This is a genomic window from Pseudomonas sp. PA15(2017) (assembly GCF_001945395.1).
Classification (GTDB): Bacteria; Pseudomonadota; Gammaproteobacteria; order Pseudomonadales; family Pseudomonadaceae; genus Aquipseudomonas.
In genome coordinates this window covers 76,313-188,778 of the sequence record NZ_MSXV01000044.1, presented here as the reverse complement: position 1 = coordinate 188,778, position 112,466 = coordinate 76,313, and the positions used below count along the sequence as shown (strand labels likewise).

Annotated in this window: 105 protein-coding genes, 2 tRNA genes and 3 pseudogenes (1 of these 110 cut by a window edge); 62 read left to right on the top strand and 48 right to left on the bottom strand. The window is 61.4% G+C overall.

The window, feature by feature from the left end; all coding sequences use genetic code 11:
* Nucleotides 1–1,498: the 3' portion of a catalase HPII gene (gene katE / locus BVH03_RS14650; protein WP_075961846.1), read on the top strand. Its footprint begins 641 nt before the window's first position; only the last 1,498 of its 2,139 coding nucleotides appear in the window; its start codon lies off the left edge, out of view; its stop codon occupies nt 1,496–1,498.
* 391 nt (nt 1,499–1,889) lie between these two features.
* Here katE and BVH03_RS14645 read toward each other — a convergent pair whose 3' ends face one another.
* Genes BVH03_RS14645 through BVH03_RS14635 form a run of 3 tightly spaced genes read right to left on the bottom strand, consistent with a single transcriptional unit; the run spans nt 1,890 to nt 2,940 of the window.
* Nucleotides 1,890–2,138 carry a hypothetical protein gene (locus BVH03_RS14645; protein WP_075961845.1) on the bottom strand — a complete coding sequence of 83 codons (249 nt, stop codon included), beginning with the start codon at nt 2,136–2,138 and terminating at the stop codon, nt 1,890–1,892.
* Nucleotides 2,135–2,713: an NAD(P)H-binding protein gene (locus BVH03_RS14640; RefSeq protein ID WP_075961844.1), complete on the bottom strand. Its 579-nt coding sequence runs from the start codon at nt 2,711–2,713 to the stop codon at nt 2,135–2,137. The genes BVH03_RS14645 and BVH03_RS14640 overlap by 4 nt, the downstream gene beginning before the upstream one ends.
* Before the next feature lie 8 nt (nt 2,714–2,721).
* Nucleotides 2,722–2,940, bottom strand: a complete 219-nt coding sequence (locus BVH03_RS14635) for a hypothetical protein (protein ID WP_075961843.1) — start codon at nt 2,938–2,940, stop codon at nt 2,722–2,724.
* Nucleotides 2,941–3,150: 210 nt separating this feature from the next.
* Between BVH03_RS14635 and BVH03_RS14630 the strand changes: the two genes are divergently transcribed.
* The 7 genes from BVH03_RS14630 (at nt 3,151) to glgB (ending at nt 13,901) form a co-directional block, all read left to right on the top strand.
* Nucleotides 3,151–3,642 carry an MgtC/SapB family protein gene (locus BVH03_RS14630; protein ID WP_075961842.1) on the top strand — a complete coding sequence of 164 codons (492 nt, stop codon included), beginning with the start codon at nt 3,151–3,153 and terminating at the stop codon, nt 3,640–3,642.
* Between the two features lie 61 nt (nt 3,643–3,703).
* A complete protein-coding gene (locus BVH03_RS14625; protein ID WP_075961841.1) occupies nt 3,704–3,946 on the top strand; it encodes a hypothetical protein in 243 nt (80 codons plus the stop codon).
* A 120-nt stretch (nt 3,947–4,066) separates the two neighbouring features.
* Nucleotides 4,067–4,891, top strand: coding sequence for a Ku protein (locus tag BVH03_RS14620; RefSeq protein ID WP_075961840.1), 825 nt, complete (start codon nt 4,067–4,069; stop codon nt 4,889–4,891).
* 11 nt (nt 4,892–4,902) lie between these two features.
* The gene (ligD, locus tag BVH03_RS14615) at nt 4,903–7,461 is read left to right on the top strand and encodes a DNA ligase D (RefSeq protein ID WP_075961839.1); all 2,559 of its coding nucleotides are present in this window, start codon (nt 4,903–4,905) and stop codon (nt 7,459–7,461) included.
* Nucleotides 7,462–7,907: 446 nt separating this feature from the next.
* On the top strand, nt 7,908–9,932 hold the full coding sequence (locus BVH03_RS14610; protein ID WP_075961838.1) for an alpha-1,4-glucan--maltose-1-phosphate maltosyltransferase: 2,025 nt from the start codon (nt 7,908–7,910) through the stop codon (nt 9,930–9,932).
* A 133-nt stretch (nt 9,933–10,065) separates the two neighbouring features.
* A complete protein-coding gene (locus BVH03_RS14605; RefSeq protein ID WP_075961837.1) occupies nt 10,066–11,700 on the top strand; it encodes a putative maltokinase in 1,635 nt (544 codons plus the stop codon).
* Nucleotides 11,697–13,901 (top strand): 1,4-alpha-glucan branching protein GlgB, encoded by a 2,205-nt coding sequence (glgB, locus tag BVH03_RS14600; RefSeq protein WP_075961836.1) that lies wholly within the window; start codon nt 11,697–11,699, stop codon nt 13,899–13,901. Before BVH03_RS14605 ends, glgB begins: the two co-directional genes overlap by 4 nt.
* 286 nt (nt 13,902–14,187) lie before the next feature.
* Here the strand turns inward: glgB and BVH03_RS14595 are convergent, their stop codons facing one another.
* Nucleotides 14,188–14,472, bottom strand: a complete 285-nt coding sequence (locus BVH03_RS14595; RefSeq protein ID WP_075961835.1) for a hypothetical protein — start codon at nt 14,470–14,472, stop codon at nt 14,188–14,190.
* 216 nt (nt 14,473–14,688) lie between these two features.
* Here BVH03_RS14595 and BVH03_RS14590 point away from each other — a divergent pair, with 216 nt between their 5' ends.
* The 3 genes from BVH03_RS14590 to BVH03_RS14580 all read left to right on the top strand — a co-directional run bounded on the left by BVH03_RS14590 (nt 14,689) and on the right by BVH03_RS14580 (nt 17,356).
* Complete coding sequence (locus tag BVH03_RS14590; protein WP_143485971.1) at nt 14,689–15,777, top strand: DUF1615 domain-containing protein; 1,089 nt, start codon at nt 14,689–14,691, stop codon at nt 15,775–15,777.
* A gap of 80 nt (nt 15,778–15,857) precedes the next feature.
* Nucleotides 15,858–16,697, top strand: coding sequence for an AraC family transcriptional regulator (locus BVH03_RS14585; RefSeq protein WP_075961833.1), 840 nt, complete (start codon nt 15,858–15,860; stop codon nt 16,695–16,697).
* Between the two features lie 47 nt (nt 16,698–16,744).
* Complete coding sequence (locus BVH03_RS14580) at nt 16,745–17,356, top strand: LysE family translocator (RefSeq protein WP_075961832.1); 612 nt, start codon at nt 16,745–16,747, stop codon at nt 17,354–17,356.
* A gap of 89 nt (nt 17,357–17,445) precedes the next feature.
* Here BVH03_RS14580 and BVH03_RS14575 read toward each other — a convergent pair whose 3' ends face one another.
* Genes BVH03_RS14575 through BVH03_RS14565 form a run of 3 tightly spaced genes read right to left on the bottom strand, consistent with a single transcriptional unit; the run spans nt 17,446 to nt 19,236 of the window.
* A complete protein-coding gene (locus BVH03_RS14575) occupies nt 17,446–18,129 on the bottom strand; it encodes a GNAT family N-acetyltransferase (RefSeq protein ID WP_075961831.1) in 684 nt (227 codons plus the stop codon).
* 13 nt (nt 18,130–18,142) lie between these two features.
* Nucleotides 18,143–18,580: a GNAT family N-acetyltransferase gene (locus BVH03_RS14570; protein ID WP_075961830.1), complete on the bottom strand. Its 438-nt coding sequence runs from the start codon at nt 18,578–18,580 to the stop codon at nt 18,143–18,145.
* 29 nt (nt 18,581–18,609) lie between these two features.
* On the bottom strand, nt 18,610–19,236 hold the full coding sequence (locus BVH03_RS14565; RefSeq protein ID WP_075961829.1) for an FMN-binding negative transcriptional regulator: 627 nt from the start codon (nt 19,234–19,236) through the stop codon (nt 18,610–18,612).
* A 90-nt stretch (nt 19,237–19,326) separates the two neighbouring features.
* Here BVH03_RS14565 and BVH03_RS14560 point away from each other — a divergent pair, with 90 nt between their 5' ends.
* Nucleotides 19,327–20,799: a PLP-dependent aminotransferase family protein gene (locus BVH03_RS14560; protein WP_075961828.1), complete on the top strand. Its 1,473-nt coding sequence runs from the start codon at nt 19,327–19,329 to the stop codon at nt 20,797–20,799.
* Here BVH03_RS14560 and BVH03_RS14555 read toward each other — a convergent pair.
* From BVH03_RS14555 to glgA, 17 genes are all read right to left on the bottom strand, one after another.
* A complete protein-coding gene (locus BVH03_RS14555; protein WP_075961913.1) occupies nt 20,796–21,389 on the bottom strand; it encodes a GNAT family N-acetyltransferase in 594 nt (197 codons plus the stop codon). The two genes, BVH03_RS14560 and BVH03_RS14555, sit on opposite strands and share 4 nt — an antisense overlap.
* A 71-nt stretch (nt 21,390–21,460) precedes the next feature.
* Complete coding sequence (locus tag BVH03_RS14550) at nt 21,461–21,673, bottom strand: DUF3079 domain-containing protein (RefSeq protein WP_075961827.1); 213 nt, start codon at nt 21,671–21,673, stop codon at nt 21,461–21,463.
* Between the two features lie 93 nt (nt 21,674–21,766).
* The gene (locus BVH03_RS14545; RefSeq protein ID WP_075961826.1) at nt 21,767–22,756 is read right to left on the bottom strand and encodes a lysylphosphatidylglycerol synthase domain-containing protein; all 990 of its coding nucleotides are present in this window, start codon (nt 22,754–22,756) and stop codon (nt 21,767–21,769) included.
* Nucleotides 22,753–23,985 carry a cardiolipin synthase ClsB gene (gene clsB / locus BVH03_RS14540; RefSeq protein ID WP_075961825.1) on the bottom strand — a complete coding sequence of 411 codons (1,233 nt, stop codon included), beginning with the start codon at nt 23,983–23,985 and terminating at the stop codon, nt 22,753–22,755. Before clsB ends, BVH03_RS14545 begins: the two co-directional genes overlap by 4 nt.
* On the bottom strand, nt 23,982–24,761 hold the full coding sequence (locus BVH03_RS14535) for an endonuclease/exonuclease/phosphatase family protein (RefSeq protein ID WP_075961824.1): 780 nt from the start codon (nt 24,759–24,761) through the stop codon (nt 23,982–23,984). The genes clsB and BVH03_RS14535 overlap by 4 nt, the downstream gene beginning before the upstream one ends.
* Nucleotides 24,758–25,669 (bottom strand): DUF72 domain-containing protein, encoded by a 912-nt coding sequence (locus BVH03_RS14530; RefSeq protein WP_075961823.1) that lies wholly within the window; start codon nt 25,667–25,669, stop codon nt 24,758–24,760. The genes BVH03_RS14535 and BVH03_RS14530 overlap by 4 nt, the downstream gene beginning before the upstream one ends.
* 128 nt (nt 25,670–25,797) lie before the next feature.
* Complete coding sequence (locus BVH03_RS14525) at nt 25,798–26,211, bottom strand: CBS domain-containing protein (protein WP_075961912.1); 414 nt, start codon at nt 26,209–26,211, stop codon at nt 25,798–25,800.
* A 129-nt stretch (nt 26,212–26,340) separates the two neighbouring features.
* Nucleotides 26,341–26,985 (bottom strand): glycosyltransferase family 2 protein, encoded by a 645-nt coding sequence (locus BVH03_RS14520; RefSeq protein ID WP_075961822.1) that lies wholly within the window; start codon nt 26,983–26,985, stop codon nt 26,341–26,343.
* Nucleotides 26,982–27,608 carry a class I SAM-dependent methyltransferase gene (locus BVH03_RS14515; protein WP_075961821.1) on the bottom strand — a complete coding sequence of 209 codons (627 nt, stop codon included), beginning with the start codon at nt 27,606–27,608 and terminating at the stop codon, nt 26,982–26,984. The genes BVH03_RS14520 and BVH03_RS14515 overlap by 4 nt, the downstream gene beginning before the upstream one ends.
* The gene (locus tag BVH03_RS14510; RefSeq protein WP_075961820.1) at nt 27,605–28,363 is read right to left on the bottom strand and encodes a PIG-L deacetylase family protein; all 759 of its coding nucleotides are present in this window, start codon (nt 28,361–28,363) and stop codon (nt 27,605–27,607) included. Before BVH03_RS14510 ends, BVH03_RS14515 begins: the two co-directional genes overlap by 4 nt.
* Nucleotides 28,360–29,394, bottom strand: a complete 1,035-nt coding sequence (locus BVH03_RS14505; RefSeq protein WP_256574707.1) for an acyl-CoA dehydrogenase family protein — start codon at nt 29,392–29,394, stop codon at nt 28,360–28,362. The genes BVH03_RS14510 and BVH03_RS14505 overlap by 4 nt, the downstream gene beginning before the upstream one ends.
* Nucleotides 29,391–31,523, bottom strand: coding sequence for a glycogen debranching protein GlgX (gene glgX, locus BVH03_RS14500; protein WP_075961819.1), 2,133 nt, complete (start codon nt 31,521–31,523; stop codon nt 29,391–29,393). Before glgX ends, BVH03_RS14505 begins: the two co-directional genes overlap by 4 nt.
* Before the next feature lie 18 nt (nt 31,524–31,541).
* Nucleotides 31,542–31,874: a DUF2934 domain-containing protein gene (locus BVH03_RS14495; RefSeq protein WP_075961818.1), complete on the bottom strand. Its 333-nt coding sequence runs from the start codon at nt 31,872–31,874 to the stop codon at nt 31,542–31,544.
* On the bottom strand, nt 31,871–34,675 hold the full coding sequence (locus tag BVH03_RS14490; protein ID WP_075961817.1) for a malto-oligosyltrehalose synthase: 2,805 nt from the start codon (nt 34,673–34,675) through the stop codon (nt 31,871–31,873). Before BVH03_RS14490 ends, BVH03_RS14495 begins: the two co-directional genes overlap by 4 nt.
* A complete protein-coding gene (gene malQ, locus BVH03_RS14485) occupies nt 34,668–36,746 on the bottom strand; it encodes a 4-alpha-glucanotransferase (RefSeq protein WP_075961816.1) in 2,079 nt (692 codons plus the stop codon). The genes BVH03_RS14490 and malQ overlap by 8 nt, the downstream gene beginning before the upstream one ends.
* Nucleotides 36,743–38,479, bottom strand: coding sequence for a malto-oligosyltrehalose trehalohydrolase (gene treZ / locus BVH03_RS14480; protein ID WP_075961815.1), 1,737 nt, complete (start codon nt 38,477–38,479; stop codon nt 36,743–36,745). Before treZ ends, malQ begins: the two co-directional genes overlap by 4 nt.
* Complete coding sequence (glgA, locus tag BVH03_RS14475; protein WP_075961814.1) at nt 38,479–40,017, bottom strand: glycogen synthase GlgA; 1,539 nt, start codon at nt 40,015–40,017, stop codon at nt 38,479–38,481. The genes treZ and glgA overlap by 1 nt, the downstream gene beginning before the upstream one ends.
* Nucleotides 40,018–40,729: 712 nt before the next feature.
* On the opposite strand from glgA, the gene pcaQ reads away from it, so the two are divergent.
* The 8 genes from pcaQ (at nt 40,730) to BVH03_RS14435 (ending at nt 49,024) form a co-directional block, all read left to right on the top strand.
* Nucleotides 40,730–41,668: a pca operon transcription factor PcaQ gene (gene pcaQ, locus BVH03_RS14470; protein WP_075961813.1), complete on the top strand. Its 939-nt coding sequence runs from the start codon at nt 40,730–40,732 to the stop codon at nt 41,666–41,668.
* Between the two features lie 73 nt (nt 41,669–41,741).
* Nucleotides 41,742–42,518 carry an alpha/beta fold hydrolase gene (locus BVH03_RS14465; RefSeq protein WP_075961812.1) on the top strand — a complete coding sequence of 259 codons (777 nt, stop codon included), beginning with the start codon at nt 41,742–41,744 and terminating at the stop codon, nt 42,516–42,518.
* Nucleotides 42,518–43,315 carry an SDR family NAD(P)-dependent oxidoreductase gene (locus BVH03_RS14460; RefSeq protein ID WP_075961811.1) on the top strand — a complete coding sequence of 266 codons (798 nt, stop codon included), beginning with the start codon at nt 42,518–42,520 and terminating at the stop codon, nt 43,313–43,315. Before BVH03_RS14465 ends, BVH03_RS14460 begins: the two co-directional genes overlap by 1 nt.
* Before the next feature lie 340 nt (nt 43,316–43,655).
* Nucleotides 43,656–45,149 (top strand): sensor domain-containing diguanylate cyclase, encoded by a 1,494-nt coding sequence (locus BVH03_RS14455; RefSeq protein ID WP_143485970.1) that lies wholly within the window; start codon nt 43,656–43,658, stop codon nt 45,147–45,149.
* Nucleotides 45,150–45,625: 476 nt separating this feature from the next.
* Nucleotides 45,626–46,339, top strand: coding sequence for a protocatechuate 3,4-dioxygenase subunit beta (gene pcaH, locus BVH03_RS14450; protein ID WP_075961809.1), 714 nt, complete (start codon nt 45,626–45,628; stop codon nt 46,337–46,339).
* A gap of 10 nt (nt 46,340–46,349) precedes the next feature.
* The gene (gene pcaG / locus BVH03_RS14445) at nt 46,350–46,958 is read left to right on the top strand and encodes a protocatechuate 3,4-dioxygenase subunit alpha (protein WP_075961808.1); all 609 of its coding nucleotides are present in this window, start codon (nt 46,350–46,352) and stop codon (nt 46,956–46,958) included.
* Nucleotides 46,948–48,078 carry a cell division protein ZapE gene (zapE, locus tag BVH03_RS14440; RefSeq protein WP_371915359.1) on the top strand — a complete coding sequence of 377 codons (1,131 nt, stop codon included), beginning with the start codon at nt 46,948–46,950 and terminating at the stop codon, nt 48,076–48,078. The genes pcaG and zapE overlap by 11 nt, the downstream gene beginning before the upstream one ends.
* A gap of 4 nt (nt 48,079–48,082) precedes the next feature.
* Nucleotides 48,083–49,024, top strand: a complete 942-nt coding sequence (locus BVH03_RS14435) for an AEC family transporter (protein WP_075961807.1) — start codon at nt 48,083–48,085, stop codon at nt 49,022–49,024.
* A gap of 712 nt (nt 49,025–49,736) precedes the next feature.
* Here BVH03_RS14435 and BVH03_RS14430 read toward each other — a convergent pair.
* Genes BVH03_RS14430 through BVH03_RS14420 form a run of 3 tightly spaced genes read right to left on the bottom strand, consistent with a single transcriptional unit; the run spans nt 49,737 to nt 52,815 of the window.
* On the bottom strand, nt 49,737–50,357 hold the full coding sequence (locus BVH03_RS14430) for an NAD(P)H-dependent oxidoreductase (RefSeq protein ID WP_075961806.1): 621 nt from the start codon (nt 50,355–50,357) through the stop codon (nt 49,737–49,739).
* Nucleotides 50,350–51,744 carry a class II fumarate hydratase gene (locus tag BVH03_RS14425; protein WP_075961805.1) on the bottom strand — a complete coding sequence of 465 codons (1,395 nt, stop codon included), beginning with the start codon at nt 51,742–51,744 and terminating at the stop codon, nt 50,350–50,352. The genes BVH03_RS14430 and BVH03_RS14425 overlap by 8 nt, the downstream gene beginning before the upstream one ends.
* Nucleotides 51,745–51,804: 60 nt before the next feature.
* On the bottom strand, nt 51,805–52,815 hold the full coding sequence (locus tag BVH03_RS14420; RefSeq protein WP_075961804.1) for a DUF2804 domain-containing protein: 1,011 nt from the start codon (nt 52,813–52,815) through the stop codon (nt 51,805–51,807).
* A 238-nt stretch (nt 52,816–53,053) separates the two neighbouring features.
* Between BVH03_RS14420 and BVH03_RS14415 the strand changes: the two genes are divergently transcribed.
* The gene (locus tag BVH03_RS14415; RefSeq protein WP_075961803.1) at nt 53,054–53,554 is read left to right on the top strand and encodes a DUF2059 domain-containing protein; all 501 of its coding nucleotides are present in this window, start codon (nt 53,054–53,056) and stop codon (nt 53,552–53,554) included.
* A gap of 50 nt (nt 53,555–53,604) precedes the next feature.
* Nucleotides 53,605–53,910 (top strand): BolA family transcriptional regulator, encoded by a 306-nt coding sequence (locus tag BVH03_RS14410; protein WP_075961802.1) that lies wholly within the window; start codon nt 53,605–53,607, stop codon nt 53,908–53,910.
* A 487-nt stretch (nt 53,911–54,397) separates the two neighbouring features.
* On the opposite strand, the gene BVH03_RS14405 is transcribed toward BVH03_RS14410, so the two are convergent.
* Nucleotides 54,398–55,411, bottom strand: a complete 1,014-nt coding sequence (locus BVH03_RS14405) for an NAD(P)-dependent alcohol dehydrogenase (protein ID WP_075961801.1) — start codon at nt 55,409–55,411, stop codon at nt 54,398–54,400.
* Between the two features lie 268 nt (nt 55,412–55,679).
* Between BVH03_RS14405 and BVH03_RS14400 the strand changes: the two genes are divergently transcribed.
* Genes BVH03_RS14400 through BVH03_RS14390 form a run of 3 tightly spaced genes read left to right on the top strand, consistent with a single transcriptional unit; the run spans nt 55,680 to nt 59,028 of the window.
* Nucleotides 55,680–56,621 (top strand): rhodanese-related sulfurtransferase, encoded by a 942-nt coding sequence (locus tag BVH03_RS14400; RefSeq protein ID WP_075961800.1) that lies wholly within the window; start codon nt 55,680–55,682, stop codon nt 56,619–56,621.
* 3 nt (nt 56,622–56,624) lie between these two features.
* The gene (locus BVH03_RS14395) at nt 56,625–57,257 is read left to right on the top strand and encodes a DsbA family protein (RefSeq protein ID WP_075961799.1); all 633 of its coding nucleotides are present in this window, start codon (nt 56,625–56,627) and stop codon (nt 57,255–57,257) included.
* A complete protein-coding gene (locus BVH03_RS14390; RefSeq protein WP_075961798.1) occupies nt 57,250–59,028 on the top strand; it encodes an ABC transporter ATP-binding protein in 1,779 nt (592 codons plus the stop codon). Before BVH03_RS14395 ends, BVH03_RS14390 begins: the two co-directional genes overlap by 8 nt.
* Before the next feature lie 115 nt (nt 59,029–59,143).
* Here the strand turns inward: BVH03_RS14390 and BVH03_RS14385 are convergent, their stop codons facing one another.
* Complete coding sequence (locus BVH03_RS14385) at nt 59,144–59,749, bottom strand: hypothetical protein (protein ID WP_075961797.1); 606 nt, start codon at nt 59,747–59,749, stop codon at nt 59,144–59,146.
* A gap of 295 nt (nt 59,750–60,044) precedes the next feature.
* Here BVH03_RS14385 and hppD point away from each other — a divergent pair, with 295 nt between their 5' ends.
* The 7 genes and pseudogenes from hppD (at nt 60,045) to BVH03_RS27240 (ending at nt 67,708) form a co-directional block, all read left to right on the top strand.
* Nucleotides 60,045–61,154, top strand: a complete 1,110-nt coding sequence (gene hppD / locus BVH03_RS14380) for a 4-hydroxyphenylpyruvate dioxygenase (protein ID WP_075961796.1) — start codon at nt 60,045–60,047, stop codon at nt 61,152–61,154.
* 4 nt (nt 61,155–61,158) lie between these two features.
* Entirely contained in the window at nt 61,159–62,298 is a 1,140-nt protein-coding gene (locus BVH03_RS14375; protein WP_075961795.1) for a homogentisate 1,2-dioxygenase, read from the top strand.
* Nucleotides 62,298–63,284, top strand: coding sequence for a fumarylacetoacetate hydrolase family protein (locus BVH03_RS14370; protein WP_075961794.1), 987 nt, complete (start codon nt 62,298–62,300; stop codon nt 63,282–63,284). The genes BVH03_RS14375 and BVH03_RS14370 overlap by 1 nt, the downstream gene beginning before the upstream one ends.
* Before the next feature lie 83 nt (nt 63,285–63,367).
* A complete protein-coding gene (maiA, locus tag BVH03_RS14365; RefSeq protein ID WP_075961793.1) occupies nt 63,368–64,018 on the top strand; it encodes a maleylacetoacetate isomerase in 651 nt (216 codons plus the stop codon).
* Between the two features lie 81 nt (nt 64,019–64,099).
* Complete coding sequence (locus tag BVH03_RS14360) at nt 64,100–65,488, top strand: amino acid permease (RefSeq protein ID WP_075961792.1); 1,389 nt, start codon at nt 64,100–64,102, stop codon at nt 65,486–65,488.
* 264 nt (nt 65,489–65,752) lie between these two features.
* Nucleotides 65,753–66,853, top strand: a pseudogene (locus BVH03_RS27245) (HAMP domain-containing protein); the annotation flags it as partial.
* On the top strand, nt 66,836–67,708 hold the full coding sequence (locus tag BVH03_RS27240; protein ID WP_371915361.1) for a methyl-accepting chemotaxis protein: 873 nt from the start codon (nt 66,836–66,838) through the stop codon (nt 67,706–67,708). The pseudogene BVH03_RS27245 and the gene BVH03_RS27240, both read left to right, overlap by 18 nt.
* 147 nt (nt 67,709–67,855) lie before the next feature.
* Here the strand turns inward: BVH03_RS27240 and BVH03_RS14350 are convergent, their stop codons facing one another.
* A complete protein-coding gene (locus tag BVH03_RS14350; protein ID WP_075961790.1) occupies nt 67,856–68,983 on the bottom strand; it encodes a metal-dependent hydrolase in 1,128 nt (375 codons plus the stop codon).
* A gap of 146 nt (nt 68,984–69,129) precedes the next feature.
* Between BVH03_RS14350 and arfB the strand changes: the two genes are divergently transcribed.
* Entirely contained in the window at nt 69,130–69,543 is a 414-nt protein-coding gene (gene arfB / locus BVH03_RS14345) for an alternative ribosome rescue aminoacyl-tRNA hydrolase ArfB (protein ID WP_075961789.1), read from the top strand.
* 212 nt (nt 69,544–69,755) lie between these two features.
* Here arfB and dkgB read toward each other — a convergent pair whose 3' ends face one another.
* Complete coding sequence (gene dkgB, locus BVH03_RS14340) at nt 69,756–70,559, bottom strand: 2,5-didehydrogluconate reductase DkgB (protein ID WP_075961788.1); 804 nt, start codon at nt 70,557–70,559, stop codon at nt 69,756–69,758.
* A gap of 154 nt (nt 70,560–70,713) precedes the next feature.
* Between dkgB and BVH03_RS14335 the strand changes: the two genes are divergently transcribed.
* The 15 genes from BVH03_RS14335 (at nt 70,714) to BVH03_RS14265 (ending at nt 82,782) form a co-directional block, all read left to right on the top strand.
* Entirely contained in the window at nt 70,714–71,607 is an 894-nt protein-coding gene (locus BVH03_RS14335; protein ID WP_075961787.1) for a LysR substrate-binding domain-containing protein, read from the top strand.
* A gap of 163 nt (nt 71,608–71,770) precedes the next feature.
* Nucleotides 71,771–72,172: a PA2779 family protein gene (locus BVH03_RS14330; protein ID WP_075961786.1), complete on the top strand. Its 402-nt coding sequence runs from the start codon at nt 71,771–71,773 to the stop codon at nt 72,170–72,172.
* Nucleotides 72,157–73,116, top strand: coding sequence for a PA2778 family cysteine peptidase (locus BVH03_RS14325; RefSeq protein WP_075961785.1), 960 nt, complete (start codon nt 72,157–72,159; stop codon nt 73,114–73,116). The genes BVH03_RS14330 and BVH03_RS14325 overlap by 16 nt, the downstream gene beginning before the upstream one ends.
* Before the next feature lie 440 nt (nt 73,117–73,556).
* Nucleotides 73,557–73,633: transfer RNA gene (locus tag BVH03_RS14320), tRNA-Val, on the top strand.
* A 291-nt stretch (nt 73,634–73,924) separates the two neighbouring features.
* Entirely contained in the window at nt 73,925–75,847 is a 1,923-nt protein-coding gene (gene thrS / locus BVH03_RS14315; protein WP_075961784.1) for a threonine--tRNA ligase, read from the top strand.
* A complete protein-coding gene (gene infC, locus BVH03_RS14310; RefSeq protein ID WP_170833973.1) occupies nt 75,847–76,398 on the top strand; it encodes a translation initiation factor IF-3 in 552 nt (183 codons plus the stop codon). Before thrS ends, infC begins: the two co-directional genes overlap by 1 nt.
* Before the next feature lie 59 nt (nt 76,399–76,457).
* On the top strand, nt 76,458–76,652 hold the full coding sequence (rpmI, locus tag BVH03_RS14305) for a 50S ribosomal protein L35 (RefSeq protein WP_013791845.1): 195 nt from the start codon (nt 76,458–76,460) through the stop codon (nt 76,650–76,652).
* 27 nt (nt 76,653–76,679) lie between these two features.
* Complete coding sequence (gene rplT, locus BVH03_RS14300; protein WP_013791844.1) at nt 76,680–77,036, top strand: 50S ribosomal protein L20; 357 nt, start codon at nt 76,680–76,682, stop codon at nt 77,034–77,036.
* Nucleotides 77,037–77,165: 129 nt separating this feature from the next.
* Nucleotides 77,166–78,182, top strand: coding sequence for a phenylalanine--tRNA ligase subunit alpha (pheS, locus tag BVH03_RS14295; RefSeq protein WP_013791843.1), 1,017 nt, complete (start codon nt 77,166–77,168; stop codon nt 78,180–78,182).
* 45 nt (nt 78,183–78,227) lie between these two features.
* A complete protein-coding gene (gene pheT, locus BVH03_RS14290) occupies nt 78,228–80,603 on the top strand; it encodes a phenylalanine--tRNA ligase subunit beta (RefSeq protein ID WP_075961783.1) in 2,376 nt (791 codons plus the stop codon).
* A gap of 3 nt (nt 80,604–80,606) precedes the next feature.
* Nucleotides 80,607–80,909: an integration host factor subunit alpha gene (ihfA, locus tag BVH03_RS14285; RefSeq protein WP_013791841.1), complete on the top strand. Its 303-nt coding sequence runs from the start codon at nt 80,607–80,609 to the stop codon at nt 80,907–80,909.
* On the top strand, nt 80,890–81,246 hold the full coding sequence (locus BVH03_RS14280) for a MerR family transcriptional regulator (RefSeq protein WP_013791840.1): 357 nt from the start codon (nt 80,890–80,892) through the stop codon (nt 81,244–81,246). The genes ihfA and BVH03_RS14280 overlap by 20 nt, the downstream gene beginning before the upstream one ends.
* 88 nt (nt 81,247–81,334) lie before the next feature.
* Nucleotides 81,335–81,411, top strand: a tRNA-Pro gene (locus tag BVH03_RS14275).
* Nucleotides 81,412–82,219: 808 nt separating this feature from the next.
* Complete coding sequence (locus BVH03_RS14270) at nt 82,220–82,456, top strand: type II toxin-antitoxin system ParD family antitoxin (RefSeq protein WP_075961909.1); 237 nt, start codon at nt 82,220–82,222, stop codon at nt 82,454–82,456.
* Nucleotides 82,453–82,782: a type II toxin-antitoxin system RelE/ParE family toxin gene (locus BVH03_RS14265; protein WP_075961782.1), complete on the top strand. Its 330-nt coding sequence runs from the start codon at nt 82,453–82,455 to the stop codon at nt 82,780–82,782. Before BVH03_RS14270 ends, BVH03_RS14265 begins: the two co-directional genes overlap by 4 nt.
* A gap of 158 nt (nt 82,783–82,940) precedes the next feature.
* Here the strand turns inward: BVH03_RS14265 and BVH03_RS14260 are convergent, their stop codons facing one another.
* Nucleotides 82,941–83,591, bottom strand: coding sequence for a hypothetical protein (locus BVH03_RS14260; RefSeq protein ID WP_168175620.1), 651 nt, complete (start codon nt 83,589–83,591; stop codon nt 82,941–82,943).
* A 162-nt stretch (nt 83,592–83,753) separates the two neighbouring features.
* On the opposite strand from BVH03_RS14260, the gene BVH03_RS14255 reads away from it, so the two are divergent.
* The 4 genes and pseudogenes from BVH03_RS14255 to BVH03_RS14240 form a co-directional block, all read left to right on the top strand.
* Entirely contained in the window at nt 83,754–85,127 is a 1,374-nt protein-coding gene (locus BVH03_RS14255) for a hypothetical protein (protein ID WP_143485969.1), read from the top strand.
* 53 nt (nt 85,128–85,180) lie between these two features.
* Entirely contained in the window at nt 85,181–85,408 is a 228-nt protein-coding gene (locus tag BVH03_RS14250) for an AlpA family transcriptional regulator (RefSeq protein WP_075961779.1), read from the top strand.
* Nucleotides 85,409–85,734: 326 nt separating this feature from the next.
* Nucleotides 85,735–86,682: an inovirus-type Gp2 protein gene (locus BVH03_RS14245; RefSeq protein WP_075961778.1), complete on the top strand. Its 948-nt coding sequence runs from the start codon at nt 85,735–85,737 to the stop codon at nt 86,680–86,682.
* Between the two features lie 123 nt (nt 86,683–86,805).
* Nucleotides 86,806–86,958: pseudogene (locus tag BVH03_RS14240) on the top strand (antitoxin); the annotation flags it as partial.
* Here the strand turns inward: BVH03_RS14240 and BVH03_RS14235 are convergent.
* The 3 genes and pseudogenes from BVH03_RS14235 to BVH03_RS14225 all read right to left on the bottom strand — a co-directional run.
* A pseudogene (locus tag BVH03_RS14235) lies at nt 86,946–87,134 on the bottom strand (transposase); the annotation flags it as partial. The pseudogenes BVH03_RS14240 and BVH03_RS14235 sit on opposite strands and share 13 nt — an antisense overlap.
* 240 nt (nt 87,135–87,374) lie before the next feature.
* Nucleotides 87,375–88,193 carry a hypothetical protein gene (locus BVH03_RS14230; RefSeq protein ID WP_256574704.1) on the bottom strand — a complete coding sequence of 273 codons (819 nt, stop codon included), beginning with the start codon at nt 88,191–88,193 and terminating at the stop codon, nt 87,375–87,377.
* Nucleotides 88,194–88,216: 23 nt separating this feature from the next.
* Nucleotides 88,217–88,570 (bottom strand): hypothetical protein, encoded by a 354-nt coding sequence (locus BVH03_RS14225; protein ID WP_075961777.1) that lies wholly within the window; start codon nt 88,568–88,570, stop codon nt 88,217–88,219.
* A gap of 127 nt (nt 88,571–88,697) precedes the next feature.
* Between BVH03_RS14225 and BVH03_RS14220 the strand changes: the two genes are divergently transcribed.
* Complete coding sequence (locus BVH03_RS14220) at nt 88,698–89,045, top strand: helix-turn-helix domain-containing protein (protein WP_075961776.1); 348 nt, start codon at nt 88,698–88,700, stop codon at nt 89,043–89,045.
* Nucleotides 89,046–89,064: 19 nt separating this feature from the next.
* On the opposite strand, the gene BVH03_RS14215 is transcribed toward BVH03_RS14220, so the two are convergent.
* The 7 genes from BVH03_RS14215 to BVH03_RS14190 all read right to left on the bottom strand — a co-directional run bounded on the left by BVH03_RS14215 (nt 89,065) and on the right by BVH03_RS14190 (nt 93,607).
* Entirely contained in the window at nt 89,065–89,370 is a 306-nt protein-coding gene (locus BVH03_RS14215; RefSeq protein ID WP_177344910.1) for a hypothetical protein, read from the bottom strand.
* Nucleotides 89,371–89,462: 92 nt separating this feature from the next.
* The gene (locus BVH03_RS26360) at nt 89,463–89,639 is read right to left on the bottom strand and encodes a hypothetical protein (protein WP_168175619.1); all 177 of its coding nucleotides are present in this window, start codon (nt 89,637–89,639) and stop codon (nt 89,463–89,465) included.
* Between the two features lie 11 nt (nt 89,640–89,650).
* Nucleotides 89,651–90,148 (bottom strand): JAB domain-containing protein, encoded by a 498-nt coding sequence (locus tag BVH03_RS14210; RefSeq protein ID WP_075961774.1) that lies wholly within the window; start codon nt 90,146–90,148, stop codon nt 89,651–89,653.
* Between the two features lie 18 nt (nt 90,149–90,166).
* On the bottom strand, nt 90,167–91,111 hold the full coding sequence (locus BVH03_RS14205; protein WP_075961773.1) for a hydrolase or metal-binding protein: 945 nt from the start codon (nt 91,109–91,111) through the stop codon (nt 90,167–90,169).
* A gap of 80 nt (nt 91,112–91,191) precedes the next feature.
* On the bottom strand, nt 91,192–92,193 hold the full coding sequence (locus BVH03_RS14200) for a YqaJ viral recombinase family protein (RefSeq protein WP_075961772.1): 1,002 nt from the start codon (nt 92,191–92,193) through the stop codon (nt 91,192–91,194).
* Nucleotides 92,194–92,271: 78 nt separating this feature from the next.
* Nucleotides 92,272–93,240, bottom strand: coding sequence for a DUF932 domain-containing protein (locus BVH03_RS14195; protein WP_075961771.1), 969 nt, complete (start codon nt 93,238–93,240; stop codon nt 92,272–92,274).
* 94 nt (nt 93,241–93,334) lie between these two features.
* Nucleotides 93,335–93,607: a hypothetical protein gene (locus tag BVH03_RS14190; protein ID WP_256574702.1), complete on the bottom strand. Its 273-nt coding sequence runs from the start codon at nt 93,605–93,607 to the stop codon at nt 93,335–93,337.
* 586 nt (nt 93,608–94,193) lie between these two features.
* Between BVH03_RS14190 and BVH03_RS14185 the strand changes: the two genes are divergently transcribed.
* Genes BVH03_RS14185 through BVH03_RS25955 form a run of 3 tightly spaced genes read left to right on the top strand, consistent with a single transcriptional unit; the run spans nt 94,194 to nt 95,843 of the window.
* Entirely contained in the window at nt 94,194–94,823 is a 630-nt protein-coding gene (locus BVH03_RS14185) for a tetratricopeptide repeat protein (protein WP_218189543.1), read from the top strand.
* Nucleotides 94,824–94,826: 3 nt separating this feature from the next.
* Nucleotides 94,827–95,168 (top strand): Fic family protein, encoded by a 342-nt coding sequence (locus BVH03_RS14180; RefSeq protein ID WP_143485968.1) that lies wholly within the window; start codon nt 94,827–94,829, stop codon nt 95,166–95,168.
* A 57-nt stretch (nt 95,169–95,225) separates the two neighbouring features.
* Nucleotides 95,226–95,843, top strand: a complete 618-nt coding sequence (locus BVH03_RS25955) for a hypothetical protein (protein WP_143485967.1) — start codon at nt 95,226–95,228, stop codon at nt 95,841–95,843.
* Between the two features lie 99 nt (nt 95,844–95,942).
* On the opposite strand, the gene BVH03_RS14175 is transcribed toward BVH03_RS25955, so the two are convergent.
* Both BVH03_RS14175 and BVH03_RS25950 read right to left on the bottom strand, forming a co-directional pair.
* On the bottom strand, nt 95,943–96,554 hold the full coding sequence (locus BVH03_RS14175; RefSeq protein ID WP_075961767.1) for a bifunctional 2-polyprenyl-6-hydroxyphenol methylase/3-demethylubiquinol 3-O-methyltransferase UbiG: 612 nt from the start codon (nt 96,552–96,554) through the stop codon (nt 95,943–95,945).
* A complete protein-coding gene (locus BVH03_RS25950; RefSeq protein ID WP_143485966.1) occupies nt 96,547–97,053 on the bottom strand; it encodes a hypothetical protein in 507 nt (168 codons plus the stop codon). The genes BVH03_RS14175 and BVH03_RS25950 overlap by 8 nt, the downstream gene beginning before the upstream one ends.
* A gap of 237 nt (nt 97,054–97,290) precedes the next feature.
* On the opposite strand from BVH03_RS25950, the gene BVH03_RS14170 reads away from it, so the two are divergent.
* Genes BVH03_RS14170 through BVH03_RS25945 form a run of 6 tightly spaced genes read left to right on the top strand, consistent with a single transcriptional unit; the run spans nt 97,291 to nt 107,032 of the window.
* The gene (locus BVH03_RS14170; RefSeq protein WP_075961766.1) at nt 97,291–97,497 is read left to right on the top strand and encodes a hypothetical protein; all 207 of its coding nucleotides are present in this window, start codon (nt 97,291–97,293) and stop codon (nt 97,495–97,497) included.
* The gene (locus BVH03_RS14165; RefSeq protein ID WP_075961765.1) at nt 97,494–98,405 is read left to right on the top strand and encodes a DUF4007 family protein; all 912 of its coding nucleotides are present in this window, start codon (nt 97,494–97,496) and stop codon (nt 98,403–98,405) included. Before BVH03_RS14170 ends, BVH03_RS14165 begins: the two co-directional genes overlap by 4 nt.
* Nucleotides 98,398–101,865, top strand: coding sequence for a hypothetical protein (locus BVH03_RS14160; RefSeq protein WP_075961764.1), 3,468 nt, complete (start codon nt 98,398–98,400; stop codon nt 101,863–101,865). The genes BVH03_RS14165 and BVH03_RS14160 overlap by 8 nt, the downstream gene beginning before the upstream one ends.
* Nucleotides 101,843–102,670 (top strand): phosphoadenosine phosphosulfate reductase family protein, encoded by an 828-nt coding sequence (locus BVH03_RS14155; protein ID WP_075961763.1) that lies wholly within the window; start codon nt 101,843–101,845, stop codon nt 102,668–102,670. The genes BVH03_RS14160 and BVH03_RS14155 overlap by 23 nt, the downstream gene beginning before the upstream one ends.
* Before the next feature lie 20 nt (nt 102,671–102,690).
* Complete coding sequence (locus tag BVH03_RS14150) at nt 102,691–105,099, top strand: ATP-binding protein (protein WP_168175618.1); 2,409 nt, start codon at nt 102,691–102,693, stop codon at nt 105,097–105,099.
* On the top strand, nt 105,065–107,032 hold the full coding sequence (locus tag BVH03_RS25945) for a hypothetical protein (protein ID WP_168175617.1): 1,968 nt from the start codon (nt 105,065–105,067) through the stop codon (nt 107,030–107,032). The genes BVH03_RS14150 and BVH03_RS25945 overlap by 35 nt, the downstream gene beginning before the upstream one ends.
* Nucleotides 107,033–107,336: 304 nt before the next feature.
* On the opposite strand, the gene BVH03_RS14145 is transcribed toward BVH03_RS25945, so the two are convergent.
* The 4 genes from BVH03_RS14145 to BVH03_RS14130 form a co-directional block, all read right to left on the bottom strand.
* On the bottom strand, nt 107,337–108,755 hold the full coding sequence (locus tag BVH03_RS14145; RefSeq protein ID WP_075961761.1) for a site-specific integrase: 1,419 nt from the start codon (nt 108,753–108,755) through the stop codon (nt 107,337–107,339).
* A 411-nt stretch (nt 108,756–109,166) separates the two neighbouring features.
* Nucleotides 109,167–110,318 (bottom strand): AAA family ATPase, encoded by a 1,152-nt coding sequence (locus BVH03_RS14140; protein WP_075961760.1) that lies wholly within the window; start codon nt 110,316–110,318, stop codon nt 109,167–109,169.
* Nucleotides 110,319–110,332: 14 nt separating this feature from the next.
* Complete coding sequence (locus tag BVH03_RS14135; RefSeq protein WP_075961759.1) at nt 110,333–111,193, bottom strand: RNA ligase family protein; 861 nt, start codon at nt 111,191–111,193, stop codon at nt 110,333–110,335.
* 294 nt (nt 111,194–111,487) lie between these two features.
* A partial coding sequence (locus BVH03_RS14130; RefSeq protein WP_075961907.1) for a type I restriction-modification system subunit M occupies nt 111,488–112,466 on the bottom strand: 979 nt, incomplete at its 5' end.

The window sequence follows — 112,466 nt, the reverse complement described above, 5'->3', positions numbered from 1 at the left end:
GGTGCTCTGGACCATGTCCGACCGCGCCATTCCGGTCGGCTTTCGCGGTATGCAGGGCTTTGGCGTGCACACCTACCGACTGGTCAACGCCGAAGGCCGCGCGCATTTCGTGAAATTCCACTGGCGCCCAGTCGCCGGCGTGTTCTCGCTGGTCTGGGACGAAGCGCAGAAGCTTGCCGGCAAGGACCCGGACTTCCACCGTCGCACCCTGTGGGACGACATCGAGAACGGTGACCCGCTGGAGTGGGAGTTGGGCCTGCAGGTGATTCCCGAGGAAGACGAGCACACGTTCGACTTCGATCTGCTCGATGCCACCAAGCTGGTGCCCGAAGAGCAGGTGCCGGTGCGTGTGGTCGGCAAGCTGGTACTCGACCGCAACCCGGACAACTTCTTCGCCGAAACCGAGCAGGTGGCCTTCCAGATGGCCAACATCGTGCCCGGGATCGACTTCACCAACGACCCGCTGCTGCAGGGCCGGCTGTTCTCCTACACCGATACTCAGCTGCTGCGCCTGGGCGGCCCGAACTTCAACGAGATTCCGATCAACCGTCCGGTCTGCCCGTTCCACAACAACAACCGCGACTCCTTCCATCGCCAGACCATCAACAAGGGTCGCGCCTCTTACGAGCCGAATTCCATCGACGGCGGCTGGCCGAAGGAAACCCCCGAGGCACCGAAGGGTGGCGGCTACGTCAGCTATCCCGAGGAGGTGTCCGGGCCGAAGATCCGCAAGCGCGCCGAGTCGTTCGGCGATCACTTCTCCCAGGCGCGGCTGTTCTTCAACAGCATGAGCGATGCCGAGAAGGCGCACATCGTGGCGGCCTACAGCTTCGAACTCGGCAAGGTCGAGCGCCTGTACATCCGTGAACGCCAGGTACACGAGATTCTCGCCAACATCGACCTGGATCTGGCCAAGCAGGTAGCAGCCAACGTCGGTGTCGATGCACCGAGCGCGCCGACCGTGCAGGTACCGGAAATCTCCCTCAAGGAATCGCCGGCCCTGAGCCAGATGAACCTGCTGCCGGGCAACATCAAGTCGCGCAAGATCGCGATCTTGATCGGCGACGGCGTCAAGCAGGCGGATATCGATGCCCTCACCGCCGAACTGGACAAGGAGGGCGCGCAGTTCAAGCTGCTGGCGCCGAGCGCCGCACCGGTGAAGAGCGATGCCGGCAAGCAGCTGGTGCCCAACGACTCCATGCAGGGCCTTCCATCGGTCGCCTTCGATGCGGTGTGGGTGCCGGGTGGCGCGAGCTTCGCCAAGGCCCTGGAGGGCGATGGCGTTGCGCTGCATTACCTGCTCGAAGCCTACAAGCACCTCAAGGCCATCGGCCTGTGCGGCGAGTCGGCGGACCTGCTCAAGCTGCTGCGCCTCAAGGAAGACGAAGGGCTGCTCACCGGTAAGGCGGGCAGCGGGTTGGTTCAGCCGTTCACCGCGGCCATTGCCAAGCACCGCGTGTGGGCCCGCGAGCCACTGACCAAGGCGATTCCGGCCTGACGCGAAAAAGCCCCTGTACCGCGAGGTGCAGGGGCTTTCAGCTGGGTATCAGAACCTTTTCACAATCGTCCGGCCCGGTTTCAGCGCTTTGCCTGCAAAGTGGCGGGAGCGGTCAGTGAATGTGTGGCTTTTGTAGGAGGGGCTTTAGCCCCGAGCTTTTTATCAAGGCAAACAAAGAGCTCGGGGCTAAAGCCTCTCCTACGAGTCACGCCAATGGCCGCTTCCGCCCCTTGTAGCAGCCTCTTTAAGATGACTTCCACGCTCCAGCGTGGGAGCTCAGGGAAAGGCGCTCCGCGCCTGCTTCGGCCGCGCGCTGGATACGACGGCCGACGCAGAGCGCCCTCGGCGGGACGGTTCGACGACTCGACGTGAGGAACGATCAAACAGGTTACTAGCTCATCAGCACATGCGCATGCTGCTGGCAGGTACGCTGGGCACGGGCGCGCAATTTGGCGCGACGCGGTGCATGCTGGCGACGCCATATCGGATCGCTGGGCGAGGCGGGCAGGGGTGGGAATTCTTCGGCCAGTTGGGCTTCGAGCTGATAACGGTTCAGCAGGCGTAGCATGCCCCAGAGCATGGCCGCCGATACCAGTAACCAACCGGAAATCATCAACAGAATATAGCTTTCAGGACTCATGGGGCCTCCTCGGCCTGCGGGCGAGAGTCGACGTGCAAACGCTGTTTGACACTCGTCCCCTGCAGGCATTGGTCTATCACGCTGCAGGCGTATTGTTGCAGCGTCATGAATACGGTTGGCTCTTTGCCGGGCGCATCAACGAGCGTCCACGCCAGCGGCGATTTATGCAGGCTGTGTTGCAGGTGCTCGAGTTTCTCGGCGGGTAGCCCATCATCACTGTTCAGCCAGCTGTGCTCGCCGATCAGCATCAGGCGTTCGACCCGCGCTGTCGGCAGCCCCTCAAGCAAGGCGATGATGGCTTCGTAGGTGTGCTCGAAACCTCCCGGATGCAGCGAGCGACTGTTCAGCACCACCATCACCGCGTCCGTACCGGCCACGCTTCGCGCCACGCTCTCGGCGTTGAAAGGCGAGCCGCTCTTGGCTGCCAGGCCCGGACGCGCGGCGATATCGGTCGGATCATCGACGATCACCACGACCTGCAGGCCACGCTCCAGCAATACGTCCTGCAAGGCGTCAGTGACGCGATCCGGTGCGCCGTAGAGGGCGATTTTCTCGATGGGGCGTAGGTCGCTCATGATCGTGCTCAGGTCTGTCGCTGCTGGCCGGGTTCCTGATCGGTCGCGCCGCCCATCGGCTTCACCTCGATATCGGTGATCTCACCCGGTAGCTGGCTGCCGTGCAGCGACTCGATGTGGTAGCGGGCCTGTTCGGGCGTGAGCACCGGGGCTGCGGCCTGCACCTCCGTGGATTTCTTCTGCCTGCCAAGCCTGTAGCTGACGAGAAAGTAGTGATTTCTGGACATCCGAACCTCTTTCGTCGTGCGCCTTGGGCGCGGGTCGGCGTGCTCGCCTGTCAGAGAAGTAGAGAGAGCGGCGTTGCACGGCGTTCAGGTTTTTCGCCCAGCGGTATGCCGGCAAAAAAGGCAAACCTCTGGTCGCGGTACGGGTCGATTGCACAGGCGCGGGCGAGCGCTGCACTGGATTTCCTGAACGAGCAGGCTGGAGCGAACGACTTGAGTTTCTGGGACGCAGTACTGGCCACGCTGGCAAACGAGTTTTCCGATCTGAGCACCCCCGAGCAGCTCACCCAGGTGACCCTGCGCCTGTTGCTGGCGGCACTGCTGGGCGGTTTGCTGGGGCTCGAACGCGAGACCAGTGGCAAGGCTGCCGGCGTACGCACCCATATGCTGGTGGCGATCGGTTCGGCGATGTTCGTGCTGGTGCCGGCGCAAATGGGCGCCGAGCATGACGCCATGAGCCGGGTCATCCAGGGCCTGGTCGCCGGCATCGGTTTCCTGTGTGCGGGCACCATCCTCAAGGGCGATTCGATAAACGAGGTCAGGGGCCTGACCACCGCAGCCGGTATCTGGCTGACCGCCGCCATCGGCATAACCGTGGGCGTGGGGCGCGAGGCCACGGCGGTACTGGCCACGCTGATGGCGCTGTTCATCTTCAACATCGTGCCGCACCTGATCGCCTGGCTGGAGAAACGCGCGCGTAGATGACGGGAACGTCTGCGAGCTTGTCGAGCTCCTATGGAGTAATTCGTGAAACTGGGAGCCTGGTATGTTCCGTAATTTCAAGGAATGCATCGCCTGGACGGACGCCATGAAGGATGGCCAGCACTATGTTGGCCTGATCGAGTACCAACCCAAGTGCGCCGGCGCTGCGGTGCAGTTGCTCTGGGTGCCAGCCCTGGGCTCGGTATGCGAGAGCGAGGCGGAAACCGCTGCCGACAACATGTTGCGGCAGATTCGCGACATCACCATCGACGGTGACGTGATCTATCGCGACGGCATTGCGTTGTAGGCTGCCACTTCCCTCACGGCGCGGTCCCGCGCTTGTGTCGCCGGGCTCTCCGGCGGATCACTGAAACTTTTGTTTTTACCGGCCAGTCACCCGTAAAGGTTAATTCACGGGAGATTCGCCATGGCGCGTGCAATCTGGAAGGGGGCGATCAGTTTCGGGCTGGTTCACATTCCCGTGTCGCTGGTTTCGGCCACCGAATCCAAGGGCATCGATTTCGACTGGCTGGATGCGCGCAGCATGGAGCCGGTCGGCTACAAGCGCGTCAACAAGGCCACCGGCAAGGAGGTCGACAAGGAGCACATCGCCAAGGGCGTGCAGGTGGAGAAGGGCCGCTACGTGATCATCAGCGAAGACGAGATCCACGCTGCCCACCCGGAATCCACCCAGACCATCGACATCTTCGGTTTTCTAGATGCCGAGAGCATTCCCCTGCAGAACATCGAGCGACCCTATTACCTGGCGCCGGACAAGCGCGGCGAAAAGGTCTACGCGCTCTTGCAGCAGACCCTCAAGGGCTCCGGCAAGGTGGCGCTCGCCAACGTCGTGCTGCACGTCAAGCAGCATCTGGCGGCGGTGATGGTCGATGGCGATGCGCTGCTGCTGGTGATGCTGCGCTGGCCGGATGAAGTCCGTGGCCTGGATACCCTGGAGCTGAGCGCGGCGGTGACCGGCGCCAAGCTCAGCAAGGGCGAGCGCGACATGGCCAAGCGCCTGGTGCGCGACATGACCGTCGAGTGGTCGCCCGACGAGTATCAGGACACCTTCCGCGACAAGATCATGAAGCTGGTCGAGAAGAAGGCCAAGGCCGGCAAGATCGAGGACGTGGAAGGCGGCGAGCGCAAGCCGCCAAGCAAAAGTGCCGACGTCATCGACCTTACCGATCTGCTCAAGCGCAGCCTGGAAGGCAATGCCAGCAAACCAACGCGCAAACGCTCGTCCAAGTGAGGTGAGCGGCCATGGCCAAGGCAACCAGTGCATACAACCGCAAGCGCAATTTCGACTCCACCAGCGAGCCCCGCGAGCCGAGCCGGCGCAGCCGGGCCAAGGTGGGTGCGTTGGCGTTCGTGGTGCAGAAACATGATGCCCGCAACCTGCATTACGACTTTCGCCTGGAGCTGCAAGGCACCCTGAAAAGCTGGGCCGTGCCCAAGGGGCCGAGCCTCGACCCGAGCCAGAAGCGTCTGGCCGTGCATGTCGAGGATCACCCGCTGGCCTACGCCAGTTTCGAGGGCAGCATCGCCGAGGGCAATTACGGCGCCGGTGACGTGATCGTCTGGGATCACGGTATCTGGCAGCCCGAGGGCGATCCCGTCGCGGCATATGAGGCCGGCAAGCTCAAGTTCACCTTGATCGGCGAGAAGCTCACCGGCGCCTGGACACTGGTGCGCACGCGGCTGAAGGGCAGCGCCGACAAGCAGCAATGGCTACTGATCAAGGAGCAGGATGACGTGGCTCGGCCCGCAGCCGAGTACGACATCGTCAGCGAACTGCCGGCCAGCGTGATCAGCGGCGAGCTGGTTGGCGGCACGGGCAAACCGGCGGCCAACCAGGCACACAAGGCCAAATCGCGCAACAAGGCACCGGCCACGTCGAGCGGCAGGAAAGTCGCCCGGTCGGCCATGTCGGACGGCTTGTCGCCGCAGCTGGCGACCCTGGTCGAGTCACCACCGGCCGGTGACTGGATCTACGAGATCAAGTACGACGGCTACCGGATCATGGCGCGTGTCAAGGCTGGCGAGGTGACGCTGTTCAGCCGTAACGGCCACGACTGGACGGCGCGCATGGCGCCCCAGGCCGAGGCGCTGGAAAAGCTCAAGCTCGGCGACAGCTGGCTGGACGGCGAGGCTGTGGTGCTCGACAAGCAGGGCATGCCCGATTTCCAGGCGCTGCAGAACGCTTTCGATGACGCCCGCAGCGGCGACATCCTGTATTTCCTGTTCGACGCGCCCTGGCTCGATGGCGTCGACCAGCGCGAGTTGCCGGTCGAGCAGCGCCGCAAGGCGCTGCAGGAGAAGCTGCCCAAACGCAAAGGTTTACTGCGGTTTTCCGAGGCCTTCGAGGTCGATCACCAGAGCGTGCTGGGCAGTGCCTGCGCCCTGGGCCTGGAAGGGGTGATCGGCAAGCGCGCCGGCAGTCCCTATCGATCCTCGCGCAGCGCCGATTGGATCAAGCTCAAGTGCCGGCAGCGCCAGGAGTTTGTGGTGGTCGGTTTCACCAAGCCACAGGGCAGCCGCTCCGGCTTCGGTGCGCTGCTGCTGGCGGTCAACGAGGCGAAGGGCCTGCGCTACGCCGGGCGGGTCGGCAGCGGCTTCAACGAGGCGCTGCTCGCCAGCCTGCACCAGCGCATGAAAGCGCTGGCGCGTGATGACTCGCCGCTGCACAAGCAGCCAGGCGCGGCCCAGCGCCGTGACGTGCAATGGATCGAGCCGCAACTGGTGGTCGAGGTGGCCTTTGCCGGCTGGACCGGCGAGGGCCTGGTGCGCCAGGGTGCCTTCGTTGGCGAGCGTAGCGACAAGCCGGTCGAGCAGATCGTCGAAGAGCAGCCGGCGTCAGTCAAGGCTGTGGAAGAGGGTGCGTCAGTAAAGAAAGCACCCGGCAAGGTTTCGCCGCGTAAGGGGCGTGAGCAGATCGGCGAGGTGTCGGTCAGCCATCCAGAGCGGATCATCGACGCGCAGAGCGGCACCACCAAGGCGCAGCTTGCACGCTTCTACGCCGAGATTGCCGACTGGCTGCTGCCCGACGTACGCAACCGGCCGGTCTCGCTGTTGCGCGCGCCAGGCGGCGTCGGCGGCGAGCAGTTCTTCCAGAAGCATGCCGAGCGCCTGGCGATTCCCAATATCCATCATCTGGATGCCGACCTCGATCCCGGACACGACCGGCTGATGGCCATCGACAGCGTGCCGGCCCTGGTCGGCGCGGTGCAGATGGGCACCATCGAGCTGCACACCTGGAATGCCGCCTACGCCAGCATCGAACGGCCGGACCGGCTGATCCTCGACCTCGACCCGGACCCGGCGCTGCCCTGGCGCGCGGTGCTGGAGGCCACCCGCCTGAGCCTGTCGGTGCTCGACGAACTGGGCCTGGAAACCTTCGTGAAAACCAGCGGCGGTGCCGGCATGCACCTGGTGGTGCCGCTGGCCCGGCATGTCGACTGGGATACGCTGAAGGCCTTTGGCAAGGCGATCTCGCAGTTCATGGCCAGCGAGTTGCCGGACCGCTTCAGCGCCCGCATGGGCCCGAAGAATCGCATCGGCAAGGTCTACCTGGATTACCTGCGCAACGGTCGCGGCGCCAGCACCGTGGCTGCCTATTCGGTGCGCGCGCGTTCCGGCCTGCCGGTATCGGTGCCAATCAGCCGCGAGGAACTGGGGCAACTGCGCGACTCCAGGCAGTGGCATATCGGCAACCTGCAACAGCGGTTGGCCAAGCTGAAGGGTGATCCCTGGGATGGTTACGCCAACCGGCAGCGCATCACCCAGGCGATGTGGAGCAAGCTCGGCGCCGAGCGTGTCTGAAAGCCTGTTCACGATCTTGCGGCTCGATGTCGGCGGATTGACTGCAGGGTGGCGTTAGCAGCCGTTCCCCTATCTTGTGGGAACGGGCCATGCCCATGATTTTTCGCGGGCATGGCCCGCTCCCACAGGTACCGCATCGATGGCCGCTTCTGCCTTGTAGCAGCCAATTTGATCTCATCGTGTGCAGTTTCAGAGGCGCATCTGCCTCGCCTCGGAAACTATGAACTTTGGCAAACACGCCAGGTTCGGAGATAGACAGGTCGCGGCACCCCGCAGCGCCTTGTCGACGAGCAAGGTGACGGCGCTTCCCAGGCCGAGCCTGCACGCGATGAGGCGGTTAGGGGGGCTCGGCAAATTCGCATTCAGGTACGCACTGTCGCGTACAGCCCGTGGCATGCCACGGTGCAACAGCTTATACGCCTGCCAGGCGTGAGGAGCCCGTTTCGATGCCGTCCGCTGATCCGCAAGCCGCTTTTCTGCAAGAACCCGCACGTGTCAGCCATGGCCAGCTGTCGCTAGAGCAGGCGCTGGAGTTGCCGCGCCTGGCTATCGAAGAGGTCGAGCCGCAGGTCGAACAGGGGCGCTTCGCTGCCAAGGCCATCGCCGGGGATCGGGTCACGGTCAGCGCGTTGATCTTCGCTGACGGCCACGACAAGCTGGCCGGTGAAGTGCTATGGCGCGACGTGGGCGCGTCGGACTGGCACCGCCAGCCATTGGTGGAAATTGGCCTCGAGCGCTACCAGGCCGAGATCACCCCGCAGCGTGTCGGCGAGGTGGAGTTCCTCATCGAGGCCTGGTGGGACATCTACGCCAGTTATTGCTACGAGCTGTCGAAGAAATTCGCTGCCGGCGTGACCATCAACCTCGAACTGCAGGAAGGCCAGGCCTTGTTGCGCGAAGCCGCCGATCGGGCCGAGGGTGATCTGGCCACTGGTCTGCAGGCGCTGTGCGACGAGTTGCAGGATTTGCAGAGCCTGGACGAGCGTGTAGCGCTGCTGCTGGCGCCCGAAACCATAGCCCTGGTGCGCCGCGCCGAGGGCCACCCGCATCGCACCCGCAGCGCTACCTATCTGCTCGACGTGGAACGTCCGCTGGCGCGCTTCGCCAGCTGGTACGAGCTGTTTCCCCGTTCGGAAACCGACGACCCCGAGCGCCATGGCACCTTGCGTGACGTGATCGAGCGCTTGCCGGCGATTCAGGCCATGGGTTTCGACGTGCTGTACTTCCCGCCGATTCATCCCATCGGCACCACTCATCGCAAGGGCCGCAACAACTCGCTGAGCGCTGGCCCGGATGATCCCGGCAGCCCCTACGCCATCGGCAGCCCGGACGGCGGCCACGAGGCCATTCATCCGCAGCTCGGCAACCGCGAGGATTTCGTTGCACTGGTCGAGGCGGCGCGCGAGCACGACCTGGAGATCGCTCTGGATTTCGCCATCCAGTGTTCGCCCGATCACCCATGGCTCGAGCAGCACCCTGGCTGGTTCAGCTGGCGCCCGGACGGCACCATCCGCCATGCGGAAAACCCGCCGAAGAAATACGAAGACATCGTCAACGTCGACTTCTATGCCAGGGACGCAGTGCCCGACCTGTGGCTGGCGCTGCGCGACGTGGTGCGCGGCTGGGTAGAGCTGGGCGTGTACCAGTTCCGGGTCGACAACCCGCACACCAAGCCGCTGCCATTCTGGGAATGGCTGATCGCCGATATCCGCAAGACCCATCCGCAAGTGATGTTCCTCGCCGAAGCCTTCACCCGCCCGGCGATGATGGCGCGTTTGGGCAAGCTGGGCTTCACCCAGAGCTACACCTACTTCACCTGGCGCAACACCAAGGCCGAGCTGGAAAGCTACCTGACCCAGCTCAACGAGGTGCCCTGGCGTGATTGCTATCGCCCCAATTTCTTCGTCAACACGCCGGACATCAACCCGTACTTCTTGCACCACAGCGGCCGTGCGGGCTTTCTGATCCGCGCCGCGCTGGCGACCATGGGCTCGGGGCTGTGGGGTATGTATTCGGGCTTCGAAATCTGCGAATCCCTGCCGGTGCCGGGCAAGGAGGAGTATCTGGATTCGGAGAAATACGAGATTCGTGTGCGCGACTACCAGGCGCCGGGCAACATCGTCGCCGAGATCGCCCAGCTCAATCGCATCCGTCGGCAGAACCCGGCGCTGCAGACCCACCTGGGCTTCCAGGCCTACACCTGCTGGAACGACAACATTCTGTATTTCGGCAAGCGCACCGCCGACCGCGAGAACTTCATCCTGGTGGCGGTCAGCCTCGACCCGCACAACGCCCAGGAGGCGCACTTCGAGTTGCCGCTCTGGGAACTGGGCCTGGACGACCACGCCACCACCCACGGCGAAGACCTGATGACCGGCCACACTTGGCACTGGCACGGCAAGACCCAGTGGATGCGCATCGAGCCCTGGCATCAGCCGTTCGGTATCTGGCGCATTCGCGTGGCGAGCTGAGGAATCGGTTGATGGCACGCCGAGCCTGGCACTTCACCCTTCCCGATGACCGCTGCGGACAGGGCCACTCGATGGCCTGTCCACTCGTTCGTCTTCTGGCATTTACTGGTTCCTGCTCGCCGAGGAGGCGCACATGACCCGCTCGCACTCAACATCGGTCGACCCCAGGCTGGAGCTGACCACCCTGGTGATCAACGACCAACTCGGCGAGCTGCTGCAACTGCCGGCTCGCGCGACCCTGGAGCAGGAGTCGCTGCCGGCCTACCTGCCCAGGCGACGCTGGTTCTCCGGCGGGGCCGAGGACATCAAACAGGTGAAACTGCTGTATGCCGTCCCGTTCGGCGGCGCGGATCAGCCTTACGTACTCAGTGAGGTGGCAGTTGTGCGCCAGTCCGGCAGTATCGAGCACTATCAGGTGCCGCTCGGCTATGTAGGCGAGCAGGACGCCGCCAGCGGCCTGCCACAGCAACTGGCCCTCGCCCGGCTGCGGCGCGGTGGCCAGGAGGGGCTGCTCACCGACGGCTATACGCTGCCGGGTTTCGTGCGCCATGTGATGGAGCAACTGAGCGGGCGCGAGGTGCTGGGCTGGCAGGGCAGCGAGATCCAGTTCCTGCCCACCACGCGTCTGCGGGAGCTGGGCGATCTGAGTAGGGCCGGGGTCAAGCTGATCTCGGCAGAGCAATCCAACAGCTCGGCGATCATCGATGAGCAGGCCGTACTCAAGCTGGTACGTCGCGTGCTGCCCGGCATCCACCCGGAGGCGGAGATCGGTGGCTATCTGACGGCAGCCGGCTTCGAGCACATCGCGCCGCTGCTTGGCGAAGTGCGCCGCGTGGACGAGCAGGGCGTGCCCCACACGTTGATGATCCTGCAGGGCTACCTGAACAATCAGGGCGATGCCTGGCAGTGGACGCTGAACAATCTGGAGCGCGCGGTTCGCGAAGAACTGGCCGGCGGCCATGGCGAGCAGGAGAACCGGCAAGGCGCCCTCGCCGAGCTGGAAACCTTCGCCGGTTTGTTGGGCAAGCGCCTGGGTGAGATGCACGTGGCCCTCGGCCAGGCCAGCGACAACCCGGACTTCGGCTACCACGAGACCGGCGACGCCGACGTGGCCGAGTGGTCGCAGAACATCACCGCTCAGGTGCGCGAGGCCCTGGAAGTGATCGCCAAGGGGCGCGGGCACTTGCCGGGTGAAGCCGCCAACCAGGCAGATTGGCTGGCCGCGCGCCATGCGCAGATTCTCGAACGGGTCGACGACCTGGCGCGGCGCTCGGCGGGCGGCATTCGCATGCGCGTGCATGGCGACCTGCACCTAGGCCAGGTGCTGGTGGTGCAGGGCGACGCCTACCTGATCGATTTCGAAGGTGAACCGACCCGCACGCTGGAAGAGCGCCGCGCTTTCTACAGCCCGCTCAAGGACGTCGCCGGCATGTTGCGCTCCTTCGACTACGCGGCCGCCATGGCCATGCGCAGCGCACAGGGCGCCGACCTCACGGCCGAAGCCGAGCAGGCCCGCCAGCATATCGCCGGGCTGTATCGTGGCCAGGCCAGAAGCGCATTCAACGAAGCCTACCGGCTGGCGGCTGCCGAGCTGCCCCACGCCTGGCATGACCGCGAAGGTGAAGTGGCAGCCCTGGCGCTGTTCTGCATCGAGAAGGCGGCTTACGAAATTCTGTATGAAGCGCGCTATCGTCCCGATTGGCTGGAAGTTCCGGTGCAAGGGTTGATAGAGCTGAGCAACTATCTCTTGGGGAGCGGTAAACGATGAGCAACGGAGAAACCGAGCGCCAGGTGGCGGGTATCGAGCGCGCCGCCGTCGAGGCCCTGATACGGGGCGAGCATGGCGATCCGTTTTCGCTTCTGGGCCCCCATGCGTTCGCCCACGGGCTGACCATTCGCGCCTACCTGCCCGGCGCCCTTGGCGTCGAGCTGATCCACGCAGTGAGTGGTGAGGTGCTCGGCAGCCTGGAACAGTCCAGCGTGCCGGGGCTGTTCAGCATTCGCATCGAACAGCAGTTACCGTATCGCTATCGCATCCAGTGGGGCACCGGCGTACAGGAAACCGAGGACCCTTACGCCTTCGGCCAACTGCTCGGCGAAATGGACCTGTATCTGTTCGCCGAGGGCAATCACCGTGAACTGGGCAAGAGCCTCGGCGCCCAGTTCACCACCCACGAAGGCGTGCAGGGCGTGCGTTTTTCAGTATGGGCGCCCAACGCCCGACGGGTCTCGGTGGTCGGCCACTTCAACGGCTGGGATGGCCGCCGCCATCCGATGCGCCTGCGCCAGCCCAGCGGCGTGTGGGAGCTGTTCATTCCGCGCCTGGCGCCCGGCGAAGTCTACAAATACGAGATTCTCGGCCGCGATGGCCTGCTGCCGTTGAAAGCCGACCCCATGGCGCTGGCCAGCGAGTTGCCGCCGGCCACTGGCTCGGTGGTTTCCGCGCCGCTGCAGTTCGAGTGGCACGACGAGCACTGGCTCCAGCAACGTGGCGCGCAGCAGGGCTACCAGGCGCCGATGTCGATCTATGAATTGCACGCCGGCTCCTGGCGTCGCGAGGGCGGCGAGGATGGCCGCCTGCTGAGCTGGCGTGAGCTGAGTGAACAGCTGATTCCCTACGTGCAGCAGTTGGGCTTCACCCATATCGAGCTGATGCCGATCATGGAGCATCCATTCGGCGGCTCCTGGGGCTACCAGTTGTTGTCGCAGTTCGCGCCGACCGCCCGCTATGGCAGCCCGGCGGATTTCGCCGCGTTCGTCGACGCCTGCCACCAGGCCGGCATTGGTGTGATCCTCGACTGGGTACCTGCGCATTTCCCCACTGACGCCCACGGCCTGGGCCAGTTCGATGGCACCGCGTTGTACGAGTACGCCCATCCCTTCGAGGGCTTCCACCAGGATTGGGACACCTATATCTACAATCTGGGTCGAACCGAGGTGCACGGTTTCATGCTGGCCTCGGCGCTGCACTGGCTGCGTACCTACCACATCGACGGCCTGCGCGTGGATGCCGTGGCCTCGATGCTCTACCGCGACTATTCGCGCAAGGAAGGCGAGTGGATCCCCAACCGTTTCGGCGGGCGCGAGAACCTGGAAAGCATCGATTTTCTGCGCCACCTCAATGACGTGGTCGCCCAGGAAGTGCCCGGCGCGCTGGTGATCGCCGAGGAATCGACCGCCTGGCCGGGCGTCAGCCGACCGACCCAGGAAGGCGGCCTGGGCTTCTCCTACAAATGGAACATGGGCTGGATGCACGACAGCCTCAAATACGCCGCCGAGGACCCGCTGCATCGTCGCCACCACCACCATCATTTGACCTTCGGCCTGCTGTACGCCTTCTCCGAGCATTTCGTGCTGCCCATCTCCCATGACGAAGTGGTGCACGGCAAGCGCTCCTTGCTCGACAAGATGCCTGGCGATCGCTGGCAGAAGTTCGCCAACCTGCGTTTGTACCTGAGCTTCATGTGGAGCCATCCGGGCAAGAAGCTGCTGTTCATGGGCTGCGAGTTCGGCCAGTGGCGCGAGTGGAACCACGACCACGAACTGGACTGGTATCTGTTGCGCTACGGTGAACACAAGGGCGTGCAGCAACTGGTCAGTGACCTCAATGGCCTGTACCGCCACGAGCCGGCGCTGCATCAGCTCGACGGCAGCGCCGAGGGTTTCGCCTGGCTGATCGGCGACGACGCCAGTAACAGCGTGTTCGCCTGGTTGCGTCATGATCAGAGCGGCGCGCCGCTGCTGGTGGTGCACAACTTCACGCCCGAGCCGCGCATCGGCTACCGTATCGGCGTGCCGAGAGAGGGTGCCTGGCATGTGCTGCTCAACAGCGATGCCGAGCGTTATGCTGGCTCCAACGCCGGCAGCCAGGGCGGGCTGTTCAGCGAGGCAGTGGCCAGCCATGGCCAGCCACAGTCGCTGAACCTGGATCTGCCACCGCTGGGCACACTGGTCATCAAGCCGCAGTGAGGCGAAAAGGGGTGGGCCGCTTGCATGGCCCACCCCTTTATCGATCAGTTGCGGGCCTCGTTGAGGCCACCGCGATCCTTAGAGCCTGTTCAAAGTCTTATGCGCATGAAGCGGCAATTACAAGGCAGAAGCGAACATCAGCGCAGTATCTGTGGGAGCGGGCGGCGACGCCCAGTCCATGCCCGCGATTTTTCGCGCGCATGGCGCGCTCCCACAGTGGATCGGGGAACGGCCGCTAACGCCGCCAAAGTCGCCGAACCTGGGCTTAAAGATTATGAACGGGCTCTTATACGTAAGGTTGCGTAGCGAACCCTCTGGGCAGGCGGTTGCGACCTGGCAGGTCGGCCAGGCGTTGCTGCCAGGACGTGCGCCAATCGGTACGCGGCTGTGCGACCTTGGATTTGCGGGCCGCGCGGCGGGTAGCGTTACGGGTGTCGCGACGCGCCTGCTTGTACGCTTCGGTGTTACGGCAGTTGCGACATTTCACCTGATTCAGTTCTTTGCTGGCGGCGAGCTTTTCGCCGTGGGTGCCACAGGCGAGATGACCGTCGATCGTGTAATGGGTAACCATGGTGGATCTCCTTGCTCATATCGATCCTGGAGCGCAACTCGCTCCTCGTCCGCAGGCCAGATAATGCGGGCCTTCGTGGATGGATAGACCGCATCGCTTGCCGGTCGATTCGCAGCGCTCACGCTGGGCTGCGAGCGGTTGGCGCTGAAATAATCGCGGACGGCGTGGCGTTGGCGTTGTCAGAGGCTCAAGCCCGATCATTCCAAGGAGCCCCTGGTGAGGTATTTGTTCCTGCGTTCATCCGCTGCGTTATCGGTTCTGCTGCTGGCCGGATGCGCCTCCCAGTCACGGGCACCGGCGCCGAAACCGGCCGAGGTGCGCGCGCAGATCGTACGGCTGATGCCGATCAACACGCCGGATCGCGAAGGTTGGGCCGCCGATATCTACGCCGCCTTCGCCGCTCAGGACATCGCGCCGACCACCGAGAACATCTGCGCCGTGTTGGCGGTGACCGAACAGGAATCGACCTTCAACGCCGACCCGCCAGTGCCGGGGTTGGCCAAGATCGCCCGGGCGGAAATCGATCGTCGCGCCGCCAGCCTGCACATCCCGCGGCTGTTGGTGAACGCCGCGCTGCGTCTCGAGTCGCCGACCGGCAAGAGCTACCAGCAGCGCCTCGACAGCGTGCGCACCGAAAAGCAGCTGAGCGAAATCTTCGATGACTTCACCGGCATGGTGCCCCTCGGTCGCCAGCTGTTCGGCACCCTCAACCCGGTGCGCACCGGCGGGCCGATGCAGGTCAGCATCGCCTTTGCCCAGGCCAATGCCGAGGGCTATCCCTATCCGCCGGACGGCTCGATCCGCCGCGAGGTGTTCAGCCGCCGTGGCGGCATGTACTTCGGCATCGCCCACCTGCTGGGCTATCCGGCCAATTACCCGAAACCGCTGTACCGCTTCGCCGACTTCAACGCCGGCTGGTACGCCAGCCGCAACGCCGCCTTCCAGAATGCCGTCACCAGCGCGTCGGGGATTGGGTTGGCGCTGGACGGCGACCTGATCATCCACGGCAGCAGCAAGGCCAGCGCCACCGAGCTGGCCGTACGCTCCCTGGGCGAGCGCCTGGATATGAGCGACCGCGCGGTTCGCCGCGATCTGGAGGAGGGCGACAGCCTGGATTTCGAGGACAGCCGCCTCTACGCGCGGGTGTTCGCCCTGGCCGACGAAGCGCAGGGCAAGCCGGTACCGCGCGAACTGCTGCCGGGCATCGTGCTGAAGAGCCCGAAGATCACCCGCCGGCTGACCACCGCCTGGTTTGCCGATCGCGTCGACACGCGCCACCAGCGCTGCATGGCACGGGCCAGATGAACGGTTGCTCAAAACTTCCAGAAAGGGCACTCCGGGTCGGTTAGCATCACCAGTCCACACACCGTGGCGCTGGAGCAGGCATGAGCGCGCAGAGTTGGGTCGACCTGGCCCAGGACGCAGACACCGGTATCGAGACCATCCGCGCGCATTTTCGCGGGCACGCCTACGACCCCCACTGGCACGACGCCTATCTGGTCGGTTTCACCGAACAGGGCGTGCAGCAGTTCAATTGCCGCAAGCGGTTGAACAGCAGCCTCGCGGGCCAGGTGTTCCTGCTCGAGCCCGGCGAACTGCACGACGGCCACGCGCCGGAGCCGGAAGGCTTCACCTACTCGATGCTGTACCTGGATACCCAGTGGCTGGAACGTGAGTTGCGCAGCCTGTTCGAGCAGGCGCCAGCCGACTGTCTGCCGGGTTTCAGCGCTACCCTGGCCAGCGACCCGCGCCTGCTGGCTTCGGTGGTCGAAGCGTTCGGCGCCCTGCATCGCCAGGAGTTGCGCATGGTCAGGCAGTCCGCGCTCGATGGCCTGCTGGCAGGTCTTACCGAACGCCTGCATTGGCGTCGCCGCCTGGATGTCGACCCGCGCCTGCCGCTGGTGGCGCAGCGTGCGCGGGACTTCCTGCATGACCAGCACACCCGCGATATTGGCCTGGATGACCTGGCCGCGGCCTGCGGCGTGGATCGCTTTCGGCTGAGCCGCGCCTTCAAGGCCGCCTTTGGCCTGGCGCCCCACGCCTACCTGGTGCAACTGCGCCTGGCCCGTGCGCGACACCTGCTGGCCCGCGGCGAGCCGCCGGTGCAGGTGGCGGCGATTCTCGGCTTTGCCGACCAAAGCCACCTGGGCCGCTGGTTTCGCCGCGCCTACGGCATCACCCCGGCAAACTATCAGCGCCGCTGCTCAAAGCTTCCAGACCGCTGAGACGCTTGCGCCGATGATCAGGGCTCGGATCGTTCTGGAGCCCGTTCATGACTCAGTTGTTGCCCTTCATGCTGTTCGCCTTCGTCGCCTCCATCACCCCGGGGCCCACCAACGTGCTGGTGCTGGGCAGCAGCGCCCGATACGGCGTGGCCGCGACCCTGCCGCTGGTGCTCGGTGCCTGTTTCGGCGCTGCGGCCATCGTGGTGGCGGTGGGGCTCGGCCTGGGCGAGCTGCTGCAGCAGCACCCGCGTCTGCAATGGGCGATGGCCTGGTTCGGTGTGCTGTGGCTGAGCTATCTGGCCTGGCGCATCTTCAGCAGCCCCGCGGCAGCGCTGGATGGCGCGGCCGGGGCGGATGAAAAACGCCTCGGGCTATTCGCCGGCGCGGCGCTGCAACTGGTCAACCCCAAGACCTGGATGATGGCCCTGGCGGTGGTCAGCGTGTTCGCCACACCGGGGCCCGGCCAAGCCCTGCGCGTGGCCTTGCTGGCGGCGATTTTCCTGGCCATTTCCCTGCCGTGCCTGGGTTGCTGGGCGCTACTGGGGCGCGGCGCCGCACGGCTATTCACCTCGGCACGTGCCATGGGCCGCTTCAATCAGGTGATGGCCGTATTGTTGTTGGCCTCAGCCTGGTTCGGCGCACCGCTTTGGGGGGGCTGATTGTCAGGGCGTCGCCACGACGAACCCCTGTGGGGGCGCGCCATGGGCGCAAAAAGATCGCGGGCATGGCGCGCTCCCGCAGGTAGGCATCAATGTTGGCGGAAGTCCTTCAGCCGCTGAAGCTGCTGCCCCTGCTCATCGAAATTGTTCGGCGACAGCCAGCGTTGCAGGGCCTCGCGGCACTGCGGCCACTCGCCGTCGATGATCGAGAACCAGGCAGTGTCGCGGTTGTGGCCCTTGATCACCGCATGCTGGCGGAACAGCCCCTCCCGGGTGAAGCCCAGCCGCTCGGCAGCTCGCACCGACCGTGCGTTGCGTGCATTGCATTTCCATTCCAGGCGGCGATTGCCGAGTTCGTCCATGGCCAGCCTCATCAGCAGCCAGATCGCTTCGGTGGAGGCGGGGGAACGCTGCATGGCGCGGCCAAAGGCGATATGGCCGATCTCGATGCAGCCATCGGCGGGGGCGATGCGCAGGAAGCTGAGCAGCCCTACGGCACGTTTCGACGCGGCGTCGATCACCGTGAAGAACAGCGGATCGTCGCTCGCCTGCTTGCCCGCGAGCCAGGCGTCGAAGGCACTGCGTTCGGCGAACGGGCCGTAGGGCAGGTAATCCCACAAATCGGGGTCGCTGTCCGGGCCTTGCAGGGCAAGCCATAGATTCTCGCCATGGCGCTGGGCGTCGAGCGGCTCGAGGCGCACGAAGCGACCGTCGAGTGGCGCGCGGGGTGGTGGTGGGACAGGTTGCCAGTCGAGCAGGGTATCGTCGATCATGGTCGGCTCCGGGTCACAATTTCTTGCGGTACTGCACGAGGCCGGGCCGCTCGGCGATGCGGTCGTACAGTTGCATGGCGCTGGTATTGCTCTCATGGGTGAGCCAGTGCACCCGCGAGGCCTCGGCCAGACGAGCCTGGGCGTAGACGTGCTCGATCAGCCCGCGGCCAATGCCGCCGCCGCGTAGCTGCTCGTCGACGAACAGATCCTGCAGGTAGCAGTAATCGCCCTCCGTCCAGCAGGAGCGGTGGAAGATCCAGTGCACCATGCCGATTGCCTGGCCATCGCGCCAGGCCAGGGCCGCATGCATCGGCTCGCTGGCGTCGAGAAAGCGCTGCCAGGTCAGTTGGCTGGTGGCCTCGGCAATTTCGGTGGTGTAGAAGCGCTGGTAGCCCTGCCAGAGGGGCAGCCAAGCGGCGTGATCGGCAGCGGTAACGGCGCGTATTTGCATGTTCGGGTCTCCTGTTTTCAGCGGGTAATTCAGTCCGCCATGCGTTGCGCCAGGGCGCAGTCGCGAGGATCGAGGCTGGCGGCGAGGCCATCGCGTACGCCGTGCTGATCGGCTTCGCTGCGGTTCTGGCCGAGTTTCCATTTGCCTTCCAGGCGCTCGATGGGCAGGGCGAAGCCGACGATGGCGCGCAGCATGCCGGCGATGTAGTCCTGCGGCGCATCGGCGACCGCCCAGGGTTGCGGGCGCGGTCTCTCGTGGCGGTCGGTCAACTCGCCGAGCAGGTTCAGCAGGCGCTCGGCATCGTCGAACACTTCGGCGCGCCCATGGGCGTGCACGGCGATGTAGTTCCAGGTCGGCACCACCTTGCCGTGCTCGGCCTTGGCCGGGTACCAGGAAGGGCTGACGTAGGCCTCGGCGCCGCTGAACACCACCAGCGCCGCGCCGCCTTCGGCCAGCAGTCGTGCATGGGGGTTGGCCCGCGCCAGGTGACCGTACAGCGTGCCGTGGGCGCCTTGCTCCGGGCGCAGCAGCAAGGGCAGATGGCTGGCCTGCAGGCCGCGCTCGCCGTGGCTGATCAGGGTGGCCAGGCGACAGGCCTGGATTTCCCGGTGCAGGGTAGCGAGGTCGTGCTGGCGAAAGGCGGAGGGTGTGTACATGGGCCGTTTCCTGAAGGGGATGGTGTCATCGTAGATTTGCTATTGGTCTGTTGTAAGATCCATTTCCAGTGACTTTCATGGAGCCAATCGATGGCCGCTCCAGCTCCGCTTCCCGTCGACCTTTCCGGCCTGTGCCTGCAGCCCGGCGCAGGTTTGTCACGTCAGCTGTACCAGGCGCTGCGCGAGCGCATGCTCGACGGGCGCCTGCCGGGCGGCACCCGCCTGCCGGCCAGCCGCCAGTTGGCCGGGCTACTGGGCGTCTCACGCAACACCATCAACCGCGCCCTGGATCAGCTGTATGCCGAGGGCTACGTGCAGGCGCGGGTCGGCGACGGCACCTATGTGGCCGATCTCGCCGCCGCTGCGCCGTTGCCCGCCGCAGTCCCGCCGAACGAGGTCAGCAGCAGCGCCGTGCAGCGGCTGCAGAGCTTTCACCTGCCGCCGCATTTGCCGGGGCCGCCACGGGCATTTCGCGTCGGGGTGCCGGCCTTCGACCTGTTTCCCCACGAAACCTGGGCACGCCTGGCTGCGCGTTTCTGGCGGCGACCTGCGCCGGCGCTGCTGGGTTATGGCGACCCGGCGGGCGATGCGCAGCTGCGCGAGTTGATTGCCGCCTACCTGCGCAGCAGTCGCGGCCTGCAGTGCGACCCTGGGCAGGTGGTCATCACCTGCGGCGCGCAGCAGGCCATCAGCCTGTGCTCCCAGTTGCTGCTGGAGCCCGGTGACCGGGTTGCCCTGGAAGATCCCGGCTATCGCGCCGCGGCCCACGCATTCAGCGTCGCCGGGGCACGGCTCGAAGGCATCGGTATCGACAGCGAAGGCCTGGATGTCGCCGCTCTGGAACAGGCTGGGCCGTGTAGGCTGGCCTATGTCACGCCGTCGCACCAGTATCCGACCGGGGTGACGCTGTCGCTGCCCAGGCGCCTGGCCCTGCTCGACTGGGCGGAGCGCAACGATGCCTGGATCATCGAGGACGACTACGACGGCGAGTACCGTTACAGCGGCACGCCGCTGGCCCCGCTGGCGGCACTGGATCGCGGCCAGCGCGTGCTGTACGTCGGCACCTTCAGCAAGATCGTCTTTCCGGCGCTGCGCCTGGGCTATCTGGTGCTGCCGCCGCGCCTGGCCGAGGCCTTCGCACGGCGCCGCGGGGTGGACATGCGCCACTCCGATATCGGTACCCAGGCGGTGATGGCCGAGTTCATCGCCGCCGGGCATTTCCAGCGGCATATCCGCCGCATGCGCAATGCCGCCCGATCGCGGCGTGACGCCCTGCTTGCCGGCTGGCCGACGCTGGTGCCCGGCTGTGCGCCGCTGCCGGAGGTGCACGCCGGCCTGCACCTGAGCGTGCGCTGCGAGAGCCTGGCCCGAGAGCACCAGCTGATCGCCGCCGCAGCGGGCGTTGGCGTGGAAATCAACCCGCTCAGCGTGCAGTGGTTGCCCGAGGGGAGCACGCCGACGGACCAGCGCGCCGGGCTGGTGATGGGGTTTGCGGCAGTGCCGGAGCGGGCCATTGGCGAAGCGCTGCAGGCGCTACGCAAGGCCTGGCAGTTGCCGGCTTAGCGGCGTGTCAGCCTGGCCAGCAGATGCGCCTTCACGGCAGGCCACTCGCTGTCGATGATGCTGAAACGCACCGAGTTGCGCTTGCGCCCATCCGGCATGATCCGCTCGTGCCGCACGATGCCTTCCTGTACTGCGCCAAGGGCCAGGATCGCGGCGCGGGAGCGTGCGTTCAGCTCATCGGTGGTGAACTGCACCCGCACGCAATTCATCGTTTCGAAGGCGTGTTCGAGCATGGCGCACTTCATGGCGGTGTTGATCCCGGTGCCCTGAGCCGAGGCCGCCAGCCAGGTATGGCCGATCTCCAGCTTGCGATTGTCGCGGTCGATCTTCCAGAAGCGCGTGCTGCCCAGTACCTGGCCAGTGCGCTGGTCGATCACCACGAACGGCATGACGTGGCCGGCGTCACGGCCGGCCAGGGCCTTGTCGAGATAGGCCGCGACGTTGTGCGCGCCCGGTACCACGGTAAACGGCAGCGTCCACAACTCGCCGTCGGCTGCCGCGCGGACCAGGGCGGGCCCATGTTCGGATTGCAGGGGCACGAGTCGTGCATTGGCGGCTTGCAGGGTAACGAGCAGATCGGTGGCAGTCATGAGTGGCGCGCGCATTGGAAGAGTCGCGCCATGGTAGCTGACCGGCCAAGCGCCGTAACCAAGGCAGCGGGTCAGATGTGCCGCTGCTTGGGTTTCTGCTCGTCGCCCGGCGGTTCGAGGCCCCAGTCGCCATCCAGGTACCAGTCTTCGCCGAACAGCTCGATAGGGTGCTGGGTACGGCTGGCGCCGTTGCCGCATTGCAGATCGGTGGCGCTGCAGTAGTGATCGCAGCCCCAGCACACGCGCTCGGGGTTGCTCGGTTGCAGGGGGAATTTCTTGGCCATCTCGCGTACTCCGCCGGGCTTCCAGCCCAGGCTAACGCGGTGTGGCGCAGGCGCCTTGACCGGGATCAAGCCAATCCCGGTCATTGCAACCTGTCAGGCAGGGCGCGGCTCTTCGCTGTTGTCATGGTCGGCATTCTGGCGCAACTTCTTGGCGCGTTTTTCCAACACCAGGTAAACCACGCAGGCCACCGCCAGGGGCAGCAGGAAGTAGATCGCCCGGTAGCCGATCAGTGCGGCGACGATGCTGCCCTTGGACATCTCGTGCTGCAGCATGGCGATGAACACTGCCTCGATCACCCCCAGGCCGGCGGGAATGTGGGTGATCACCCCGGCGATGCTGCTGATCATCAGGATACCGAGAATGGTCGGGTAGAAGGCTTCCTCGGGCAGCAGCAGGTAGATGATCAGCGCCATCAGCGACCAGTTCAACGCACCGAGGCCGGCCTGCAGCAGGGCCATGGGCAGCGACGGCAGGTTCAATTCGTGGCCGCGGATCGTCCAGCTGCGGCGCTTGGAGAACTGGCAGGCCAGCAGATAGCCGATGCCCACCGCAAGCAATGCCAGGCCGATGATGCGCAGGCCCGTGGCGCCGATGGCCCAGCCCTCGGGCAGCTTGAGCAGGCCAAAGGTGAACAGCACACCGGCCAGCAGGATATAGCCCAGCCAGTTGGTGATCAGGCTCATGCTCAGCACACGGGTGATGGTCGAGACCTTGAGACCCAAACGCGAGTACAGGCGATAGCGCAGCGCCACACCGCCGACCCAGGAACTCAGGTTGAGGGTGAAGGCGTAGCACACGAAGGTCAGCGGCAGCACCTGCCGGGTGGGCAGGCCGTGCTGCGTGTAGGCACGGCCGATCAGGTCAAAGCTCGAGTACACCCCGTAGCTCAGCGCCGCCACGCCGATGGCGGCGAGCAGGGTGCCAGTGCTGTAGCTGCGTAGCGCCTGGCTGACTTCCTGCCAGTCGAGATTCTTGACCAGCATGAACAGCAGCACCGGCACCAGGATGAAGAAGCACAGGGTCAGCAGACGCTTGGCCCAACGCCACGCCGGTTTGCCTTGCTTGTCGTCGGGTTTGCTCACGAGACTTTCTCCTGGTCGACCTGCAAGGTGCCGCACTGCGGCGCTTCGATATCGGGTTTGAGCAGCTTGAGCCGCGGTGAATGGGCCGGGAACCAGCCAGCGATGGCTGGAAAATGGCGCAGGAAGTGGAAGCACAGAAAGATCAGCGGCGCGCGCCACCAGTAGCCGCGCATCACACGCTTGAGCGGCACCGATTTGCAGCTCGATTCGGCGAGCTCGGAGAGGTGCTCGTGCAGGCGACGGTTGAGCGCCGGATCACGGATGACCACGTTGGCTTCCAGGTTGAGCGACAGGCTCAGGGGGTCGAGGTTGCTCGAACCCACGGTGCACCATTCGTGGTCGGCCAGGGCGACCTTGCCGTGCAGCGGCCGTTGGCAATATTCGTAGATGGTCACGCCGTCGCGCAGCAGGTAGTTGTAGGTCAGCCGCGAGCACAGGCGCACCAGTGGCATGTCCGGCATGCCCTGGAGGATCAGCGTTACCTTGACGCCACGGCGGGCGGCGTTGCGCAGCTCGCGCAGCAGGCGATAACCGGGAAAGAAATAGGCGTTGGCGACGATCAGCCGGTGCTGGGCCTTGCGTATGGCGTCCAGGTAATGCTGTTCGATGGTATTGCTGTCATCGGCGTTGTCGCGGATGGTCATCAACAGCCGACTGTTGCCGGCATGCCGGTGCTGGCCGGGCTGGTTGACCCGGCGCTTGGCTACTTCACGGTCGTCGCGTGCTTCGAGCAGACGCTCGGCGGCGGTGTGCACGTCGGCAACGATCGGGCCGCGCACGCGCACGGCGTAATCCTGCTTGGCCATGGGGCCGTAGTCGCCCAGATGGTCGGCACCGAAGTTGATGCCGCCGATGTAGGCGATCTCGCTGTCGATCACCACGATCTTGCGATGCAGGCGGCGGAACAGGTTGGTACGCATGCCCAGCAGGCGCTTGCCGGGATCGAACATATGCACGCGTACGCCGGCGGCGGTCAGTGCGGCAACGTACTCGGTGGACAGGTCCGCGGTGCCGTAGCCGTCCACGGTGATCTCCACGCTGGCGCCGTTGCGGGCCGCGCTGATCAGCGCCTGCTGCAACTCCATGCCGACCTTGTCTTCGAAGATGATGAAGGTCTCCAGCAGCACCTCCCGCCGGGCGTTGCGGATGGATTCGAACACGGCGGGATAGAACTCCTCGCCGTTGATCAGCAAATCGACCTGGTTGCCATCACGCCAGTCGTACTTCATAGCCGTATCTCCACAGCCAACGGTGCATGATCCGACAGGTGCGACCAGGGACGGGTCGAGAGCACCTGCGGGTTGTGAGTGGTCGCGTTGCGTACATAGATGCGATCGAGGCACAGCAGCGGCCAGCGCGCGGGGAAGCTCCTGGCCGGCTTGCCGTACTCGTTGACGAATGCCTCCTTCAGGCCGCTGGCGGCCAGCAGACCATCGGCGCGCTGGCGCCAGTCGTTGAAATCACCGGCGACGATCACCGGGGCATCGGACGGCAGGCGGTCGAGCACCTTGCAGAGCAGACCCAGCTGCTGCTTGCGATGGATTTCGCGCAGGCCCAGATGCACGCAAATGGCGTGCACTTCGGCGTGGCCCGGAACGTCCAGCACCGAGTGCAGCAAACCGCGCTGCTCTTGGGTGCCGATGGAAATGTCGAGGTTCTCGTGGCGCAGGATCGGGAATTTGGAAAGCAGGGCATTGCCATGGTCGCCGTGGGGGTACACGGCGTTGCGGCCATAGGCGAACTGCGGCCACATGCTGTCGGCAAGAAATTCGTATTGCGGCGTCGGCGGCCAATTCTCGTAGCGCTTGGCGTGATGTTCGTGGGTGCCGTGCACTTCCTGCAGAAACACCATGTCGGCCGACAGGGTGCGAACCGCATCCCGCAGCTCGGGAAGGATGAAGCGTCGATTCAGCGCGGTGAACCCCTTGTGGGTGTTCACCGTGAGAATCTTCAACGTATGCACCGCGTTGGCCAGCTCCGTAGGGGCCGGTTGGTGGGTGGTCATGGGCTCACTCCTGGCGACTGGCCGGGGACGTTGGGCAACGCCTTGGCCAGGTCGAACTTCTGTAAGAGTGCGTGGGCGTCATAGGGCGCACGTACCTTGAGGTCATTATCGAAATAGCAGTACAGGTCCCGTGATGCCCGGGCACGCGGCTTGTGGGTGTCGATCAGCTGTGCATCGCCGGGTTGCTGGCCACGGCTCCAGGTGATGATGCGCTGGTGCCAATGGTCGATCGCCTGTTCGTCGTAGCCGCTTTGGTAGAGCTTCTTGTTGCCGTGCAGGCGCAGGTACACGAAGTCGCTCGTCAGGTCTTCGGCGTAAGGCCATTTGCCGGCACTGTCGGCGAACACCAGTGCCACCTTGTATTTACGCAGGAGCTTGATGAACGCCGGGTCGCAAAAGCTTTGGTGGCGAATCTCCACGGCGTGGCGCAGTTTCTGGTGGTGGAGCACGTCCAGGCTGCCGTCCTGCAGACGGTCGGCTTTCCCGGCACTGCGTAGGGCCTGCTCGGTGTCCTGAGGCAGCAAGGCAAGAAAGTCGGCGAAACGCTGCTCGTCGAAGGCCATGCTCGGCGGGAACTGCCACAGGATCGGCCCGAGCTTGTCGCCCAGCTGCAGTAGCCCCGAGGCGAAGAAATTGGCGACTGGCGTAGCCACGTCCTGGAGGCGGCGGATGTGGGTGATATAGCGCGGCGCCTTGACCGCGAAGCAAAAACCGTCCGGCGTCTCGTCGGCCCAGCCAGCATAACGCTCGGGCGTTTGCAGAGCGTAGAACGAACCATTTATCTCGATGCTGCTCACTGCCCGGGAAGCGAACGCCAGTTCCTCGCGCTGCTTCAACCCCTCGGGGTAGAAGTCGCCGCGCCAAGGCGCATAGCGCCAGCCCGATATGCCGATATGGATGCCCTTCACCGTCGCTCATCCGCGTATGGCAGGCCAACGCGCGATTGCCCGCAGGCGCCAGGGTCTGTTCCCGTTTCACGCACGCTCGCGCTGAAACGGGAACAGACCCTAGGTTGCGGCGTTGGTCTGCTCATCGATCAGTGCGCGCCGGTCACGCGACGCAATAACTGGGCGCTGGCCTGCGGGTCGTCGCTCAGGGCCAAGTTGCCCAGCGACACCACGCCGACCAGGCGCTTGTCGCGGTCGAGCACTGGCAGGCGCCGCAGCTGGTTTTCGCCCATGTTGCGGGCCACCTGGCGCACATCCTCGTCTTCGAAGCAGTAGCGGATCTCGCCGCTCATCACCTCGGAGATCGGCGTTTCGCCCGGCATCCCGGTGGCCACGGCGCGCACGGTGATGTCGCGGTCGGTGATCATGCCGACCAGGCGGTCGTCCTGATTGACGAGCAGCGCACCGCAATCGATGCGCGCCATCATGGCGGCGGCTTCGTGGATGGTTTGGCTGGGCGTGATGGTCTGTACGCCGCGAGTCATGATATCGCTGACTTTCATGCTGGCCTCCTGGCGATGGTCGCCGTGGTTCAGCGAGGGGCCCGGGCGCAGCAGGCGCGGGGGCATCGTTAAATTCCGACTGGAACGGCGAGTGGGCGGTTCAAGGTTTTTGGTCGCCGTGCGGCGGGTTCAGAGCAGCGAGCGCAGGTAATCGCCGAAGCCGCCGCGGGCGCGGCAATCCAGACGGGCACTGGTATACACGCGCGGCAGCGAGCTCCAGGCGATGTGCGCGCCGATGCGCTCGAAAGCGGCGACCAACTGCACGTCCTCGTCGACGACGATGTTCTGGAACCCCCCGGCGCGGTGGTAGGCGGCTGCGCTGAACGACAGATTGGCGCCGTGGATGTGCCGATGCCCGTCGCGATCCTGGTAAGCGCTCAGGTAACGGCGCTGTACGCCGCTATCCAGCTCGCCCCATTCAGCGACTTCCACGGTGCCGCAGACCATGTCGGCCTGCAATTCGCGCTGGCGCACCAGCCAGTCGGCGGCGACCCGGCTGTCAGCGTCGGAGCAGGCGATCCACCCCGCGCCGCGCTCGAGTTGCCAGGCCACGCCGGCGGCACGCGCCTGGCCGACGTTGCGCGCCTGCAGTGCGAGGCTTGCGACCGGGTAATTGGCGACCAGGTTGGCCGAGCCGTCGCTGCAGCTGTCGAGCACCACCAGAATGCGTACCGGCTGGTCGAGCGCGGGGTGAGCGGCAGCTTGGAGCAGGGCGTCGAGGCAGGCGTCCAGGCTCTGTTCCTCATTATGGGCGGGAATGACGACGCCGATCACGCCAGCGGCTCCTGTGTGGTTTCCGGCGCCAGGCCCTCGCGCTGGGCGACCGACATGGCTTCGGTGCCCCACACTTCGAGCAGCAGGTCGGCATCTTCATGACGCAGGAGGCGCGGCAGACCGAGGCGTTCGTGCAGACGCTGATGAACCTGATCGCCGCTCAACGGGCATTCGTCGATCGGCCAGCGCCAGTGGCAGGCCAGCAAGTTGCCGCCAGTGTTGAGGGCGGCGCGGGCGCAGTCGATCAGGCGATCCAGATCCTGCGCGTCGAGGTAGTAGCACAGCTCGCTGAGCACGATCAGGTCGAAACGCCCGGCCGGCCATTGTTCCGGCAGGCGGGTTTGCAGCAGGCGCACGTTACTGCGGTGAGCTAGGCGGTTGCGCGCCAGCTCCAGGGCGATCGCCGAGGTGTCGCTACACAGCAGCTGGGTGCAGCGTTCGGCCAGGCGTACGCTGAGCTCGCCGTTGGCGCAGCCCGGCTCGAAAATGCTGCCGTAGTGGCTACGCGGCAGGGTGGCGAGGGTCAGGTTGCGCTTGCGCTGCTCGTACCAGCGCTCGCGAAAGGACCAGGGGTCTTCGCTGCTGCGGTAGAGGTTCTCGAAGTAATTGTCGGCGACGCTCATAGAAACACCACCTCGAAAGGCTGCTGCAGACGCTCCACCGCCGTGCCGGAAAGCACTGCCTCGTGGCCGTTATCGGGGTCGTCGTAGAGCTGGCTGGCGAAGGCCTGGATGGCGTGGCGCTTGCGCGCCTGGGCCCACTTGTCGAGCTGCACCTTGCGCGCGCGCTCCCACGGAATGCGCGGGTCCTCGGGGCTCGCCCAGTGCCAGGCCCAGATCGGAATCTCGTGGGCACGGGCGCCGCATTCCAGTGCGGCCATCAGGGCCGCGCGGCCAACGGCCTCGTGGTCGGCATGGCCGTCCTCGCGCCAGGTGGCGAATACCACGTCGCTGGGTTGCAGGTAGGTCTTGAGAAATTCGCGCAGCTGCACTTCGCAAGCGCCCACGCCAGTATCGGGAAAGCCGCCATGCACCCATTGCACCTGATTGAGCGGCAGGCCGAGGCGTTTGAGGGCATCGGCACTTTCCTGGGGGCGCACGATGCTCAGGCGTTGCGGTGTCCAGTGGTTCGAACCAGGGTGGCTGGCGGCGCCATCGGTGACCGAGATCAGCAGGATTTGCCGCTGCGCCTGGGCCAGCAGTTGCAGCAGGCCGCCGCTGCCGAGGATTTCATCGTCCGGATGGGGGGCTATGATCACCGCCCGACAGCCTTCGGGCACCAGCTGCGTGCAGGTGATATCGGCCACCTGGGCCAGGCGCCGGGAGGCCCTCCAGGCTTGCGGCGAGGTGCCCTGGCCCTGAATCGGATTGGTGTTCATAGCATCCAGCTCTCTTGTAGTTGGCGGGCTGCGAGCACACCGAGGGCCGCCAGGTCGCGCTCGGCATGGCTCTGGCGCAGAAACACCGGCAGGTCGGCCAGCAGCCTCGCCAGCGCGGCGTCACGGCAATAGGGGGCGGCGCCAAGGGCACGGCCAACGTGCTCGATCACCTCGGTCGCGCGGTGCTCGACGATGGCGCGCACGCGGCGTACCGGTAGTTCGGCGTCGGCTGCCGGGTTGGCGTCGATCCAGGCGGCGCAGTCGCGCAGGGCGCTGGCAGCGGCGATGAGGGCGCAGTCCACATGGCCGAGGTGGGCAAGGGCGTGGGGCTCGTCGCGTTCGCTGCAGTGCCGGCGCAGCGCTTCGCCCAGGCGGCCCGCGGCACCGTGCCAGCAGGCTGCGATGCCCGCGCCGCCTTGCCAGAAACCGGGCCTGACCAGGTAGCCGCCCGGCGGACCGATCAACTGGCCACGGGCCTCGTCGAAGCAGATCTCGACGCTTCCGGTGGCGGCCATGCCCACGGCCTGCCAACCGTCGTTGGTGACCTGCACGCCGGGCTGTCCCAGGGCGACGGCCACCAACTGCTGTTCACCGTCGGTATTCCATGCGGTGAGCAGGCCGTGGCTGAGCACCCCGGCGCCCGAGCACCAGGCCTTGCGGCCATTCAGGCGCACGTTGCCGTGGTGCTGCTCGGCAGTCAGGGTCACGCGGGCCTGGGGCGGCTCAGCGGCCCACATGCCCCAGGTGGTCTGGTCGGGTATAGGCGCATCGAAATGCGCGAGGATCGCCAGGGCGTCGGTGTGACCTTCATAGAGTTTGCACAGGCTCAGGTCCCATGCGGCGACCGTGGCCAACGCCTGCCAACGTTGCAGGGTGTGGCCACCGCCGGGTTGCGGTAATTGGTCGAGGCCCGCGGCGCACAGCCCTTGCAGGGCGTGGCCGAGGGCCTCGGGGTGATGCAGGGTCGGGTGCGGCCACTCGTTCAGCAGGGCGCCGAGGCGTTCCAGCGAACGGGTGCCGCCCCCGGTCATGCCACTTTTTCCTTTTGCAGCTCGAACAGCACCAGCGAGCGGTGGGTAACGATGAATTCGTCACCGAACTGGAACACTTCGTCTTCTTCCGGCTCGTCGGTGCGGTTGGTGTCGAGCATGCACGTCCAATGGCTGCCCTGGGCAACTTCCGGCAGGCGGAAATTGACCACATCGTGGTGCGAGTTGACCACCATCAGCAGCGTTGCGTCGGCACCGCTGCGGCGGATGCCGGTCGGCTGGGCGCGACCATCGAGCAGCATGCCCATGCAGCGGGCATGGGGGTCGTGCCAGTTGTCCTCGTTCATCTCCTCGCCACTGGGCGCCAGCCAGGTGACGTCCTTGATGCCCAGCTCCTCGTTGAAGGCGCCGACGAAGAAGCGGCCACGACGCAGGATCGGGTAGTTCATGCGCAGCTTGATCACCCGGGTGACGAACGCCTGCAACTGCTTGCCACGCTCGCTCAGGTCCCAGTTGATCCAGCCGATCTCGCTGTCCTGGCAATAGGCGTTGTTGTTGCCGTGCTGGGTGCGTGCGAACTCGTCGCCGGCCACCAGCATTGGCGTACCCTGGGCGAGGATCAGCGTGGCCATGAAGTTGCGCATCTGTCGCAGGCGCAGGTCGTTGATGGCCTCGTCGTCGGTCGGGCCTTCGACGCCGTGGTTCCAGGACATGTTGTTGTTGCTGCCGTCCTGGTTGTTCTCGTCGTTGTCCTCGTTGTGCTTGTCGTTGTAGGAGACAAGGTCATTGAGGGTGAAACCGTCGTGGGCGGTAATGAAGTTCACCGACGAGAACGGTCGGCGACCACGCTGGTTGTACAGGTCGCCCGAGGCGGTCAGACGGCTGGCCAGTTCGGCCAACTGGCCTTCGTCGCCCTTCCAGAAGCTGCGCACGTTGTCGCGGAACTTGTCGTTCCACTCCGCCCAGCCCGGCGGGAAACCGCCGACCTGATAGCCGCCAGGGCCGCAGTCCCACGGTTCGGCGATCAGCTTGACCTTGCTCAGCACCGGGTCCTGACGACAAGCGACCAGGAAGCTGTGGCGTTCGTCGTAGCCATCGTGGTGGCGAGCGAGAATGGTCGCCAGGTCGAAGCGGAAGCCGTCCACGCCCATCTCGGTGGCCCAGTAGCGCAGCGAGTCGGTGACCATCTGCAACACGCACGGGTGGCTCAGATCCAGGGTGTTGCCGGTGCCCGAGTCATTAATGTAGTAGCGTTTGTCATCAGGCATCAGCCGGTAGTAGCTGGCGTTGTCGATGCCGCGCATGGACAGGGTCGGGCCCAGCTCGTTGCCTTCGGCGGTGTGGTTGTAGACCACGTCGAGAATCAGCTCCAGGCCGGCATCGTGCAGGTGCGCGGCCACTTCCTTGAATTCGTTGATGTGGCCGCTGGCCAGGTAGCGGGGGTGCGGGGCGAAGAAGCCGATGCTGTTGTAGCCCCAGTAGTTGTTCATGCCCTTTTCCAGCAGGTGCTGGTCGTTGACGAAGGCATGCACCGGCAGCAGTTCGACCGACGAGACGCCGAGCTTGCGGATGTGCTTGATCACGTCGGCGTTCATCAGGCCGGCGAAGGTGCCGCGCTTGTCTTCGGCCACCGACGGATGACGCATGGTCAGGCCGCGCAGGTGGGCTTCGTAGAACACCGTCTTGTCCCAATCCACGCGATGATTGCGATGCTTGCCCCAGGTGTAGGCCGGGTCGATGACCTTGCACTTGGGCACGAAAGGCGCGCTGTCGCGCTCGTCGAAACTGAGGTCGCCGTCCGGGTGACCGATCTCGTAGCCGAACAGCGCTTCGGACCACTTCAACTCGCCCACCAGCTGCTTGGCGTAAGGGTCGATCAGCAGCTTGTTGTGGTTGAAACGGTGACCCGCTTCCGGCTCGTAGGGGCCGTACACGCGGTAGCCGTAGATCAACCCTGGATGGGCATCGGGCAGGTAGCCATGCCAGATCTCGTCGGTGTACTCCGGCAATTCGATGCGCTCGATTTCTTCCAGGCCATCAGGGTCGAAGATGCACAGTTCGACCTTGGTGGCGTGAGCCGAGAAGAGCGCGAAGTTGACGCCCAAACCATCCCAGGTCGACCCCAACGGAAAGGGCTGACCTTCGGTTATACGCGAGCGTGGTTGACTCATTCTGGGTGGCTCCTGGTATCAGGCCTTGGGCTTCTTGGCGGCAGGCTTGGCGGTGGTGCTGGGTTTGGCCTTGGCGGGGGCCTTGGCCGGTTTGAGCAGGGCAGGTTTCTCGGCGTCGGCCTTGGGCGCTGCCTTGCTGGTGCGGGGTTTGATCGGTGCGGCAGGGGCCGGCTCGCCAGCGGCGGCCTTGGGCTTGCTCACGCGCTTGGGCGCGGTCTTGCCAGGCGACTGCTCGGCGTCGACCAGCTTGGTGGCCATTTCCCAGTGGCGTTTGGCCTGACCGTGGGGTTTCCCTTCGGATTCCCAGATCTGGTAGGCGAACTCACGGATGCGGTCTTCTTTTGCGCTCATGGGTGTGACTCCTGAGATTGACTAGTGGCGATCAGCAGATTGACGGGGATATCGCGCAGCACATCGCATAGCGCGAGGTGACCGCTGGTGGGCAGTGGGTGGGCAGGGTCGAACGCGCTGCGCAGGGGCCTGTCGGCGAGCACGGCGGGCAGGGCGATACGGGTGTCGCCCCATTGGTCGGCGGCGATCAGCGGCATGGCGCTGTCGCCCAGCAGTTTGGCGCTCAGGCGCGGCACCACGACGATGGCGTGGTCCTCGCCATGGCTGCGCAGAAAGGCGACGACCCGCTCGGCATGCTCACCCTCGACCTCGAGCGGCTGGTAATCGCCTTTGGCGAACAGCTGCGCGTGATGCTGGCGAGCCTGCAGGGTGGCGGCGATCAGCGCCTGCTTCACCTGGCCGTCGTGCCAGTGTTCGAGTGCCTGGGCGAGCACTTGGCCACCGGTCAGGGCCTGGCTGCGCGCGGCGAAATCCACCGGGCGGCGGTTGTCCGGGTCGACCAGGGAGAAATCCCAGAATTCGCAGCCCTGGTACAGATCGGGCACCCCGGGCACGCTCATGCGCAGCAGGCTCTGGGCCAGGCTGTTGAGGGCGCCGGCAGGCGCGATTTCGGCAGCGGTGCGGCAGATCTCGGCGCGCAGTTCGCGACCCTCATCACTGCCGAGCAGTGCCTGCAGGTAGTGTCGGCAAGCCTGCTCGTAGCGTTCGTTGGGGTTGCTCCAGGTGCTGCGCAGCTTGGCCTCGCGCACGGCTTTTTCCTGCCAGGCGCCGAGGCGCTCGGTGAGGCTCTGCAGGCCCTCGGTATCGTCGGCGTGCAGATCCAGCGGCCAGCAGGCAAGCAGGATCTGCAGCAGCATCAGCTCGTCACCAGGCGAGGGCGCCAGGCCGTCATCCAACTCAGCGCGCAGCGGCGCAGCCCGTTCGCGCCAGTGCTGGCAGCGCTCGGCGAACCATTCGGCGCGCTCGCTGAGCACGGTCAGGCGCGCGCGGGTGTCTTCGCCGCGCTTGTGGTCGTGGGTCGCGGTGGTCAGCAGGTTGGCTGGGAAATACCGGGCCCGCTCGACGCAAGCCTCATGAAAGGCCTGCACCGGTGCGCTGAACTGTTGTGGGTCGAAGCCCACGTCGTTACGCGACAGCAGCACCGCACTGCGGTAGCAGGCGGTGTCTTCCACGGCCTTGGCGGCGGCCGGAGAAGTGAGTTGCTGAAAACGTTCGATCATCTTCGCCCGGCGCTTGCGCTGTGGGCTCGGTGGCAACTGCGACAGCGCCTGGCCGCCGAGCCAACTGTCCAGATGTTCGAGCAGCGGCCAATCACCTTCGGCCAGCGTCGTGCGGGCGCCTTCCAGGGCCTGGTCGAATACCGCCTGGTCATTGGCGCTACGCCCGGCGGCCGACACGTAGGTGCGGTACACCGAAAAATGAGTGATCAGCTCCAGTAGCGCGCGGCGGATGGCACCCAGGGTCAGGTCGCGGGTGGCGATGTCATCACGGGCAACGAGCAGCAGGCCCTGGGCCAGCGCTTCCAGGTCGCCGGCCAGGGAGGTGGTCAGCACCAACTGGCGAGCCTCGCGTACCTCGGCCATGAAGTCGGCTTCACGGCCGCTGGTTTCACTCCACAGCTTTACCAGCAGCGGTTCGCCTTCAGGGGCGTGCTGCAACAGCGACACCTGGTTCATGAATTCGTAGCCGGTGGTGCCGTCCACACCCCAGTCGCGGGGTAGCTGTTCACCCTCGCCGAGAATCTTCTCGACATAGATCGGGAAACGACCGCCCTGCAGATTCGCCGGGCGTTTCGGCAGCAGCCGTTCCACGCGGCGGCGCAGCTTGCGGCAGTAAGCGCGAGGGTTGGCGAGGCCGTCGACGTGGTCGATACGCAGGCCATCGACCAGGCCTTTCTCGATCAGCTCGAAAATTTTCCCGTGGGTCGCTTCGAACACGTCGTGGCGTTCGACCTTGAGGCCGCCCAGTTCGTTGATATCGAAAAAGCGCCGCCAGTTGATGTCGTCCGCCGCGGTGCGCCAGCTGGCCAGGCGATAGTGCTGGCGCTCGAGCAACTGGTGCAGCGCTTCGACATTCTGCCCCTCGCTGGGCCGCAGGCTGGCCAGGGCATGCTCCACGGCATGCCCGGCCTTGCTGGCCAGGGCAACCAGCTCGCGAAACAGCGCACGGGCCTGGCGCTGGCCGTCGGCACCGTCGTCCAGCGCGGCGAAGCGCTTGCCCAGTGCTTGCAGTTCAGGGTGGCCGCTATGCTGCAGTACGTCGCCGTAGGTCGGCGGATTGAGCGGAAAGCGGTGATCGTAATGCTTGGCGTAAAGCAGGCCGCGTTCGCCATCGAAGTGCAGTTCGATTTCGCCGGCTGCCAGCACTTCGCCGTAGTCGCTGCGCAGGAACGGCACCAGCAACTGGCCGCGTAGCAGCGGGTCGTGGGACTGCCAGTGGATGTCGAAGAACTTCGCGTAAGGGCTGCTGGAGCCCCATTCGAGCACGTCCAGCCACCAGGGGTTGGCATCGCCGCCCACTGCCATGTGGTTGGAGACGATATCCAGAATCAGCCCCATGTCTTTGCCGCGCAGGGCGGCGATCAGGCGTTCGAGGGCCGCTTCACCGCCCAGTTCGGGGTTGACGCGAGTCGGGTCGACCACGTCATAGCCGTGCATGGACCCGGGCCGCGCGGTGAGCAGCGGCGAGGCATAGATATGGCTGATGCCCAGGCGCGCGAAGTAGTCGACCAGAGGCACGGCATCGTCAAGGGTGAAGCCCTTGTGAAACTGCAGGCGAACGCTGGCGCGTAACTCAGTCATGGCCGAGGCCCTCGGCCAGGTTGCGGGCCCACTGCAGGCGCTGCAGGCGATGCGCGACTGCCGGGGCGTCGAGCATGCCATCGGCAGGTTCCGCCCAGCGGCGGCGCCAGTTGGGGTGTTCGTCACCGGGGCCTGGCAGATTGGGCTGCTCGGTGGCGGCTAGAGCATCTTCCAGCGGCAGCAGCACCAGTGGCGCTGGAGTGCTGCCGATGAAGGCGATGCTGGCGTCCAGTTGCTGGCCGTCATCCATTTGTTCGGCGGTGGCGTGGCCGTGGTCGTGCAGGGCCTGGTGCAGTGCTCGGGTTTCCTGGGCGCGCAATTGATGATCCTGTCTGGTGTAGTCGTCGCTGCGGTGGCCCGCAGCCTGGCGCCAATGAATGTCGCGGGAGGCGAGCCAGCCGCGGATGCTTGGCAAATCATGGGTGGTGGTGGTGGCCAGAGCGTCGCGGGGCCAATCGCCCGGCGCATGGAAGCGGCCGTCGCTTTGCTCGAAGAGCAGCACGCGCATGCCAAGAATGTTGCGTGCGGCCAGCTCATCGCGCAGGCCGTCGGGCACCGTGCCCAGGTCTTCGCCGATGATCAGCGCGCGGTGGCGCTCGGCCTCCAGGCACAGCAGACGCAACAGGTCCTGGGACGGATAGTTGAGGTAGGCCCCAGCGGAAGAGTCCTCGCCCTCGGGGATCACCCACAGACGGCGCAGGGTCATCACATGGTCGATGCGCATGCCACCGGCGTGAGCCAGGTTGGCGCGCAGCATTTCGATGTAGGCGCGAAAGCCGTTCTGTTGCAGCCCCTGGGGAGAAAACGCCGACACGCCCCAGTTTTGCCCCGAGCGGTTGAGGATGTCCGGTGGTGCGCCGACGCTGACCGACTGCAGCAGTTCGGCCTGGCGGCCCCAGGCCTGGCTGCCGGCGGCGTCAGCGCCAACGGCCAGGTCGGCGATCAGGCCGACCGCCATGCCGGCTTCACGGGCAGTCGCCTGCGCGCCATGCAGGCAGCGGGCGACCAGCCATTGGGCGAAGGCGTGGAATTCGATCTCGTGCTGATGGCCTTCGCAGAACTGTTCGACCGCCGCACTGGCCGGGTCGCGATACTGCTCGGGCCAGGCCCGCCAGTCGACCGGCAGGCCGTTGAGGTCCATGAAGCCGCGCAGCGCCTCGAAGCGGCAGTGCTGGCGCAGGGCCTCGCCACCGGCCTGGCGAAAGGCCTCGAAATCGGCCTGCAGCGGATGGATGCTGACGGCGAAATCGGCATGCAGCTGCCGCAGGATCTGCATGCGCGCACTGGCCACGCCCGGCCAGTCGATCAGCTCCAGGCCTTCCAGGCGCGCCAGTTCGTCGGCCAGCCCGCACGTGCGAATGGCCTGCTGAACCGCCGCCTCGCCGAGCACGCTGGCCGGTGCAGCGTGCAACACGTTGAAGAACAGGCGGCTGGAGGGCGAATAGGGGCTGTAGGTGTGCAGGTTGGCGCTGAACATGGCGTGCATCGGGCTGATCGCCACGGCATCGGCGCCGCGGGCCGCCGCGCTGCGCACCAGGGTATCCAGCGCCTGGGTATCGCCCAGGCCGCCGTCTCCCGGGCGGCGCAGCGAGTACAGTTGGGCGCTGAGACCCCAGATCTTGGCGTCGGCACGGTTGGCCAATTCGGCGACGCTCGGGCAGGCGGCAGGCGCCACGGCGAGAGTCACTTCGCCGCCCGCAATGCGCAACTGGTGGTAACCGGTGGTGCCGATCACCGGCAGGCGGCCGCTGTCGTCCAGCCGGCCCTCCAGGCGTTCGCCCTGTTCCAGCTCGACCTCGAAGGGCGTGCCCGGCGGGAAATAGCGGGTCAGATCCAGGGCCTGTTGCTGGTCGAGGGTGACCAGTGGGCCGAGGGCCAGGTTGTTCTGGCGGTGCTGCAACTGCGCCAGGCTGGCTTCTATCTGCTCGTCGTCAGCGGCGGGGTAGCCGAGGGCGTCGAGTAGGCGGCGTTGATGCTCGGGCTTGACCGATTGGGCGTTGCCGTCGGCATCGATCCAGTCGACGCTCAGGCCCGCAGCCTTGCTCAGTTCTGCCAGGCGTGGATCGCTCATTGGGCGCCCTCCAGCGAAACGCGCACGCTGCGCGGCGGCAGTTGGTCGCCGCCAGCACGGTAGCTGAACAGCTGGCGGGCGCCTTGCGGCGTCGCTGCCTCCACCGGCTCGCTGCCCAGGTTCAGGGCGATATGCAGTACCTGGCCGTCGCCAAGTTGCCAGCTGGCAGCCACTGCGGCGTTGCCGAGCACACGGCTCTCCAGGGCGTGGGTGCCGGGCAGGCGCGGCACGATGTGCTGGTGGCGCAGGCTCAGCAGCTCTCGATAGAACGCCAGCCAGGCCTTGCCATCTGCGGTATCGCGGTTGTGGTAGTCGGGCGTCGAGGTCTCGAAGGTGCTGGGGTCGTTGGGCGCTGGAATGGCCTGGCCGGAGAATTTGGAGAAATCCTTGAATTCGTTCTGGCGGCCCTTGCGCACCGCTTCACCAAGTTCGTCGTTGTGCGAGGTGAAGAACTGGAATGGCTGCTCACTGCCCCATTCCTCGCCCATGAACAGCAACGGAATCATCGGGCTGAGCAGCAGCAGGGCGGTAGCGCTCTTCAAGGCATCGTCCTCGGCCAGCGTACGCAGACGCTCACCAACGGCACGGTTGCCGACCTGATCGTGGTTCTGCAGGAACAGCACGAAGGCGCTGGGCGGCAGATGGCCACTGCTGCTGCCGCGCGCGGTACCGTGGCGGGTGGTTTCGCCCTGGTAGATGAACCCGTCGCGCAGGCAGCGGACGAGCTTGTGAGTGGCATCGGTGGCGAAGTCGGCGTAGTAGCCTTCATGTTCGCCGGTCAGCAGGTGATGCAGCACGTTATGGCCGTCGTCGTTCCACTGGGCGGCGAAACCTTGTTGCAGCAGCTCGGCGTCGTTGTTCTCGTTTTCCAGCACCAGGTGCAGATGGCGCGCGGCGGGAATCGAGGCGTGCAGCCGTTCGGCCAGTTCGAGCAGGAAGTCGCGTTCGCCAATGGCGTGCACGGCGTCGAAACGCAGGCCGTCGACCCGGTAGTCGTGCACCCACATCAGGGCGTTGTCGATAAAGTAGTCGCGCACCTGGCGGCGACGAAAATCGATGGCCGGGCCCCATGGCGTGTGGACGTCTTCGCGAAAGAAATCACTGGCGTACTGGCCCAGATAATTGCCGTCCGGGCCAAAGTGGTTGTACACCACGTCGATGAACACCATCAGGCCCAGCCCGTGGGCGTGGTCGATCAGGGCGCGCAACTGGTCCGGTGTGCCGTAGGAAGAATCCGGGGCGAAGGGCAACACGCCGTCATAACCCCAATTGCGGCTGCCTGGGAATTCGCCCAGGGGCATCAGTTCGATGGCGGTGACGCCCAGGTCGGCCAGCCCCTGCAAGCGCGCCTGCGCGGCCTGGTAACCGCCCAGGGTGCCCACGTGAACTTCGTAAAGCACCGTTTCCTGCCAGGGGCGTCCCTGCCAGTCATTAGTGAGCCATTGATAGCGGGATGGATCGGCTACGCGGCTGGGGCCATGCACGTCGTTGGCCTGCCAGCGTGAAGCGGGGTCGGGCACCAGCAGGTGCTCGTCGATCAGATAGTGATAGTCAGTGCCCGCCGCCACCGGGAGGTTGGCGGTGTACCAGCCGTCGTCGCCGGCCGTCATTGCATGTTGGGTGCCTTCTTGCAGCTTTACCGCGACTTTTTTGGCGTCCGGCGCCCACAGTGCAAAGTGGGTGTGACCGTTATCGTCCGGCCAGGCGCCGTGTCTTCGTTTTTCATCTGCCATCACACAAGTTTCCCGCCCGATATCTTCGCTGCCACCAGCTTGCGATACAGCGCGGCATAGGGCTCCACGGACTGCTTCCAGTACAGCGGCGCGGCCATGGCATGGGCACGCATGGCGTTGAGCAGCTCCGGGTTGCGGTGGATCGCCATGGCGCGGCGCACGGCGGTCAGGTAGCTGTCGCTGCTCGGCTCCTTGAACAGGAAACCGTTGACGCCGTCTTCGATGGTGTCGGCGAGGCCGCCGGTAGCGCGGGCGATCGGCAGCGAGCCGAAGCGCTGGGCGTACATCTGGCTGAGGCCGCAAGGTTCGAAACGCGACGGCATGAGCAGGAAGTCGCTGCCGGCGAACATGCAGCGGGCATCCGCTTCGTTGAAGCCGACGTTGGCGCCGACCTTGCCCGGATGGCGACGCGCCAGCTCACGGACGGCTTCCTCGAGGTGCTCCTCGCCACGGCCGATGATCGCGATGCGACCACCTTCGGCAACGATGGTGTCGGCGATCTCCAGGGTCATGTCGATGCCTTTCTGCTGCACCAGGCGCGAAACCACGGCGAACAGCGGGCCATCGCTCTGCTCAAGACCGAACATCTGCTCGACGTGACGGGTGTTGGCGCGCTTGCCTTCCCAATCGTGGGCGTCGAAGCCCTGTACCAAGTGCGGGTCGTTGACCGAATCCCAGCTGTCGTCGATGCCGTTGGGGATGCCGCTGAGCTGGTTGAGCTGCACCTTGAACTGCAGCATGCCTTCCAGGCCGCAGCCGAATTCCGGGGTGGTGATCTCACGGGCGTAGTTCTCGCTCACCGTGGTGACGTGATCCGAGTACACCAGGCCGGCCTTGAGGAACGATAGGCGACCATAGAATTCCATGCCCTGGTGGCCACAGGCCGAGGAGGGCAAACCCAGCTCCGGGCTGCATTCCAGACTGCACAGGCCCTGGTAGGCGAGGTTGTGGATGGTGAATACGGTTGGCGTCTGCAAGCCGCGCCAGCTCATGTAGGCGGGCGCCAGGGCAGCGGGCCAGTCGTTGGCGTGAACCACTTCCGGGCACCAGCTCAGGCAGGCGGTGCCGGCGGCGATCTCGGCGGCGGCCAAGCCGAGACTGGCGAAACGGATGTGATTGTCCTGCCAGTCGCGACCCTGGGCGTCGCCATACGGCGTGCCATCGCGATCGTAAAGCTCGGGGCACATGAGCACGTAGACGATCAGCCCGTCAGGCAGCGTCATGCAGCCAATGCGAGCGGGGGGCAGGGCGGCGTGGCCCGGCACGCTGCCGACGTCGCGGATCGCGTGACCGCTTTGCAGCACCTGGCGATAACCGGGAATCAGCACGCGCACGTCGTGATCGGCGTTCATCGCCCGCGGCAGCGACGCGGAAACGTCACCCAGGCCGCCCACCTTGATCAGGTCGGCCAATTCGGGGCTGACGAAGAGAATTTTCTTCTTGGCCGCGTGCAGGTTGGTAATGGTGTTATGTGGCTTGAGGGATGTTTCTACCGATATTGCTTGATCGAACCGTGTTACCGCAACAGCGTTTCCCATACCATCCTCCGCTCGATTCTGTCCTTGACTCGTAAATAATTCGTTCGCTTGCACGCCGACGGGAATAGGCCGCCTGTCTTTCCAGTTGATTGCCGTGTCGGGGCAGGAGGAAAAGCTGCTTGCTGGTGATTAATTCCCACCTTGTTGATGACCCAGCTCGCGAATAAGAAGTTTCGCCTATTTTCACCAGGCTGCCCGGTCGTCAGGGAACTACTGCGCGGCAACAGGTTTTCGCTACCAATGGCCTATAAGTTGTGAGGTTTCGACTGCGATAGGCGATTTGCGACGCAGGTTTGATCTGCCCTGATGCCCCTCCAGAAGGGGCTTTCGGGTGTTTGGGTTGGCGCGGGGCGACGAGCGGTCATGTCTGCCCCGGCTGGCGTACCCGTCCCTCGGCTGGACAACGCTTATACAACTATCGGCGAAATTAAACGGGCGGAAAGTTGCATCTATTTTTATCGTTCGAACGCTCAATTAAGTTTGCTGTTTTATTGTTCGACAATCCGTTCGATATTCGTGACGGAAGTAAAAGTGCCACCATCGTTCTGTTAATCACGACGGCCAATAAGAGGCTTGGAAATAAAGAGTTTTTTCCGGGGCTAGCGTTTCGTTCAGCCAATCGGCTGTTGCAGATCGTGAACGACCGAGGTGGGCCGGCGGTGGCATCAGGGTTCTGGTATTGTTGCCTGGCCCTAACCTGCGCACTCCGGCCATGAACCTCGACACCCGCATCAAATTTCGCCACCTGACCTGCTTTCTCGAGATCGCCCGGCAACGCAGCTTTGCCAAGGCCGCCGATGCCCTGGCCGTCAGCCAGCCGGCCATCTCCAAGACGGTGAAGGAACTGGAAGAAATCCTCGACGCATCGCTGTTCGAGCGCGGCAAAGCGGGCGTCAGCCTGACCACGGCCGGGCTGGCCTTCATGCGCTACGCCGGCCCCTGTGTGCAGGCGCTGCGTGATGGCGTGAACAGCCTGCGCAGTGGCGAGCACGATGCCGGGCAGGTACGCGTGGGCGTGCTGTCCACCGTGGAGAGCCTGCTGATCCCAGAAGTGGTGCGGCGCCTGCACGAGCGCCATGCGGCGCTGGTGGTCAGCGTTGCCACTGGCCCCAGCGCCTACCTGCTGGCGCAACTGCGTGTCGGCGAGCTGGACCTGGTGGTCGGCCGTATGACCGACAGCCCGGAGATCCAGGGCCTGACCTTCGAGCATCTGTACAGCGAGTCGATGAGCCTGGTGGTGCGGCCCGAGCATCCGTTACTGGCCGCCAGTGATGCCGGCCTCAGTCAATTGGGTGACTACCCCGTGGTGCTGCCATTGGCCGGCACCACCATCCGCCGTTACGCCGACAGCCTGTTCGTACAATGCGGCGTGGCCCAGCCGCGCCAGCGCCTGGAAACCCTGTCCCCGGCGCTCAGCCGCCGCTACGTGCAGCAGAGTGATGCCGTGTGGGTCGCGCCGCTCGATGCGGTGCGCCTCGACCTGGCGAACGGCGACCTGGCCGAACTCGCCCTCGGCATCCGCGAGCCCGGCGGTTCGGTCGGCATCTGCAGCAACGCCACGCTGCCGCTGTCGTTGGCGGCCCAGTGGTGTTGCGAGACGTTGCGGGAGTTGGCGGCGGAGCGCAACGCCGAACCGTCCGCATCCGCCTGAGCGCCCCAGCGATTATCTGAACTCCCAGCGTCGCCTCGCTTTCCACTCTGAACACCCATGAGGCAGGCGTTCCATGCTCCCACACAGCCAACAGGGCCAAGGCCCGATCACTTTCGTGCTGATGCATTTTCTCGGCGGCTCGCACCGAACCTGGGGGCCGACCATTCCCTACCTTGATCGCGAGCACCGCTGCGTGGCGCTCGATACGCCGGGTTTCGGTGACGCCAGTGCGGTGTCGGGGTACAGGGTCAGCGAGATGGCCGATCAGGTCGACCAGAGCATTCGCGAGCTGGGGCTTGAGCGCTGCATCCTTGTCGGCCATTCGATGACCGGCAAGGTCGCGGCGGTCCTGGCATCGCGGCAACCATCTTATCTTCGCGGCCTGGTGCTGGTGGCGCCTTCGCCGCCGGGCCCGCAGCCGATGAGCGACGCCGATCGCGACCGCCAGCGCGCCTACGACGCTTCGCGAGAGCAGGCCGAGGTCTTCGTCGATGAGTCCAGTTTCCACCGCTTGCCGGATGACCTGCGTGAGGTCGCCATTGCCGACGCCCAGAGCGTGAACCTCGAGGCCTGGCGCGCCTGGGTCGACCACGGTAGCCGCGAAGACTGGCAGGATCGAATCGGCAGCCTGCCTTACCCGGCGCTGCTGATCTGCGGCGCCGACGACCGCCAGGTGCCGGATGCCGAGGAGCAGAGCCGTACCACCCTGGCGCACTTTCCCCTCAGCGCCGTGCTGACGCTACCCGGCGCCGGGCACCTGATGCCCCTGCAGACACCCCGTGCACTGGCCGAGCAGATGCTCGCATTCGCTCATTTGATCGCGACTCGTATCGCTGAAGGAGAACGTTGATGGACTTGGGCTTGAAAGACCGTGTGGCACTGATTAGCGGCGCGGCGGGTGGTATCGGTCTGGCGACCGCCCGCTTGCTGGCAGAGGAGGGCGTGCAGCTGGTGCTGACCGACCGCGAGCAGGATGCATTGCAGCAGGCCGCGGCGGATCTCGCCGGCGCCCCGTTGCTGATCGCCGCGGACATGACCCGGCAAGCCGAGGTCGATGATCTCGTCCGCCAGGCCGAAGCGCGCTTCGGCAAGGTGGATATCGTCGTGCATACCGCCGGCGTTACCGGCGCCAAGGGCGACCCGCTGGTGCTCTCGGACGCCGACTACCAGGAGGCCTGGGACACCGACTTCTTCACCGCCGTGCGTATCGCCCGGGCTGCGGTGCCAGCCATGCGCAAGCGTGGTTGGGGCCGGCTGGTGTGCATCACCTCGGAAAACGCCGTACAGCCGTATTGGGACGAGGCGGTCTACAACGTGGCCAAAGCCGCGCTGGCTGCTTTCATCAAAAACCTGTCCTACAAGGAGGCGGCCCACGGTGTGCTGTGCAACACGGTATCGCCCGCGTTCATCGAAACCGGCATGACCGACGGCATGATGGAAAAACGTGCCAAAGAAATGGGTGTGAGCTTCGAGGAAGCGGTGCAGAGCTTCCTGAAGGAAGAACGTCCTGGGATCGTCCAGAAGCGTCGTGGCCAGCCCGAGGAAGTGGCAGCGGCTATTGCGCTGCTGGTGTCGGAGCGTGCCTCGTTCATCAACGGCAGTAACCTGCGGGTCGATGGTGGCTCGGTGCAGAGCGTGCAGAACTGACGAGTGGCTGCAGTGCTCGCGAGAGCGAGCACTGCGTCAACCCATCTCTGGTTGGCAACCTTCTCTCCAGGCATTGGCCTGCTCTTCAATTACGAGCCAAGAGTCTTGACCACCTCGACCATCGGTCACGGCCGCTCGCCCTGTTTATCGAGGCAGTACTCCACTCGCGGAGAAATCTCCGGGAAGACGGTGCGCCGGATCCGGCCGGCCTGTTCCAGCGCGCAACTCCAGGGTTGGCATCCGTTGCGATACCTGTGGCAGGTCGCGGCGTAGCTGAATGGCGCGTTCGCTGGCGCCGAGCAGATACGGCGAACGTCGCTGCCGCTGCGGTTATTGCTGATTGCCCATTGGTGTAATCTCGGCGCTGGCAGCGCTGCGCTTGACGCGCGGTTTGAAAAAATGGCTTGGACGCACGTCGGGTATTAACGCTTTGGCACGCATCGATGAATCAGGACGCTGGATTGTCTGGGGACTGCCTTCGCTGGCCTTCTGTAGTTTCTTCATGCTGGGGCTTTTGATCCTGCAGCGTTTCGAGGCGGACGATCTGCAACTCGAGGCGACACGCGCCAGGGAGACGGCGGGTATTTTCTCGGTGGCAGTGGAGAAAGTAATGGAGGGCTCGCTCATCGCCACCCGTTCGCTGGCGGTGATGGTCTACCAGGGCAAGGGAGAGGTCCCCGAGTTTTCCAGCCTGGCCAGCTTTCTATTGCCGCTCTACAAGGGCGCCTATGCCGTGTCCCTGGCCCCGGAGGGGGTGATTCGGCAAATAAAGCCCTTGGACAACAACCTGTTGGCCAGGGATCACGACCTGTTCAAGATGCAGGACCGGAGCGCGGTGATCGCTAGCCTGGACCCAAATGCCCTGGACATCACCTTCATGGGACCTTTCAATCTCGTCCAGGGACCATTGGGGGCTATCGGCATGCTGCCGGTGTTTCTCGATGACCCTGGCGGGCAACCCAGGTTCTGGGGCTACACCGTTGTTACGCTGGTATTGCCTGAAGCGCTCGAGAACGCCAACCTGCCGGCTATCGAAGCGCAAGGTTATGCCTATGCGCTCACTGGCATTGACCCTGTAACCGGAGAGCGGCGGGTCATACAACGGTCGGCGGCTCCACTGAGTGCCCCGCAATGCCGCGATGTACATGTCCGCTCCACGACCTGGCAACTTTGCGTGGCGCCGTTGGCGGCGCCGCAGGGCTCGGCGCGCAGTGTTTTCGATATCGTGCTGGTGCTCGTTGGCAGTGTGATGCCCGCGTGGCTGATCTACACGTTGTTGAGGCTGAGGAAGAACCGGCGCGAACTGCAGGCTCAAGCATTTATCGACCCGCTGACCGGCCTGGCCAACCGACGTTTCATGCTGGCCCAGCTCGAGCAGGCCCTCGCCCTGACGCGTCGCGAGCGCTCCTGCCTGGCAGTCGCTCTGCTGGATCTGGACGGTTTCAAGGCCATCAATGACCAGCTCGGCCATGCCGAGGGCGATCAGGTCCTGATAAACGTCGCGCGGCGCTTGAAGCAGGAGGTCAGGGTCTCTGACCTGGTGGCCAGGTTGGGTGGCGACGAGTACGTTCTGGTCATGAGTCGGGTCGCCAGCCGCGCCCAATGTGAGGCCGTGCTCGCGCGCGTGGTGCAGGCAATTGCCGCTCCGCTCGAACTGGCCAGCGGCACCGTAGAGGTACGGGCGAGTATTGGCGCCATGTTGTACCGCGGCGAACACGATACCGATTGCTCGGCGTTGCTCAAAGAGGCAGACGAGGCGATGTATCGTGCCAAGCAGGCGGGCAAGAACTGCTATGTGCTGGTGGACGACAGGGCCTCGCCGGGCCCACCGTAGTGGGCGAATGGCCAGGCTGAGCAGCCGCCTGCTGCTGTACTCAGAGGACTTAGCCATCAGGTGCACGTCCGGCCTTGGCCCACTCGTTACGGCGGCCTGCTGCGGGGCGTGAGAGGGGCGCCGCAACCAGCGCTTCATGCGCTATTGACATGTACGCGTCCGGATCGGGAAAGGCGTGGGCATGAACCGGAAATCCTTTGCGTGGCGCCTCGACACCAGGCTCGGTGGGCCAGTCTGAGTGACAGTTCTTCTGCTGGCATGCGCAGGGCTACGCGGATGGCAGAGCCACGTTTGGCCGTTATGCGCTCGTCACCATTGCCGTCGGCGATACATAACCTTTTGATTATCTATCGACGGTTTTTTTTCATTAGGCGCCTCGCCCTCCTTCATCTGATCATGGCCCGCAGAGCCTGCATCGGCGCCCCCAGCGGCCGTATGACCGGCGACTCCATAATTTAAATAAACAGGAGCGTCCCATGTCCGAGGACAGCCGTTTCATCATCCGTGATCGCAACTGGCACCCCAAAGCCTTCACCCCCGATTACAAGACTTCCATCGCCCGTTCGCCGCGCCAGGCGCTGGTGAGCATCCCGCAATCGATATCGGAAACCACTGGGCCGGATTTCAGCCACTTGAAGATGGGCAAGCACGACAACGACCTGCTGCTCAATTTCAACAAGGGTGGCCTGCCCATCGGTGAGCGCATCCTGGTGTGCGGTCGGGTGATGGATCAGTACGGCAAGCCGATTCCCCATACCTTCGTGGAAATGTGGCAGGCCAATGCCGGCGGTCGCTACCGCCACAAGAACGACCGCTACCTGGCGCCGCTGGACCCCAACTTCGGCGGTGTGGGCCGCGCGCTGACCGACAGCGACGGCAACTACAGCTTCCGCACCGTCAAGCCAGGCCCTTATCCGTGGCGCAACGGCCCCAACGACTGGCGCCCGGCGCACATTCACTTCTCCATCAGTGGCCCGTCGATCGCCACCAAACTGATCACCCAGCTGTATTTCGAAGGGGACCCGCTGATTCCGCTGTGCCCGATCGTCAAGTCGATCGCCAACCCGGACGCGGTACAGACGCTGATCGCCAAGCTCGACATGGGCATGGCCAACCCCATGGACTGCCTGGCCTATCGCTTCGACATCGTGCTGCGCGGCCAGCGCAAGACCCACTTCGAGAATTGCTGAGGAGCCCGCCATGCCTGTCGAACTCTTGCCCGAAACCGCTTCGCAAACCGCCGGCCCCTACGTGCACATCGGCCTGGCCCTGGCCGCTGCCGGCAACCCGACCCGTGACCAGGAAATCTGGAACCAGATGGCCAAGCCCGGCGCTTCGGGTGAGCACATCACCCTGATCGGCCACGTCTACGACGGTAACGGCCATCTGGTGCGCGACGCCTTCCTGGAACTCTGGCAGGCCGACCACCAGGGCCGCTATGACGCCGACTACGACCCGGACAAGCCCTTCAACGGCTTTGGCCGTACCGCAACCACCTTCGATGCCGGCAGCGAGTGGACGGTGCAGACGATCAAGCCCGGCGTGGTCGATAACGCCGCCGGTTTGCCGATGGCGCCACACATCAACGTCGCGCTGTTCGCCCGTGGCATCAATATCCATCTGCACACACGCCTGTATTTCGAGGATGAGGCCGAGGCCAACGGCAAGGACCCGGTACTCAACCTGATCGAGCAGCCTTCGCGCCGCGAGACCCTGATCGCCAGGCGCTGCGAGGTTGACGGCAAGCCGGCCTACCGATTTGATATTCGCATTCAGGGGGACGGCGAAACGGTGTTTTTTGATTTCTGACAGCGACCTGGATGCGCCCGCCGAGCGGATCGACGCGCGCATCCACCAAGGTTTCACCGCGGCCCTCGAGGCCCGCGGTTTCCACGCCGATACCGAGCAGCAGCGCGCGATCGACACCCTGGGGCAGTGGCTGCAAAGCTGGTGCACCGGGCGGCGTGGCTGGTTGCGCAAGCCGGTTGCCGGCGTCTACCTGTGGGGTGGCGTGGGGCGCGGCAAGAGCTTCGTGATGGACGCCTTCTTCACGGCAGCGCCATTGAGCGCCAAGCGCCGTGTGCATTTCCATGCCTTTTTGCAGGAGCTGCAGCAGCGCATGCAGGCCTTTGCTGGCCAGCCCGACCCGCTGGTGCTGGCGATCCGCGCGCTGGCCCAAGACATTCGCCTGCTGTGCTTCGATGAATTTCATGTGCACGACATCGGCGATGCCATGCTGCTGCGCCGTTTGCTCGACGTGCTGGTCGAGGAAGGCGTCGGCCTGGTCATGACCTCCAACTATTCGCCTGCCGGGCTGTGCCCCAATCCGCTGTACCGCGAGCGGTTTACCCCAGCCATCCAGATGCTCGAGAAGCGTTTCACGGTGATGAGCCTGGATGCCGGCAGCGACTACCGTGAGTTGCCGGGCAACGCTCAGCAGTGGGGTGAGTACCTCTGGCCGCAGTCGGCGGGCGGTCAAGCTTATCTGGAAAACTGGCTGGGGCTGGATGAGCAGGCGCAGCGCGATCAGCTGCTGACCGTCAATCATCATCCCTTGTCGGTGCGCGCCCTGGCGCCCGGTCGCGCCTGGCTGGAGTTCGCTGAACTGTGCGGCAACGCCCACTCCACGGCGGATTTTCTCTGGCTGCTGCAGCGTTATCCGCGTCTGGCCCTGACCGGCGTGCCGACTCTGGATTCGCAACCCACCGATGCCTGCCAGCGGTTCATCAACCTGGTGGATATCGCGTACGATGCCGGCGCCACGCTGTTGTTATGCAGCGAATTCAGTCTCGAACGCCTGTGCCGTGGCTCCGCCCATCAGGATTTCGTACGAACCCGCAGCCGTCTCGGTCAATTGCACAGGCGAGCATTGGCTACGATTGAAGGCACCGGCCTAGAGGCCCGCGCCACCCGCGACAAGGAATGCTGATCCCGTGCTGCAAATCCTCCAGATCACCGCACCGATCTTCCTGCTGATCGGCCTCGGCTACCTCGCGGCCATGGGCGGCCTGCTCAATCGTGAGCAGGTGCGTGGCATCGGCGCCTTCGTGATCACCTTCGCCATGCCCGCGCTGCTGATCAAGACCCTGGGCACCTCGCCGATCCAGCAAACCATGGTGCCCGGCTACCTGCTCGCCTATGCGTTCGGCTCCCTGGCGGCCTTTATCCTGGCCTTCGGCGTGTCGCGCTGGGTGCGTGGCGACAACCTGTCGGGCTCGGCCATCAACGCCATGGGTATGTCGGTTTCCAACAGCGGTTTCGTCGGTTATCCGCTGGTAGCCGCTGCCATCGGCTCGCCGGCAGTGCTGGGCATGGCGATGGGCATGCTGATCGAGAACCTGCTGATGATTCCCCTGGCGCTGATGCTGGCCGAGGCGGGCAAGCAGCAGGGTGGCGGCGGCCTCAAGGTGCTGGGTATGACCTTCGGGCGGCTGCTGAAGAACCCGGTGATCATCGGCATCATCATCGGCCTGTGCGTCTCGTTGCTGGGCATCGAAATTCCGCCGCTGCTGTTCAAACCCATCGACATGCTGGCCGGGGTGTCGGCGCCACTGGCGCTGTTCGTGATCGGTGCCGGGTTGTTCGGCATGAAGGCACGCGGCGTTTGGGTCGACGCCGCGTGGATTTCCGGCGGCAAGTTGATCCTGCACCCGCTGGCGGTACTGTGCGCGTTCATGCTGGTGCCGGGCGTCGACCCGGTGATGAAAACGGTGGGCGTATTGTTCGCCTGCTCGCCGATGATGAGCATCTTCCCGATCCTCGGCCAACGCTTCGGCCTGGAGGACCGCTGCAGCGCGACGCTACTGGTGGCAACGGTGCTGTCGTTCGTCACCATCAGCGTGGCGCTGGTGTTTATCGGCGCGGGTTCATCTTAGGAGCGATTTATTCCGTAGATGGGGCGGATCGTAAAGGTGAAACCCTTCGAGGCCGCCTGATCGCTCCAAGAGCCCGTTCACGACCCTTAGGCTCGGCTTCGGCGTGTTGACTGCAATGTAGCGGTAGCGGTCATCGGCGCAGTACCTGTGGGAGCGGGCGGGGACGCCCAGTTCATGCCCGCGATTTTTCGCGCGCATGGCGCGCTCCCACAGTGGATCGGTGAAGGGCCACTTCTGCCTTGTAGCAGCCCGCAGGGTGGACGACGCTCTTTGTCCAATACAGCGATTGCAGGGCGGTAGATGAGGCAGGCCGCGCAGGTGAAGCATCGGCCAAGCGCCCAGATCCGCTCCATGGATCGGCGGTTATCTGTGGGAGCGGGCCATGCCCGCGATTTTTCGCGCGCACGGCGCGCTCCCACAGTGGATCGGTGAGCGGCCACTTCTGCCTTCTAGCAGCCCGCAGGGTGGACGACGCTCTTTGTCCAATACAGCGATTGCAGGGCGGTAGATGAGGCAGGCCGCGCAGGTGAAGCATCGGACAAGCGCCCAGATCCGCTCCATGGATCGGCGGTTATCTGTGGGAGCGGGCCATGCCCGCGATTTTTCGCGCGCATGGCGCGCTCCCACAGTGGATCGGCGAACGGCTGCTTCTGCCTGATAGCAACCTCTTCAGCGTTTTAACGTCGCCTAGAAGATCGGCAGAGTCCAAATATCAAACCCTGCTACCTAGCAACTCCGCGCGCCTTATCCAGTTCTGCCGCTGATTCTCCGAAGAGGGCCGCACCGGCGAGAACGTCTGAAGGTGGCGCGTCCTGATGCCGCAGAAGCCCAAGATGGTGCGCTTCATCTGCCGGTGGGCCGGTGCGCCGTAGATCCAGTGAAAGTACCAGCGCGGCGTGTCGAGGGTGACCAGCAGGTCGGCGGTGCGGCCGCTGAGCAGCTTGTCCCAACGCTGCGAATCGCTGCGGTACTTGAAGGCGAAGCCGGGCAGCAGCACGCGGTCGAAGAAGCCCTTGAGCTGGGCCGGCAGGCCGCCCCACCAGACGGGGTAGACGAACACCAGGTGCTGGGCCCAGTGGATCTGCCGCTGTGCTTCGAGCAGATCCGGCTCCAGGGCCTGGCTCTGGCTGTAGCCTTCGTGCAATACCGGATCGAAGCTCAGCTCGCCCAGACGGATCTGCCGCACCACATGGCCTTCGGTGCGCGCGCCCTGGGCGTAGGCCTCGGCCAGGGAATGGCAGAGGCTGTCGCTTTTCGGCGAGCCGATGATCATCAGAATCCGCTTGCCATCTCCCTCCAGTGGGGTAGCGCCACTCTTGGCGCCGTCAGTCATGTTGGCCAGCCTCCAACATGGTTTCCGGGCGTACCCAGGCGTCGAACTGCTCCTCGGTAAGGTGCCCCAGCGACAGGGCCGCCTCACGCAGGGTGGTGCCTTCGCTGTAGGCCTTCTTGGCGATTTCTGCGGCATTGTCGTAGCCGATGTGCGGGTTCAGCGCGGTGACCAGCATCAGGCCGCGCTCCAGGTGCTCGGCCATGCGCGGGGCGTCGGGTTCCAGGCCGAGTACGCAGTGCTCGCGGAAGTTGCTGCAGCCATCGGCCAGCAGGCGGATCGACTGCAGCACGTTATGGATGATCACCGGCTTGTAGACGTTCAGCTGCAGGTGTCCCTGGCTGGCCGCGAAGCCGATGGTCACGTCGTTGCCCATCACCTGACAGGCCAGCATCGACAGCGCCTCGCACTGGGTCGGGTTGACCTTGCCGGGCATGATCGAACTGCCCGGCTCGTTGGCCGGCAGGCGCACTTCGGCCAGGCCACCGCGCGGGCCGGAACCCAGCAAACGCAAGTCGTTGGCGATTTTCATCAGGGCCACGGCGAGGGTTTTCAGGGCGCCGGAGAGGGCCGTCAGCGGCTCGTGGCCGGCAAGGGCGGCGAACTTGTTCGGCGCGCTCTTCAGTGGCAGGCCGCTCAAGGCTGCCAGTTCCACGGCAATCGCTTCACCGAAGCCGGGTGGCGAATTCAGGCCGGTGCCAACGGCGGTACCGCCCTGGGCCAGTTCGCAGACCGCCGGCAGGGTCGCGCGAATTGCCTGCTGCGCCAGCTCCAGTTGGGCGACGAACGCCGACAGCTCCTGGCCGAAGGTGATCGGCGTGGCATCCATCATGTGGGTGCGGCCAGTCTTCACCAGGCGGTTATGCCGCGCGGCCTGATCGGCCAGGGCTTCGGACAGCTCGGCGATGGCCGGCAGCAGGTCGCGCTGCACGGCGCCGGCGGCGGCGATGTGCATGGCGGTGGGGAAGCAGTCGTTGGAACTCTGCGCACGGTTGACGTGGTCGTTGGGGTGCACCGGGCTCTTGCCGCCACGCGGGTTGCCGGCCAGCTCGTTGGCGCGCCCGGCGATCACTTCGTTGACGTTCATGTTGCTCTGGGTGCCGCTGCCGGTCTGCCAGACCACCAGCGGGAACTGCGCGTCGTGCTGGCCGGCGATCACTTCGTCGGCAGCCTGCTCGATCAGCCGGGCAATGTCGGGGGGCAGGTCACCGATGCGATCGTTGATGCGCGCGGCGGCTTTCTTGATCAGCGCCAGGGAATGCACCACCGCCAGCGGCATGCGTTCCTCGCCAATCGCAAAATTGATCCGCGATCGCTGGGTCTGGGCGCCCCAGTAGGCATCTTCGGGGACTTCGATGGGGCCGATGCTGTCGGTTTCGGTACGGCTCATTGCGGGACTCTCCGTCGCTGTTCAAGCACGTTAGGCTGCGCCGGTGACCACACGTTCCAACTACCAGCGTGTGCGTGTGTCGCCCATCCAGCCCTGAGCTGAGCGTACCGGTACGCGCTCGCCGAGGGCGTTGCGCAGCAGGCCGTCGTATTGACCGAACCACTCGTAGGTGTCGGCATACAGGAGGCCGAAGCCGAGGCGCGGTTTGGCGACGTGGGCCTGGCGCGGGGCGAAGATGAGGTCGACCTGGCCGTCCTCGGTCGTCAGCTGCCAGGGCGCCAGCGAGTCGTTGCGCGTCTGCTGGATCTGCACCGTCTGCTCCAGGTGCAGCAGGGCGCCGCCGAACCACAGGGCGTTCTCCGTCAGGCCGCTGTGCTCGGTCCAGCCGCTACCGAAGTTGCCGCCAATGCCGCCGGGCGCCGCGAATACCGCGCGGGTCCACTGGCTGTAGAGCGGCCACACGCCACGGCCGAAATCCATGGAGGCGAAGCTGTGGCCGCTGGTGCATTCGTAGTCCCGGTCGCCCAGGTGCACGCTGCCGGTCACCGGCAGGCCCACCTGACGGCAGGTGGCGTGAAAGCCCTTGTCGCCGAACGGCACCACCAGATTCACCGACTCCAGATGAGCGAGACGCTGGATGTCCAGAGCCAGGTGCAGGGGCTGGCCGCCAATATTCGGTGAGGTGGCGGTCAGCCGCACGCGGCCGGGGTATTCATTGAAATGCAGCCGCAGGCGATGGTCCTCGAAGGCGTGGCCGCCCTGGGGCGTGTCCGGCAGGTTGCAGTCGCGGGCAAGCAGGCTGAGCTGGTTGAGGGCCACGTGCTGGCCGCTGTTCAGGTCGAGAAAGTAAGCGGCGCCGTAGCCGACGTAATCGAGGTCGGCCTGGATCAGCGACAGCGTCCAGTCCGGGGTGCTGATGTTCCAGTGGTTCCAGCGCTTGCGACGCCCCAGATTGCCGGGCAGGGAGCAGTCGACCCGGGGCTGCGGCGACCAGCCGACGGCCTCCGGGTTGAGCCGCCCGCGCGCATCGCACAGAGGGATCGGCGGTGGTGGAGCGAGAGGGCTATTCATCGGGCACGTCCATGTGTGCATGAAAACAGCCGCCGAGCATGCAACTGTCCGGCGTGGCGAGCAAGTACTGGCAGTTTGGACTTCGTCACAAGGGTGCGCCAGTAGGCATTCGCCACCAAATTCCATGGGCCAACGGGCGCGCATGGCATGCGAAAAGGCTTGAGAGGCACGACGCCGGGGCACAAAATGCGCCGCTGTCGGTCAAAGCACCTCACCCTTGTGTTACAGGAGTACCCCGATGTCCCGTATCCCCGCGTTCTGCATTGCCGCTCTGATGGCCGTCGGTAGCACCCAGGTACTGGCCGATGCCCGCAGCCATGCCGCCGATGCCGAGCGCTTCCTGCAGCTCGCCAACGCCGACAAGCTGGCCGTTCCGGTTTACGCCCAGGTGCAGCAGATGTTTGCCCAGCGCTTCGCCGAAACCAAGGCGCCGGAGAGCAAGAAGGCCGTGCTGGAAAGCTACCAGGCCAAGGCCAATGCCGAGCTGGACAAGGCGGTCGGCTGGGACAAGCTCAAGCCCGACATGGTCAAGCTGTACACCAGCAATTTCAGCGAGCAGGAGCTCAAGGACCTGATTGCCTTCTATGAATCGCCGCTGGGCCAGAAGGTGCTCAAGCAGATGCCGGCGCTCACCGCCCAGTCCGCACAGATCACCCAGGCCAAGCTGGAAAGTGCCGTGCCGGCGGTTAACAAGCTGCTCACCGACATGGGCAGTGAACTGGGCGCCAAGAAGCCCTGATACCCGTCGTGGCCAGCCAGGCGCTGGCCACGCCCTCCATGGAGCCTGCAATGCCCAAGATCGACCACCTGCGTACTGCCTTCACTGCCTTGCAACCTGAGCACCTCGAGGTGCTGGACGAAAGCCACATGCACAGCCGTGGCCTGGAAACGCACTACAAGGCGGTGATCGTCAGCCCGCAGTTCGACGGCCTCAATGCCGTGAAACGCCACCAGAAGGTCTACGGCGTGCTGGGCGAGCTGATGAGCCAGGTGCATGCGCTGGCACTGCATACCTACACGCCGCAGGAATGGGCCCTGCAGGGTGTGGCGCCGGATTCGCCGACTTGCCGCGGTGGCAGCAAGCACGACCACTGAGCCTCATGATGTGTGCGGGGTAGGGCGCTCGCGCCGTTGATTGCCATTGGCGACATCGGTTCAAGCGCAATCCTGGGTGTCGCTTCGCTCGACCCAGGTTACGTCGCTGCGTGTCAGCACTGCGAGAACCTGTTCAAAGTCTTGTGTGCGCATGAAACGGCAACTACAAGGCAGAGCGATCCACTGTGGGAGCGCGCCATGCGCGCGAAAAATCGCGGGCATGGCCCGCTCCTACAGGATGACCGCTTGCGCCGCTTAGCTTCCAAAATCGACGAACCTTGGCTGAAGGATTATGAACAGGCTCTGAGAGCGGGCCGCGTCCGCGATTGACGCGCATGGACTGAGCGCTCCCGCACGCTCTCACACGCCTGATACCTGTGCTGCAGTAGGGTGGGGCACGCTACACCGACCCGCCACAACCTTCATCAGCCAGTATCGGCCGGATGTTTTCTGCTCGCAGTACATGATTTCGGCACTGCGGCGCCGCTCACCACTCGACCACGATCTTGCCGAAATGGCTGCCGCTCTGCTGCAGGCGGAAGGCGTCCGCGAGCTCTTCCAGCGGGAAGCTCTGGTCGAGGATCGGCCGTACGCCGGACCGTTCCAGTGCCCGGATGTAGTCCTGCTGGTGACGACGGCTGCCAACGATCAGCCCCTGCAGGCGTACCTGCTTGGCCATCAGTATCGAGGTCGGTACGTCGCCCTGGCGCCCGGTCAGCACGCCGATCAGGGCGATATGGCCACCCACGCGCACTGCGGTGATCGACTGCGCGAGGGTGCCTGGGCCGCCCACTTCGACCACCTGATCCACGCCGCGGCCGTCGGTCAGCTCCAGCGCGCGCTTGCCCCAATCCGCGTTCTGCCGGTAATTGATGGTGTGCTCGGCGCCCAGCTGGCGCAGACGCTCGAGCTTCTCGTCCGACGAGGACGTGGCGATCACCGAGGCGCCCATCATCCTGGCGATTTGCAGAGCGGCGATGGATACGCCGCCACTGCCCAGCACCAGTACGCTGTCGCCGGCCTTCAACCCGCCATCGACCACCAGCGCCCGCCAGGCGGTGAGCCCCGCAGTGGTGATGGTCGCTGCTTCGGCATGGCTCCAGCCCCGAGGTGCGTGGGTGAAGGCGCTGGCGGCGCGTACCGCGTACTGCGCGGCGAAGCCGTCGATGCCATCGCCCGGCGTGCCGGCGAAGTTGCTGACTGCCGCAGCCACGTCGCCGTCCGGCCACTGCGGGAAGAAACCCGACACCACCTGATCACCCACCTTGAACTCGCTGACGCCATCACCAACCGCCTCGACCACGCCGGCACCGTCGGCCATCAGCACCCGGCCGTCGGCCGCGCCAATGCTGCCGTTGGCCACCAGCAGGTCATGGAAATTCAGCGAGCTGGCATGCAGGGCGACGCGAATCTGCCCCGGCGCGGGCTGGCCGGGATCGTCGATTTCGACCACTTCGATTCTGTTCAGGCCTCCGGGCGTACGCACGACGACGGCTTTCATGGGCGGTTCCTCCTCTGGCGGCGAGCGGTGTCCATCGGCGGCGGCCATCGCGGCCACCTCTCTTTCTCGACCATGCCTATCAGCTGGCGTTCCGGCGCCGAGCCCTACACTTGAGCGGCCAACACCAGTAAACTGCTCGGCCCATTTCTCCACTGCACCTCACTGATGCCCAGGCGACGCCGCCGGGCAGTGCGATGCTTTGCCGAAGCGGCCTACATTTCGTACCCAGTCCGCCCTTTGCGAGGGCGACTACTGAAGGACATCTGCAATGACCGACAACACCATCGTCGTCGCGGCGCTCTACAAGTTCGTATCGCTGCCCGATTACGAAGCGCTGCGCCAACCTCTGCTCGATACCCTCATCGCCAACGGCATCAAGGGCACTCTTTTGCTGGCAGAAGAGGGCATCAATGGCACCATTTCCGGCAGCCGCGAGGGCATCGACGGGCTGTTCGCCTGGTTCGCCCGCGACCCGCGCCTGGCCGACGTCGACCACAAGGAGTCGTACTGCGCCGAGCAACCGTTCTATCGCACCAAGGTCAAGCTCAAGAAGGAGATCGTCACCCTCGGCGTGCCGGGCGTCGATCCCAACAGGCGCGTGGGCACCTACGTGGAGCCCAGGGACTGGAACGCGCTGATCAGCGACCCGGAAGTGCTGTTGATCGACACGCGTAACGACTACGAGGTGTCCATCGGCACCTTCGAAGGTGCCATCGACCCCAGGACCAAGTCCTTCCGCGAATTCCCGGACTACATCCGCGAGCACTTCGACCCCAGCAAGCACAAGAAGGTGGCGATGTTCTGCACCGGCGGCATTCGCTGCGAGAAGGCCTCCAGCTACATGCTCACCGAGGGCTTCGAAGAGGTTTATCACCTCAAGGGCGGCATCCTCAAATACCTGGAAGACGTGCCCCAGGAGCAGACCAAGTGGCAGGGCGACTGCTTCGTGTTCGACAACCGGGTGACCGTGCGCCACGACCTCAGCGAAGGCGATTACGACCAGTGCCACGCTTGCCGCACGCCGGTTTCGGTCGAGGATCGTGCGTCGGAATTCTTCAGCCCCGGCGTCAGCTGCCCGCATTGCTGGAACACGCTGCCGGAGAAGACCCGCGAAGGTGCCCGCGAACGTCAGCGCCAGATCGAACTGGCGAAAGCGCGCAATCAGCCCCATCCTCTGGGTAACAACCCCCGTCAGAAAAACGAGGCCTGAGCCATGGATGCGCGCCTGCTCTACGTAATGGACCCGATGTGTTCCTGGTGCTGGGGCTTCGCGCCGGTGGTCGAGGCGCTGGCCGCCCAGGCTGCCGAACGTGGCGTACCGATGCAGCTGGTGCTCGGCGGTCTGCGCCGTGATCAGGTGGCCATCGACGCAGCGGCGCGGGTGCGCTACCTGGGCTACTGGCAGGCGGTCAACGCCAGCACCGGCCAGCTGTTCAACTTCGATGCCGGGCTGCCGCTGGGCATGCGTTACGACACCGAGGCGGCCTGTCGCGCAGTGGTCACCGTGCGCGATCTCGACGCGCAGAGCGCCTGGCCGATGGCTCGGCGTATTCAGCAGGCCTTCTATCAGCAGGGCGCCGACGTGACATTGCCGGCAACCCTGGTGCAACTGGCCGAGGAGGTCGGCATCCCGCGGATCGAGTTCGCCGAGGCCTTCGACAGCGAGGCCCAGCACCGCGCTACCGCCGCCGACTTCACCTGGGTGCAGGATCTCGGCATCGCCGGTTTCCCGACCTTGCTGGCCGAGCAGGGCGCACGCCTGGCACTGCTCACCAACGGCTACCAGCCGCTCGACGCCCTGTCGCCATTGCTCACGCGCTGGCTGGAGCACGCCGTCGATGGTTGATCGCCTGAGCTGGGCGGAAATCCGTCGCCTGGCCCTGCGCCACAAGCGTGCGTTGATCCTCGCCAACCTGGTCGCCGTACTGGCTACCCTGTGCAGCGTGCCGATTCCCCTGTTGCTGCCGCTGTTGGTCGACGAAGTGTTGCTGGGCGACGGCAATACCGCGCTGCAGGTGATGGACAACTTCTTGCCCGCGGCCTGGCAAGGCGCGGTCGGCTACATCCTGCTGATGCTGGCGCTGACCTTCCTGCTGCGCGGCGGCGCGCTGCTGTTCAACGTGGTGCAGGCGCGACTGTTCGCGCGGCTTTCCAAGGACATCGTGTACCGCATTCGCATCCGCCTGATCGAGCGCCTCAAGCGCATCTCCCTGGCCGAGTACGAAAGCCTCGGTGGTGGCACCGTGACCACCCACCTGGTCACCGATCTCGACACGCTGGACAAATTCATCGGCGAAACCCTGAGCCGCTTTCTGGTCGGCGTACTGACCCTGGTCGGCACCTCGGGCATTCTGCTGTGGATGCACTGGAAGCTGGCGCTGCTGATCCTGCTGTTCAACCCGCTGGTGATCTACGCCACGGTGCAGCTTGGCAAACGCGTCAAACACCTGAAGAAGCTCGAAAACGACAGCACCTCGCGCTTCACCCAGGCGCTGACCGAAACGCTGGACTCGATTCAGGAAGTGCGCGCCGGCAACCGCCAGGGCTATTTTCTCGGCCGCCTCGGTGGGCGTGCCAAGGAAGTACGTGATTACGCCGTGGCCTCGCAATGGAAGACCGACGCCTCGAACCGCGCCAGCGGCCTGTTGTTCCAGTTCGGCATCGACGTGTTCCGCGCCGCGGCGATGCTCACCGTGCTGTTCTCCGACCTGTCCATCGGCCAGATGCTCGCGGTGTTCAGCTACCTGTGGTTCATGATCGGCCCGGTGGAGCAACTGCTCAACCTGCAGTACGCCTTCTATGCCGCTGGTGGCGCGCTGACCCGTATCAACGAACTGTTGGCGCGGCGTGACGAGCCGGACTACGTGGGCGGCGTCGATCCCTTCAAGGGACGCGAGACCGTCGGCATCGAAATTCGCGACCTGAGCTTTTCCTACGGCGAAGAGCCGGTGCTGGACGGGCTGAACCTGAGCATCGCACCAGGCGAGAAGGTCGCCATCGTCGGTGCCAGCGGCGGCGGCAAGAGTACCCTGGTACAACTGCTGCTGGGCCTCTACACGCCACAGGCCGGGGTGATTCGCTTTGGCGGCAGCAGCCAGGAAGAGATCGGCCTGCCGACCATTCGCGAGCACGTGGCGGTGGTGCTGCAACAACCGGCACTGTTCAACGACACGGTGCGTGCCAACCTGTGCATGGGCCGCGAGCGCAGTGACGAGGCTTGCTGGCAGGCGCTGAGCATCGCCCAGTTGGCGCAAACCGTACGCCAACTGCCGCAGGGGCTGGATACCGTGGTGGGGCGCTCCGGCGTGCGGCTGTCCGGCGGTCAGCGACAGCGCCTGGCCATCGCCCGGATGGTATTGGCCGACCCCCGAGTGGTGATTCTCGACGAGGCCACCTCGGCCCTCGACGCCGCTACCGAATACGCCCTGCACCAGGCGCTGGCGCAGTTCCTCAATGGCCGCACCACACTGATCATCGCCCACCGCCTGAGCGCGGTGAAGCAGGCCGATCGGGTGCTGGTGTTCGACGGCGGCAGCGTCGCCGAAGATGGCGACCACCGCCAATTGATCGCCGAGGGTGGCTTGTACGCCAAGCTCTACGGCAATCTGCAGCACTGATCAGCCGCGTTGCCCTCAAGATTCGCTGCGGGTCGTCGCTCCTGTAGGATTGCGGGCAGCCCAGCGCTCGGTAGGCGCGTCGCTCCCGGCGCGAAACGGCGGGCTACCAAGAAGACTACTCCTGCGGCAGCTTGCTACCCCACTGCTGAATCGCCTTGACGCGTTGCATGCTGGCGTTGACCGCCTTGTCGATCTCCTCGTTGTAATCGTCCAGCCAGCTGCGTGAGCCGGGCACCATGTCCGCCAGGTCGCGCATGCCGTTCTTCAGGGCAGCCAGGCTTTGCTGGTAGCTCTGTTCCTGGCCGAGCAGGGTGCGACCCATCAGCTTCAGCGCAGCGATGTCCTGGGACGGAGGTGCTGCCGGGGCCGCAGCAGCGGGCGCCGGTGGTGAGGGCGTAGCGGCCAGTTTCAGCAGGGCGTCCTGACGCTTCTGATCTTCCTTGAGCGTGTTCAACTCCGTTTCCAGCTGCTCGGTGCGGTGCTGCAGGGCGGCGAAGGCTTCGGGGTCGAAGGGTGGCGGCTCGTCGGCAAACATCTTCACCACGGCCGAGGTCGCCAGGCTGGAGAGGATGATGAACAGCAGCATGGCCAGGGCGAAGATCAGGATGCGGTTCAGGCGGTTGGCCTTTTCCAGCTTGGCCAGGCGCTCCTCATCGCTGGCGGGCGCCAGGTCGAATGCGGCGGGAGCGCTTTCGGCTCCGGTAGGCGTTTCACTGCTCATGGTGGCCTCATTGTCATGGCGCGATTGAATGCTGTCATTGTGGCAGCGTTTTCGGCGCTCTGCCCGTGCATCGCAATCATCCTGTCGGCAGGTTAATCGACCGCGCTGTAAAAAAAGATTTACGAACGCTGCTGCTCAATCGATCGGCAGGCAGCGCCCGCCGGCCGATTGCGCCGCCATGTACCAAAGCCTTGCCAGTGACGGCGGCGGCGCCTAGTTCAGGCATGCCGAGCGGCCTTGTTCGCTCGCGGCGCCTCGATTGTCATGCGGGCATAACGACAACGAGGTCACCCCCATGAATGCCGTGTCCAGAATCGAGCAGCACAGTCCCATTGGCACCGACGGTTTCGAATTCGTCGAATTCACCGCACCGACGCCTGACGGTATCGAGCAGCTGCGCCAGCTGTTCACCAGCATGGGCTTCACCGAAACCGCCAAGCACCGCAGCAAGCAGGTGTGGCTGTTCCAGCAGCACGACGTGAACTTCGTGCTCAATGGCAGCCCGACCGGGCACGTGCACGCCTTCGCCGCAAAGCACGGGCCGAGCGCCTGCGCCATGGCGTTCCGGGTCAGGAATGCTGCCCAGGCCGCGGCCTACGTGAAAGAGCAGGGCGCCACGCTGGTCGGCGGCCACGCCAACTTCGGCGAGCTGAACATTCCCTGCGTCGAGGGTATCGGCGGCTCCTTGCTGTATCTGGTGGATCGTTATCGCAATGAGAGCGGCGAGCACAGCATCTATGACGTCGACTTCGAATTCATCGAAGGCCGCTCGGCCAACGACAACGCGGTCGGCCTGCAATGCATCGACCACCTGACCCACAACGTCAAACGCGGGCAGATGGACGTCTGGTCCGGCTTTTACGAGCGCATCGCCGGTTTCCGCGAAATCCGCTATTTCGATATCGAAGGCAAGCTCACCGGCCTACTGTCCCGGGCGATGACTGCGCCGTGCGGCAAGATCCGCATCCCGATCAACGAATCGGCGGACGACAAGTCGCAGATCGAGGAATTCATCCGCGATTACCACGGCGAGGGCATCCAGCACATCGCCCTGTCCACCGATGACATCTACGCCACGGTGCGCAAGCTGCAGGCCAACGGCGTGTCGTTCATGAGTACCCCGGCCACCTATTACGAAAAGGTCGACCAGCGCGTGGCTGGCCACGGTGAGCCGCTGGACGTGCTGCGCGAGTTGAATCTGCTGATCGATGGAGCGCCGGGCGTCGATACGCCGGAGGACGACGGCATCCTGCTGCAGATCTTCACCAACACGGTGATCGGCCCGATCTTCTTCGAGATCATCCAGCGCAAGGGCAACCAGGGCTTTGGCGAGGGAAATTTCAAGGCGCTGTTCGAGTCTATCGAAGAAGATCAACTGCGTCGCGGCGTGATCAGCGAGGAGTGAGGCCATGAGCCGCAAATGGATCAGCTTTCCCCTGCGCGAAGGCGAGCACTCGCGCCAGGCGCACTGCGATTTTCCTGCCGGCACCTACGAGCGGGAAATGGGCCGTGAGGGCTTCTTCGGCCCGGTGACGCACCTGCACCACAAGCATCCGCCCACCGGCTGGATCGACTGGCAGGGGCCGCTGCGCCCCCACGCCTTCAACTTCAACAGGATTGCCAGCGCGCACGACTGCCCGTTCGAGGCACCGCTGACCCTGCATAACGCCGACATTCGCCTGCGCGTTTGGAAAACCGCCACTGCGATGGGCCATCTGGTGCGCAACAGTGATGGCGACGAGCTGCTGTTCGTGCACGACGGTGCCGGCCACTTCCATTGCGATTTTGGCCACCTGGAATACCGCGACGGCGATTACCTGGTGATTCCTCGCGGCACCGCCTGGCGTGTGGAACCGACTGCGCCGAGTCATTTCCTGCTGGTCGAGAATACCGACGGTGCCTACCAGTTGCCGGACAAGGGCCTGCTCGGCGGCCAGGCGATCTTCGATCCGGCGGTGCTCGATCACCCGCATATCGACGATGCCTTCAAGGCCCAGCAGGACGAGAACACCTGGCAGATCCGCATCAAACGGCAGGGCCGGATCAGCACCGTGACCTATCCCTACAATCCGCTCGATGCAGTGGGCTGGCACGGTGACAACACCGTGGTGAGGCTGAACTGGCGCGATATTCGCCCGTTGATGAGCCATCGCTATCACCTGCCGCCGTCGGTGCACACCACCTTCGTGGCCAAGGGCTTCGTGGTCTGCACGTTCACGCCGCGGCCGGTGGAGTCCGACCCCGGCGCGCTGAAGGTGCCGTTCTTCCATAACAACGACGATTACGACGAAGTGCTGTTCTACCACCGCGGCAACTTCTTCAGCCGCGACAACATCGAGGCCGGCATGGTCACCCTGCACCCGTGCGGCTTCCCCCATGGCCCGCACCCCAAGGCGCTGAAGAAGGCGCAGACCGACCCGGCCACCTTCGCCGAGGAAGTGGCGGTGATGATCGACACCCGCCGCGCCCTGGAGGTGACCGACGCGGCTGCCGCCGTGGATGTCGCCGAATACGTGAATTCCTGGCGCGCGCCGGGCAAGGAGTCCTGATGAAACTGGCATCGCTGAACCAGGGCCGCGATGGCGCCCTGGTGGTGGTTTCCCGCGACCTGACCCGCGCGGTGCGCGTGGCGCAGATCGCCTCGACGCTGCAGGCCGCCCTGGATGACTGGGCCAGCAAGCGCCCGCAACTGGAGGCGGTTTACCAGCGCCTCAACGACGGGCTGGAGGTCGAGGCATTCGATTTCCATCAGCGTGCCTGCCACAGTCCGCTGCCGCGCGCTTATCATTGGGCCGATGGCAGCGCCTACGTCAATCACGTCGAGCTGGTGCGCAAGGCGCGGGGCGCCGAGATGCCGGAGTCGTTCTGGCACGACCCGCTGATGTACCAGGGCGGCTCGGACACCTTCATCGCGCCCCACGCGCCGATTCGCCTGGGTGACGAAGCCTGGGGCATCGACCTGGAGGCCGAACTGGCGGTGATCACCGACGACGTGCCCATGGGTACGACGCCGGCCCAGGCCGCCGGGCATATCCAGCTGCTGATGCTGGTCAACGACGTGTCGCTGCGCAACCTGATTCCCGGCGAGCTGGGCAAGGGCTTCGGTTTCTACCAGAGCAAACCGTCGTCGAGCTTCTCGCCCGTGGCGATCACCCCGGACGAGCTGGGCGATAGCTGGCGCGACGGGCGCGTGCACCGGCCGCTGGTGTCGCACATCAACGGCGCGCTGTTCGGCCAGCCGGATGCCGGCACCGACATGACCTTCGACTTCCCGACCCTGATCGCCCACGCCGCCCGCACCCGGCCCCTGGGCAGCGGTACCATCATCGGTTCGGGCACGGTTTCCAACTACGACCGCAGCGCGGGCTCCAGTTGCCTGGCCGAGAAGCGCATGCTCGAAGTAATCGAACAGGGCGAGGCGAAGACACCATTACTCAAGTTCGGTGACCGGGTACGCATCGAGATGTTCGATACCGCCGGGGCGAGCATTTTCGGTGCCATCGACCAGCAGGTGGAGCGCTACGACGCCCATTGATCCGTGGGAGCGGCTTTAGCCACGAGGTTTCAGCGCTTTTGATATTGATCGCGCTGCCACGAAGTCATGTTTAGGAATACTCAATGTTGCAGCTCTACGGCTACTGGCGCTCCAGCGCTGCCTACCGGGTGCGTATCGCCCTCAACCTCAAGGGCCTGGCTTATCGGCAGGTACCGGTGCATCTGCTACGCGATGGCGGCGAGCAGCATGGCCAGGCATACCAGGCCCTGAATCCCCAGGGCCTGGTGCCACTGCTGGTGGACGACGAAGGAGGCGGGGTGCGCATCGCCCAGTCCCTGGCGATCATCGAATACCTTGAAGAGATCTTCCCGGTGCCGGCCATCCTGCCGGCCGACCCGGTCGCCCGCGCCCAGGTACGCGCCTTGGCGCTGCATCTTGCCTGTGAGGTGCACCCGCTCAACAACCTGCGGGTGCTGCAGTATCTGAGCCGCGAGCTGGGCGTGGACGACGCGGCGAAGAGCGCCTGGTACCGCCATTGGGTGGCCGAGGGCCTGGCGGCTGTGGAGCAGGGGGCGGCGGCGTATGGCAATGCGTTTTCCCTGGGCACGCGGCCTGGCTATCTGGAAGCCTGTTTGGTTCCACAGGTGTACAATGCTCGCCGTTTCGACTGTGACCTCGATGCGTACCGCCGCATCCTCGCGCTGACCGCACGTTGTGAGGCCCTTGAAGCATTCCGGCATGCCGCTCCGGATGCCCAGCCCGACGCGCAGTAACCGCAAGCACCCAAGCCATTCCGCAAGGCCACGAGCCGGGCGGGTTCGATCCCGTCACGGTCGATCACCCACAGGTGACAGATGCCAAGCGAAATGCTCCAGACCGGCCCGCTCAAGCGCGGCCTGAAGAACCGCCACATTCAGTTGATCGCCCTGGGCGGTGCCATCGGTACCGGCCTGTTCCTGGGCTCGGCCGGGGTCATGGCCTCGGCCGGGCCATCGATGATCCTCGGTTACGCGATCGGCGGGTTCATCGCCTTCCTGATCATGCGCCAGCTTGGCGAGATGATCGTCGAGGAGCCGGTAGCCGGCTCTTTCAGCCACTTCGCCCATGCCTACTGGGGGCCGTTCGCCGGCTTCCTGTCCGGCTGGAACTACTGGGTGCTCTACGTGCTGGTGGGCATGGCCGAGCTGACCGCAGTGGGCAAATACGTGCAGTACTGGTGGCCGGAAATTCCCACCTGGGCGACCGCGGCGGCGTTCTTCGTGCTGATCAATGCCATCAACCTGACCAACGTGCGGGTGTTCGGCGAGGCCGAGTTCTGGTTCTCGATCATCAAGGTGGTGGCGATCATGGGCATGATCCTGCTCGGCTGCTACCTGCTGTTCAGCGGCGCGGGCGGTGAACAGGCCTCGATCAGCAACCTGTGGAGCCACGGCGGCTTCTTCCCCAACGGGGTTTCCGGGCTGGTGATGATGATGGCCATCATCATGTTCTCCTTTGGCGGCCTGGAGCTGGTGGGCATCACCGCAGCCGAGGCCGACCAGCCGAAAACCGTGATTCCCAAGGCCATCAATCAGGTGGTCTACCGCATCCTGATCTTCTACATCGGCGCGCTGACCGTGCTGTTGTCGCTGCATCCCTGGGACGATCTGGTGGCGACCCTGACCGCCGGCGGCGACTCCTACGGCAGCAGCCCCTTCGTGCAGATCTTCTCGCTGATCGGCAGCGACACCGCTGCGCACCTGCTCAACTTCGTGGTACTCACCGCGGCGCTGTCGGTCTACAACAGCGGCGTGTACTGCAACAGCCGCATGCTCTACGGCCTGGCCGAGCAGGGCAATGCGCCGAAGCAGTTACTCAAGGTCGACAAGCGCGGCGTGCCGGTACTGGCGATCTTCTTTTCGGCGCTGTTCACGCTGATCTGCGTGGTGGTCAACTACCTGGTGCCCAAGAGTGCGCTGGAGCTGCTGATGTCCCTGGTGGTCGCTGCCTTGGTTATCAACTGGGCGATGATCAGCCTGGCCCACATCAAATTCCGCAAGGCCATGCGAGCCAGGGGCGTCGAGCCGTCGTTCAAGGCTTTCTGGTTTCCCCTCGCCAACTACCTGTGCCTGGCCTTCGTGCTGTTCATCCTGGGCGTGATGCTGTTCATCCCCGGCATTCGCAACTCGGTAATCGCCATTCCGTTCTGGCTGCTGTTCATCTGGGGTTGCTACCAGCTTCGCCAGCGCCGCCTGGCCCGCTAGGTTCGTCCCACACCCGCAGCGCAACGCTGCGGGTGGCATTTCTGCCTAACCACAGGCTGCCGCGTACGCTCTGTAACCTTTTGTCGCAGGCACGGCCATGGCCGCAGGCGCGGGGCGGTATAGTGGCTACTTGATGGCGCCAGTAATCGGTTTTTTCGCTCAGGCTTTGCTCTTTGCGGCCGATTAACTGGCTGACACCATGAGTCGCGCGGTCATCAACCTGCCTGCGCACTGCAATCTATAAAAACAAATGGAGCCGCTTGGATGTTGCATTCTGCCACTCGACTGTTCGTCGACCTCTCCGTAGGCAAGAAACTTCTGGTCGGTTTTGGCCTGGTATTGCTGCTGACCGTTGCCGTGACGGCCAGTGGCTTCGTTGCCGTGCAGGCGGTGATGAAAGGCCACGCCCAGTCCGTATCGCTGTCGACCATCGATGCGCAGATCCTCGGCGCCCGGCGCATGGAGCGTGACTACGCGATCAGTCACAGCGAAGCCGACGCCCAGCGCATGCGCGAGCAGCTCGCCAAGGTGCGTACTGGCCTGTCCGAGCAGATCGCCAGCGCCACGCCTGCCGAGCGCGAGCGCCTGCAGGCCATGGACGCCGCCACCGCCGACTATCTGCAGCAGTTCGATGCCAGCGTGCAGCAGCAGGTGCGCGCCAACGAGGCACGCATCCAGATGGGCGGGGCCGCCCAGGAGGCGCGCAGCCAGTTCGAGATGATCGAGCTGGGCATGTACGACGCCGTGCGTGAGTTGCGCCTGGCCGGCGACCAGCTGCGCGGCAGCGACCCGCTGACCCTGGCCGAGACCGCCTCGAACCTCAGCAAACGCATGCTCGAACTGCGCAGCCACGAGAGCCAGTTCATCATCGATGGCTCGCCCTCGGCGCTGGAGGACTGGAATTTCGTCAGTTACGACCTGCAGTCCTCGGCCAATGGCCTGATGGTCTGGCTCGACGAAGACCAGAAGCGCGCCATCGAAGCCGCCCTGGTGGCCTTGACCAATTACCAGCAGGCGTTCACCAACTTCCAGCAGGTGCACGAGCAGAGCCTGGCCAGCGATGCCGCCATGCTCAAGCAGGCTGACCAGGTATTGGTACTGGCCGAGCAGGCCAAGAATATCGAAGAACAGACCATGAGCGACGACAGCCGCAGCGCCATGCTGCTGCTCGGCAGCATGGGCCTCGCGGCGGTGCTGATCGGCCTGTTCGCCGCCTTCACCATCAGCCGCTCCATCGTCGCGCCGCTGCGCCAGACCGTCGAGTTCGCGCGGCGCATCGCTGGCGGTGACCTGAGCCAGGATCTGCCACAGAACCGCCGCGACGAGCTGGGCCAGTTGCTCGAGGCCATGCAGGGCATGACCAGCAGCCTGCGCGACCTGGTCGGCCGCATTGGCAGCGGCGTCGGGCAGATTGCCGCGGCCGCCGAGCAACTGTCCGCCATCACCGCCCAGACCAGTGCCGGCGTGCAGACCCAGAAGGTCGAAACCGAACAGACCGCCACCGCCATGCACCAGATGGCCGCCACCGTGCAGGAAGTGGCGCAGAACGCCGAGCAGGCCTCGTTGGCCGCCGCCGATGCCGACCGCGAAGCGCAGCAGGGCAACCAGGTGGTGCAGCAGGCCATCAGCCAGGTCGGCAAGCTGGCCCAGGAGGTCGAGCAGTCGGCCGAGGCCATGCAGGCTCTGAATCAGGAGAGCGGGCGTATCGGCAGCGTGCTGGAAGTGATTCGCGCGGTGGCCGAACAGACCAACCTGCTGGCGCTCAACGCCGCCATCGAAGCAGCACGCGCCGGCGACCAGGGCCGCGGCTTCGCGGTGGTGGCGGACGAAGTGCGCGCGCTGGCCCGTCGTACCCACGATTCGACCCAGGAAATCGAGAACCTGATCGCCAACCTGCAACGCCTCGCCGACGGCGCGGCCACGCAGATGGAAGGTAGCCGCGCGCTGACCCAGCGCACCGTGGGCCTGGCCGGCGAGGCGGGCGACGCGCTGGGCCGCATCACCCAGGCGGTGAGCACCATCGAGCAGATGAACCAGCAGATCGCCGCTGCCGCGGAAGAGCAAAGCGCCGTGGCGGAAACCATCAGCGAAAGCGTCACCCGGGTACGTGATATCGGCGAGCAGAGCGCCAGTGCCAGCCAGCAGACCGCCACCTCGAGCGCCGAACTGGCGCGCCTGGGCGTCGAACTGCAGGGCCTGGTGCGGCAGTTCCGGACCTGAGATCGCGGATGCCCGGTAGACGGCTTCCCGGGTATCGCTTCGCTCCACCCAGGCTACGGTCTGGGCTGATGTTGCGGGCTGCAGTGGTAGCCCGGGTTGAGCCTGCGATACCCGGGGTGATTTCCCGCCTACCGCAGCCTGGCGCCGTTACAGCGCCGGGTCGCCTTTGTCGCTTGCGGAGCTGGCGGCTTCGCGGCCTGGGGGCAGGTCGCTGTCGGACGGGCCGTCACCTTTTGGATCGACGCTCAGCTCGCTGGCCCACAAGGCCAGTGGCACGGGTGTCGCCGGCCGCCAGATGCGCTGCCAGAGCAGGGCCAGGCGCTGCATGTCACCGCGTTCCGAAGGCCAGCGCTCGATAAAGGGTTGCACCTGCCAGGCGTCGTTCTGCCAATGGGCGAAGTCGAAGCGGAAAGGGTGGAAGCCGGTCATGCCCAGGCGAATGTCGGTGACCACCAGGTGATCGCCGATGTGGTCATAACGCAGTATGTCGTTGGTGAACCACTTCAGGCGCTGGTGGGCCGGTGAGTCGTCCAGGGCCTGACTCAGGGCCGCACCGCGCGGCATGCGCTCCAGCACTGGTGGCGCGCTGTCGAACCAGCCAACCAATGCTTCGTGATAATCCTCGCCCTCGATGGCCACCACGCGCCACAGCAGCGTGTTGAACGGCGTCGGCGAGCTGAAGATGGCCTCGGCTTCGATGCCCTGGCGCGCCAGCTCCTGCTCCACGCGATGCTCGGCCATGTACTTGCCGCCCAGGGTCGAGGCGAGGTAAACCGTGGAAAACGCCAGGGCCCAGTTGACCACCGGGTTGGCCTTGTCCTGCAAACCGGTGATCAGCCCGTAGATCACCGCGCCCAGCAGCGGCAGGCTGTAGATCGGGTCGATGATGAAGATGCTCGACCAGGCCGCCGGCGTCGGCGCGAATGGCCAGAGTAGTTGCGTGCCGTAACTGGTGAATGCATCGAGAAGAGGATGGGTGATCAGCACCAGCCAGATTGCCAGGAACAAGCGCCGTGACGAGTAACCGGGGTTAGGCCGCCATTGTCGCAGCAGCCAGGTCAGCAGAAGGGCGAATCCGGTCAGCACGAAAAGCGAGTGGCTGAAGCCCCGGTGATAGGTCATCGCCGCCACCGAGTCGCCGTAGTCGATCACCACGTCGAGGTCTGGCAGGGTGCCCAACACGGCGCCGTACAGCAGGGCCTTGCGCCCCTGCCAGCGCCCCAACAGCGCGCCCTGGATGCTGGCGCCAAGTACGGCTTGGGTGATCGAATCCATGGATGTTCTCGCAGGCTGGGGAGGGCGGGTCGCTTAACTTACTTGAGCGTCTCAAGGGGCGTAGAGGGAAATTTCAAGCAAAGGTTTCAGCCATGCTGGCGTCTACCCTGGGCTATCCTGCACGCCCACTCGAGACAAGGCGCCCCATGCTGGTCATCTCCAACAGCGTTCATCTGCCTGACGATGAAGTCGAACTCACTGCCATCCGCGCCCAAGGGGCTGGTGGGCAGAACGTCAACAAGGTGTCCAGCGCCATGCACCTGCGCTTCGACAGCCAGGCGTCCTCACTGCCGCCGCTCTACAAGGAGCGGCTGCTGGCCATGCGTGACAGCCGCATTACCGCCGATGGCGTGGTGATCATCAAGGCCCAGCAGTACCGTACCCAGGAACAGAACCGCGCCGACGCCCTGGAGCGCCTGGCCGAGCTGATCCGCTCGGCCGGCAAGACCGAGAAAGCCCGGCGCCCGACCAAACCGACCCTCGGGTCGAAGAAGCGCCGGCTGGAAGGCAAGGCCAAGCGTGGGGCGATCAAGGCGGGCAGGGGCAAGGTCGACTTCTGAGGGGCTGTTCATGACCGTTCAGCCCATGCTCGCGGATTCTGGCAGCCAAGTGGCGGGAGCGGACATCGGCGCAGTGCCTGTGGGAGCGGGCCATGCCCGCGATTTTTCGCGCGCATGGCGCGCTCCCACAGTGGATCGGCGAACGGCCGCTTCTGCCTTGTACTTGCCGCTTCAGGCGTATAAAGATCGTGAACAGGCTCTGAGCCGGGCGCTCAATCCCACTGCGGCGCGAAGTCCGGGTTGGCCAGGCGTTCGCCGCGCTCCAGCCCGGCGATGGCGGCCATGTCCTGGTCGCTGAGGGTGAGCTTCAAAGCGCCGAGATTGCTCTCCAGATTGGCGCGCTTGGTCGACGAGGGGATCACTGCGAAGCCCTGTTGCAGCGCCCAGGCCAGTGCGACCTGCGCCGGGTTGGCGGCATGCCGGCTGGCGATTTCCTGGATCACCGGATCGCTCATCACCTTGCCATAGGCCAGTGGCATGTAGGCGGTCAGGTGAATGCCGTGTTCCTGGGCGAATTCGACGACCTTGCGGTTCTGCAGGAAGGGGTGAATCTCCACCTGGTGGGTGGCGATCTGATCGGCGCCGACCACTTCCATGGCCTGCTGCAGGTGCGCGTTGGTAAAGTTGGAAACCCCCAGCTGTGCGGTGAGGCCGGCAGCCTTGGCTTCCAAGAGGGCAGCCAGGTACTCGGCGACCTGGAGTTCATCGTCTGGCGACGGCCAGTGAATCAGCGTCAGGTCGACCTGCTCCATGCGCAGCTTGTGCAGGCTCTCCTTGAGGCTGGGGATCAGCTTGTCGGCGCCCAGGTTGTCGACCCAGATCTTGGTGGTGACGAACAGTTCGCTGCGCGGCACGCCACCATCGGCGATGGCCTGGCCAACCTCGGCCTCGTTGCCGTAGATCTGAGCGGTATCGATGTGCCGGTAGCCGAGCTCCAGGCCATTGCGTACCGAGTCGATGACCTGCTGGTCCTTGAGGCGGTAGGTGCCGAGGCCGAGGGCGGGAATCTGTGGCATGGGAGTCTCCTGTGAAATGAACGACTGTCTGCAGCTGACAGCACTGCCCAGCGCTTGTTGCGCTGGATTGGCGAGTGAGTATGGAGCGTGGACTTGTGCGGAAAAACCGCGTTTCATGGCAAACATATTTGCTGCTCGGTCACGAATTGCCGCCATGAAAACCTCCCTCGACGAACTCCTCGCGTTCAGCACCGTGGTCGCCGCCGGCTCGATCAGCGCCGCCGCTCAGCAACTGGGGCAGACCGCTTCGGGCATCAGCCGCGCCCTCAGCCGGCTTGAAGAGAAGCTCGATGTCACCCTGCTGCAGCGCACCACCCGGCGCCTGGAGCTGACCGAAGAGGGACAGGCTTTTCTGCTTCAGGCGCGGCGGATCCTCGCCAGCGTCGAGGAGGCCGAAGAACAGATGCGCGTGCGCCGGCAAACGCCAGCCGGACGCTTGCGCGTCAACGCCGCGGCGCCGTTCGTGCTGCATGCCGTGGTGCCGCTGATCAAGGGGTTTCGCGAGCGCTACCCGAACATCGAGCTGGAGCTGCACAGCAGCGACCAGATCATCGACCTCATCGAGCAGCGCACCGACGTGGCCATCCGTATCGGCCCATTGCGCGACTCGACCCTGCACGCACGGCCGCTGGACAGCAGCCGGCTGCGGGTGCTGGCCAGCCCGGCGTACCTGGCCGCCCACGGCGCGCCCGCTAGCGTCGCCGCGCTGCAAGGCCATAGCCTGCTTGGCTTCACCCAGCCCGACAGCCTCAACCGTTGGCCGCTGCGCCACGCCGGGGGCGAAAGCCTGGACATCGTGCCGACCTTGCAGGCCTCCAGCGGCGAAACCTTGCGTCAGCTGGCGCTGGAGGGCGTTGGGATGGTCTGCCTGGCGGACTTCATGACCCACCTCGACCGCAGCCGCGGCGATCTGGTGCAGGTGCTCGCCGAACACACCGTGGAGGTTCGTCAGCCGATCCACGCCGTGTACTACCGCAACACGGCGCTCACCTCGCGTATCACCTGTTTTCTCGATTACCTGAGCAGCGAATTGGGCACCATGGCCTGAGCTTTTGGTTAATGGAGAAAGGCCTTTGCTCAGGGGCGGCCGATGCGGCTGCAGGCCGCGCAGTCACAGGCGTGTAGGGGAGGGCGAGCGAGCGGCAGATATAGGCGGAACTGGCTGTGTGCCACACGGGTCTAGGATGATGGTTGATGAGGAGATACCAAAAATGACCAAATCCCCGTTCTTTCGTCGCTTGGCTGCCATGCTGGCAGTGTTCCATGTCCTGATGATCGCCCAGGTTCCACTCGCCAATGCCGCGATGATCGGCACGGGTGAAGTGCTGACCGAGCAGCAACAGCAGGTCGACCGTCAGCAACTGCTGTCGATGCTCGATGATCAGCAGGTCAAGGACAAACTGCTCGCCATGGGCGTGGAGCGTGACCAGGTAGAGAACCGCATCAACAACCTGACCAGTGCCGAACTGTCGCAATTCAACCAGCAACTGTCTGAAGCCCCGGCTGGTGCCGGCGTGGTTGGCATCATCGTGTTGTTCTTGGTGATCTTCATCATCACCGATATGCTCTGCGCCACCGACATCTTCAGTTTCGTGAAATGCATAAATCGCTAAGACTGCTCTGCGCTTCATTTCTGATCGTTCTGCTCAGTGCGTGCGCCCGGTCTCCGGTGTTGTCACCGGAAACCGGGCGCCTGCCTGAGCGGGTCGAGCTCAGCAGCGTTCCCTTCTATCCGCAGAGCGCCTATCAATGTGGGCCGGCCGCCCTGGCGACCATGCTCAACCAGCGCGGTGTGCTGACCACGCCGGGCTTCCTGCAGGATCAGGTCTACATTCCTGGCCGTGAAGGCAGCCTGCAGGTCGAGATGGTCGCCGCGGCGCGCGCTCACGACCTGCTCGTCTACCCGCTCAAGCCGCAGCTCGACTCGCTGCTCGCCGAGGTCGCTGCCGGCAACCCCGTGCTGGTGTTGCAGAACCTGGGCTTCGATTGGTACCCGCGGTGGCATTTTGCGGTGCTGGTGGGCTACGACCGTCGTGAAGAGAAACTCATCCTGCGCTCCGGCACCACCCGCCGCTGGGTGACCGAATTCGCCGCCTTCGACAAAACCTGGGCCCGTGGCAATCGCTGGGCCGTGGTCACCGTGCCGCCCGATACCTTGCCCGCCACCGCCGAGCCGACCGTATGGCTCAAAGCCGCGGCGGATCTGGAGGAGGTTGGCCGCAAGGACGTCGCCCAGCACGCCTACCGCACCGCGACCCAGCGTTGGCCCGAACAGGCCGTGGGCTGGTTCGCCCTGGCCAACAGCCGCTATGCCGGCGGTGACCTGCGCGGCGCCGAGGCGGCTTTTCGCGAAAGCGTCAGCCGCCAGGCGGATTTCGCTCCGGGCTGGTTCAACCTGTCCCAGGTGCTCGACGAGCGCGGCTGCAAGGCCGAAGCCGCCAGTGCCCGCCAGTGCGCCCAGCGCCTGAAACCGGACGACAAGCGCTTCACCGTGATCGGCAAGCAGGGCGCTGCCAGCGAGCAGTGCGCGGCTCCTGTGGCCTGTCCGGTTCAGTAGTGGTAATTGCGGGAAAACGAACGGCGCTCATCGAGCGCCGTTTTTTGTTTGTGTCGAAAATAGAGTAGGGCAACTCCCTCATAGTCGGAAGCGGCTTAATTGTGGGAGCGGGCCATGCCCGCGATTTACTTTCGCGGGCATGAACTAGGCTTCCCCGCCCGCTCCCACGGAGATCACCGCTCCCCCTTATTGACCGTAGGACGGGCACAGCCCATCGATAGCTGCATCGAGATACGAGGCTTACCCACGGCACGCCCTCCACATAAGTGCCGAGTCGTAGCCTGGGTCGAGCGAAGCGATACCCAGGAATTTCCGGCAGCCTCGCGCAAAGGGGCAGGGCATCCAAACCCACCAAATCAAAAAAACTCAGTTTTTTTAGTCAGTTAGCGAAAAAAGGTGTTGACTCTTTTTCGCTGCTCCGTAGAATGCGCACCCACAGCAGGCACATAGCTCAGTTGGTTAGAGCACCACCTTGACATGGTGGGGGTCGTTGGTTCGAATCCAATTGTGCCTACCAAATTCTTTAAATGGTCGCTTCGGCGGCCATTTTTTTTGCTCGTCGTTTTTGCGTTGCCGTCGCGGGTTGCGCCCGGTGCTTCGGAGTTTCTCGAAGATGGCCGGTTTGCCTTGTCAGGCTCGCGCGATTCTGAAAGCATCCACCGTTTCACATCCTCCAGTGACTGCGGTTCGTTCTCGGTTGGCCTCACGGCCCCTGCCTCTGTATGGCAGATACGCCACCGGATCGCTTACTGGCTCATCCCAACCCATGTGGCCTTTGGTAGAGGTCACCACTAGGAGAGGAGGCGCCATGCCCACCATTACTCTTCCCGATGGCAGTCAGCGTTCGTTCGATCACCCGGTATCCGTACTCGAGGTGGCGCAATCCATTGGCGCCGGCTTGGCCAAGGCCACCGTTGCCGGCAAGGTCGACGGCCGTCTGGTCGACGCCTGCGACCTGATCGAAAACGATGCGACCCTGCAGATCATCACGCCGAAGGACCAGGAGGGCGTCGAGATCATCCGCCACTCCTGCGCCCACTTGGTCGGTCACGCGGTCAAGCAGCTGTACCCGACTGCGCGCATGGTCATCGGTCCGGTCATCGACGATGGCTTCTATTACGACATCGCCTATGAGCGCCCCTTCACGCCTGAAGACGTGACCGCCATCGAAGCGCGCATGAAAGAGCTGATCGACAAGGACTACGACGTCATCAAGAAAGTGACGCCGCGTGCCGAAGTCATCGACGTGTTCAAGTCCCGTGGCGAAGACTACAAGCTGCGCCTGGTCGACGATATGCCGGGCGAGCAGTCTATGGGCCTGTACTACCACGAAGAATACGTGGATATGTGCCGCGGCCCGCACGTGCCCAACACCCGCTTCCTCAAGGCGTTCAAGCTGACCAAGCTGTCCGGCGCCTACTGGCGTGGCGACGCCAAGAACGAGCAGCTGCAGCGCGTCTACGGCACCGCCTGGGCGGACAAGAAGCAGCTGGCGGCCTACATCCAGCGCATCGAAGAAGCCGAGAAGCGTGATCACCGCAAGATCGGCAAACAGCTCGACCTGTTTCACCTGCAGGAAGAAGCACCGGGCATGGTGTTCTGGCACGCCAACGGCTGGACCGTCTATCAGGTGCTCGAGCAGTACATGCGCCAGGTGCAGCGCGAGAACGGTTACCTGGAAATCAAGACCCCGCAGGTCGTCGATCGCATCCTCTGGGAGCGCTCCGGCCACTGGTCCAACTACGCCGAGAACATGTTCACCACCTCGTCGGAAAGCCGTGACTACGCGGTGAAGCCGATGAACTGCCCGTGCCACGTGCAGGTGTTCAACCAGGGTTTGAAGTCCTACCGTGACCTGCCGCTGCGCCTCGCCGAGTTCGGTGCCTGCCACCGCAACGAACCGTCCGGCGCGCTGCACGGCATCATGCGCGTGCGTGGCTTCGTGCAGGACGATGCGCACATCTTCTGCACCGAAGAACAGGTGAAGAAGGAAGCGGCCGATTTCATCAAGCTGACCCTGGACGTCTACAAGGACTTCGGCTTCACCGACATCGCCATGAAGCTGTCGACTCGCCCGGCCAAGCGCGTGGGTTCCGAAGAGCTGTGGGATCGCGCCGAAGGCGCACTGGCCGATGCGCTGAACGAATCCGGCCTGGAGTGGGAATACCAGCCGGGCGAGGGCGCGTTCTACGGCCCGAAGATCGAGTTCACCCTGCGCGACTGCCTCGGCCGTAACTGGCAGTGCGGCACCCTGCAGTACGATCCGAACCTGCCGGAGCGCCTCGACGCCAGCTACATCGCCGAAGACAACAGCCGCGTGCGCCCGGTCATGCTGCACCGTGCCATCCTCGGTTCGTTCGAGCGCTTCATCGGCATGCTGATCGAGCACTATGCCGGCGTGTTCCCGGCGTGGCTGGCGCCGACCCAGGCGGTGATCATGAACATTACCGACAAGCAGGCCGATTTCGCCCTCGAAGTCGAAAAAACGTTGAATCAAAACGGATTTCGTGCCAAGTCGGACTTGAGGAACGAGAAGATTGGCTTTAAAATCCGCGAGCATACTTTGCTCAAGGTTCCCTATCTGCTGGTGATCGGCGATCGGGAAGTCGAGACAAGAACTGTCGCTGTGCGCACTCGTGAGGGTGCCGATCTGGGCTCCATGCCCGTCGCTCAATTCACTGAATTGCTCGCGCAAGCGGTTTCCCGGCGTGGTCGCCAAGAATTGGAGTAATCATTATTAAGCGTGATATGAGACAAGATAAACGAGGCGCCCCGAAGGCTCCGATCAACGAGAATATCTCGGCACGCGAGGTTCGGTTAATTGGCGCTGACGGTGAGCAAATTGGCATCGTCTCTATTGATGAAGCGCTTAGGATCGCTGAAGAGGCCAAGCTGGACCTGGTAGAAATCTCTGCCGACGCCCAGCCGCCTGTGTGCAGGATCATGGACTACGGCAAGCACCTCTTCGAGAAGAAGAAGCAAGCTGCCATTGCCAAGAAGAACCAGCACCAGCAGCAGATCAAGGAAATCAAGTTTCGTCCAGGGACGGAAGAAGGGGATTACCAGGTAAAACTACGCAACCTGGTACGTTTCCTGATGGAAGGGGACAAGGCCAAGATCTCTCTGAGATTCCGTGGCCGTGAGATGGCCCACCAGGAGCTGGGTATGGAACTGTTGAAGCGGGTCGAAGCCGACCTCGCTGAACACGGTACCGTCGAACAGCATCCTAAGATGGAAGGACGCCAGCTAATGATGGTCATCGCCCCCAAACGCAAGAAATAACCTCCAGGGCACGGCAGGCCTTATGGTTATCTATATCAACTGAATGCGGAGTTACGAACATGCCAAAGATGAAAACCAAGAGCGGCGCTGCCAAGCGCTTTCTCAAAACGGCTGCGGGCTTCAAGCACAAGCATGCTTTCAAGAGCCACATCCTGACCAAGATGTCCACCAAGCGTAAGCGTCAACTTCGCGGTAGCGAGCTGATGCATCCGTCGGACAAGGCAAAAGTCGAGCGCATGCTGCGCGTTCGTTAATCTCGGTCAAGATAGAGGAAATTACTCATGGCTCGTGTTAAGCGTGGCGTTATCGCTCGTGCTCGTCACAAAAAAATCCTGAAACTGGCTAAAGGCTACTACGGCGCACGTTCGCGTGTATTCCGTGTTGCCAAGCAGGCTGTCATCAAGGCGGGTCAATACGCCTACCGTGACCGTCGCCAGAAGAAGCGTCAATTCCGCGCTCTGTGGATCGCTCGTATCAACGCTGGTGCTCGCATCAACGGTCTGTCCTACAGCCGTCTGATCGCTGGCCTGAAAAAAGCGTCGATCGAAATCGACCGCAAGGTTCTGGCTGATCTGGCAGTGAACGAAAAAGCGGCGTTTGCTGCGATTGTCGAGAAAGCGAAAGCCGTACTGGCTTAAGTCCCCGACAATCACCGGGTTTCCCGGTGCACTAGAGGCGACAGGCGTAACCCGCAGGTCGACTCTAAACGTCATCGACAGGGGAAGAGCCTTCAAGCTCTTCCCCTGTTTCGTATCTGGAGTCTGTAAATGGAAAATCTGGATGTGCTGGTCTCGCAAGCGCTCGAGGCTGTCAGTCACACCGACGATGTGAACGCCCTGGAACAACTGCGGGTTCACTATCTGGGCAAGAAAGGCGAGCTGACCCAGGTCATGAAGACTCTGGGCAACCTGTCTGCCGAAGAACGCCCCAAGGCGGGCGCGCTGATCAACTCGGCCAAGGAGCGCGTCCAGGACGCCCTCAACAGCCGTAAAGAGATTCTCGAGTCGGCGGCCCTGAGTGCCAAGCTCGCTGCCGAACGTATCGATGTCACCCTGCCGGGCCGCGGCCAGGCGTCCGGTGGCTTGCATCCGGTCACCCGTACCCTGGAGCGCGTAGAGCAGTTCTTTACCCGCATTGGTTACGGCATCGCCGAAGGCCCCGAAGTGGAGAACGACTACCACAACTTCGAGGCGCTCAACATTCCGGGCCACCACCCGGCGCGTGCCATGCACGACACCTTCTATTTCAACGCCAACATGCTGCTGCGTACCCACACCTCGCCGGTACAGGTACGCACCATGGAAGCCCAGCAGCCGCCGATCCGTATCGTCTGCCCGGGCCGCGTGTACCGTTGCGATTCCGATATCACCCACTCGCCGATGTTCCATCAGGTCGAAGGCCTGTTCGTGGACGAAGGCGTGAGCTTCGCCGACCTCAAGGGCACCATCGAGGAATTCCTCCGCGTGTTCTTCGAGAAGCCCCTGGGCGTGCGTTTCCGTCCTTCCTTCTTCCCGTTCACCGAACCGTCGGCCGAAGTCGACATGCAGTGCGTGATGTGCAGCGGCAAAGGCTGCCGCGTGTGCAAGCAGACCGGCTGGCTGGAGGTGATGGGCTGCGGCATGGTGCACCCCAATGTGCTGCGCATGAGCGGCATCGACCCGGAAAAATACTCCGGCTTCGCCTTCGGCATGGGCGTCGAGCGCCTGGCCATGCTGCGCTATGGCGTCAACGATTTACGGCTGTTCTTCGATAACGACCTGCGGTTCCTGGCGCAATTTCGCTAGCCCCCAGCAGTTTCGTAATCGAATTCGATCAGGAGAACAGACAACATGAAATTCAGTGAACAGTGGCTGCGCAGCTGGGTGAGCCCCCAGGCTAGCCGTGACGAACTGGTCGCGCGCCTGTCCATGGCCGGCCTGGAAGTCGACAGCGTCAGCCCGGTGGCCGGTGCCTTCAGCGGCGTGATCGTCGGTGAAGTGCTGAGCACCGAGCAGCACCCCGATGCCGACAAACTGCGCGTGTGCCAGGTCAGCAACGGCAGCGAAACCTTCCAGGTGGTGTGCGGCGCGCCCAACGTGCGCCCCGGCCTGAAGATTCCGTTCGCCACCATCGGTGCCGAGCTGCCCGGCGACTTCAAGATCAAGAAGGCCAAGCTGCGCGGCGTCGAGTCCAACGGCATGCTCTGCTCGGCCTCCGAGCTGCAGATCAGCGAAGACAACGACGGCCTGCTGGAACTGCCGGCCGATGCGCCGGTTGGCCAGGACATCCGCGAGTACTTCGAGCTCAACGACGTCAGCATCGAGGTCGACCTGACCCCCAATCGCGGTGACTGCCTGTCCCTGGCGGGTCTCGCCCGTGAAGTCGGCGCGCTGTACGACGCGCCGGTCACCCGCCCGCAAGTCGCGGCGGTCGCCCCGGCCCACGATGAAGTGCGCCCGGTCGAAGTGCTGGCTCCGCAAGCCTGCCCGCGTTACCTGGGGCGCGTGGTGCGCAACGTCGACCTGTCCAAGCCGACCCCGCGCTGGATGGTCGAGCGCCTGCGCCGCGCCGACGTGCGCAGCATCGATGCCGCCGTCGACGTCACCAACTACGTGATGCTCGAACTCGGCCAGCCGATGCACGCCTTCGACCTGGACGTGATCCAGGGCGGCATTCGCGTGCGCATGGCCGAAGAGGGCGAGAAGCTGGTGCTGCTCGACGGCCAGGAAGTCACCCTGCGTGCCGACACCCTGGTAATCGCCGACCACCAGCGCGCCCTGGCCATCGCCGGCGTGATGGGCGGCGAGCACAGTGGCGTCAGCGCCACCACCCATGATCTGTTCCTGGAAAGCGCCTTCTTCGACACCATCGCCGTGGCTGGCAAGGCCCGTTCCTACGGCCTGCACACCGATTCTTCGCACCGCTTCGAGCGTGGCGTGGATTCGCAACTGGCCCGCGAAGCCATGGAGCGCGCCACCGCGCTGCTGCTGGAGATCGTTGGCGGCGAAGCCGGCCCGATCATTGAAGCGGTCGACTCGGCGCAACTGCCAAGCGTCGCGCCGATCAGCCTGCGTGCCGAGCGCGTCGAGCAGATGCTCGGCCTCAAGCTCGACGACGAGCTGATCGTCAAGCTGCTGGGTGCCCTGGGCCTGAGCGTCGAAGGCGGAGCAGGGCAGTGGCAGGTTAAGGTGCCGAGCCACCGCTTCGACATCAGCCTGGAAGTCGACCTGATCGAAGAGCTGGCCCGCCTGTATGGTTACAACCGCCTGCCGGTGCGTTATCCGCAAGCGCGCCTGGCGCCGCAGACCAAGGCCGAAGCCGTCGCTGACCTGCCGATGCTGCGCCGCCTGCTGGTGGCCCGTGGTTACCAGGAAGCGATCACCTACAGCTTCATCGATCCCAAGCTGTTCGAGCTGTTCAGCCCGGGCGTCAAGCCGCTGACCCTGACCAACCCGATCTCCGCCGACATGGCCGCCATGCGCGCCTCGCTGTGGCCGGGCCTGGTCAAGGCCGTGGAGCACAACCTCAACCGCCAGCAGTCGCGCGTGCGCCTGTTCGAAAGCGGCCTGCGTTTCGTCGGCCAGCTGGGTGAGCTGAAGCAAGAGCCAATGCTCGCCGGCGTGATCACCGGCAGCCGCCTGCCGGAAAGCTGGGCCCATGGCCGTGACAGCGTCGACTTCTTCGACGCCAAGGCGGATGTGGAGGCCCTGCTGGCCGCTGCAGGCGACGTCGCCAGCTTCACCTTCGTGCCGGGCGAGCACAGTGCCCTGCACCCGGGCCAGACCGCCCGCATCGAGCGCGAAGGGCGCCTGGTCGGTTACCTAGGTGCCATCCACCCGGAGCTGGCCAAGGCCCTCGGCCTGGATCAGCCGCTGTTCCTGTTCGAGCTGCTGCTGAGCGAAATCACCGCAGGCCGCATGCCGGCGTTCAAGGAGCTGTCGCGCTTCCCGGAAGTGCGCCGCGACTTGGCGCTGCTGGTCGACCGTGACGTGCCGGCCCAGAACCTGTTGGCCGACATTCGCGAGCAGGCCGGCGAGTGGCTCACCGACCTCAGGTTATTTGATGTTTATCAGGGTAAAGGTATTGATCCGCATAGAAAAAGCCTGGCGGTCGGCTTGACCTGGCAGCATCCATCGCGCACTCTAAATGACGATGAGGTGAGCACCACCACGCAAAACATCCTCACCTCCCTGGAACAAAGGTTCAACGCCACGTTAAGGAACTAGCGTATGGGGGCACTGACGAAAGCTGAGATGGCCGAACGTCTGTACGATGAGCTGGGCCTGAACAAACGAGAAGCCAAGGAACTGGTGGAGCTCTTCTTCGAAGAAATCCGCCAGGCACTGGAACTCAATGAGCAGGTGAAGCTCTCAGGCTTCGGTAACTTCGATCTGCGCGATAAGCGTCAGCGCCCCGGTCGTAATCCAAAAACAGGGGAGGAGATCCCGATCACGGCCCGCCGTGTCGTGACCTTCCGCCCCGGCCAGAAGCTCAAAGCCAGGGTTGAAGCCTATGCTGGAACCAAGTCATAACGACGAACTGCCTGTCATACCCGGCAAGCGGTACTTCACCATCGGCGAGGTCAGTGAACTCTGTGCGGTCAAACCGCATGTGCTTCGTTACTGGGAGCAGGAGTTTCCACAGCTCAACCCGGTCAAGCGTCGCGGCAACCGTCGGTATTACCAGCGCCAGGACGTGCTGATGATCCGCCAGATCCGCGCCTTGCTGTACGATCAGGGCTTCACCATCGGTGGCGCACGCCTGCGCCTGACCGGCGAAGAAGCCAAGGACGACACCACCCAGTACAAGCAGCTCATCAAGCAGATGATCGCCGAGCTGGAGGATGTACTCCACGTCCTGCGCAAATGAATTCGAAGAAAAACCTTCCACAATTCAGATGCTTAGTTTATAGTTTCTCCCGCTTTCGGCTAACGCCAAAGGCACCAGCAACACCCGTCGGGGCGTAGCGCAGCCCGGTAGCGCACTTGCATGGGGTGCAAGGGGTCGAGTGTTCGAATCACTCCGTCCCGACCAAAAAACCTCAAGAAATCCAGTCACTTAGCGGTGATTGGATTTTTTTATGCCTGGTAGTTTTTGAGCGCTTCCGATTTTTGCCCCACTTTTTGCCCCACCGGTATTTTTTGCTGCAATCTGCCGAGTGAGAGGCCAAGGCAAGGGGGTCTTCGACGAACGTCATAGATCCTGCACGCGCCTGGTTTCAAGTGATAGCTTTCGAACACTATTTAGCAGTTGAGATCACCACATGATGATAGGTCCTCCGCTAGACAATAAAGTCATTTCTGATCAGATTCATATCGCTGAAGAAATGCTGCAGGTTGCGCGTAACGAGCTTGAAGATGAGCGGGGGCAGATGGTTAGTGCGCTGGCTGGAGAGGAGCGAGCAAAGGCTTTTATCGAATTTCTTGAAAGAGCTGAGGAGCGTCGAAGCGCTCTGTATCCCTTCCATTCAGTCCGTGATAGCTACCTTTCGGCCGGTTTTGGCGGAGTTCAAGCAAGCGAGCTTGAGAGGCATAGGGACTACCTCAACCATGTGATTTCCTATGCTCGACGAAAAGAAGGTGAAGTACGGCAATTAGAAAAGATGGTAGCGCTGCTGGAGAAAGACATCAGCCAGTTGCAACTAGTCGAAGGTTATTCATTCGGCGGGATCCTGCATTATTTTGGAGTCAAAAGCATGTGGTGGGGGCAGGCCGCATTATACAACCCAGGCCATCATGGTTATCTGCCGCAGAGATTGGATCCGCCAGCAGAAGCTGGTGAGCGCCAATCTCATAGCTCGAGGTGTATACTTTGGCAAATTTTGTCAAAGGCGGACAAAGCCATGAGTACCATGAATATCTCTCTGCCGGACGCCCTCAAGAGCTTCGTCGATGACCAGGTCAGCCAGCGAGGCTACAGCACCAGCAGCGAATATGTGCGGGAGCTGATTCGCAAGGATCAGGATCGGCAGCACCTCCGTGGTCTATTACTGGCCGGGGCTGAATCGGCTCCCACTGCTCCCCTGGATGGTGCCTACTTCGAATCTTTGCGCGCCAGGGTTCGTAAGGCTCGGGAATGAAGGCCAAGCCTGTCATTCCGCGAGCCCTTGCCAGCCAGGATGTAGAGGACGCTGTCAGCTATTACCTTGGTGAGCAGGCCGAGCAGCCTGCACTCGGTTTTATCGATGCCCTTGAAAATGCCTATAGCCACATCAGCCGCCATCCGGCCTCGGGTATGTCTCGGTACGCCCATGAGCTGGGTTTTCCAGGGTTGCTTTACTGGTCGCTGAAGCGCTATCCCTATCTGGTGTTCTACGTTGAACGCGATGACCATGTTGATGTATGGCGCGTTTTACATGGCATGCGGGACATTCCTGAATGGCTGATTGAAAGCGTGTCTCATTAGTTGCAGGGATGTACATGGGTGCCGGGCGCTTTCCGGTTGCACGCCAAGCATAGCTTCGACAGGCAGACGGGAGTCTATGAAAGTCACCGGGCCGGGGCTGGTCTAGCTTTTCATAGGTGGTATCCAAGCAACTGTGATCGGGTGGGCGATACAGGCACTCAGATCAGCCTTTCACTGCTGATTGCGTGCTTGGCTGCAATGATGCGAAGTGCTCGTTGAACGTCCTTCATCCTTTTGTCTACCTCGTGTTGCGCTTCCGCTTCATCTCCCTCGAAAGGTGGCTGGGCTGCCTCCAGTGACAGTTCCCACATGACGACAAGCTCGACTTGGCGCTCCAACTGCTTCATGGCCTCTTCCAGTTGGGCCTTGAGGGGGGACTTCGCAAGGTTGGCTGCTTGTCGCTCGATCTGTGCGGTTTTCTTCAACTGCTCTTCCCGTGCCTGCTGCGCCTTGGTCATGTCGTCCAGGCCATCGATGAGTGCAGCGACTATCGAGGTTTCCGTTTGCTCGTACTTGTTGGCCAGGTGGCGGAGCCTTGTCACAGTTTTTGTCGGGAGGGAGAAGGTGCACGCCTGCCTGCCATTGCTCGGAGAGCGGTATCTACGCTGCCGTAGTGCGTTCTTTAGGCGCTCGATCAGTTTCATTCCTTCCGTGGTTTGTTCGATATCCTCGATTATCCGTGCCGTCCTGGCATATCCCGGTTTATCGAATTGACCCAGGAAGATTTCTCTGGGGGCGCGCTTCCGCAAATAGACTTCCGCCCATTCCCACTCGTTTTGACGCAGCCACTTCGTGTTGCTCTCAGCCACCTTCCCACCCTCTGGTCTGGATGCGCTCTTTTGTAATTCTGTCATGGTCATAATGCAATGGTTTTTTAGTTACGGTAACGTTATACGTTTGTAACACGTGTCTTTAAATAAATTTTTACAGGGTGTATAAACTGTAGTTTATTTGAAGTCGGATTGCGGGCTGTGCTGACTATCGATTACATGAGTGTGAGCTTGGCAGGCTGTGGTGCAGACGCGAGATTTCTGCTGGAGGCTATGGCTTGCCGTGCCTTACGCGATGGTGCTGACGAGACGCCCGGCAATGCCAAGGCGCTGGCCAAATGGCTCCATGTCTCCGAGCGGATGGTGAGCGGTGCTCTCGGCGAACTCGTTGCTTGCGGTGCGGTATGCCGACTGTCGAGAGGTGTTGGGCGAGGGCGACCGGCAGTCACTTACCGGATCGTTGCCACAGAGATGGCGCTGCTGATGGAAAAGAAAAATGCAGACCGAGCGCAAGGCAAGCTCCTCGAGCGGCTGTTTTCTGAAGACGATCTGACGGTAGAGATGTTGGGGGCAGCGCCAAAGACCGAAGCGAAGAGGACGGCTGTGACGAGTGTTGGAAAGCCTGCGCCGCCAGGTGCTCGTGGTCGCTTGAGTGCATCCAACCGATTGCTGCTGGGAACGTTATTGGCGCGTGCCGATCGCTTCGGGCAAGTAACCGGGGTGAGCAACCTGGAATTGATCCGACTGACGGGGCTGGATGCCGAGAGTTTGAAACATCGGCTCAAGCGGTTGCTGGCGGTGGGGCTGATCCGTAGCTACGTGCCGGGAGCATCAAGCTCGGTTTTCAGGGCCGGGAAGATCTCGAGTACCTATTTTCTCAACCTGAACCATCCCGCTTTTGGATTGAAGCGAAACTGTGCCGTCGTGGTACACCGACTGGGCTGGGAAGATGATAGGCGTATCTCACACGAGGAAAGGCTATGGAGAGATGTTAAGAGCGCCAGAAATGGCAACCGAGCACAAACTGAAACGCCCCAAGCTGTGATCCGATTTCTTACTGGCCAAGGAGGACGGATTTTCAGACTTCTGCAAATCATGCTCCTGCAATATGCATCCGAATTGCTTGCACGCCACTGGCGTGAGCTCGGAGATAAAGATTTTGTCGACGATGGCTGGGTTCGAGAAAAGATTGAGGAAAACTTGCGAAAGCCGTCCACGCCCGAAGGCGGCCAGGACGATGCTGACAAGGAATGGAAAGCTGTTATCGCCTATTTTCACGGCGAGGTGCTCAAGATCGCTCGGGATTACAGGTCAAGATTCGGGCAGGCGGATTGGATCGAGTTCGACTCGCGAGGCTTGAGCATACTTCCGGTTTTACAGGACAAGGGATGTTCGATCATTACGGTGCTATTGCGGCCACCTCCTGAGTGGCTATCCGAGTGCACGATATTGCTGGAGGAAAGCCCTCGTATCGTTAACCCCAAGTCGTACAGTGCAGAAGCCGATATCAACCTGATTGATCGGATTCACTATGGGCTCGCGTCATACCCAGCCATGCGGCTAGTGATTAAATAGTTCAAATTTTACTGCCCCCGCCAATCCTCTGAACGAATACGAGGAGCCCGTTCATGAGGATCATTCGCCTGAAAGAAGTCATCGATTCGACCGGCTTGGCCCGCTCGACCATCTACAAGTACATCGGGGATGGCACCTTTCCCAAACCAGTCTCTCTGGGGGATCGTTGCGTCGCCTGGGTCGAAAGCGAGGTGCATGACTGGATCCTGGCAAGGATCGAGGAACGCGATTCGGCCGAGAAGTCTCCAAGCCAATTTGGCCGCCTGGGGGTGGTTGGTTGATCATCGACCATCGGCGTCATGGCTGGCTACGGCTGGTCATGACGCTTATGCCGGCTGGGTGCAACCTCAGCTAACTCACCCAGATGGTTGATGGTTTTTTCTCCGGCAGGCGCGGCAATGTGGCTCCTCGTTGCCCTGCCTGGCTTAGGGAAGTCAATGGCGGACTGGCTGGTACTATTGAAATAGGAGTTAGCTATCTATCTAACCCTTTTCATAGGAGTCATCTCATCCCGCAGCATCATCCAGGCTCTAATCAGGGAATAGATCATCGGTTAAAAAGTACACATCCCCGTACCTGTATGTCTTAAACCATCAGGTACCTACCCATGACTAAACGCCCCATCCATGCTTGCCTGTCGCAATCCGATATCGCCATCCAGATTCAACGGCTTGTCCAGGCCATCGAGAGCCACGACGCGCCGGCATTCAGGTTCAAGCCAATACGCTCGGGGTTGGAGCGGGTCGAGCGAACCCAACTCTCTCGATACTTCGATCATATCCAGCAGATGGTCGACCTGTTCGACCAAGGTGGTGAGTACCGCTATAGCGAACACCTTCAGGCATTCTGGGAGGCCTGCCAGGATGTTGGGCTGGAGCGCAGCCCTCGCGGCCCTGTCTGTCTGGACGAGGAGGGAACGGACTACCTGGATTATCACCAGAGTATGAACGTCCTTGTCGCCCGGATCCGCCAATTGATTCGAGAACCCCGGTATCTACGCAGGAAGGATGACCATCGCTACCAGGCCAGGCAGCAGGAAACCGGAATCGTCGATTACGTTGATTCCGTGCTTGATCGTTACTCGCGTAGCGTGGTGGTCAGGATCGACCTGTTCTACCTCTCGGTAGCCCGAGCACGATTGCGGGCCGAGCACGTCTTCGATGATCTGGACAGTCTGATTGCCGAGCGTGTGCGCAACCCGATTTTCAAGCATCTCACCGGCTACATCTGCGCGGTGGAGCAAGGGGAGAGCCGGGGCTACCACATCCATGCCGCTTTCTTCTTCAACGGCGCCGAGGTACGTGGTGACCTTTACAAGGCCCAGCAGATCGGCGAGCTGTGGGAGCACATCACTCGCGGCCAGGGATGCTTTCATAGCTGCAACCATGACAAGGCACGCTATGGGGAGCGATGCGCGGTCGGCACCCTTCGCCGAAACGATCGGAAGGCTCGCACCAACGTCCACCAGGCCGTGCGCTATCTGGTCAAGGATAATCAGCGGCTTTTGCTGAGGCCGCAGGGGGCCAGGTGCCTGCGTAAGGGGCAGGTTTTCTGATACCTGCATGACGCTGAGGCAACGTGTTTTCCACGCTGGGCAATGGGGTGAACGGCCCAACGTGGATGCTCGCCGCATCGTCTCTTTTATGACCTAAATAAAGATCAAATCTAGGGGCTTGGTATGCAGAGCATTCTTGCCGACATCGCAGTCAGCGTGCCCGAATTGAAGAAAAATCCATCCGGAGTTATGGCCAATGCGGATGGAATGACGGTTGCGGTGCTCAACCACAATCGCGTCATGAGCTACCTGGTTCCGGCCGAGTTGTACGAGTCGCCGTCGCCCCAGTCACGAAAACGCTGATACAGCGTCGACCACGGCCCAAAATGTTTCGGCAGATCGCGCCAAGCAGCGCCTGAGCAGAGAGTCCACAGAATTCCGTGGAGCATCAGGCGATCATCGTTGCGTGGGCGACCCATCTTTTGCTCTGGAGAAACCAGATCCTTGATCAACTCCCACGATGCGTCGGATAGATCGTTAGCGCCTTGTCATGCGGGCCTTCAGACAATCATGGCGGCAATTCTAACCACACCGACTTTTCGTACAGAAGCTAGCAAAAAAAACAGAGCCGAACCTGTGAGCAGCATTCGGCTGCTCACTTAGGTTGTCTGTCGTCGCTTGTTAGGGGACGGGTATCTTCGTAAGGATAGATTCCAAATAGTGTCTGGAGTTTGAGGTGCAAGTTATTAACTTCAGCGGAGACCTACTGGCTTGTCATTTTGGTCATAGCAAATTGGGTACTCGCAATAGCCTCCTGCATTAAGTATCTCTAGCTCATATACCTGTGGCAGGTATTGATTCAGATCTGCTATTGATACCTTCTGACCGTTCACGGTGCATTCATCGTCAGCGCGTGGATTGCACCACGCCTCCTTGATCTCTATGGTCTTGGTAGGTTTTGTCAGTGGCTTGCTGTCGGTGTATTCGAGGTCTTTTTCTGCATCACTATCTACCGTGGCTATGTCGAGGTCATAAGCACTCATGCTTTGCTTGACACTATCGGCATCTACGCCGTGATCAAGTAAAAAATTATTTAAAATACCTTTCGCTTGAGCGTAGCTGACAGTGTTTTCATTTTTAGCAGGACCTCCATCAATACGGTATGCGATTGGATAGCCATCAGTACTTTCGTGAATGTAGTAATAAATTGAGACGCTGAATGGAAAGTCCCTGCTATAACTCCCGTAGACACCGGATCCATTGCTTGCTCTGCATGTGCCTCTAATGCATCTCCCGCTTACATGGTTGCTAAATGTGACGTTGCGTTGTTGTTGGGAGTCCCACTGTGTAATGTTTCTGGGTAAGACAAACCAGGTGCAACGGTAGAAGGAGGCTCCATGTTGATTTTTTGCTTCAGCACAAGGGATGGCATATGGAAGGTCATTCACGCTCTGCTCGTTGGGTAGCAAAGGAGGGTATAGATAACCATAGTCTGCAGCTCGTGTAGTATTAGTAGAAAAGGAAACTAGGATAGTTGCTGCTATCGTCAAGCTGTTAATTTTTAACTTCATGGGGTTACGTCCCTGTTGGTTGGTTATTTTTTGCAAATTACGTGTAGTTTCTTATTGATGTAATCTTTTATTATTTCGTAGTCTGGGTTGTAAGTCGCAAGGGTATGTCCAACACTCGCTGCTACTCCGATGCCGGCCATGGTTGCAGTTATTGGGGCAGATATGACGCCAAGTGCGATGCCAAGGACACCTCCTTGGGCTAGCGAACTCTTAACGTCACTCCTGACCCTACATTTCATCCCTTGGCTTTCGATCATGGCTTCAACTAATTTGATGCCCTTCATAAAATTCCCTCTGAGTCCAACTACTTCGAACGAGGCGCGAGATCTCAAAAGAGCCTCTATTTGGCTTTGATTGAGGCCATTCACAACGGTCATATGCTGAGTCCCTTATCGAAATATATGTATGGAAGGGGTGGGAACAACCTTTTGGGTTGAGTCTCGGTTTTCAGAGTCCTTCATGTCAATAGGTTGATGCTCAACCATTCAGGTTGGAATGGAGGGCATGACGTTGACTGACTCAGCGCAACTGAAGAAGCTTGTGGGGCAGGCGATAGCGCGCCAGCGTAGTCTTAGTGGGCTGAAACAGGAGCAGGTGGCGGAGCGGCTTGGTATTGGAATTGAAGCCGTGTCTCGAATCGAGCGTGGCATCGTCATGCCGAATGTCGAACGCCTGTTCGACTTCGCCTCAATTTTCGGCTGCGAAGCCACTGAATTGCTCAGTGAAGCCAGCCCGCGTGCGGATGACCAGGCCAGCCGCATCAGCCGTTTGCTGGCGTCCTTGAATCAGGCCGACCGGCAGTTGCTCGTGGAGATGGTCGAGCGCTTGAGCGGGCGCCTGGGGCAGGGATGAAGCGGATTCGCGGCAAGCTTCAAGCGTTCTTCTTGTCGAACGTCGCCCCGCAGCGCAGGCACAGGCAGTCGTACTTCATGAACTGATGTTTCCTGACATCGCGGATGAAGTCCTGGGTGTCGGCCCAATTGGCGGCCGCGCCCGATACGCCGTCAATCATCAAGTCGAAGGCTCGTTCCAGATCGTTGCTTTTGGTAGCCGCAGCTGCGGGGTGGCTGGCGATGGAATGCTGAATGCCATTGAGAAATCCGCCAAGGGTGCCGATCAGATGGGCTAGGGTCTTGGCGGCATCCTTAGACAGTACGACGGAAGAATTGCAGATCAAACACCTTATGGTCATGGTGATCGCTCCAGAGGGATTGAAGGGGAACAGCAGGTAGAGGCGGCCAGGCGTCAGAGGCGAGCGCCTTGTGGCCGTCAGGCTTGAATGTCGGCCCGCTTGAGCAGCCAGGCAAAAACGCCCAAGGCCAGAAAGGCGATCAGCAGAACTGGCCAGAAACGCAGCATCAGTAGCAACAGCGCGACAACTGCCGAGCAACTGGCAAGCACACCGATGAACACGAATAGCAAGCCGATGAAGCGCAGTGCGAACATGGTCGTTCTCCTTACAGATGGCCCAGTTGGGCCAGGGATGCGCAGCCTTCGTGGCCAACGATGATGTGATCCAGGGTGCGGGTGCCTACTAGGGCGAGCGCACTCTTCAGAGCTCGAGTGAGGATGAGAACGGCCTGGCTGGGCTGGGGATCGCCGGAGGGGTGGTTGTGCACCAGGATCGCGGCAGCCGCATTGTGCTCCAGAGCGATCTTCACCACCTCCCGCGGATAAACGCAGGCCGCGTCGAGCGTGCCGCGAAAGACTTCGTGAAAGCCGATGGCCCGGTGTTTGCTGTCGAGCAGCAGTAGGGCGAAAATCTCGTGCCGGTGCTGCTGCAGGAGGATCTGCAGGTGGGCGAAGACCTGGGCCGGCTCGGTCAAGGCGCGGCCGCGAGCCAGGCGGCTGGTAGCCAATTGCTGCGCCATGCGCAGAATGTCCGCCTCTGTGACAGGCGAATCGACGACATAGCTGCCGGCGATTTCGCCGGCCTTTAACTTATGGAATTTCATGGAAAGGCTCCAGGAGAGTCATGCACGTTTGGCGCGCTGCGGAGTGGGTCTGCGTTCGGTGGTTTGTGGCGGGGTAGCATGTCGCTGCGCCTGGGCTTCCAGCTTGGCGGCCAGGGTGGGGCTGGCCGTCGCTGCTGTGTCCGGTGGGCGTGGTGAATCGTCCTGGGGCGGGAAGAACTCTTCGGTGATGGCAGCGCTGTCTTCATCGTTGTCCTCGAACGCACCGTTGCCGAGGTCTTGCCGTGCGGCGGCGTCTAGCGCGGCCTGGTCGAAGCCGGCGGCTTGTCGCTCCTCATCGAGTTGCCTGGCGGCGAGCAAGGCTGCTTCCAGGCCCATGCCATTTCTCAAGGCGAGGTCGACATAGAAGATCGGCGTGCCATGGCTTTGCCGGGTGGACTTGCCGCGCAGACGCAGCTCCAGCGGCAGGCACGCCAGACGGTTGCCGGAGAGGGCCTGGAAGTAATGCAGGCGAGCCGCCAGGGCGCGGATGCTGTTGAGGCCGGTGGTGCGGAATACGAAGCTACCCAGCGGGTCGTCATCGCCAATGACCACGTTCAGTCGGCCGTAGGGCTTGCAGGCACCGCCCTTGGCCAGTGGGCAGGCATCCGGCGAGGGACAGGGCAACGACTGCATGCCATCCTGAGTGACCCGTTTGCAGGTCTCGCCATTGCCCAGGCATATGGGACGTCCAGACTGCCGATCGAACAGCGTGTAGTCGGCGCGAAAATTCAGCTGAGGTTCGTTGAACAGCAGGCGTACCGGGATGCTGCGTAGCTTGTCGTCCATACCCTGACGCAGCTCGTCATTGAGCGGATGCAGCAGCCAGCCATCCTTGCTCTGTACCTGGGAAGTGATGGTGAACTGGTCGTCTTTCTCGGGCAGGCGCTTGCCGTTCTTCTCGACGACCCTGCCGATGGAGATGCGCCCCAGCACGGGCGGGGTGATTGCCAGGCCTTTCAACATGGTGGTTCTCCTGGAAACGAAAAAAGCCAGCCCAGCAGTGCGAACTGCGGGTGCTGGCCAAGGGGGAGGGAGTTGGGAAGTCAGTTGATCAGGAAGCGACGTGAGCCGGGTTTCAGCATCGGGTATTTCGCCTGGAGATAGGGCTTGTCTTTGAGTAGGCGCGCTACATCGAGGGTTACGCTGTCCTTGGCTTTCTTCCAGGTGATACTGCCGTTGGAAAACGCCACACGCGTGGCATCGCCCATGGCCTGTTGAAGGCGCTGCTTGAGTTGGGCTTCGCGATTTTCTTTCTCGGCAATCGACTGGCGTACCGCCTTCAATTCCAGGAAGGCTGCTGCCAGGCCGGCATTACCGCTGAGGTCTAGCGTTTGGCCGTTGTCCTCGGGATAGAGGCAGCGCAAGGCGAGCTCGGCCGAGGCGCTGCCGTCGGCGGGTGGCGGTGTATCCGTTTCCACGTAGTGCCAGAAACGCCGTTCGATTTCGATCAGTCGGGCGATCATCTGCTCGTCCCGCTCGATCCGATGGATCTCCAACGTCTGGCCACCGATCAGCACAGCCACATCCGCCGCCTGTTTGCCGGTGACGGCAAGCTGGTGCATCACCTGCAACTCTACATACTCGGGTACGCCCTCTTTCCACAGGCGTGCCCCGTTCAAGCCGGCTGTCTTGCATTCGAGGATCTGTACGTCGTCGGCGCCGATCACCTCGCGGTCGATGTTGGCCAGCATCCATGGCAGCTCGGGATTTGGATGCTGCAGCACGGCGTTGATGCGCCGCACCTTGTGCTTCGTACGCTTGCTGTAGTGCCAGGCCACGATGGGTTCCAGCACGTTGCCCCAGTACATCGGGCTTTGCTCGTCATGCGGGTCGGCCTTCGGCAGCCTGGCGTCGCGACCGGTTTTCTCCAGCCACAGTTCCAGTTGCGATTTGTAGGGATTGAGGCCGACTGCAGCCGCCGCGTCAGAACTGCCGATGCCTTGCTTGCGCACGGCCAGCCAGTCTTCGCGGGGCAGTTCCTTGGTACTGATCAGGCGCAGCGCCGGGCGAATCTTGCCGGTGCTGCGCAACGGAGTCGCTTTCATTATGTTCACCATGCGGAAATAGAAACGCCCAATCAGCGACGAGGCTGATCGGGCGTTATGGGGTGAGGAGGGTAGAGGTCAGGCGACCAATTGCAGGGCGGTGTCCAGGGCACGTTGCTTGATCTGCGCGCCCTGGCCGAACCAGGCCGAGTCCAGGCGGTATTCGGTACTGCGTGCCCGGCGCTCGTGGTCGACGAACTCGGTCACGGCGTTAAGCAGTCCCCAGGCGGTACCACGAGCTGAATCCAGGTTTGAGCCACGCCCTCGGCCTTCGTACAGCTCCTGCACCTTGCGCAGGGCGCGTTCGTTCGGCAGCACTTCCGGCAGGGCGCTGGTCGGTGAGGTTTCGCACAACACATTCATGAAGAAGCCCAGGGCCTCATGCCACTGCACCTTGCGTTCGGCCAACGCACGCATGCGATACATGAAGTCGTCCCATTGCGAGACGGCGATGCCGAGCTGTTTCTTCACCACCTTGGGATCGAAGCGGGTGTTGTGCGGCACCTTGATCGCTAGGCTGGTACCGTCCAGGGCCACTGTCAGGGTGTTGTTGCACACCACCCGCACCGTGGTTGGCGTTGCCGTGGTGGCCAGGGTGCCGTCGCAGGACGTGGCCAACAGCAGGTAACCGTTGACCTGATCGTTACCCTTGAGCACAGCACCTTGGCCGGTACGTGCCAGCGCCCAGAACTTGCGACCGCCCTTGAGTACACCCGCCGTTTCCAGCTCGTAGCCAGAGACCTCGGTGAGATCGCGGTAGAACTCCAGCACCTCTCGCGGCTGTACGGTGTGGTAGCGCTGGGAAACCACCGACAACGGTGCTTTGGTGTCCGAGCGGAAGAGCACCTTCTGCTCGGGGAAGGAATGAATCGCGCCCAGGTGGCCAGCTGTTTCTGACTTGAAGTGCACCGGGCTTTCGAGAATCTGCCAGTCCATGCCGGCTTCACGCTGCCAGACCTCGATGGGTTGCTTGCGCGGTAGATTGTTGCCCAGGCCGTGCCAAGGAGTTTGGCCGACATAGGCCATTTGTTCGATTTGATGAGCCATGGTGAGTTTCCTTTGAGCCATAGCCGGCATAAAGCGCTGCGCGGCAGCGCAGCACCAACCGGGAGTAGTGTGGACTGGAGGAGGGGGAGTCGGATCAGGCCGGCAGGTTGAAGCGGTGCCCGCAGATCAGGCACAGGTTGTTGGCCAGCACGTGACGATCGAGCTTGTCACCGAGCTGGGCACCAAGGGCACAGCCACCGACACCGCCAACAAGGCCGCCAAGGATTGCCCCCGATACAGAGCCGAGGGTGATGCCCAGCGGGCCAGCAACAGCGCCAATCACTGCGCCGGCCTGACCACCGGCCAGGGCAGCACTGGCGCCACGAGCGGCACCACCTACAGCACCGACTGCAGCGGTGATCTTCATTGCATGGTGGATTGAAGCGACTTTGGGGGAGTGACAGCGAGGGCACTGCAATGACATGGTTTTAGACTCCATGGTGGGGATGTCATTGCGGTGATGTATGACTGAGATTTTTTCGAATAGCCGTTGCCTGGTCTGGAGGAAGTCTCAAGAGAGACAGGGGCAACTCAAATGTCTTTAGATCCAAGCCGACAGACATGCTCGAGGAAGTGCGGCTGCTTCGGTGGCAAAGTGACGGGGGCAAGGGTAGCCTATTGCTACTATCACTCTCTTTGGGGAAACGCGATTGGATCATGATACGTCCAACCGGGGAATCGAACGCGACAGGCTTCGTCTAGAATATACAAAATTTAGGTCGGAGAGTCGTCACAACCGAATAGTTCTATGGGTAGGTGCTTTCGTGGGTGTTGTTGGGGTTATCATTCCGGCCACGTCAAGTTACCTAAATGATTCGGCGCGACTGAAGCTCGATGCCCAACGGCAAGAGGTAGAGCTACAGCAGAAGGCAGATGACCTGAGACTGAAACAGAGCGAGATGGAACGCTCTAGAGATGCTACCCGAGTCAAGTTTTTGCAAGATCACATAGACATGATCATGTCGGATGAGCCTGACGTCGAGCTGAGACTGGCTGCCTTGGCAAGACTTGTACTGCCGGCGGACGCGGATGCTCTTATCGCCCAAGTTCACACGATCAGGCGAGAGCTCGCGTCACAGCGTTCTGGTGCCCAAGACACTAATATAACTTCAATGGCGCAACACGATAGCGCCGAAGAGGAGCGCTCTGTCCCACCATTGGTCGTCACTCCTCGTGCTGTGAGTGCTTCGGAATATCAACAGTCGACGTCCGGGATGGCGGAGGGGCGGGCTTATGCCAAGAAAGGGGACTACGAGAGCGCATTGCGGAGTTTCAACATTGCGGTTGCCCAAGATCCCAACGACCCTTTGTCATGGAATTTCAAGGCGTATTCAGAGTTTCGAACAAAGCAATTCTCCGCTGCACTAGCCAGCATTAGTCGTGCTTGGAAGCTCAACCCAAGTGAGAACCGGACTCGCCGGTGGGTAGTCATCAATGCCACAAAAATCTTATGTGCTCAGGGACGATCAAGCGAAGCAGCGACTTTCTTCAATCAGAGTGCATCCGTCGTGCCTGAAATCGTGACGGATGTTTATGGCGATGGTGAGTTTCATTCGACCTGTCAGGCTATATGGCAAGGATGACACTTGCGCCCCTCCGGAAGTCTCATTGGATTGCGCATCCAGCTGACTCAGAACTGGCATTTCGCCAATGGCGATTCTGTTGAAAAATTCAATGCCCTCTCCGTTTTCACTCCCTTCAGGCCCGAAAAAATCTCGCCTGTCGCGTTGTTACGAAAAATCTGGAGCTTTGATGCAGCGCTTGGGCTGGAACATCGCCCGACCTGTAGCAAAAACCACCTTAAGCCTGCCCTGGCCGCTGGCCTGATTGAGATGATCGATCCAGCATTGCCATGCAACCCAATACATAAGTACCGGAGAACTACTGGCTCCGGCTTCTCAAAAGGCTATGATCGACTGGCTGATTGATACCCTATATGTCGATGAAATATCTGTGAGTCTAATATAGGAATATAAGGAGTTTCTGTGCTTGAGAAAATTGTGGATATGGCAGTCTCCGGGATCGTGGGGAATTTCACATATGAGCGTCTTCGGGGGTTGCTGAGATCGCCAAGTGTAGAGGTGGGAGAAGTGAAAAGCCCTAGAAAAGAGATGCTGGATGATGATGTAAAAGAGATTTGTGGTTCTAACGTTTTTTATAAAAATCGCTACCGTACTTTTGATGTTGTTGATGATGTCTATGACGTGATTGCGTTGGTTAAGTCCCCAATGGTTCATATAGTTGTTGAGGATAAGCCATCAACAGCATGGCACTTGCCTTTAGTGGTTGTGGAGGATCTTGACTCTAAAGAGTGGTATGTTTTTTCGAAGGGGCGTATGGCGTTTGAGGGAGTCGGAGGCGGTCTATCAAATTCAAAGAGATTTTTGGAATTTTTAGTGTTGAATGAAATTAGGTTCTCTGGCTGGGTTTTAGACTATGTTTCGTCTGAGAAACTATCTCAAGGGTGCTGGGCGTGGCCTTTGGTGCGGGAGAAATGTATTCCATTGATTGCTTATAATAAAAATCAGTACTTTGTTGAATATGTGGTGAAGGTGTTTGGTGAGCTTTCTCGTCCTGAGGGCAAAATCGTAGGGGTAGAGTGAGTTTGGGTTTTGTATGAATGCTTCTTGCTTGTATTAGGTGTGATAGCTTAAGAATATACTTAAATTTTTAACTGTCTATCTCTAGGTGTTGTATATTGGTCAGGCTTGTGATTTTTTCAGTACTACCTTAATCCAGGTTATTTCGCTTCTCTTGAAGGAGTCCTTCGCTTTTCTACTGATATATATAGGGAGTAAGCTATTTTCTTTAGCTAATTTTAATAGCTCTTCGAGTGTGACTGCGTAGATTGCCCGTGTCGGATCGGGTAAGGCAATTCTGAGGGTAAGCGCTATACACCCATCATCGTTTAGTAGTTGAGACATTGTGTTGATTGATTTTTTTCTTTTGTGAGGCGATATATGCATCCAAACGGCACTAAGCAGAATAAAGTCAAATTTTTGGTTTTTAATTTTTTCTAAGGATGGCAATCGCTCATTGAGCCAATTGATATTTTTGTGATCGTTGTATTTTTTTGCTTGTTGTAGCATTTTTATGCTGGGGTCAACAGCGGTTACTATATAACCTCGACGTGCAAGAGAATAAGCATCCCGGCCAGAGCCGCAGCCGATATCTAGTATTTTCGATTCGGGGGGAGGCAGAAATTTTATGAACTGCCGATGTATGTTTGAAAAAATAAGCTGATTGTATTGCTTGGAGTATTTTTCGCTTTCAAAGTTGTACTGGGCCCAAGGGGTTGGGTGGCTTTTACTCATTTTTTATTTCTATTCTTTCAGGGTAGAGATAGTTGTATGTCGCTTGTGTTGGCGAGGTTTTGACGATACTGAACTCTTTTGTATTGAGCGAGCCTAATATGCTTAAAGTGGCTGCGAGTGCCAGGAGCGTACTCCAGCAAATGACCACAACCCTTCCTTTGCTTTCAGTTCGGTTGTTGAATTTATTTTGTAAATCGATTTGGATTTGAATTATTTTGCGTAAGCGCCAAAGCACAAAGATCGTCAAGATATCGACTATTGCTGCAAAGAGAAGTACCAGTGCTTTTGGTAGTTCTCCATTTATGGAGGCTGCTCCGAACCATATACCTCCTGTCACCGCGATAGCCATTCCAGGAACTTGCCAGAGTTGTTGGTTCAGTGAGCGCAGATGCTGACCGGCTTCTAGAAAGGAAAGCTCCTTTTCTTTGAGTGTCCACTTGAGCTTTTCAAGCTCGATGGCGTTTTTGTGCTTGAGTCTTTCTAGATCTAGATCAGTCATGGGGCTTGGATGGGTGGATGAGCTGTAGGCGCGTGCAGTCTACCTCGATTTCGCGTCCGTAATAAGTAAGCTACCACTCGGCAAGTTTTTTCTCGTAGGCCTGTCCTCCCTGAGCCTAATTCATTGAATTGTATAAAAATGTCCAGTTAGGCAGTGCCAAAAAATCTGCGAAAATGACGCCAAATCAAGTATTCTCCTAGTATTCAAAAAGCCTCCGACGAGGCTGAGGTGCTATGGATGAAGGTTTTGTTCGACACGCGTAGGGTTCAGAAGCTCGGCCGGGTGGCGCTTAGCGAAGCGCTACTCAGGAACGCAGGGCTTTCGGAAGGGGATCACGTCGACATCTATTTCGACGCTGCCACTAAACGTATCATCATTGAGCCAGCAGCCGTGAAGGTGGCTCCACTGGAGATGAGCGTGCAGGTTTCAGGGAGGAGTGCATGAGGTTGGAACCACAGCGCCGTGAGGTACGTTTCTCAGGGCATGAGTCATTTGTATGCCGCTATGGTTGGCTCCCCAAGCTTCATAGCGCCATCGTGCAGAACCCATTGCTCCTTAAGGATGAAGCTCAGGCGACCATCGCCTTGGGTATCGGCCGTAACATGGTTAAGTCGGTTCAATTCTGGGCTGAAGCTTTCGGGGTGGTCGAGTCTCGCGACAATGGAGGCCTGCAGTCAGGTCTGTTGGGGCGACTTCTGCTTGCGAAGGATGGTTGGGATCCTTACCTGGAGCAACCGGAGTCGCTTTGGTTGCTGCACTGGTGGATCTCGACGCATGCCGATATTGCCGTTTGGAGTCTCGTCTTCGGCAGTGCGGACTTCTCTCGATTTGATCGTAAGGGGCTTGTTGCGAGCCTAAGAGCTCTTGCTGACACCGTAGGGAAGAAACAATTGGCTGCCTCGACCTTGGAGCAGCACGCCAGTCTTTTCCTTCATTCTTATACCCGCGAAGAGTCTGCCACGGATGACACCTCGTGGTGTCCATTGCAGGATCTTGGCCTTTTCGAAGAGATTTCTGCCGACGATGGTAAGACTGTCTACCTCGTAGGTAGGAACGTTCCGCTGGGGCTTTCGTCGCGCATTTTCCTCTTCTCCCTCGTGGACTATTTGGCACGTCGCTGCGTTACGTCATGTGGCTTGGCTGATTTGGCTCATGGCGCTTTCAGCCCGGGTGTTGTTTTCCGTCTCGACGAGTTCCAACTGAGAGGCATGTTGGAGAATGTCGAGCTCGAGTTTAGTGGTGCTGTCCGCTTTGTAGACACTGCTGATACCCAACAAGTCATTTTAAAACCCGCACTGCTGCCTGATTGGCTCGAGTGCTTGTTGGCAGCAGAGGAAGAATCGAATGTCTGACCTTTTAATCGATCACATCGAGCTAGACTCAAAGTTCCTACGTTCTATCGCTTTGAATAGAGATCTGCGCTCCGCAGAGTCGCTCGATAGCTACCTGATAACCCCGGCTGTGCTGACGGTTTTGCGTCAGATCGGCGGGGCACTGGCGTCCAGAAGCGCACAGCGAGCATGGAAGATCCTGGGCCCCTACGGTAGCGGTAAGTCTGCCTTGGGACTATTGCTTGCTCGCCTACTGGAAGGCAAAGACAGTTCCCAAGCGATCTACCAGCAACTCAAGGACGCCTCCAGCGACGTCGCGGGTCTCTTCCCATTGGGCCAGAACCGCTTTGCTCTGGCTATCACAGGGTCACGCTCGTCACTTGGTAACGCTTTGGCTCAGTCGGTGCTCGATGCTTTGGAGTATCTACCTAGAAGTCGCCCTGCAACGGAGCTAAAGCGCCAGCTAGATTTGAAAGGGCAAACCTATCGAGATGTTCCTCTCAATGTGGCAGTAGGCAGTTTGCTTGGCGACTTTGTTGCTTTGGTCAGGTCGAGTGGACATTCTGGAGTTCTTCTGCTGATCGATGAGCTCGGTAAGTTCATTGAGCATGCTGCGCTAAACCCTGATGCGGGTGACTTAATGTCGCTGCAGCAGATCGCGGAGACAGCTTCTCATCCAACGGATGATGGTTTATTGGTTCTCACTATGCTGCATCAGCACTTTGATGCCTACGCAAAAGGGGTTGGCAGAACCCTGTCGGATGAGTGGCACAAGGTGTCGGCTCGTTTTGATGATGTGCCGTTTGATGAGCCGGTTGAGCGCTATGCGCACTTTGCTGTACACGCTCTCGGCCTCAAACCAGCGATTACGGAATCAAAGTCCTTTCAGCATCAGGCTAGAGATATCTATCGCCTGAGCACGGGGCACAATTTCTTCCGTAAGACGGCCGAAAGTGAATTGTTTGCCCAAGCTGAGCGGCTATATCCGTTACACCCTGCAGCCCTGGCTTCCCTCGCGGTGATCTCTAAACGCTTTGGACAAAGTGAGCGTTCCTTCCATGCCTTTATGCGAGGGCATGAGGTTGGTGCGCTGCGTGATTATGCTAGCCGGACAAGAGCTAGCTTTGCGGTCTGGTACCGCTTGCCTGAGCTCTATGATTATCTCTCGATCGGAACTGGTTTGCGTTTTCGAGACTTGGAGGCCGAGCGCCGGTGGGATTTCGCGCGCTCCGTAATTGGGCGTGGTACTGCTGAGCTGAGTGAGCTGCAAGTCGAGTTGCTCAAGTCAGTTGCTGTGATTGAATTAGTTGCTCAGTCTCTGCATGTAATTGCTTCGCCTGCCGTATTGAGCTTTGCACTGCTCAAAAGTGAAAGTGATCCTCAGGTGATCATCTCGGCTTTGTCTGATCTTGAGAGCAAGGCGATTTTGCTGAGCAGGCAAGCTACCGGTGATTATGTGTTTGCGGTCAGCCAAGCGGTAAATATAGAGGCGCTCTACCGAGAAACTCTAAAGCGTACCGATGATGAATTGATGTTTAAGGGCATTGCACAGTCGTTGTCGGAGCGGAGTGTCATCGCCAGTCGACACTACCAGCAGTCGGGGACCCTACGCTCTGTGAGGGTGATTGCTGGAGCACCTGAGGAAGTCAAAAAATCAATTGATGACTATCGCCAGCATGATGGATGCATTGGGTTGATGTTTGTGGATGCGTCAATGCCCGAGCAGATGGCTGAGGCACGAAGCATTGCGGGTGGGATAAAAAAAGAAGCAGTAGCGCTTACGGCAATCGTACAGGTAGGGGCCAGTGAGCGTAGTGCGCTGATTGAGTTCTCACGCTGGGTTTTAGTTCACGACCAGGTGAAGAGTCGTTTCTTGGATCCCTGGACGGAACGTCATGTTGAGACTCAGTTAAACCGAGCAAGAGAGCAAGTGGCACGGCTTGTTTTGGCATTGCTGAATCATCAGGTACAGGGCTCTCCGGCGTTGGCTTACTGGTATCGTGGAAAAGCGGTACAGGGGAGTGAGTCGATGAACTTGAGCCAGGCGGCTTCCTGGCTTTTTGATAGCGTATACAAATCTGCTCCTGTCATTCACAACGAGTTGATTAATAAGGACAAACCTTCCTCGGCGATCACGCTAGCCCGTCAGCGTTTGTTCGAATTGCTGGATAAGAAGGGAGGAGAAGAGCTTCTCGGTATTATTGACTACCCGCCTGAGCGTCTGTTGTACGTATCCCTTTTGCAGTCCACGAAGCTTCACCGGAAGAAAGGAGCTCATTGGGAGTTGGTTGCCCCGGATAAGGAAAGTCCAATTGGAGTTCAGAAGGTCTGGCAAAAACTCGATACGCTGTTGATGACCGACCAGCAAGTTACCTTCGCCAAGGTCACTGAAAAACTGGCCGAGTCGCCACTTGGCGTACGTAACGGACCAGCATCTATATGGTGTGTCACCTATCTGTTGCTGAATAAAGAGACTTGCGCAGTTTTTGAACGTGGTAGTTTGATTTTGGAGCTGACAGCTGAGCACTTGCAGCGAATGTTCCGCAGCCCGCAGACCTTCACTTTCCGCCGTTTTGATATCGTCACTGAGCGTAAAGCTTTGATTCGGGATTATGCGGCGGCGTTAGGAGCGGTAGGGGGCCAGGTCGGGCTAGAAGCCTCATACCTAGATGCTGCGCGCGAGCTGATCCGTTGGTATTCGCGGCTACCTCAGTACTCGCAGGAAACTATGCGGCTTTCTAATCATACGAAAGCACTTAGAGATGTCATCAAGCGTGCTACTGATCCAGTTGCATTGCTGGCACAAGATGCTCCACGAGTTTTGACTGGAGTGAAGGGGAGAGAGGGTACCAGCTTTGTTGCAATGCTGACCGAATCGCTGACCGAGCTGGGGATGTCTTTTAGACGCCTGCAAGATGAAGTTAGTTTGGCGATGGCTCAGGCGTTTTCCATCAACGGTACTCTGAAAGCTCTGAGAGGTCAGTTACAGGAGGAGTGCGCAGATGCTGCAGGCTCTCTGGTTGAAGCTGACCTGAAGGCTTTCATTATGCGTTGTGCTGACATCACATTGACTGATGATAAATGGTTGGACTCTATAGCCAGCGTTGTAGTGCAGCGGCCATTGGATATCTGGACTGATGCACAGGCTCCTCTCTTTGTAGACAAGGTTCATGACCTATGTGGCCGCTACAAGCGTTGGCTTCGTGTGGCGATGCCGAGAGGGGAGTTCGGGCGCCAAGCTCAGCGCTTTGTTAGCGTGACGCTTACTCTGCCAAGCGGGGAGGAGGCAGCGATGCTACTGGCCTCCGACAAAGAGACTAAACAAGTTGCAGACGGGGTGCTGAAGGATCTCACCAAGCAGGTTGGTGGCGATCTGAAGATGGTCGCCTCTGCTTTGGCCCAAGCTCTGCTGCAATTGCAGCAAGACTCCAATGCTGTTGACAGAGAAGAGTTGACCAATGAGCAACGAACCACGGGTTAGACACATCCTGAGCCTCTCCGGAGGCAAGGACAGCGCTGCATTGGCAATCTACATGCGTGACCGTGTGCCTGATATGGAGTACATATTCAGCGACACGGGTAAAGAGCTGCCAGAAACTTATGACTACCTACAGCGCTTGGAGAATTACCTAGGTAAGCCGCTGCAGCGTTTGAATGCGGATCTGGGGTTTGACCATTGGTACACCATGTATGGTGGGATGATTCCTTCTAATCACCGTCGTTGGTGTACGAAAATGCTGAAGCTCAAGCCATTCGAAGATCATTGTGGAAATGATCCGGTTGTTAACTATGTGGGGCTCCGAGCAGACGAAAACCGATCTGGCTACATCAGCCATAAGACCAATATCAAGGCCGTCTATCCTTTCCAGGAGGATGGACTGATTCTCAGGGATATTGAAGAGATTCTTCGCACGTCTGGTGTGGGAATGCCGCCCTACACCAAGTGGGGGCGCACACGATCTGGCTGTTTCTTCTGTTTCTACCAGCAAAAGATCGAATGGGTGCGACTTAAAGAAACCCACCCCGACCTCTATGAGAAGGCTAAAGAGTACGAGGTTCCGTTTGAAAAGACGGGCAACTTCTTCACTTGGAGCCAAGGTGAAAGCCTTGCCGAGCTGGAAAGACCTGAGCGGGTGGCGCAGATTAAACGTGATCATGCTCTGCGAGTTGAACGCATGGCTCAAAGAAGAGATAACTCAACACTCATTGCTGTTTTTTCTGATCATGATTCTACGGAAGCACCTGATGAAGACGACGATCAAGGATGCTTGGTCTGCCAATTATAGTGCTCAGAAAGGGAAGTTCAATGGCATTCAAGGTTAAAGCTAGAGTATTACTTGAGTTAGGGGCGGAGTTAATTAGTTCAGATGGTATTGCGTTGTATGAATTAATTAAAAACGCAATTGATGCTAGAAGTCCGAAGATTGAAGTAAGATTTAATGTTGCTCTTAGCTCTTCTGGATATCAGGCGTTGGTTTCTGATATTCAAGATGGTGGCTCAAGTATAGATGGGAAAGTCTTGCGCAATGCGTCCAAGTATTTCGAGCCAAGTGCGACCCAGGCTATCAGGGATGAGCTGGTAGAAAAGTTGTCTGGGCTTTCTAAGGCGCAAGCATTGTCTCGGTTGCGAGATTTTTATTGCAAAACATCATTTATTGAGATTGAGGACTGGGGGCAGGGAATGTCGTTAGCCGGTCTTGATAGAAATTTTTTAACAATTGGTACTCCCAATCGTGCTGAGGAAAGAAAGCTTGCTGTCTATGATAAGGATAAGCCTATCCTTGGGGAGAAAGGAATAGGTCGACTTTCGGTAATGAGGCTGGGGGAAAAGCTTAAATTATCGACTGCTACAATAGATGATGAGTTCTATTCTATCCTGAATGTGGATTGGAAGTTGTTGGGTGACAATCTAGACTTAGATTTAGATAGCTTCAGTGTTGGGGCAGAGGTTGGAAATAAAAAGGAAGGGAAGAAAAAAGGGACGTTGATTAGGATTAGTGATCTGCGCAGTGATTGGTCACTTCAGCGTGTTTCTCAGGTATCTAAGACTCAGCTCTCGAAGCTTCAGGATCCGTTTGATCTTGAGGGAAGTGTTCTTGATCTGCGTATGAGCTTTAATGGAAAGTCCGTGGATGTTATAGAGGAGCTCAACACGGTCTGGTTGGAAGGAGAGTGGCACGGGCATTTCAAAGTGCGCTTCAATTATGAGATGGTCGATGGCCGCCGGCAACCTATGATTAGTGGGAAAGTTAAATTCAGACCTCCTGCTTTAGAGTCCTCTACAGAAGATGATCGTGCGGTCGATGAGGCGGATATTTATAGCGCGGGCGACGACTTGTATAGCGTTCTTGCAGATGCTGATCAGCCTTTGTACAACGATGGTGGGAATACTCCTGCGAGATATGCGGGTATTCAAACTCTGGGGGAGTTTACTGCTGAAGGATATTGGTTTAACCGGCAACGAAAGAGGAAGGAGTTGCCAAAAGAGAAGTATGATGAATTCAGTGAGTGGTTAAGTCTTTGGGCCGGCGGCCTGTTGATGTATCGTGATGGGTTCAGGGTATACCCGTATGCCGATCCAGATGACGATTGGCTCATGTTGGATCAACGTGCACTAAAGCAGCGATCATTCAAGCTTAATAGAGGGCAGTTTGTAGGTTATGTACGGATTAGCTCTCGTGATAATCCTAACTTAAAGGATCAAACAAACAGACAGGGATTATGTGACTCGCCTGAGCAAAAGAAGCTTGTCCAGTGCCTTCAGTATGTTATTTGGAAGGAATTAGGAGCGCTTGTAAAAAAGTATGAGGTGAAAAGCGCCGCCAGATCTCTCGGAACGGTCAAAGAAATAGATGTAAAAGTAAAGAAAAATTCTAAGGATGCTCGGGCTCAGTTGCGAGAGCTTGCCAAGCAGCTTCCGGGTGAAGAGAAAACTATACATGCCTTGCGAGGGTATGTTGAGGAGCTGGAAACCGCCTGGTCAAAAGCTAAGGCTACTATCAGAAAACAACAGGATCAGTCGGATGTTTACTTGCATCTTGCCGGGGCTGGGATGCTTATGGAGTTTGTTGTTCATGAGCTAAATCGAATGACTAGAGCTACTTTGGCGGACCTGAATAAGGTCAACACTAAAAGTCTCCCGCCGTCCTTACGTTCCCTAAATGCCCAACTGAAGACGCTTGAAAAGCGCCTGAGGATCCTTGATCCGGTTAGTACCCCTGGTCGACAAAGAAAAGAACGGGCAGATATGGTTGAGGTCATTCAGACTTTACTTGATGCGCATGAGTCGCAATTTGAGCAGTTCTCGATAGAAGTTATCTTTGATGAAATAGAAGCATTTTTTGCTAGAGTGGTTCAGGGACAAATGTATCAAGTGTTTGAAAATTTAATTTCCAACTCTGTGTATTGGCTTTCCCACCACCACAATATGCTCCGAGAAGCAAGCGATGGGGCTACGAATTTTTCCCCAACGATTGAGATAGTTGTTGATTCTCAGTCAAGGGAGATTGTTTTTAGAGATAATGGATCGGGTATTAGGGTCGAGGATGGAAGGAAGGTTTTCGACCCATTCTTTAGTAAGAAACCATCGGGTCGTGGGATTGGTCTTTACATAGTTAAAAATCTTTGTTCAGAAAACAATATTGATATTTCCCTCATAGAGGCGGGCGGTCGTGGTGCTCATGCAGGGTTTGTTTTCCGCTTTGGGAGCGAATGAGGTGACTACAGGGATGTTCGTAAAGAAAGCGTTGTTCATTGATGATGCATTTGCACGACCAACAGTTTCTCAGTTTCAACCTCACCTGAATGCTCTTCGTGGATTTCTTTCTGATAATGAAGAAACCAAACAATGGCTTGATGGTGAGTTTGGACTTTCAGGAAGCCACACTGCACGTTCATATTTTGCGCCGCTTGTAAATGATGCTGGCGCGATTTTAAGATTCTGGCAGCTGCGGAACAGCTCGCCATCAGGTGCTGCGCTGGAATCGGTCTTTACAGATCTGGTCGAGGAGTTGAGTCCTCATCATTCTCCGCTTGAGGCGATTGACGGAATTCTTAAGGGTCATGGTTGGGAGGTAAGGCGCAGTGCGGTCTTGCCTGATGTGGCGTCAGTAGAAACTGATGTCGCATTGATAGTAATAGATTATCAGTTGAGTCAGGATGACCATGATCTAGAGGCTCGGGTTCAGGAGAGTATTGATTTCTTAAAGTCTGTTGTGGAAAAAGCGAAGAACACGCCAAACGCAATCCATCCCTTTATTATTCTGATCTCGAGCCTTCCTCATCTAGCGAATAGGCATGCAGGGGACTTCCGGATAGGAAGTTCAACTCCGGGCGGTATGTTCCGATTCGTGCGAAAGCTCAATGTAGGACAGGAGTTTGTTGGAGCTTTAGAATCCTATTATGTTAAGCGGGAGGAGCTTCAGAAGTTTCGGTGCTTGCACATTGAGCTGGAAAGGGCTGTAAGTGTCGCTGGTGAGCAGTTGAGCAAACATGTTACAGCGCTTGAGCTAGAGGATCTTGCGACTCTGTATACTGCACAGTTAGTTACAGAAAAGGAACCTCTTTCAGATTATGTTGGGTGGTTGGCAGGGCAGTTGGTTATGTCTTCGATTCAGAAAAGCCCAACTCTTGCTCAGAAGGCAATGGATCTTCCAGATGAGAGCTATGAAATCCTGCTTGGCCATTGCCAGCCCACTCAGAATTTGTCTAATGTATTTTCTGAATTTTCATCAGTGCGCCCTGCCTCCGGTGAGCTTATAAAGTCTACGCGAAAAAATAGAGATATTCGGTTCGGTGATATTTTTGTGAAAAAGCCTAGAGGAAAGGCTGGGCAATTGACTTTGGAAGAGCAACCTTATTATCTAGTTATATCGCAAACTTGTGATTTGTTACAAGGTAAAATAACCAATGGGCAGGTTCTATGTGTCCAAGGTTGTGGGCGCGAGGTGAAATCAACAGAGATTGATCTTCTGCAGGCAACTATTCGGCAGATGGGGGTGGGCGGCGATTTCTTAATCAAAAATCAAGATAAGTATTTTCAGATTGCTTGGGCGGAGAAAGACTTGCTTACCGTTGATCAGAAAAAACTATCTAAAGAGTCTGGCTACGATTATGTAGGAAGACTAAACGAAATTTATGCCCTTGAGGTTCAGCATAGTGCTTTACATTCTTTGGGGCGTATTGGGGTGCCTGTCGTTCCAGGATATAGGGTCTTCTTCGGTATGGCCGAAATTAGGGTGTATGGTAATCGAGGTGAAGAGATTGCCGAGCTCCGTAGGTCTCTCAATAATAGTTCTGTTCTTTGTGTTCTGCGTAACGAAAAAGTTGGATCTGTTAAGCTGCGCTTGTTGTTTTCGGGTGAGCTTAGGCGTTGGCTTCACGCAGAGCTCCAAGCGCTTGTAGGTCTTGCGTCGTTCCCAGCGGGAGCGACTAAAGGTGCTGGCGATTTTATTACTGCGCTGTCTGCAGGCGAGTCGTATAGCCTTACAGGGAAAGCAAAGGGCGATGAAATAGAGGGCTTCGCTATCGCCTCTTCTGTAAATTTGATAATGAAAAATCTTCCACAGGTTGCGAAAAATAACCCACAGCCTAGAGTTCAATTAGAGCTTTCTCCCTCAATCCATTTTGCTGGAGATATTTCTGGTTAGGTTTTGGGGGCTTTGCTCTAAGTGATATTAAATTGTGGGTGATTCTTGATTCTAGAGTTGTTTAGGCTGTCTTCATTAAACGGATTACCCCTCTGATATTTAGTTTACTATGTTGGGTCGGTTTTTGGTGTGGTGTGCACTATTGTAAGTACTGGGCGATTCGTGGATGTGGTGGTGGGTGGAGAGAGTAGATCATTTCCAGTGTTGAGGTTGTAAGGTTAGTCCCGTCTAAGCTTTGGCAGACAGTCGGAAAATTTCTTCTTTGCTGGGAACTCTTAAATTTTGCTATACCTGATCTTGTATTTTAGGGTTTATATTTTTCCGATAGTGGAGAACTATTAGTGGAAGCCAGTACTGCCTCTATGCGATCTCCCAATTGCTTCCACGCTTCTGTTTTTTCTTTCGCATAGTCATGGTGCAAGTAATGTCGCCGTACTTTTGATCCGCCTAGTAAGTGATTTTGACAACGATCGATGATTTCTAGGGTGATGCCGAGCTCTTGCATCATTGTGGCGCCGGTGCGGCGAAGATCATGCGGAGTCCACTCACCGCGGGAGCCTTTGCTAAGCACCAACGAGTCATCATGATGGCGACCAGATAAGGGCTTGCTGCGGTTCTTGAAGCGGCACTGCCGATCGCCGATCAGCTTGCTGACTGTTTTGGTGTCGACGTGGCTGCTTTCGTCCTTGCTGGGAAAGCAGAACGGGGTGTGGCCGGTTTCTTCTTTCAGGCGCTTGAACTGGGTCAGTGCGAATGATGATAGGAATACGTGGTGATCCTGGCGTTTGCCTTTGTGTCCCTTGGTGGCTTCGGCAGGGATGAACCAGGTGCCTTTCTCCAGATCCACATGCCGCCATTCGGACTTGAGTAGTTCGCCGATGCGGCAGAGGCTGCTCAGGCAGATCCAGACGGCGCATTGCACGCGTGGATTGACCGGACGGATGCCGGAGTATTTCTGGCCGGCGGGGAGGGCGTCGTAGTCGTGTTCGAGGCGGGCGAAGATGTCGCGTAGCTCGCGGATTTCGTCGGGGGAGAGGAGGCGGTCGCGCTGTTCCTGGTAGTCGTGGTCGAGGAGTTTGTTGACGTCCATCAGGTCGGCCGGGTTGCCGTCGGCCATCAAGCCGCGCCATGGTTTGCGTTTTTCGGCCCAGCGCAGCATCTGGCCGATGTCGTTGTTGCGGATCACGACGGTGCGGTTCAGGCCACGGGCTTTGATCGAACGCAGGACGGCGAGTAGGTCTTTCTCGGTGAGGTTGCGCAGGGGCTTCTTGCCAATCAGCGGGAGCACGTCCTTGGTGAAGCTGCGGCGGAGCTCGGCGTTGCCGTCCTGGCGGGATACGCCGTCGTGCATCCACTCTTCGAAGAGGTCGGCGACCGTCTTGTTCTCTGCGGCCTGGCGCTCGGCCTCGGCAATGGTGGCAGCGATGGCGGCCTGGGCTTCGATCTTGGCAGCCTTGCGGGCCGCAGTGGGATCGATGCCTTTGGCGGCTGTCGCTTTCACCTCATCACGTTCGGCGCGGATCTGCGCCAGCGATTTCTTCGGCCAACTGCCCAGGCTCTGGTCACGCTTCAATCCATTCAGCTTGAACTCGTAGCGGAATTGCACCGTCACGCCACGCAAACCTGAGCGGACTTTGGCGACCAGGCCACCGTCTTCGCGAAGGATCCTGCCGTCATCGGTGGCGGTGAGCGCTTCCAGTTGCTTGGCTGTCAATTTGGCCATGTCCTACCCCTTGCATAATTCCGCCACCTGGATTTTACCCCACTTTTACCCCACCGAATCGCTTGGCTGTCGGTAGATGCTGGTGGATCGTGATGGACGCCAATATAGCCTGTGTGTCCTGTATTTACTAGGTTTTAGGCGTTCCGGTAGCGTCCATGGACTTCCATGGAAATCCACTAAATAAGCGCATGGGGTGCAAGGGGTCGAGTGTTCGAATCACTCCGTCCCGACCAAATAATCCCAACATCAAAGCTCGATCAGAAATGATCGAGCTTTTTTGTTTTTGTGCCATTAACCCTGTGTCGTAAAAGCCCACTTGCGCGAATGACCTCGTGTCAACAACAGCAATGAGGCGGGTTTAGCCGCATCATGCTGGTCGATTTGTGGCCACTTCGAGCATCTGCACCCCAGCTACAGAACAGCCGATTCGCTGTAGTAGTGAACCTGGTGGGCCTCGCTTGGCAGCGGCACCTCCCATTTGAACAGCATGCGGCGGATATCCTCGTTACGCAGGCTGGTGTCGCGCCGGGTGTTACGCCGGTAGACCTCTTTCTCGGGCATCTCCAGATACTGGATCTGCACCTTGGCCTGGTAGGCGTACAGCAGGTCGAGGCTCTTCTTGCGCATCTGCGCCGACAGGTGCGTGGAGTTCCACACGAAGGGCTGTTTCTCGCGTAGCAGCGACTTGGTCCGGTCGATGGCGAAGTGCGCGGCGGCGCCTTCGTTCTCGCCGTGGCGCAGGCCCAGCGCCTCGCGGGCGTCGTCGAAGGAGATCACCGGCAGGTCCGGGTGGTGCTTGGCCACCCAGGTGTTCTTGCCACTGGCCGGCATGCCGGACAGCATGACCACGTGCGAGCCTTCCGGCTCGTGCAGCGGGTAGTCGGGATGCACCCGCGCACCCCGGAAGTACTGGATGCGAGTGTAGTCATCGACGAATGCCCTTGGCCCATACAGGCAGCCTTCCTCGGCGACCAGCTCGCGAAACAGCTCGATCTCGTCGAGCACGGCCTGCTTGCCCACGTAGGTGCGCCCCTGCATGTCCGCTTCCGCGACCGCGCAAAGCATCCATACCGGCAGCTCCCACGACAGCTTGTGGAGGATGAACTCCGGGCTCTGCCCACTGCGATTTCCCGACAGCGCGAAGAACGGCAGTTGGTGCACCGAGATGATCCGGCAGACCTGCTCGCGCAACCCGAAGGGCATGCCTGCCCGCCATAGCAGCAGGCGAGCATCCACGGCGCCGCGTCGCGAGTGCCCAGGCTGGCCGATGCGCCCGGTTTCGGTGTCGATCACCGTGGTGTCCGGCTTGGAGATGTCGTGCAGCAGCGCGGCCAGGAACAGCACCAGGCGTTGCTCCTCGGTCGCTTGCTGATAGCGCGGTTGCGCGAGCAAGGCCTCGACCACCATGCAGGTGTGAATCCACACGTCGCCCTCGGCGTGGTAGTACGGGTCCTGGGGCGTGCTGGCCAGGCGCAGCAGGGCCGGAATCGCCTCCAGGCACGCCTGCGCGTCGAAGCGCTGGCCCGGTTCTGGCACCAGGCCTTGCAGTTGTTGAATGTCCATTTTGTTGTTCTCCTTCAGTAACCAGACCGCTGACCATCCCAGTCCATCGACAGGCGAGGGGCGTAGAGGTCTACCCCGTCGGCCAGCAGGTTGGGAATGAACGGCTGGTTCGCATGATGCTGGTCCGCATCGAGGATCGCCTGGACGAAGTCCTGGCGAACCCACTTGAGGCGTCCGTTGGTTTGTTTCTCGTCTTCGAGCTTCAGGTACAGGCCTTCCATCACCGTCGACTTGTCGCACTGCCGCCACGCCCGCTCCAGGTCCAGGCCTTCGCGCTGCACCGTGGCTTCGAACGCGCTGCGCCATGCCGGCGACTTGGCCTGGGAATCGCCGAGCAGTTCGAGCAGATCCTTGAGCCGTGCTGGCGCCAGCCCTTCATGCAGCACCGGCACCGACAGCACCGGGCCGTCGCGCAGCAGCTGGCGCCGGGCGGCGGTCGAGAGGAACAGGCCATGGGCCCGATCCCAGATATCGAACTCGCAGAAGAAGTGCGGCAGGCGGTCGTAGAACACCGAATGCTTCTTGTGCATCCACTCGCCGAACAGCACGTAGCGGTCTTCAAGGCGGCTCAGCAACCAGTCCTCGTGGGCCACGGCCCACTGCTTGAACAGGTTGAACTGACGCTCCCGGCCGCCACCGGTCAGGTAGTGGCCACGCGATTGCAGCAGCAGTTCACCGGCCGCGGAGAAGCTGATGCCGGCATTGGCACCGTCCAGTTTCTCCTCGACGACCAGCCATTGGCCGCTCAGCGAGGCATAACAGACCTGATCGCTATCGGTATCGCCCGGCTGCAGGCGAGAGCTCTCCAGGTGCGGCGTGCGTGGGTATTTGTGTAGCTCGAGGTTTTGCGCATAGGCGCGGAAATCCATGTTCATGGGTTTTCTCCATTGCAATTGGGAAAACCGACGACAAGGGTTCAGGCGGGCAAAATGTGGGAAGCGGCCACGCAGGTGCGCAGGCAGCCATCAGGCACGATGGACCGTCGTCGGTACCAGGCTTTTTGGCTGGAGCAGGGCACTTCGTTCACCACTTGAGAGAGGGGGTGTAAATAAGGGGGCGCATTCAACATCCAAAAAAGTAGGAAGTCAATAATCAGTTGGCCTATCTCGCCCTATTTCTAGGGCGAGGCCTGCTTAGGCATAACCTGGCTTTTAAGGATAGATTACGATCTATACTAACGGTGGTAATCCAAGTTCCTTAAGATATGTATTGTGCTTGTCTCGTGCCTCTTGAATATTCTTTTCCAGCTCAATCAGCTCCTGGTTAACCACTTGTAGATCGATTTCCTGCTCTGCGTTAGTTGTACTGATGTAGCGGGAAATATTCAGGTTGTAGCCGTTCTTCTCGATCTCCTCCATTTCCACCCGGCGTGCATAACGCGGTTCTTCCTCGCGGAGCTGGTAGGTCTTGATGATCTTGGCGATGTGCTCTTCGGTCAGTTGGTTCTGGCGTTTGCCTTTGTTGAAGTGCTCCGCCGCGTTGATGAACAACACATCGTCCGGCTGTTTGCACTTTTTCAACACCAGAATGCACACCGGAATACCCGTGGAATAGAACAGGTTGGAGGGCAAACCGATCACCGTGTCGATGTGGCCGTCCTTGATTAGCTTGGTGCGGATGCGCTCCTCGGCGCCACCCCGGAACAGCACGCCATGGGGCAGGATAATGGCCATCACGCCTTCGTCTTTCAAAAAGTGGAAGCCGTGCAGGAGAAAGGCAAAGTCCGCCGCCGATTTTGGCGCCAGGCCGTAATTCTTGAAGCGCACATCATCGGCCATGGCTTCGCTTGGGTCCCAGCGGTAACTGAAGGGCGGGTTGGCGACCACGGCATCGAACACAGGTTTTTTCGCCGGGTTCAGTTCACGCAGGATGTCCCAATCGTTGCTCAGGGTGTCGCCATGGTAAATCTCGAACTCGGTGTCCTTGACCCTATGCAGCAGCATGTTCATGCGGGCCAGGTTATAGGTGGTGATGTTCTTTTCCTGGCCGTAAATCTTGCCGATGCCATGGGCGCCCATGCGCTTGCGCACGTTAAGCAGCAGCGAGCCCGAACCACAGGCGAAGTCCAGCACGCTTTCCAGGTGCTTCTTGGTGCCGGTCTTGGGGTCTTGGCTGTCCAAGGTGACTATAGCGGACAGGATGTCGGAC

Bases quoted from the DNA above. Each gene is read 5' to 3' on its own strand.
- BVH03_RS14145 (WP_075961761.1), bottom strand. From the start codon at position 108,755: ATGGCCAAATTGACAGCCAAGCAACTGGAAGCGCTCACCGCCACCGAT.
- BVH03_RS14505 (WP_256574707.1), bottom strand. From the start codon at position 29,394: ATGACCGGGGGCGGCACCCGTTCGCTGGAACGCCTCGGCGCCCTGCTG.
- BVH03_RS14625 (WP_075961841.1), top strand. From the start codon at position 3,704: ATGTTCCGTAATTTCAAGGAATGCATCGCCTGGACGGACGCCATGAAG.
- BVH03_RS14400 (WP_075961800.1), top strand. From the start codon at position 55,680: ATGACCGACAACACCATCGTCGTCGCGGCGCTCTACAAGTTCGTATCG.
- BVH03_RS14620 (WP_075961840.1), top strand. From the start codon at position 4,067: ATGGCGCGTGCAATCTGGAAGGGGGCGATCAGTTTCGGGCTGGTTCAC.
- BVH03_RS14490 (WP_075961817.1), bottom strand. From the start codon at position 34,675: ATGACTGAGTTACGCGCCAGCGTTCGCCTGCAGTTTCACAAGGGCTTC.
- maiA (WP_075961793.1), top strand. From the start codon at position 63,368: ATGTTGCAGCTCTACGGCTACTGGCGCTCCAGCGCTGCCTACCGGGTG.
- glgB (WP_075961836.1), top strand. From the start codon at position 11,697: ATGAGCAACGGAGAAACCGAGCGCCAGGTGGCGGGTATCGAGCGCGCC.
- BVH03_RS14165 (WP_075961765.1), top strand. From the start codon at position 97,494: ATGAGGTTGGAACCACAGCGCCGTGAGGTACGTTTCTCAGGGCATGAG.
- BVH03_RS14160 (WP_075961764.1), top strand. From the start codon at position 98,398: ATGTCTGACCTTTTAATCGATCACATCGAGCTAGACTCAAAGTTCCTA.
- BVH03_RS14395 (WP_075961799.1), top strand. From the start codon at position 56,625: ATGGATGCGCGCCTGCTCTACGTAATGGACCCGATGTGTTCCTGGTGC.
- BVH03_RS14245 (WP_075961778.1), top strand. From the start codon at position 85,735: ATGACTAAACGCCCCATCCATGCTTGCCTGTCGCAATCCGATATCGCC.
- BVH03_RS14565 (WP_075961829.1), bottom strand. From the start codon at position 19,236: ATGTACACACCCTCCGCCTTTCGCCAGCACGACCTCGCTACCCTGCAC.
- BVH03_RS14270 (WP_075961909.1), top strand. From the start codon at position 82,220: ATGAGTACCATGAATATCTCTCTGCCGGACGCCCTCAAGAGCTTCGTC.
- BVH03_RS14535 (WP_075961824.1), bottom strand. From the start codon at position 24,761: ATGACCACCCACCAACCGGCCCCTACGGAGCTGGCCAACGCGGTGCAT.
- BVH03_RS14645 (WP_075961845.1), bottom strand. From the start codon at position 2,138: ATGAGTCCTGAAAGCTATATTCTGTTGATGATTTCCGGTTGGTTACTG.
- BVH03_RS14425 (WP_075961805.1), bottom strand. From the start codon at position 51,744: ATGAGCCGTACCGAAACCGACAGCATCGGCCCCATCGAAGTCCCCGAA.
- pcaG (WP_075961808.1), top strand. From the start codon at position 46,350: ATGCCTGTCGAACTCTTGCCCGAAACCGCTTCGCAAACCGCCGGCCCC.
- dkgB (WP_075961788.1), bottom strand. From the start codon at position 70,559: ATGCCACAGATTCCCGCCCTCGGCCTCGGCACCTACCGCCTCAAGGAC.
- BVH03_RS14585 (WP_075961833.1), top strand. From the start codon at position 15,858: ATGAGCGCGCAGAGTTGGGTCGACCTGGCCCAGGACGCAGACACCGGT.
- BVH03_RS14635 (WP_075961843.1), bottom strand. From the start codon at position 2,940: ATGTCCAGAAATCACTACTTTCTCGTCAGCTACAGGCTTGGCAGGCAG.
- BVH03_RS14350 (WP_075961790.1), bottom strand. From the start codon at position 68,983: ATGGATTCGATCACCCAAGCCGTACTTGGCGCCAGCATCCAGGGCGCG.
- arfB (WP_075961789.1), top strand. From the start codon at position 69,130: ATGCTGGTCATCTCCAACAGCGTTCATCTGCCTGACGATGAAGTCGAA.
- BVH03_RS14140 (WP_075961760.1), bottom strand. From the start codon at position 110,318: ATGGACATTCAACAACTGCAAGGCCTGGTGCCAGAACCGGGCCAGCGC.
- BVH03_RS14560 (WP_075961828.1), top strand. From the start codon at position 19,327: ATGGCCGCTCCAGCTCCGCTTCCCGTCGACCTTTCCGGCCTGTGCCTG.
- ihfA (WP_013791841.1), top strand. From the start codon at position 80,607: ATGGGGGCACTGACGAAAGCTGAGATGGCCGAACGTCTGTACGATGAG.
- BVH03_RS14205 (WP_075961773.1), bottom strand. From the start codon at position 91,111: ATGTTGAAAGGCCTGGCAATCACCCCGCCCGTGCTGGGGCGCATCTCC.
- BVH03_RS14525 (WP_075961912.1), bottom strand. From the start codon at position 26,211: ATGAAAGTCAGCGATATCATGACTCGCGGCGTACAGACCATCACGCCC.
- BVH03_RS14405 (WP_075961801.1), bottom strand. From the start codon at position 55,411: ATGAAAGCCGTCGTCGTGCGTACGCCCGGAGGCCTGAACAGAATCGAA.
- BVH03_RS14610 (WP_075961838.1), top strand. From the start codon at position 7,908: ATGCCGTCCGCTGATCCGCAAGCCGCTTTTCTGCAAGAACCCGCACGT.
- BVH03_RS14330 (WP_075961786.1), top strand. From the start codon at position 71,771: ATGACCAAATCCCCGTTCTTTCGTCGCTTGGCTGCCATGCTGGCAGTG.
- BVH03_RS14550 (WP_075961827.1), bottom strand. From the start codon at position 21,673: ATGGCCAAGAAATTCCCCCTGCAACCGAGCAACCCCGAGCGCGTGTGC.
- BVH03_RS14370 (WP_075961794.1), top strand. From the start codon at position 62,298: ATGAAACTGGCATCGCTGAACCAGGGCCGCGATGGCGCCCTGGTGGTG.
- BVH03_RS14225 (WP_075961777.1), bottom strand. From the start codon at position 88,570: ATGACCGTTGTGAATGGCCTCAATCAAAGCCAAATAGAGGCTCTTTTG.
- BVH03_RS14375 (WP_075961795.1), top strand. From the start codon at position 61,159: ATGAGCCGCAAATGGATCAGCTTTCCCCTGCGCGAAGGCGAGCACTCG.
- BVH03_RS27240 (WP_371915361.1), top strand. From the start codon at position 66,836: ATGCAGGGCATGACCAGCAGCCTGCGCGACCTGGTCGGCCGCATTGGC.
- BVH03_RS14200 (WP_075961772.1), bottom strand. From the start codon at position 92,193: ATGAAAGCGACTCCGTTGCGCAGCACCGGCAAGATTCGCCCGGCGCTG.
- glgX (WP_075961819.1), bottom strand. From the start codon at position 31,523: ATGAGTCAACCACGCTCGCGTATAACCGAAGGTCAGCCCTTTCCGTTG.
- rplT (WP_013791844.1), top strand. From the start codon at position 76,680: ATGGCTCGTGTTAAGCGTGGCGTTATCGCTCGTGCTCGTCACAAAAAA.
- BVH03_RS14155 (WP_075961763.1), top strand. From the start codon at position 101,843: ATGAGCAACGAACCACGGGTTAGACACATCCTGAGCCTCTCCGGAGGC.
- BVH03_RS14575 (WP_075961831.1), bottom strand. From the start codon at position 18,129: ATGATCGACGATACCCTGCTCGACTGGCAACCTGTCCCACCACCACCC.
- BVH03_RS14390 (WP_075961798.1), top strand. From the start codon at position 57,250: ATGGTTGATCGCCTGAGCTGGGCGGAAATCCGTCGCCTGGCCCTGCGC.
- BVH03_RS14360 (WP_075961792.1), top strand. From the start codon at position 64,100: ATGCCAAGCGAAATGCTCCAGACCGGCCCGCTCAAGCGCGGCCTGAAG.
- clsB (WP_075961825.1), bottom strand. From the start codon at position 23,985: ATGAAGTACGACTGGCGTGATGGCAACCAGGTCGATTTGCTGATCAAC.
- BVH03_RS14510 (WP_075961820.1), bottom strand. From the start codon at position 28,363: ATGAACACCAATCCGATTCAGGGCCAGGGCACCTCGCCGCAAGCCTGG.
- BVH03_RS14210 (WP_075961774.1), bottom strand. From the start codon at position 90,148: ATGAAATTCCATAAGTTAAAGGCCGGCGAAATCGCCGGCAGCTATGTC.
- glgA (WP_075961814.1), bottom strand. From the start codon at position 40,017: ATGGGAAACGCTGTTGCGGTAACACGGTTCGATCAAGCAATATCGGTA.
- BVH03_RS14150 (WP_168175618.1), top strand. From the start codon at position 102,691: ATGGCATTCAAGGTTAAAGCTAGAGTATTACTTGAGTTAGGGGCGGAG.
- BVH03_RS14135 (WP_075961759.1), bottom strand. From the start codon at position 111,193: ATGAACATGGATTTCCGCGCCTATGCGCAAAACCTCGAGCTACACAAA.
- BVH03_RS14230 (WP_256574704.1), bottom strand. From the start codon at position 88,193: ATGAAGTTAAAAATTAACAGCTTGACGATAGCAGCAACTATCCTAGTT.
- BVH03_RS14605 (WP_075961837.1), top strand. From the start codon at position 10,066: ATGACCCGCTCGCACTCAACATCGGTCGACCCCAGGCTGGAGCTGACC.
- pheT (WP_075961783.1), top strand. From the start codon at position 78,228: ATGAAATTCAGTGAACAGTGGCTGCGCAGCTGGGTGAGCCCCCAGGCT.
- BVH03_RS14190 (WP_256574702.1), bottom strand. From the start codon at position 93,607: ATGAAGATCACCGCTGCAGTCGGTGCTGTAGGTGGTGCCGCTCGTGGC.
- BVH03_RS14280 (WP_013791840.1), top strand. From the start codon at position 80,890: ATGCTGGAACCAAGTCATAACGACGAACTGCCTGTCATACCCGGCAAG.
- BVH03_RS14385 (WP_075961797.1), bottom strand. From the start codon at position 59,749: ATGAGCAGTGAAACGCCTACCGGAGCCGAAAGCGCTCCCGCCGCATTC.
- BVH03_RS14465 (WP_075961812.1), top strand. From the start codon at position 41,742: ATGCTCCCACACAGCCAACAGGGCCAAGGCCCGATCACTTTCGTGCTG.
- BVH03_RS14495 (WP_075961818.1), bottom strand. From the start codon at position 31,874: ATGAGCGCAAAAGAAGACCGCATCCGTGAGTTCGCCTACCAGATCTGG.
- BVH03_RS14195 (WP_075961771.1), bottom strand. From the start codon at position 93,240: ATGGCTCATCAAATCGAACAAATGGCCTATGTCGGCCAAACTCCTTGG.
- BVH03_RS14515 (WP_075961821.1), bottom strand. From the start codon at position 27,608: ATGAGCGTCGCCGACAATTACTTCGAGAACCTCTACCGCAGCAGCGAA.
- BVH03_RS14325 (WP_075961785.1), top strand. From the start codon at position 72,157: ATGCATAAATCGCTAAGACTGCTCTGCGCTTCATTTCTGATCGTTCTG.
- pcaH (WP_075961809.1), top strand. From the start codon at position 45,626: ATGTCCGAGGACAGCCGTTTCATCATCCGTGATCGCAACTGGCACCCC.
- BVH03_RS14175 (WP_075961767.1), bottom strand. From the start codon at position 96,554: ATGAGTAAAAGCCACCCAACCCCTTGGGCCCAGTACAACTTTGAAAGC.
- thrS (WP_075961784.1), top strand. From the start codon at position 73,925: ATGCCCACCATTACTCTTCCCGATGGCAGTCAGCGTTCGTTCGATCAC.
- BVH03_RS14250 (WP_075961779.1), top strand. From the start codon at position 85,181: ATGAGGATCATTCGCCTGAAAGAAGTCATCGATTCGACCGGCTTGGCC.
- BVH03_RS14595 (WP_075961835.1), bottom strand. From the start codon at position 14,472: ATGGTTACCCATTACACGATCGACGGTCATCTCGCCTGTGGCACCCAC.
- rpmI (WP_013791845.1), top strand. From the start codon at position 76,458: ATGCCAAAGATGAAAACCAAGAGCGGCGCTGCCAAGCGCTTTCTCAAA.
- BVH03_RS14430 (WP_075961806.1), bottom strand. From the start codon at position 50,357: ATGACTGACGGCGCCAAGAGTGGCGCTACCCCACTGGAGGGAGATGGC.
- ligD (WP_075961839.1), top strand. From the start codon at position 4,903: ATGGCCAAGGCAACCAGTGCATACAACCGCAAGCGCAATTTCGACTCC.
- pheS (WP_013791843.1), top strand. From the start codon at position 77,166: ATGGAAAATCTGGATGTGCTGGTCTCGCAAGCGCTCGAGGCTGTCAGT.
- BVH03_RS25950 (WP_143485966.1), bottom strand. From the start codon at position 97,053: ATGACTGATCTAGATCTAGAAAGACTCAAGCACAAAAACGCCATCGAG.
- BVH03_RS14460 (WP_075961811.1), top strand. From the start codon at position 42,518: ATGGACTTGGGCTTGAAAGACCGTGTGGCACTGATTAGCGGCGCGGCG.
- BVH03_RS14335 (WP_075961787.1), top strand. From the start codon at position 70,714: ATGAAAACCTCCCTCGACGAACTCCTCGCGTTCAGCACCGTGGTCGCC.
- BVH03_RS14555 (WP_075961913.1), bottom strand. From the start codon at position 21,389: ATGACTGCCACCGATCTGCTCGTTACCCTGCAAGCCGCCAATGCACGA.
- pcaQ (WP_075961813.1), top strand. From the start codon at position 40,730: ATGAACCTCGACACCCGCATCAAATTTCGCCACCTGACCTGCTTTCTC.
- BVH03_RS14170 (WP_075961766.1), top strand. From the start codon at position 97,291: ATGAAGGTTTTGTTCGACACGCGTAGGGTTCAGAAGCTCGGCCGGGTG.
- hppD (WP_075961796.1), top strand. From the start codon at position 60,045: ATGAATGCCGTGTCCAGAATCGAGCAGCACAGTCCCATTGGCACCGAC.
- BVH03_RS14640 (WP_075961844.1), bottom strand. From the start codon at position 2,713: ATGAGCGACCTACGCCCCATCGAGAAAATCGCCCTCTACGGCGCACCG.
- BVH03_RS14185 (WP_218189543.1), top strand. From the start codon at position 94,194: ATGATCATGTCGGATGAGCCTGACGTCGAGCTGAGACTGGCTGCCTTG.
- BVH03_RS14410 (WP_075961802.1), top strand. From the start codon at position 53,605: ATGCCCAAGATCGACCACCTGCGTACTGCCTTCACTGCCTTGCAACCT.
- BVH03_RS14415 (WP_075961803.1), top strand. From the start codon at position 53,054: ATGTCCCGTATCCCCGCGTTCTGCATTGCCGCTCTGATGGCCGTCGGT.
- BVH03_RS14265 (WP_075961782.1), top strand. From the start codon at position 82,453: ATGAAGGCCAAGCCTGTCATTCCGCGAGCCCTTGCCAGCCAGGATGTA.
- BVH03_RS26360 (WP_168175619.1), bottom strand. From the start codon at position 89,639: ATGTTCGCACTGCGCTTCATCGGCTTGCTATTCGTGTTCATCGGTGTG.
- BVH03_RS14420 (WP_075961804.1), bottom strand. From the start codon at position 52,815: ATGAATAGCCCTCTCGCTCCACCACCGCCGATCCCTCTGTGCGATGCG.
- BVH03_RS14570 (WP_075961830.1), bottom strand. From the start codon at position 18,580: ATGCAAATACGCGCCGTTACCGCTGCCGATCACGCCGCTTGGCTGCCC.
- BVH03_RS14220 (WP_075961776.1), top strand. From the start codon at position 88,698: ATGACGTTGACTGACTCAGCGCAACTGAAGAAGCTTGTGGGGCAGGCG.
- treZ (WP_075961815.1), bottom strand. From the start codon at position 38,479: ATGGCAGATGAAAAACGAAGACACGGCGCCTGGCCGGACGATAACGGT.
- malQ (WP_075961816.1), bottom strand. From the start codon at position 36,746: ATGAGCGATCCACGCCTGGCAGAACTGAGCAAGGCTGCGGGCCTGAGC.
- BVH03_RS14580 (WP_075961832.1), top strand. From the start codon at position 16,745: ATGACTCAGTTGTTGCCCTTCATGCTGTTCGCCTTCGTCGCCTCCATC.
- BVH03_RS25945 (WP_168175617.1), top strand. From the start codon at position 105,065: ATGCAGGGTTTGTTTTCCGCTTTGGGAGCGAATGAGGTGACTACAGGG.